The organism is Streptomyces sp. V4I23 (genome assembly GCF_030817975.1).
Classification (GTDB): domain Bacteria; phylum Actinomycetota; class Actinomycetes; order Streptomycetales; family Streptomycetaceae; genus Streptomyces.
In genome coordinates, this window is sequence record NZ_JAUSZW010000004.1 from 7,467,873 (window position 1) to 7,583,215 (window position 115,343).

At 71.1% G+C, this 115,343-nt stretch carries 93 protein-coding genes and 8 pseudogenes (2 of these 101 cut by a window edge); 48 read left to right on the forward strand and 53 right to left on the reverse strand.

All coding sequences use genetic code 11. The features are described from left to right. The 8 genes from QFZ82_RS36280 to QFZ82_RS36315 all read left to right on the forward strand — a co-directional run. On the forward strand, positions 1-2,129 hold the 3' portion of the coding sequence (locus QFZ82_RS36280; protein WP_307717170.1) for an amino acid adenylation domain-containing protein. Its footprint begins 1,699 nt before the window's first position; only the last 2,129 of its 3,828 coding nucleotides appear in the window; its start codon lies off the left edge, out of view; the stop codon is at positions 2,127-2,129. Further along, positions 2,126-3,421 (forward strand): ATP-grasp domain-containing protein, encoded by a 1,296-nt coding sequence (locus tag QFZ82_RS36285; protein ID WP_307717171.1) that lies wholly within the window; start codon positions 2,126-2,128, stop codon positions 3,419-3,421. The genes QFZ82_RS36280 and QFZ82_RS36285 overlap by 4 nt, the downstream gene beginning before the upstream one ends. Continuing rightward, complete coding sequence (locus QFZ82_RS36290) at positions 3,418-4,365, forward strand: peptidase (RefSeq protein ID WP_307717172.1); 948 nt, start codon at positions 3,418-3,420, stop codon at positions 4,363-4,365. Before QFZ82_RS36285 ends, QFZ82_RS36290 begins: the two co-directional genes overlap by 4 nt. Positions 4,366-4,368: 3 nt before the next feature. Continuing rightward, entirely contained in the window at positions 4,369-6,168 is a 1,800-nt protein-coding gene (gene asnB / locus QFZ82_RS36295) for an asparagine synthase (glutamine-hydrolyzing) (protein ID WP_307717173.1), read from the forward strand. 22 nt (positions 6,169-6,190) lie between these two features. Further along, complete coding sequence (locus QFZ82_RS36300; protein ID WP_307717174.1) at positions 6,191-7,021, forward strand: hypothetical protein; 831 nt, start codon at positions 6,191-6,193, stop codon at positions 7,019-7,021. Positions 7,022-7,031: 10 nt separating this feature from the next. Continuing rightward, on the forward strand, positions 7,032-7,946 hold the full coding sequence (locus QFZ82_RS36305; RefSeq protein ID WP_307717175.1) for an aminotransferase class IV: 915 nt from the start codon (positions 7,032-7,034) through the stop codon (positions 7,944-7,946). A 61-nt stretch (positions 7,947-8,007) separates the two neighbouring features. After that, positions 8,008-8,958, forward strand: coding sequence for an AEC family transporter (locus QFZ82_RS36310; protein WP_307717176.1), 951 nt, complete (start codon positions 8,008-8,010; stop codon positions 8,956-8,958). Positions 8,959-9,077: 119 nt separating this feature from the next. Beyond that, the gene (locus QFZ82_RS36315; protein WP_307717177.1) at positions 9,078-10,040 is read left to right on the forward strand and encodes a TauD/TfdA family dioxygenase; all 963 of its coding nucleotides are present in this window, start codon (positions 9,078-9,080) and stop codon (positions 10,038-10,040) included. Positions 10,041-10,142: 102 nt separating this feature from the next. Here QFZ82_RS36315 and QFZ82_RS36320 read toward each other — a convergent pair whose 3' ends face one another. The 5 genes from QFZ82_RS36320 to QFZ82_RS36340 all read right to left on the reverse strand — a co-directional run bounded on the left by QFZ82_RS36320 (position 10,143) and on the right by QFZ82_RS36340 (position 16,531). Beyond that, complete coding sequence (locus QFZ82_RS36320; RefSeq protein WP_307717178.1) at positions 10,143-10,685, reverse strand: hypothetical protein; 543 nt, start codon at positions 10,683-10,685, stop codon at positions 10,143-10,145. 27 nt (positions 10,686-10,712) lie between these two features. Further along, positions 10,713-11,273 carry a hypothetical protein gene (locus QFZ82_RS36325; protein ID WP_307717179.1) on the reverse strand — a complete coding sequence of 187 codons (561 nt, stop codon included), beginning with the start codon at positions 11,271-11,273 and terminating at the stop codon, positions 10,713-10,715. A gap of 87 nt (positions 11,274-11,360) precedes the next feature. Then, the gene (locus tag QFZ82_RS36330) at positions 11,361-12,614 is read right to left on the reverse strand and encodes a haloacid dehalogenase-like hydrolase (RefSeq protein ID WP_307717180.1); all 1,254 of its coding nucleotides are present in this window, start codon (positions 12,612-12,614) and stop codon (positions 11,361-11,363) included. Between the two features lie 423 nt (positions 12,615-13,037). Beyond that, the gene (locus QFZ82_RS36335; RefSeq protein ID WP_307717181.1) at positions 13,038-14,282 is read right to left on the reverse strand and encodes a PP2C family protein-serine/threonine phosphatase; all 1,245 of its coding nucleotides are present in this window, start codon (positions 14,280-14,282) and stop codon (positions 13,038-13,040) included. Positions 14,283-14,407: 125 nt separating this feature from the next. After that, the gene (locus tag QFZ82_RS36340; protein ID WP_307717182.1) at positions 14,408-16,531 is read right to left on the reverse strand and encodes a SpoIIE family protein phosphatase; all 2,124 of its coding nucleotides are present in this window, start codon (positions 16,529-16,531) and stop codon (positions 14,408-14,410) included. A 350-nt stretch (positions 16,532-16,881) separates the two neighbouring features. On the opposite strand from QFZ82_RS36340, the pseudogene QFZ82_RS36345 reads away from it, so the two are divergent. After that, positions 16,882-17,701: pseudogene (locus tag QFZ82_RS36345) on the forward strand (formylglycine-generating enzyme family protein); the annotation flags it as partial. Positions 17,702-17,875: 174 nt separating this feature from the next. Beyond that, entirely contained in the window at positions 17,876-18,997 is a 1,122-nt protein-coding gene (locus QFZ82_RS36350; protein WP_307717183.1) for a glutamate--cysteine ligase, read from the forward strand. A gap of 156 nt (positions 18,998-19,153) precedes the next feature. Here the strand turns inward: QFZ82_RS36350 and QFZ82_RS36355 are convergent, their stop codons facing one another. Then, the gene (locus QFZ82_RS36355; RefSeq protein WP_307717184.1) at positions 19,154-19,762 is read right to left on the reverse strand and encodes a hypothetical protein; all 609 of its coding nucleotides are present in this window, start codon (positions 19,760-19,762) and stop codon (positions 19,154-19,156) included. Positions 19,763-20,247: 485 nt separating this feature from the next. Further along, the gene (locus QFZ82_RS36360) at positions 20,248-20,868 is read right to left on the reverse strand and encodes a hypothetical protein (RefSeq protein WP_307717185.1); all 621 of its coding nucleotides are present in this window, start codon (positions 20,866-20,868) and stop codon (positions 20,248-20,250) included. 500 nt (positions 20,869-21,368) lie between these two features. Between QFZ82_RS36360 and QFZ82_RS36365 the strand changes: the two genes are divergently transcribed. Together QFZ82_RS36365 and QFZ82_RS36370 are read left to right on the forward strand one after the other, a co-directional pair. Then, positions 21,369-22,973, forward strand: a complete 1,605-nt coding sequence (locus QFZ82_RS36365) for an ABC-F family ATP-binding cassette domain-containing protein (protein ID WP_307717186.1) — start codon at positions 21,369-21,371, stop codon at positions 22,971-22,973. 75 nt (positions 22,974-23,048) lie between these two features. Further along, a complete protein-coding gene (locus QFZ82_RS36370; RefSeq protein WP_307717187.1) occupies positions 23,049-24,194 on the forward strand; it encodes an aromatic acid exporter family protein in 1,146 nt (381 codons plus the stop codon). 19 nt (positions 24,195-24,213) lie between these two features. On the opposite strand, the gene QFZ82_RS36375 is transcribed toward QFZ82_RS36370, so the two are convergent. From QFZ82_RS36375 to QFZ82_RS36385, 3 genes are all read right to left on the reverse strand, one after another. Further along, positions 24,214-24,381 carry a hypothetical protein gene (locus QFZ82_RS36375; RefSeq protein WP_307717188.1) on the reverse strand — a complete coding sequence of 56 codons (168 nt, stop codon included), beginning with the start codon at positions 24,379-24,381 and terminating at the stop codon, positions 24,214-24,216. A gap of 24 nt (positions 24,382-24,405) precedes the next feature. Then, on the reverse strand, positions 24,406-24,762 hold the full coding sequence (locus QFZ82_RS36380; protein WP_307717189.1) for a PRC-barrel domain-containing protein: 357 nt from the start codon (positions 24,760-24,762) through the stop codon (positions 24,406-24,408). A gap of 159 nt (positions 24,763-24,921) precedes the next feature. Then, a complete protein-coding gene (locus QFZ82_RS36385; protein ID WP_307717190.1) occupies positions 24,922-25,293 on the reverse strand; it encodes a hypothetical protein in 372 nt (123 codons plus the stop codon). A 225-nt stretch (positions 25,294-25,518) separates the two neighbouring features. Between QFZ82_RS36385 and QFZ82_RS36390 the strand changes: the two genes are divergently transcribed. After that, complete coding sequence (locus tag QFZ82_RS36390; RefSeq protein WP_307717953.1) at positions 25,519-28,197, forward strand: SpoIIE family protein phosphatase/ATP-binding protein; 2,679 nt, start codon at positions 25,519-25,521, stop codon at positions 28,195-28,197. Between the two features lie 221 nt (positions 28,198-28,418). Beyond that, complete coding sequence (locus tag QFZ82_RS36395; RefSeq protein WP_307717191.1) at positions 28,419-28,829, forward strand: DUF2267 domain-containing protein; 411 nt, start codon at positions 28,419-28,421, stop codon at positions 28,827-28,829. 120 nt (positions 28,830-28,949) lie between these two features. Here the strand turns inward: QFZ82_RS36395 and QFZ82_RS36400 are convergent, their stop codons facing one another. Together QFZ82_RS36400 and QFZ82_RS36405 are read right to left on the reverse strand one after the other, a co-directional pair. After that, positions 28,950-30,908, reverse strand: a complete 1,959-nt coding sequence (locus tag QFZ82_RS36400) for an ABC transporter ATP-binding protein (protein WP_307717954.1) — start codon at positions 30,906-30,908, stop codon at positions 28,950-28,952. Positions 30,909-31,089: 181 nt separating this feature from the next. Next, positions 31,090-31,797 (reverse strand): FadR/GntR family transcriptional regulator, encoded by a 708-nt coding sequence (locus QFZ82_RS36405; RefSeq protein WP_307717192.1) that lies wholly within the window; start codon positions 31,795-31,797, stop codon positions 31,090-31,092. 202 nt (positions 31,798-31,999) lie between these two features. Here QFZ82_RS36405 and QFZ82_RS36410 point away from each other — a divergent pair, with 202 nt between their 5' ends. The 4 genes from QFZ82_RS36410 to QFZ82_RS36425 are packed head-to-tail and all read left to right on the forward strand — an operon-like array spanning position 32,000 to position 36,360. Next, positions 32,000-33,238: an aminotransferase class V-fold PLP-dependent enzyme gene (locus tag QFZ82_RS36410; RefSeq protein WP_307717193.1), complete on the forward strand. Its 1,239-nt coding sequence runs from the start codon at positions 32,000-32,002 to the stop codon at positions 33,236-33,238. Next, positions 33,235-34,539: a sugar ABC transporter substrate-binding protein gene (locus tag QFZ82_RS36415; protein ID WP_307717194.1), complete on the forward strand. Its 1,305-nt coding sequence runs from the start codon at positions 33,235-33,237 to the stop codon at positions 34,537-34,539. The genes QFZ82_RS36410 and QFZ82_RS36415 overlap by 4 nt, the downstream gene beginning before the upstream one ends. 1 nt (position 34,540) lies before the next feature. Then, complete coding sequence (locus QFZ82_RS36420) at positions 34,541-35,527, forward strand: carbohydrate ABC transporter permease (RefSeq protein WP_307717195.1); 987 nt, start codon at positions 34,541-34,543, stop codon at positions 35,525-35,527. Continuing rightward, positions 35,524-36,360, forward strand: coding sequence for a carbohydrate ABC transporter permease (locus QFZ82_RS36425; RefSeq protein ID WP_307717196.1), 837 nt, complete (start codon positions 35,524-35,526; stop codon positions 36,358-36,360). The genes QFZ82_RS36420 and QFZ82_RS36425 overlap by 4 nt, the downstream gene beginning before the upstream one ends. 117 nt (positions 36,361-36,477) lie before the next feature. On the opposite strand, the gene QFZ82_RS36430 is transcribed toward QFZ82_RS36425, so the two are convergent. After that, complete coding sequence (locus tag QFZ82_RS36430) at positions 36,478-36,927, reverse strand: SRPBCC family protein (protein ID WP_307717197.1); 450 nt, start codon at positions 36,925-36,927, stop codon at positions 36,478-36,480. A gap of 214 nt (positions 36,928-37,141) precedes the next feature. Here QFZ82_RS36430 and QFZ82_RS36435 point away from each other — a divergent pair, with 214 nt between their 5' ends. Next, entirely contained in the window at positions 37,142-37,342 is a 201-nt protein-coding gene (locus QFZ82_RS36435) for a DUF2191 domain-containing protein (RefSeq protein WP_307717198.1), read from the forward strand. Here QFZ82_RS36435 and QFZ82_RS36440 read toward each other — a convergent pair. After that, complete coding sequence (locus QFZ82_RS36440) at positions 37,287-38,531, reverse strand: MFS transporter (RefSeq protein WP_307717199.1); 1,245 nt, start codon at positions 38,529-38,531, stop codon at positions 37,287-37,289. The two genes, QFZ82_RS36435 and QFZ82_RS36440, sit on opposite strands and share 56 nt — an antisense overlap. After that, entirely contained in the window at positions 38,528-39,160 is a 633-nt protein-coding gene (locus QFZ82_RS36445; protein WP_307717200.1) for an XRE family transcriptional regulator, read from the reverse strand. Before QFZ82_RS36445 ends, QFZ82_RS36440 begins: the two co-directional genes overlap by 4 nt. On the opposite strand from QFZ82_RS36445, the gene QFZ82_RS36450 reads away from it, so the two are divergent. Beyond that, the gene (locus QFZ82_RS36450) at positions 39,159-39,677 is read left to right on the forward strand and encodes a GNAT family N-acetyltransferase (protein WP_307717201.1); all 519 of its coding nucleotides are present in this window, start codon (positions 39,159-39,161) and stop codon (positions 39,675-39,677) included. The two genes, QFZ82_RS36445 and QFZ82_RS36450, sit on opposite strands and share 2 nt — an antisense overlap. 140 nt (positions 39,678-39,817) lie before the next feature. Here the strand turns inward: QFZ82_RS36450 and QFZ82_RS36455 are convergent, their stop codons facing one another. Next, entirely contained in the window at positions 39,818-41,440 is a 1,623-nt protein-coding gene (locus QFZ82_RS36455; protein WP_307717202.1) for an amidohydrolase, read from the reverse strand. A gap of 259 nt (positions 41,441-41,699) precedes the next feature. Next, a complete protein-coding gene (locus QFZ82_RS36460) occupies positions 41,700-42,107 on the reverse strand; it encodes a TetR family transcriptional regulator C-terminal domain-containing protein (protein ID WP_307717955.1) in 408 nt (135 codons plus the stop codon). Between QFZ82_RS36460 and QFZ82_RS36465 the strand changes: the two genes are divergently transcribed. Both QFZ82_RS36465 and QFZ82_RS36470 read left to right on the forward strand, forming a co-directional pair. Continuing rightward, positions 42,045-42,278 (forward strand): hypothetical protein, encoded by a 234-nt coding sequence (locus QFZ82_RS36465; RefSeq protein WP_307718001.1) that lies wholly within the window; start codon positions 42,045-42,047, stop codon positions 42,276-42,278. The two genes, QFZ82_RS36460 and QFZ82_RS36465, sit on opposite strands and share 63 nt — an antisense overlap. Further along, complete coding sequence (locus tag QFZ82_RS36470) at positions 42,275-43,357, forward strand: C45 family peptidase (protein WP_307717203.1); 1,083 nt, start codon at positions 42,275-42,277, stop codon at positions 43,355-43,357. The genes QFZ82_RS36465 and QFZ82_RS36470 overlap by 4 nt, the downstream gene beginning before the upstream one ends. A 187-nt stretch (positions 43,358-43,544) precedes the next feature. Here the strand turns inward: QFZ82_RS36470 and QFZ82_RS36475 are convergent, their stop codons facing one another. From QFZ82_RS36475 to QFZ82_RS36495, 5 genes are all read right to left on the reverse strand, one after another. After that, a complete protein-coding gene (locus QFZ82_RS36475) occupies positions 43,545-44,372 on the reverse strand; it encodes an SDR family NAD(P)-dependent oxidoreductase (protein ID WP_307717204.1) in 828 nt (275 codons plus the stop codon). A 109-nt stretch (positions 44,373-44,481) separates the two neighbouring features. Next, positions 44,482-45,330 carry a triose-phosphate isomerase gene (locus tag QFZ82_RS36480; protein WP_307717205.1) on the reverse strand — a complete coding sequence of 283 codons (849 nt, stop codon included), beginning with the start codon at positions 45,328-45,330 and terminating at the stop codon, positions 44,482-44,484. Further along, positions 45,240-45,701, reverse strand: a complete 462-nt coding sequence (locus tag QFZ82_RS36485; protein ID WP_307717206.1) for a ribose-5-phosphate isomerase — start codon at positions 45,699-45,701, stop codon at positions 45,240-45,242. Before QFZ82_RS36485 ends, QFZ82_RS36480 begins: the two co-directional genes overlap by 91 nt. After that, on the reverse strand, positions 45,701-47,431 hold the full coding sequence (locus QFZ82_RS36490; RefSeq protein WP_307717207.1) for a dihydroxyacetone kinase family protein: 1,731 nt from the start codon (positions 47,429-47,431) through the stop codon (positions 45,701-45,703). Before QFZ82_RS36490 ends, QFZ82_RS36485 begins: the two co-directional genes overlap by 1 nt. Then, positions 47,428-48,399, reverse strand: coding sequence for a sugar phosphate isomerase/epimerase (locus tag QFZ82_RS36495; RefSeq protein WP_307717208.1), 972 nt, complete (start codon positions 48,397-48,399; stop codon positions 47,428-47,430). Before QFZ82_RS36495 ends, QFZ82_RS36490 begins: the two co-directional genes overlap by 4 nt. A 207-nt stretch (positions 48,400-48,606) precedes the next feature. Between QFZ82_RS36495 and QFZ82_RS36500 the strand changes: the two genes are divergently transcribed. The 5 genes from QFZ82_RS36500 to QFZ82_RS36520 all read left to right on the forward strand — a co-directional run bounded on the left by QFZ82_RS36500 (position 48,607) and on the right by QFZ82_RS36520 (position 53,799). Then, positions 48,607-49,338: a GntR family transcriptional regulator gene (locus tag QFZ82_RS36500; RefSeq protein WP_307717209.1), complete on the forward strand. Its 732-nt coding sequence runs from the start codon at positions 48,607-48,609 to the stop codon at positions 49,336-49,338. A gap of 213 nt (positions 49,339-49,551) precedes the next feature. Further along, a complete protein-coding gene (locus QFZ82_RS36505) occupies positions 49,552-50,517 on the forward strand; it encodes a tripartite tricarboxylate transporter substrate binding protein (protein ID WP_307717210.1) in 966 nt (321 codons plus the stop codon). Then, positions 50,514-51,056, forward strand: a complete 543-nt coding sequence (locus QFZ82_RS36510) for a tripartite tricarboxylate transporter TctB family protein (RefSeq protein ID WP_307717211.1) — start codon at positions 50,514-50,516, stop codon at positions 51,054-51,056. Before QFZ82_RS36505 ends, QFZ82_RS36510 begins: the two co-directional genes overlap by 4 nt. Further along, complete coding sequence (locus tag QFZ82_RS36515; protein WP_307717212.1) at positions 51,053-52,795, forward strand: tripartite tricarboxylate transporter permease; 1,743 nt, start codon at positions 51,053-51,055, stop codon at positions 52,793-52,795. Before QFZ82_RS36510 ends, QFZ82_RS36515 begins: the two co-directional genes overlap by 4 nt. Beyond that, positions 52,792-53,799 carry a 4-hydroxythreonine-4-phosphate dehydrogenase PdxA gene (locus QFZ82_RS36520; RefSeq protein WP_307717213.1) on the forward strand — a complete coding sequence of 336 codons (1,008 nt, stop codon included), beginning with the start codon at positions 52,792-52,794 and terminating at the stop codon, positions 53,797-53,799. The genes QFZ82_RS36515 and QFZ82_RS36520 overlap by 4 nt, the downstream gene beginning before the upstream one ends. 382 nt (positions 53,800-54,181) lie before the next feature. Here the strand turns inward: QFZ82_RS36520 and QFZ82_RS36525 are convergent, their stop codons facing one another. Then, positions 54,182-55,411 carry a hypothetical protein gene (locus tag QFZ82_RS36525; protein WP_307717214.1) on the reverse strand — a complete coding sequence of 410 codons (1,230 nt, stop codon included), beginning with the start codon at positions 55,409-55,411 and terminating at the stop codon, positions 54,182-54,184. A 247-nt stretch (positions 55,412-55,658) separates the two neighbouring features. Here QFZ82_RS36525 and QFZ82_RS36530 point away from each other — a divergent pair, with 247 nt between their 5' ends. Continuing rightward, positions 55,659-55,994, forward strand: coding sequence for a hypothetical protein (locus tag QFZ82_RS36530; protein ID WP_307717215.1), 336 nt, complete (start codon positions 55,659-55,661; stop codon positions 55,992-55,994). 347 nt (positions 55,995-56,341) lie between these two features. Here the strand turns inward: QFZ82_RS36530 and QFZ82_RS36535 are convergent. Next, positions 56,342-56,767: pseudogene (locus tag QFZ82_RS36535) on the reverse strand (organic hydroperoxide resistance protein). Between the two features lie 274 nt (positions 56,768-57,041). Between QFZ82_RS36535 and QFZ82_RS36540 the strand changes: the two are divergent. The 3 genes from QFZ82_RS36540 (at position 57,042) to QFZ82_RS36550 (ending at position 58,986) form a co-directional block, all read left to right on the forward strand. Then, positions 57,042-58,103, forward strand: a complete 1,062-nt coding sequence (locus QFZ82_RS36540) for an alpha/beta fold hydrolase (RefSeq protein ID WP_307717216.1) — start codon at positions 57,042-57,044, stop codon at positions 58,101-58,103. 66 nt (positions 58,104-58,169) lie between these two features. Continuing rightward, on the forward strand, positions 58,170-58,364 hold the full coding sequence (locus QFZ82_RS36545; protein WP_307717217.1) for a hypothetical protein: 195 nt from the start codon (positions 58,170-58,172) through the stop codon (positions 58,362-58,364). A gap of 61 nt (positions 58,365-58,425) precedes the next feature. Next, positions 58,426-58,986 carry a CGNR zinc finger domain-containing protein gene (locus QFZ82_RS36550; RefSeq protein ID WP_307717218.1) on the forward strand — a complete coding sequence of 187 codons (561 nt, stop codon included), beginning with the start codon at positions 58,426-58,428 and terminating at the stop codon, positions 58,984-58,986. A gap of 40 nt (positions 58,987-59,026) precedes the next feature. Here the strand turns inward: QFZ82_RS36550 and QFZ82_RS36555 are convergent, their stop codons facing one another. Then, a complete protein-coding gene (locus QFZ82_RS36555; protein ID WP_307717219.1) occupies positions 59,027-59,641 on the reverse strand; it encodes a TetR/AcrR family transcriptional regulator in 615 nt (204 codons plus the stop codon). Between the two features lie 158 nt (positions 59,642-59,799). Here QFZ82_RS36555 and QFZ82_RS36560 point away from each other — a divergent pair, with 158 nt between their 5' ends. Continuing rightward, a complete protein-coding gene (locus QFZ82_RS36560) occupies positions 59,800-60,570 on the forward strand; it encodes an SDR family NAD(P)-dependent oxidoreductase (protein ID WP_307717220.1) in 771 nt (256 codons plus the stop codon). A gap of 190 nt (positions 60,571-60,760) precedes the next feature. Continuing rightward, positions 60,761-61,726: a prolyl aminopeptidase gene (gene pip / locus QFZ82_RS36565; RefSeq protein WP_307717221.1), complete on the forward strand. Its 966-nt coding sequence runs from the start codon at positions 60,761-60,763 to the stop codon at positions 61,724-61,726. 62 nt (positions 61,727-61,788) lie between these two features. On the opposite strand, the pseudogene QFZ82_RS36570 reads toward pip, so the two are convergent. The 5 genes and pseudogenes from QFZ82_RS36570 to QFZ82_RS36590 form a co-directional block, all read right to left on the reverse strand. Beyond that, positions 61,789-62,829 (reverse strand): annotated as a pseudogene (locus tag QFZ82_RS36570) (ABC transporter ATP-binding protein). Then, a pseudogene (locus QFZ82_RS36575) lies at positions 62,826-63,239 on the reverse strand (ABC transporter permease subunit); the annotation flags it as partial. The pseudogenes QFZ82_RS36570 and QFZ82_RS36575, both read right to left, overlap by 4 nt. A gap of 251 nt (positions 63,240-63,490) precedes the next feature. Next, on the reverse strand, positions 63,491-64,084 hold the full coding sequence (locus tag QFZ82_RS36580) for a DinB family protein (RefSeq protein WP_307717222.1): 594 nt from the start codon (positions 64,082-64,084) through the stop codon (positions 63,491-63,493). A 70-nt stretch (positions 64,085-64,154) separates the two neighbouring features. Further along, positions 64,155-64,724 carry a dienelactone hydrolase family protein gene (locus QFZ82_RS36585; RefSeq protein WP_307717223.1) on the reverse strand — a complete coding sequence of 190 codons (570 nt, stop codon included), beginning with the start codon at positions 64,722-64,724 and terminating at the stop codon, positions 64,155-64,157. 76 nt (positions 64,725-64,800) lie between these two features. Then, positions 64,801-64,941: pseudogene (locus tag QFZ82_RS36590) on the reverse strand (WhiB family transcriptional regulator); the annotation flags it as partial. Positions 64,942-65,090: 149 nt separating this feature from the next. Between QFZ82_RS36590 and QFZ82_RS36595 the strand changes: the two are divergent. The 3 genes from QFZ82_RS36595 to QFZ82_RS36605 are packed head-to-tail and all read left to right on the forward strand — an operon-like array spanning position 65,091 to position 69,255. Continuing rightward, positions 65,091-66,242, forward strand: coding sequence for a site-specific integrase (locus QFZ82_RS36595; RefSeq protein WP_307717956.1), 1,152 nt, complete (start codon positions 65,091-65,093; stop codon positions 66,240-66,242). A gap of 2 nt (positions 66,243-66,244) precedes the next feature. Continuing rightward, positions 66,245-68,731: a tyrosine-type recombinase/integrase gene (locus QFZ82_RS36600; protein ID WP_307717224.1), complete on the forward strand. Its 2,487-nt coding sequence runs from the start codon at positions 66,245-66,247 to the stop codon at positions 68,729-68,731. After that, complete coding sequence (locus QFZ82_RS36605) at positions 68,728-69,255, forward strand: DUF6262 family protein (protein WP_307717225.1); 528 nt, start codon at positions 68,728-68,730, stop codon at positions 69,253-69,255. The genes QFZ82_RS36600 and QFZ82_RS36605 overlap by 4 nt, the downstream gene beginning before the upstream one ends. Before the next feature lie 1,237 nt (positions 69,256-70,492). Here QFZ82_RS36605 and QFZ82_RS36610 read toward each other — a convergent pair. Together QFZ82_RS36610 and QFZ82_RS36615 are read right to left on the reverse strand one after the other, a co-directional pair. Beyond that, positions 70,493-70,609 (reverse strand): annotated as a pseudogene (locus QFZ82_RS36610) (WhiB family transcriptional regulator); the annotation flags it as partial. 372 nt (positions 70,610-70,981) lie between these two features. After that, complete coding sequence (locus QFZ82_RS36615; protein WP_307717226.1) at positions 70,982-71,677, reverse strand: NAD(P)-dependent oxidoreductase; 696 nt, start codon at positions 71,675-71,677, stop codon at positions 70,982-70,984. 213 nt (positions 71,678-71,890) lie between these two features. Between QFZ82_RS36615 and sigJ the strand changes: the two genes are divergently transcribed. Together sigJ and QFZ82_RS36625 are read left to right on the forward strand one after the other, a co-directional pair. Then, positions 71,891-72,925: an RNA polymerase sigma factor SigJ gene (gene sigJ / locus QFZ82_RS36620; RefSeq protein WP_307717227.1), complete on the forward strand. Its 1,035-nt coding sequence runs from the start codon at positions 71,891-71,893 to the stop codon at positions 72,923-72,925. A 399-nt stretch (positions 72,926-73,324) separates the two neighbouring features. Continuing rightward, a complete protein-coding gene (locus tag QFZ82_RS36625) occupies positions 73,325-76,699 on the forward strand; it encodes a pyruvate carboxylase (RefSeq protein WP_307717957.1) in 3,375 nt (1,124 codons plus the stop codon). 266 nt (positions 76,700-76,965) lie between these two features. On the opposite strand, the gene QFZ82_RS36630 is transcribed toward QFZ82_RS36625, so the two are convergent. Then, complete coding sequence (locus QFZ82_RS36630; RefSeq protein ID WP_307717228.1) at positions 76,966-77,247, reverse strand: GlsB/YeaQ/YmgE family stress response membrane protein; 282 nt, start codon at positions 77,245-77,247, stop codon at positions 76,966-76,968. 323 nt (positions 77,248-77,570) lie between these two features. Between QFZ82_RS36630 and QFZ82_RS36635 the strand changes: the two genes are divergently transcribed. The 4 genes from QFZ82_RS36635 to QFZ82_RS36650 all read left to right on the forward strand — a co-directional run bounded on the left by QFZ82_RS36635 (position 77,571) and on the right by QFZ82_RS36650 (position 80,449). Then, positions 77,571-78,032 carry a hypothetical protein gene (locus tag QFZ82_RS36635; protein ID WP_307717229.1) on the forward strand — a complete coding sequence of 154 codons (462 nt, stop codon included), beginning with the start codon at positions 77,571-77,573 and terminating at the stop codon, positions 78,030-78,032. A gap of 149 nt (positions 78,033-78,181) precedes the next feature. After that, positions 78,182-78,451 carry a hypothetical protein gene (locus tag QFZ82_RS36640; protein ID WP_307717230.1) on the forward strand — a complete coding sequence of 90 codons (270 nt, stop codon included), beginning with the start codon at positions 78,182-78,184 and terminating at the stop codon, positions 78,449-78,451. Between the two features lie 98 nt (positions 78,452-78,549). Continuing rightward, complete coding sequence (locus QFZ82_RS36645) at positions 78,550-79,380, forward strand: PP2C family protein-serine/threonine phosphatase (protein ID WP_307717231.1); 831 nt, start codon at positions 78,550-78,552, stop codon at positions 79,378-79,380. Positions 79,381-79,435: 55 nt separating this feature from the next. Continuing rightward, positions 79,436-80,449: an MASE1 domain-containing protein gene (locus tag QFZ82_RS36650; protein WP_307717232.1), complete on the forward strand. Its 1,014-nt coding sequence runs from the start codon at positions 79,436-79,438 to the stop codon at positions 80,447-80,449. Positions 80,450-80,548: 99 nt separating this feature from the next. On the opposite strand, the gene QFZ82_RS36655 is transcribed toward QFZ82_RS36650, so the two are convergent. Further along, positions 80,549-81,574, reverse strand: a complete 1,026-nt coding sequence (locus tag QFZ82_RS36655; protein ID WP_307717233.1) for an STAS domain-containing protein — start codon at positions 81,572-81,574, stop codon at positions 80,549-80,551. 125 nt (positions 81,575-81,699) lie between these two features. On the opposite strand from QFZ82_RS36655, the gene QFZ82_RS36660 reads away from it, so the two are divergent. Next, positions 81,700-82,059 carry a winged helix-turn-helix domain-containing protein gene (locus tag QFZ82_RS36660; protein WP_307717234.1) on the forward strand — a complete coding sequence of 120 codons (360 nt, stop codon included), beginning with the start codon at positions 81,700-81,702 and terminating at the stop codon, positions 82,057-82,059. Between the two features lie 2 nt (positions 82,060-82,061). On the opposite strand, the gene QFZ82_RS36665 is transcribed toward QFZ82_RS36660, so the two are convergent. After that, positions 82,062-82,391 carry a DUF427 domain-containing protein gene (locus QFZ82_RS36665; protein WP_307717235.1) on the reverse strand — a complete coding sequence of 110 codons (330 nt, stop codon included), beginning with the start codon at positions 82,389-82,391 and terminating at the stop codon, positions 82,062-82,064. 200 nt (positions 82,392-82,591) lie between these two features. Between QFZ82_RS36665 and QFZ82_RS36670 the strand changes: the two genes are divergently transcribed. Further along, a complete protein-coding gene (locus QFZ82_RS36670; protein WP_307717236.1) occupies positions 82,592-83,722 on the forward strand; it encodes a PP2C family protein-serine/threonine phosphatase in 1,131 nt (376 codons plus the stop codon). Between the two features lie 37 nt (positions 83,723-83,759). On the opposite strand, the pseudogene QFZ82_RS36675 reads toward QFZ82_RS36670, so the two are convergent. The 12 genes and pseudogenes from QFZ82_RS36675 to katG form a co-directional block, all read right to left on the reverse strand. After that, positions 83,760-84,011, reverse strand: a pseudogene (locus QFZ82_RS36675) (hypothetical protein); the annotation flags it as partial. A 396-nt stretch (positions 84,012-84,407) separates the two neighbouring features. After that, on the reverse strand, positions 84,408-86,231 hold the full coding sequence (locus QFZ82_RS36680) for a glycoside hydrolase family 15 protein (RefSeq protein ID WP_307717237.1): 1,824 nt from the start codon (positions 86,229-86,231) through the stop codon (positions 84,408-84,410). A gap of 110 nt (positions 86,232-86,341) precedes the next feature. Then, positions 86,342-88,291 (reverse strand): hypothetical protein, encoded by a 1,950-nt coding sequence (locus QFZ82_RS36685; RefSeq protein ID WP_307717238.1) that lies wholly within the window; start codon positions 88,289-88,291, stop codon positions 86,342-86,344. 25 nt (positions 88,292-88,316) lie between these two features. Beyond that, positions 88,317-89,696 (reverse strand): cellulase family glycosylhydrolase, encoded by a 1,380-nt coding sequence (locus QFZ82_RS36690; protein ID WP_307717239.1) that lies wholly within the window; start codon positions 89,694-89,696, stop codon positions 88,317-88,319. A gap of 2 nt (positions 89,697-89,698) precedes the next feature. Beyond that, entirely contained in the window at positions 89,699-90,571 is an 873-nt protein-coding gene (locus QFZ82_RS36695; RefSeq protein WP_307717240.1) for a carbohydrate ABC transporter permease, read from the reverse strand. Then, the gene (locus tag QFZ82_RS36700; protein ID WP_307717241.1) at positions 90,561-91,541 is read right to left on the reverse strand and encodes a carbohydrate ABC transporter permease; all 981 of its coding nucleotides are present in this window, start codon (positions 91,539-91,541) and stop codon (positions 90,561-90,563) included. The genes QFZ82_RS36695 and QFZ82_RS36700 overlap by 11 nt, the downstream gene beginning before the upstream one ends. Then, complete coding sequence (locus tag QFZ82_RS36705) at positions 91,538-92,833, reverse strand: sugar ABC transporter substrate-binding protein (RefSeq protein WP_307717242.1); 1,296 nt, start codon at positions 92,831-92,833, stop codon at positions 91,538-91,540. The genes QFZ82_RS36700 and QFZ82_RS36705 overlap by 4 nt, the downstream gene beginning before the upstream one ends. 25 nt (positions 92,834-92,858) lie before the next feature. Beyond that, the gene (locus QFZ82_RS36710) at positions 92,859-94,454 is read right to left on the reverse strand and encodes an FAD-dependent oxidoreductase (protein WP_307717243.1); all 1,596 of its coding nucleotides are present in this window, start codon (positions 94,452-94,454) and stop codon (positions 92,859-92,861) included. Positions 94,455-94,538: 84 nt separating this feature from the next. Further along, a complete protein-coding gene (locus QFZ82_RS36715; protein ID WP_307717244.1) occupies positions 94,539-95,591 on the reverse strand; it encodes a LacI family DNA-binding transcriptional regulator in 1,053 nt (350 codons plus the stop codon). Between the two features lie 261 nt (positions 95,592-95,852). Beyond that, complete coding sequence (locus QFZ82_RS36720) at positions 95,853-96,929, reverse strand: lactonase family protein (RefSeq protein WP_307717245.1); 1,077 nt, start codon at positions 96,927-96,929, stop codon at positions 95,853-95,855. 157 nt (positions 96,930-97,086) lie between these two features. Further along, on the reverse strand, positions 97,087-97,665 hold the full coding sequence (locus QFZ82_RS36725; protein WP_307717246.1) for a Dps family protein: 579 nt from the start codon (positions 97,663-97,665) through the stop codon (positions 97,087-97,089). Between the two features lie 275 nt (positions 97,666-97,940). Then, positions 97,941-100,157 carry a catalase/peroxidase HPI gene (gene katG / locus QFZ82_RS36730; protein ID WP_307717247.1) on the reverse strand — a complete coding sequence of 739 codons (2,217 nt, stop codon included), beginning with the start codon at positions 100,155-100,157 and terminating at the stop codon, positions 97,941-97,943. Between the two features lie 592 nt (positions 100,158-100,749). Here katG and QFZ82_RS36735 point away from each other — a divergent pair. Next, the gene (locus tag QFZ82_RS36735) at positions 100,750-101,160 is read left to right on the forward strand and encodes a Fur family transcriptional regulator (protein ID WP_307717248.1); all 411 of its coding nucleotides are present in this window, start codon (positions 100,750-100,752) and stop codon (positions 101,158-101,160) included. Positions 101,161-101,207: 47 nt separating this feature from the next. Here QFZ82_RS36735 and QFZ82_RS36740 read toward each other — a convergent pair whose 3' ends face one another. The 5 genes from QFZ82_RS36740 to QFZ82_RS36760 form a co-directional block, all read right to left on the reverse strand. Continuing rightward, positions 101,208-101,780 (reverse strand): GNAT family N-acetyltransferase, encoded by a 573-nt coding sequence (locus tag QFZ82_RS36740; protein WP_307717249.1) that lies wholly within the window; start codon positions 101,778-101,780, stop codon positions 101,208-101,210. A gap of 248 nt (positions 101,781-102,028) precedes the next feature. Continuing rightward, positions 102,029-102,700 (reverse strand): GNAT family N-acetyltransferase, encoded by a 672-nt coding sequence (locus tag QFZ82_RS36745; RefSeq protein WP_307717250.1) that lies wholly within the window; start codon positions 102,698-102,700, stop codon positions 102,029-102,031. A gap of 143 nt (positions 102,701-102,843) precedes the next feature. Continuing rightward, on the reverse strand, positions 102,844-105,864 hold the full coding sequence (locus QFZ82_RS36750) for a hypothetical protein (protein ID WP_307717251.1): 3,021 nt from the start codon (positions 105,862-105,864) through the stop codon (positions 102,844-102,846). After that, entirely contained in the window at positions 105,864-107,726 is a 1,863-nt protein-coding gene (locus tag QFZ82_RS36755) for an HSP90 family protein (RefSeq protein ID WP_307717252.1), read from the reverse strand. Before QFZ82_RS36755 ends, QFZ82_RS36750 begins: the two co-directional genes overlap by 1 nt. 294 nt (positions 107,727-108,020) lie before the next feature. Next, positions 108,021-108,998: a hypothetical protein gene (locus tag QFZ82_RS36760; RefSeq protein ID WP_307717253.1), complete on the reverse strand. Its 978-nt coding sequence runs from the start codon at positions 108,996-108,998 to the stop codon at positions 108,021-108,023. A 663-nt stretch (positions 108,999-109,661) separates the two neighbouring features. On the opposite strand from QFZ82_RS36760, the gene QFZ82_RS36765 reads away from it, so the two are divergent. Continuing rightward, entirely contained in the window at positions 109,662-110,759 is a 1,098-nt protein-coding gene (locus QFZ82_RS36765) for a serine hydrolase (protein WP_307717254.1), read from the forward strand. Positions 110,760-110,914: 155 nt separating this feature from the next. After that, positions 110,915-111,868 (forward strand): adenosine kinase, encoded by a 954-nt coding sequence (locus QFZ82_RS36770; RefSeq protein ID WP_307717255.1) that lies wholly within the window; start codon positions 110,915-110,917, stop codon positions 111,866-111,868. 53 nt (positions 111,869-111,921) lie between these two features. Here QFZ82_RS36770 and QFZ82_RS36775 read toward each other — a convergent pair whose 3' ends face one another. After that, positions 111,922-113,133 (reverse strand): glycosyltransferase, encoded by a 1,212-nt coding sequence (locus tag QFZ82_RS36775; RefSeq protein WP_307717256.1) that lies wholly within the window; start codon positions 113,131-113,133, stop codon positions 111,922-111,924. A gap of 800 nt (positions 113,134-113,933) precedes the next feature. Between QFZ82_RS36775 and helR the strand changes: the two are divergent. After that, positions 113,934-115,343 (forward strand): annotated as a pseudogene (helR, locus tag QFZ82_RS36780) (RNA polymerase recycling motor ATPase HelR); it runs 739 nt beyond the window's last position.

Below are 115,343 nucleotides of genomic sequence, written 5' to 3' on the forward strand. Positions count from 1 at the left end.
CGCACGGCGCCACCGGCGAACTCCACCTGGGCGGCGACGGCCTGGCCCAGGGCTACATCAACGACCCCGAGCGCACCGCCGCCGCGTTCGTGCCCGCCCCGGCCCACCTCGCCGTGCCCGGGGGCCGGCTCTACCGCACGGGTGACCTGGCCCGCTGGACCGAGGACGGCGAACTGCGCTTCCTCGGCCGCAGGGACAACCAGGTGAAGGTGCGCGGCTTCCGGATCGAGCTGGGCGAGATCGAATCCGTCATGCGCGAGACCGCCGGCCTGCGCGACGTCGCCGCCCTGGCGGTCCGCACCGACGGCGACACCCGGCTGGTCTGCTACGTCGGCCAGGACGGCGGCACCGTCTCCGTCGAGGCGATGAGCGCCCACCTGCGGGCCAAGCTGCCGCACTACATGCAGCCCGCGAAGATCATCGTCGAGGAACGGCTGCCGCGGCTGCCCAACGGCAAGGTCGACCGCACGTCCCTTGCCGCCCGCGACATCGACTGGGGACAGGCCGCCGAGGCCGCCTTCATGGGCGACGACCCCGACGAGATCGCGGTCGCACGCGTCTGGTCCGACCTGCTGGGCCTTGTGACCCTCTCCTCGGACCTCGACTTCTTCTCCGTGGGCGGTCACTCCCTGCTGGCCAACCTCCTGGCCGCCCGCCTCTCCGACATCGCCGCCCGACCCGTGCGCGTCGCCGAGATCTACGAGTACCGCACCCTCGCCGACCAGGCCGCGCTGCTGCGCCGCAAGCGCGCACAACTGCCCGACGCCCAGGCCGGGGCCGGCACCGCCGGCCGGCTGCGCGCCGTCGCCGAGACGCTGCGCGAATCGGGCCGCGGCCACGGCGTTCCCGGTGCGGGAGTGGCGGTGTTCCTGGACGGCGCACTGGAGTTCACGTACCACGGCGTCGCCGACACCGGCACCGGGGCCGCGTACGGAGCCGGGACCCGGCAGCGCGTCACGTGCATCACCAAGCCCATGCTCGCCTTCGTCGCCCTGCGCCTCGTCGACCGCGGCCTGGTCGGGCTCGACCAGCCGCTGCACGAACTGCTCCCGCAGGCGTTCCGCCGCCGCGACGGCGGCACCGTACAGGTCACCCTGCGGCACCTGCTCTCCCACACCAGCGGCGTCGACGACTCCTACGAGGTCTGGCACGACACCGACCTGCCGGGGCTCGACGCCTACATCGGCACGCTCGCCGGATACGGGCAGCTCTTCGAGCCGGGCGAGGTGTTCGCCTACTCCGCGGTCGGCACGTCCATCGTCGCCGCCCTGATCGAGAAACTGCTCGGCATGCCCTGGCGTCGTGCCGTCAACGAACTGATTCTCGCGCCGCTCGGCATCGAGGAGATCCCGCAGACCCTCACCGAGGACGGCCACTACGGGGGCGCCGTCTCCGTCGGTTACGTGTGGAACGAGCGCGCCAAGAGCTACCTGCGGCACGATCCGCCGAGACAGACCGTCGCCGACGACGCCGCCGGCTCGTTCTCCGTCTGCCTCACCCTCGAAGAGCTGGCGAAGATCGCCCTCCTCGCGATCGACGACGGTGTCGCGCCCTCAGGCGAGCGCCTGCTGTCCGCCCACCTCGCCGAGCAGATGCGCACCCCCCAGATCCCCGTCCCCGGCCACCACTTCATGCACGCCTGGGGCCTGGGCTGGCTGATGTTCGGCCCGTCCGCCTTCGGGTTCAACTCCAACGGCAGCGGCCACCACAACTTCATCCAGATCTTCCCCGAGGAACGCACCTTCCTGCTGCTGCTCGCCAACGCCTACCCCGCCTTCGGCCTCTACGAGGACCTGCTGCGGGCCCTCACCGGCGAGGGGCTGATCCGCACCGGGCGCCCGTTCACCCAGCAACTCGACGACTGCGCGGGCCTGTACGCCTGCGACGGCTACCGGCTGAACGTCCTGCGCGGCACCGGCCACCTGCGGTACGAGTACGCCGAGCGCCGTCCGGACGGCACCTGGCTCCAGCTCGACGAAGGCGACCTCGTCCTGTCCGGCGCGGGCGGGTTCAGCTCCATGTCCGAGAAGAACATCCTCGCCGGTTCCATCTCCTTCATCCCCACACCTGGCACCGACATCCCGGGCTACGTGCGGATCGGCCAGCGATTCGCGAGGAAGACGCGATGACAGAGTCGCAAGACCCCACGGGCCGTGACGACGGTCCGAAGCACGTGGTGTTCGTGACCTGGAAGGCCGGCAACGCACCGGCGTTCGAGGCGGCCGCACGGCTCGGCCACCATGTGACGCTCGTCCGCTCCCTGCTCATGGAGCAGTCCCAGAACATCGACTTCGACACCTCGCCGTACGCACGGTTCGTCGGCACGGTCCACGTGCTGAAGGACGCCACCGACGTCGACGCCCTGCGCGCCTGTGTGCTCGGCGTCCACGGCGAGCGTCCCATCGACGGATTCGTGGCCACCGTCGACGCCCTGGTGGTCCCCGTCGCGAGAATCGCCGAAGAGATCGGGGTGCCGTTCACGGACGCCCGCGCCGCCGAGGCCGCCAAGCAGAAGAACCGCTGCCGGGAGATCCTCGCGGCCGCCGGCGTCGACAGCACCCGGCACGCGGTCGTCGCCGGCTTCGAGGAGGCCGCCGCGTTCGCGGCCGCCACCGGCTACCCCGTCGTCGTCAAACCGGCGAGGGGCTCGGGCAGCGAAGGAGCCCACGTCGTCGCGGACGAGGAACAGCTCCGCGGCGTCCTCGGACAGGCGGCGGCGAGCGGCTCCTACGAGGCCGGCATCCTCGTCGAGGAATACCTGTCCGGGCGGTTCCTCTCCGCCGAAGTCGGCCTCTGCCACGGCAGGTTCCTGCGCCTCGCCGTCAGCGAGCGCTCCACCTGGGAGCGGCACGAGGCGCTGGAGACCGGCACGACCATTCCCGCCGGGATCGAGGCCGGGGAACACGACCGCGTCATGGAGTTCGCCGAAGCCGTCGTCGGCGCGCTCGGCCTGCGGCTCGGCATCTTCCACGTCGAGATCATGCTCGGCGCGGACGGCACGCCCCGGCTCATCGAGCTCAACCCGCGCATCATGGGCTCCTGCCTCCCGAACCTCTTCCGGCTCGCCGGCGGCGGCGACATCTTCGAACTCCTGGTCCGCATCCACCTGGACGAGGAGATCGAGCGGGGCCCCACCCGGTTCACGCACTACGCGACCGTCCGCTGGTTCGGCGCCGCGGACCTCGCGCCGAAACCGGACCACATGCCCGACCTCGGCTGGGCCGCCGCCGAGTACGGCGACAGTCTGCACGCGCTCACCGTCCGGTTCCCCGAAGGGGACGTGCTCCTTCCCTGCCGGGGCAACCTCGGCAACTTCGGCGAGGTCCAGGTCGTGCACGCCGACCGCACGACGTCGATCCGCATCGCCGAGGAGATCGTCGGCCGCACGGCCGACCGGCTCGGTATCGAGGTGACCAGGTGACGGCCACGACCGCCTTCTACGAGCAGACCCGGGCACAGCTCGCCCGGCTCGGACTGCCGGACGGGGACCTGCACCTCACCGGCGGATCCGGCAGGGCCTTCGACGACGGCTGCCACTTCCGCATCGAGGTGCCGACCGTCAACTCGGTGCACGCCGCCGAGACGCTGCTGTCCGAGAGCCGCCGCCGCGGATTCACGATCAACCGCATCACCGAGACCCGCGGCATGTACCGCCACACCGCCCGCGAGATCGGCGAGTACGTCGCGCTCGGCGAGGAGTACGGCGCCGAGATCCTCATGTCCGTCGGCCCCCGCGCCGGCTACGACATCGGCGCCAGCGTGCAGACGCCGGAAGGCAGCCGGATCGGCTACCGGCTGCGCGGCCAGGAGCAGATCGTGCGCGCCGTCGAGGACCTCAAGCGCGGGCTCGAAATCGGTGTCCGCGGATTCGTCGTCTACGACGAGGGCCTGCTGTGGGTCCTCGGACGGCTGCGCACCGCCGGAGACCTGCCCGAGGACATCCACCTGAAGGTCTCCGCGCACTGCGGGCAGGGCAACCCGGCCTCCGCCCAGATGCTGGAGATGCTCGGCGCGAACAGCTTCAACCCCGTACGCGACCTGACGCTGCCGATGATCGCCGCGCTGCGCCAGGCCGTGACGATCCCGCTGGACTGCCACGTGGACAACCCGAAGATGTCCGGAGGATTCATCCGCACCTACGAGGCGCCCGACATCGTCCGCGTCGCCGCGCCGGTCTACCTCAAGACGGGCAACAGCGCGCTCGAAGGCCACGGCATCAACCCCACGCCGGCGCAGCTGGACGACATCCTGCGGCAGGTCGAGATCGTCACCGAGTTCCTCGGCCGCCACTGCCCCGGGGCCCGCCAGAGCACCGCCGACCGCGCCCTCGAGCCGGCCGGCGCCGTAACCCGGACGGAGGTGTGACCCATGTGCCGCATCTACGGCTGCTTCGGCGGCGAGCGCGCCGGCCCCGACGTGCTGAAGGCGGTCGCCGACGCCATGCGCGAGGGCGGGCCGGACGAGCAGACCGTCCAGCTCGGCGACGGCTGGGCGCTGGGCAACAACCGGCTCGCGATCCAGGGCGTCGCCCACGGCCACCAGCCCTTCGTACGCGACGAACTGTCCTGCGTGTTCAACGGCGAGATCTACAACCACCGGCAGCTGCGCGCCGAACTCGCGGCACGGGGCTACTCCTTCGAGGGCGACTGCGACGGCGACGTGCTGCTGCCGCTGTACGAGCTGTACGGCGACGCGTTCGTCTCCCGTCTGGAGGGCATGTTCGCGATCGCGGTCACCGACCGTCGCGACGAGCCGTGCCTGAAGCTCTTCACCGACCACGCCGGCATGAAGTCGCTCTACTACTACGTGTCCGACGACGGCCGCCGCCTCTGTTTCGCCTCCGAACTCCAGGCCCTCAGCCGCTTCCCCGACTTCCCGGACGAGATCGACCCCCTCGCCGTCGACCGCTACCTCGGCGGCAGGGCCGTGTGGGGACCGGGGACCGTCTACAGCGCCGTGCGCACGCTGGAGCCCGGAACCGCTCTGCGTTTCGCGGACGGCAGGCTGTCGGTGACCCACACCGCCGTGGAGCCGGCCCACGTGGACTGGCCCGGCGGGGAGCCGAGCGTCGCCGCCGCCGCGGCGATGCTCGACGAGCTGCTGCGGCACGAACTGGGCCGCATGCTCGACGCGGACGTCCCCGTGTGCGTCATCACCAGCGGCGGGCTCGACTCCAGTTACACCACGGCGCTCGCCGCCCACCTGGTGTCCGACGTCGCCTCGTTCACCATCGCCTACGAGGGGGACTGGCCGGCCGACGAGCGGCACTTCGCCGAGGAGGTCGCGCGCCACTGCGGCACGCGCCACCATCAGGTGCTCCTCGACCCGGCCGGGTTCCCCGCACTCGTCGAGCGGTTCGTACGCCACCTCGACCAGCCCAACAACGCCCCGCACAGCCTCAGCACCTTCGCGCTGTTCGAGGCCGTCCACGACGCGGGTTTCAAGGTCGCGCTGACCGGCGACGGGGCCGACGAACTGTTCGCCGGATACGCCCGCTTCGTCAAGGCCGAGAGGGACGGCGCCGCCACCTGGCACCGCGCGTACCAGGGCACCATGGCCGCCGCCCACACGGCGACCCTGGAACGGCTCTACACGCCGGACTACCTGGCCCACGTGAGGGCGTCCGGCGGCCTCTTCGGCGACCGGAACGGCGACGAACTCGACCGCCGGGTGCGCTCGGGGCAGCGGAGCAAACTCGAAACGCTGCTGCGCTACGACCAGTTCGAGCGGTTCCCGTACTACATCCTGCGCCGTGTCGACCATCTGAGCATGGCCCACTCGGTGGAGGCCCGCATCCCCTTCCTCCAGCCGTCCGTGATGCGCCTGGCGCACGCGCTGCCCGCCGGCGTCAAGGTCGCCGGCGACACCGTGAAGGCGCCCGTCGCCGAGGCGGCCCGCCGCTGGGTGCCGAAGAGCGTGCTGGAGCGGCCCAAACAGCCGTTCACGCTGCCGATCGTGGCGATGATCAAGCCGGGCGAGGCACTGTACGACATGATCGGCGACATCCTCCTCGGCCCCGGTGCCCGCTGCCGCGACTACTTCCGGCAGGACACCGTCCGCGACCTGTTCCGTCTGCAGACCGAGAGCCCCGGGGCACACGCCGCCGAGCCCCTCTGGTCGCTGCTGATGCTGGAGACGTGGCTCTCCGCACGCAATCTCACACCCTGACCACCCTAGGAGAGATCCCGCAATGACCCAGGCACCCGAGAGCCGGCCCGCCATCACCTCGCTCCTGGCCCATGTGACCAAGGACGACATCCGCCGGGACCCGTTCCCGCACATCGTCATCCGCGACGCGCTGCCGCAGGAGCTCTACGACGCCCTGGCGAAGTCCATGCCGACCGCGGAGTACATCGGCGAGCGGATCGGCAAGCCGATCACCTCGAACGAGCGGTACAACTACATGTCCGAAATGGTCCTCGGCGACCCGACGATGGCGCAGGTCTGGAAGGACTTCGTCACCTACCACTCCTCGCCCGCCTTCTACGAGGAGTTCCTCGACCTCTTCCAGGAGGACCTCCTCGCCAACCTGCCCACGGCCGAGGAGAAGACCGGCCCCCTGCGCGACCTGCGTGTCGGCCGCCGCAACCGGGACGACTTCGAGACCCACGACATCCTGATGGACTGCACGGCCGTCATCAACTCGGCCGTCACCGGCAAGCCGTCGGCCTACCGGGGCCCGCACGTCGACAAGCCGTACAAGCTCTTCGGCGGCCTGTTCTACATGCGCCTGCCCGAGGACGACGCCACCGGCGGCGACCTCGTGCTGTACAAGTACCGGACCGAGGCGCACAAGTTCTACACCAGCGCCTCCGAGTACGGCGACAACCGCTTCGACATCGACCCGCAGTACGTCGAGGAGGTCACCACCGTCCCCTACGAGAGCAACACCCTTGTGATGTACCCCATCAACCGCCTGGCCCTGCACGGCGTCTCGGTGCGCAGCCTCACCCAGCACCAGCGGCGCTTCATCGCCCTCGTCGGCGACCTCCAGCACCCGCTCTTCGACCTCGCGCTCTGAAGGGAACACCGTGACCCCCTTCGACCAGCGCACCGGAAAGATCTGGTACGACGGCGGCCTCGTCGACTGGGCCGACGCGAAGCTGCACGTCCTCAGCCACGGACTGCACTACGCCTCCAGCATCTTCGAGGGCATACGCGTCTACGGCGGCAGCCCGTTCATGCTGAGCGAGCACATCGCGCGGCTGCGCACCTCGGCGCGCATCCTCGACTTCGACCTCGAACACAGCGACGACACCCTGCACGCGGCCACCCTCGCCGTCGTGGCCGAGGCGGGCATCACCGAGGGCTACATCCGCATGAACGCCTGGCGCGGCTCGGAGATCATCCAGACCGCCGCCCTGAGGACGTCCGTGCACACCTCGGTGGCCGCGTGGGAACTCCCGGAGGGCTACTACGCGTCGGAGGACGCCCTCGACAAGGGGATCTCCCTGGTCACCGGCCGCTACCGCCGACCGGCGCCCGAGTACGCGCCGGTCAAGAGCAAGGCCGCCGGCAACTACATGATCGGCACGGTGAGCAAGAACGAGGCCCTGCGGGCCGGGTTCGACGACGCGCTGCTGCTCGACGACCGCGGCAACTTCGTGGAGGCCACCGGCGCCCACCTGTTCTTCACCAAGGACGGCGCGCTGTACACCCCGACGACCCGGTGCACGATCGACGGCATCACGCGGGCCTGCGTGCTCGCGATCGCCGCACGCGAGGGCATCGCGTGTGCCGTCGGCGATCTGGCGCCCCGGTTCGCCGGTGAGGCCGACGGCGCGTTCATCTGCGGCACCGCCTGCGAGATCCTGCCCGTCGCGCGGATCGACGACCACCACTACGACCTGAGCGGCAACGACGTCCTCCGGAGGCTGATCACCGGCTACCGGGAGCTGATTGAGGGCCGCAGCGACGTGGAAGTGCCGAATGCGTGGGCCCAGTAGCCGACCGGCGCGGTAGAGGAACAGGCCCCTTCACGGGAGCCGCAAGAGCAAGGGCGCGTGCATGGGAGCGGTAGAGGCTCTGCAGAAACTGGCACCGGTGGTGCTGGCCTTCGGGTGCGGGGTCCTCCTCGCGAGACGGAAGGTGGTGCCGGCCGAGAGCTCCAAGGTCTTCGCCGACTACGCCTTCCTCTTCGCGGTCCCGTGCTTCCTGTTCGGCAACATCTACCGGAGCGATCTGGGCGCCCTGTTCGACTGGCGGGCGATCACCGGGTACGCGGCCGCGGCGGGCGTCGCGGTCGTGCTGACGGGCGCCCTGGCCCGGATGTCCGGCGTACGCGACCCCCGCGGTGTGGCCCTGCGCATCATGGCGGCCGTCCAGGTGAACACGGCCTACTTCGCCGTGCCGGTGTTCATCATGCTGTTCGGGAACGCGGCGCCGATCTTCCCGGTGCTGCTGTTCCAGGTCTGCGTCCTGTCCCTGGTCATCATCTCGATCATGGAACTGGGCCGTCCGGACCGCACCGGAGGCCCCGGCAGACGACTCGGCGCCGCCGTCGTCGCCTCCCTGGTGACCCCGGTCGTGATCGCCTGCAACGCGGGCATCGTGCTCAACCTGCTGCCGGTGCGGCTGCCCCAGGTGGTCCTCGACAGCTTCGCGTTCGTGGGCGACAGCGCCTCGCCGGTGGCGCTGTTCGCCCTGGGGCTGCACCTCGGCGGGACGGGGATGAGAATCCGCGGCACCACCGTGGAGGAGTTGTGGCTCATCGCCTTCAAGTGCGTGGTCTTTCCGCTGCTGGCCTTCGCCGTGTGCCGCTACGGCTTCGGGGTCCGGGGCGACTGGCTGAACTACCTCGTCCTGATCGCCGCGATGCCCGCCCCGCAGAACCTGTTCATCTTCGCCCAGCGCTACGACGTGAGCGTCGACATGTCCGCCGCCCTCGTCGTCAAGAGCTCGGTCGTCGCGCTCCTTCTGCTCCCGCTGTGGATGCAGTGGGTGGCGCACGCCGGCTGACCCCGGTCCGAGACCGGCCGTTCGTGGTGACCGACCGTGAACCGTTCGTTGTGAACCGTCCGTTGTTGTGAACCGTTCGTGTGACACCTCGTGTGAAACCGCTCGTGAAAGGCAGAACCGTGACCCAGACCGCGCAGCCCACCCGAATCACCGTCCAGCAGGTGGCAGGCCGCATCGGAGCCGAGATCTCCGGCGTCGACCTGCGCCAGGAACTCGACGACGTCACGGTGGCCGAGATCCGCCAGGCCGTCCTCGCGCACCGCGTCGTCTTCTTCCGCGGCCAGGACATCGACCACGCGCAGCACATAGCCTTCGGCCGCCACTTCGGCTCCCTCACCCGCCGTCCGGGCAGGAAGCACGGCGTCCACCCCGAGGGCCACCCGGAGATCCTCACCGTCGACCCGAAGGCCGACACCGAGCGCTACGGCGCCGACTTCGAGGAGCACTACCGCCGCAAGTGGGTCTCCCCGCTCGCCGGGTGGCACAGCGACCTCACCCAGGCCGTCAACCCGCCCGACCTGTCGATCCTGCGCGCCGAGAAGACCCCGGCCTTCGGCGGCGACACCCAGTGGACCAACACGGTCGCCGCGTACGAGGGCCTCTCCGCGCCGCTGCGCGAGTTCGTGGACCAGCTGACCGCCGAGCACGCCTTCTTCACCGCCGTGCACCTGCGCCACTCCGACGAGCGCGACCGCGAGATCCTCAAGATCTACTGCGAGGACCCGCAGGTCGCCGTCCACCCCGTGGTCCGCGTCCACCCCGAGACCGGGGAGAAGGCCCTGTTCGTCAGCCCCGGCTCGACCACCCGCCTCACCGGATTCACCGAGCTCGAGAGCCGCCACCTCCTGGAGCTGCTCTTCCAGCACATGACGAGCGCCGAGTACACCGTCCGCTTCCGCTGGGAGCCGGGCAGCATCGCCTTCTGGGACAACCGCAGCACCTGCCACTTCGCCCCCACCGACTTCGCCCACCTGGACGTCGACCGCGTCATGCACCGCGTGACGGTCCTGGGGGAGCCGGCGAAGGGACCGACCGGCTTCGTCTCCGAGCTCGTCGCGGGGGAGCCGATGCACGCCTGGTAGGGCCCGCCTCGCCAGGCCCCGACCACGAAGGAGGCTCCGGCCGGAGGACCGGCCGGAGCCTTCGGGCTCGTCGGACGACGAGATCCGCCTGCCGCGCCCCTGTCAGGTGGCGAGCAGCCGGTTGAAGAACGAGCGGTATTCGCGCAGCGCCACGCGCAGGCTCTCGGTATCGGCCTGCTCGCCGCGGTTCCACTGCTGCTCGAGGCCCTCCCTGCGTTCCGCGAAGGTCGCGGCCAGCGTCTGCATGACGTCCGCGACCAGCGAGTCCGCCGCGTGCACGGCCTCCCGTGGGTCGTCGACGAAATCGTTCTGGATCGCCTGCCAGCGGGTACGGAAACCCTCCTTGTCGTCGGGTGCCAGCAGTTCCTCGTCCGCCGTGTCGCCCGCCTCCGCCGCGGAGGTCTTCTCCGTGTCGTCCTCGGACCCGGCGGGGGCGCCCGCCTCCGCCGCGGTATCCGTGGCCGCGGTGCCGGAGGCGTCGGCGGCGCGGGTGTCGGCTTCGCCGATGCCGCCGGTCTCCTCGCCGGGGAAGACGGGCGGCGGCCCGGCGTCCTGTCCCTCGCCCGCCGCGCCGCTGGCGCCCCGGGCGATGTCGTCGGTCGTCAGCCCGCTCCCGGCGGGCTGTGTCGTGTCGTTGTCCCGCATGATCTCTCCCGCGCGACTGTGTACGGATCAGGCGCGGGCTGGCCCGGCCTGATGTCCGTCGGAGAGCAGCTCGTCGAACAGGGCCCGGTAGTGCACCATGGCCCCGCGCAGCTGCTCGGTGGTGGCACGCTGTGCCGTGCTCAGCGTGTTGATCTCATGGGCGGCCCGGTAGTGCTCCAGCGTGCGGCCGTGCTCGACGGAGAGGTCTCGCATCTGCTGCTCGTACCCCTCCGTGGGGTAGCCGCGCTCGTGCATCAGTGAGGTCACGAGCCGGTCGGCGTCGTGCACGGCGTCCACCGGCCGGTCCACGAACTCCTGCTGCACGTCGACCCATTCCCGGGCGTAGCGGTCCCTGGCGCTGTCGGGCAGGGGCCGGATCTCGAGCGACGCGTGGCGCTTCTCGCGGGTGCTGAGTTCGTGCTCGGCGGCCCGCCGGCTCCCGGCGTCCTCGACGGTGCGGTCGTACTCGGGGCCGAAGCGCTCACGCAGACGACGGCGTCGCCGCATGGTCATCGCCACGGCCAGGGCGATCAGGGCGACCACAACCACGGCAGGAATGATGATCGCCAGAAGTGTGCCTGTTGACATCGGGCCGGACCCCCTTGTCCGTATCGGGTGCCTCTCTGTTGAGCGCAGGTGCCCACGGGCACCCCGCCGAAACAGGTCCCGGCCCGGTCAGTGGACGGTGTCCGCCTGGTCGGGGATCACGGACCCGTCGGCGTCGACGACGGGCGCCCCGGCACCGGTGTCCGTCGTGTACGCGGTGGTGGAGCAGGGGTAGGGAGAGGCCATCGGCGGCCTGGGGCCGATGAACATCGGGTTGATCAGCCACTTGCCGTCGCTGTTGAAGTAGGAGCGGCACATCAGCTCCGGCTTGTTGCGGTTGATCACGAGGCGGAGCCCCGTCGCGTCGCCGGTGAAGGTGACGTCCGTGTCGGAGTCGCCCGCCCCGAACACCTGCCGCTTCCCGGCCGGCTGCCGGCTGAAGGCGGCGGGACCGGAGACGCCGAGGAGGTCCTGGTTGACGAAGCAGCGCTTGCCGTCGATGTAGGGGATGACCGAGTCGTCATCGGCACCGCCGCAGGAGGTGAGGCGGGAGGTGAGCCTGCCGGCGCGGATCTTGTTGGTCACGCCGGTCACGTGCCGCGCGTCGAGCCCGACGTCCTTCGCCCAGACCTGCACGACCGGGGTGGCCGAGGCGGAGATGATCCGTACGTCGAACCCCGCGCGGACCAGAGTGGTGACGAGGTCGCGCTGCTGGTCGTAGTACCGCACCCAACCGGTGACCAGGCGCGTGCCCACCCGCTGCCGGGCGCCCACGGGGGCGGCCAGGTTCTCCGCACGGGCCCTGCGGGCGAAGGACCTGATCTCGGCCGGGGTGTATCCGGCCATCAGCTGGGCGGCCCAGGCGTAGGAGGGCTCCATGCGCCGGTGGTTGTACCCGCTGAACGCCGCGGCGCCGTCGGAGGTCGTTCCGTCGCTGTACACCGCCAGGATCTCGTCGGCGCAGCGGGTGTCGCTGCCGGTGGGCAGCGGCTTTCCCGGGGACACGGCATCCCCGCACGCGGACCGCAGAGCCGCCGCGGCCTCGTCGGTGAGGTAGCGGCTGGTCGTCGACCAGTCCCCGCCGGCGGGCTGACGCACCTTGTCGTTGCGCAGCAGCCAGAACGTGGTGGCGTCCCCGACGTCGTTCTTGACCACCGTGTTGTCCCAGTCGAACAACGCGAGCGGACGCCGGTCCGTGCCCGCGCAGCTGCCGTAGGCGTCGATGAACTCCTGAAGCGCCCGGCGGTTGTCGCCGTACCAGGAGAGGTCCGCGTCGAGCCGGGGGCAGTCCGGACGCGGGGCCTCGGCCGCGGAGGCTGCGGGGACGCAGGGAACGGCGGCCAGCGCGGCGGCGATGGCCACGGTCCAGCGGGGGATCTTCATGGAGGTCACCTTCGGCGCGAGGGGGCGGGACGTCCGACGTGTGGGCGGCTGCCGACGGGATCGCAGCCACCACGAGGTCAATGGATGTGTAGCAGACCTTTGGAGAAGTATCACTTGCCGTGAACGTCGGTCAACGGGTCCGCCCGATCCGGACCGCCTGTCGCGCGCTCATGGACTGCTTACGCGAGTTGGGAATGTCATGCCTGACGAGATGTTCGTTCCCTGTGTCGTCGCCGGACCTTGACCCCGGTGCGCCCACCTGCCACCCTGGGTGGCGATCCAAAGGTGTTAATTCAGTCCTTTGGGGTGAAGTCACTCGACCGGCACCTCCCGTGCACGACGGGCCCGGCCGCCGGCCCCGGAGCGCCCGTGACCGGGCGACGCGTGTCGTCGGGGCCGCCCACCCGCGGCCGGGGTCTGTGATCACAGCTGGATGATGACCAGGGCGGTGTCGTCGGGGCCGCCGCCGGCCAGGCCGAGGCGGGCCAGCAGGGTGTCGGCCATGTGTTCCGGGGGGAGTTGGCTGATCCGGCTGAGGGTGTCGGTCAGCCGGGCCAGGCCGGCGTAGATGTCTTCCCCACGACGTTCGATCAGGCCGTCGGTGTAGAGGACCAGGCTGTCGCCGGGGGTATAGGTGGCGGTGGCCTGGGGGCGAGGGACGGGCAGAGGGCGCACCCCCAGGGGCGGGTCGGTGGCCCGGTCCAGGAGCTCGCAGGTGCCGTCGGTGTGCACCAGTACCGGGGGAGGATGGCCGGCGTTGCTGTAGACGATCAGGCAGCTCGTGGGGTCGACCAGTGCTTCGACAGCGGTGGTGTTCAGGGCGCCGTCGACCGAGCGGGCGTACAGCCCGAGGACCTCCAGCGCCTGGGCGGGCCGCTCCAGGGCGCGAATGGCGGCGTTCAGTGCGCTGCGAAGCATTCCCATGACGGCGGCGGCTTCCAGGCCGTGGCCGACGACGTCGCCGACCGCGACCGAGAAGCGGCCGTCGGTCAGGTCGGCAAGGTCGTACCAGTCGCCGCACACGTTCAGTGACCCGGCCGCGGGCAGATAGCGGACGGCGACGTTCTCGTGCCGGGCCAGATCCGGTGACTGGAGCATGGCCTCCTGCAGGGTGACGGCCACCTGCCGCTCGCGGGCGTGGGCCTGCCGCAGCTCCTCGTTCAGCCGCTGCAGCTCCCGGGCCCGCGCGTACAGCTCGGCCTCCAGGGCTTCCCGCTCGGTGAGCTTCCCGTCCAGCGGCCGGGCACCGGTGCCGCGGGCCTGGACGAACGCGGTCACGTCCTCCACCCGGTGGATGATCCACACCACCGTGTCGTCCGGTCCGAGGATGGGGGTGTTGATCGGGGACCACCACCGCTCCTCGAACGCTTCCGGCCGGCCCATGATGGGGATGTCGTACTTCTGCAGCGCCATCGTGTCGGGCTCCCCAGTGGCCAGGACCCGGTGCAGCGAGGCACTGAGGTTCCGCACCCCGTCGGCGTCGGGGTCGGAAGGGTTGTCGGGGAAGGCGTCGAAGATGTACTTCCCGACCAGGTCTTCCCTGGTCCGTCTCGTCGCGTCGAGGTACGCCTGGTTGACCTCCACGATCACCAGGTCCCGGCCCAGTACCACATACGGGCTCGGCGTCGCGGCGAACAACGCCGCGTAATCGATCCCGGCGACGGCCACTGCCTGTTCCTCACCCTTCCGTCCGGCGCCCGACGTCCCGCCTTCTCACGCTACGGTCCGCCCCGCCGACCCGCCCGCTCCGACAGCGCCGGTCACTCCATTGCCGACTCGCTCGGCCTCGGCGGTCAGGTCCCCGCGATCGCCGCCTGCAGGACGAGGAGCGCGATGTCGTCCATACGCTGCCGGGTGGGGCCTGCCGGCCCGATCAGGCTGTCGATCAGAAGGTCCAGGTCGTGGTCGTCGGCGTCGGCGAGACGGTGCGCGAGTTCGGCGATGGAGTCGTCGAGGTCGGCCCCCGGTGTCTCGACCAGCCCGTCGGTGTAGAGGGCCAGCAGCAGTCCCGGGACGAGCGGGATCTCGGTGACGGGGTAGCTCGCGCCGGGGTCGATGCCCAGGAGCGGGCCGGGCGCGACGTCGACCGGAGCCGTGCGGCGGTCGGGGAGGCGGAGCAGCGGCGGCGGATGTCCCGCGCTGGCGAGCCGTGCCCGCCGCCGGGCGAAGTCGAGGTGGACGTAGAGACAGCTCGTGAACAGGCCGGGGTCGAGATCGGCGAGCAGCCGGTTGGTACGGGACAGGACGTCGTCGGGCGAGGCACCGACGTTCGCGTGGGCGTGGACTCCGGTGCGCACCTGTCCCATCAGAGCGGCGGCTGCGACGTTGTGGCCCTGGACGTCGCCGATGACGGCCGCGGCGGCGGTGTCGCCGAGCCGGATCACGTCGTAGAAGTCGCCGCCGATGTCCATCCCGCGGGTGGCGGGCAGATAGCGGGCCGCGACGTTCAGGCCGGCGACGTGGGGCAGGGTGTGCGGCAGCAGCGCCTGCTGAAGGCCGTGGGCGAGCTGGTGCTTGGTGTCGTACAGGTGGGCCCGGTCCAGGGCCTGGGCGATGAGTCCGGCGAGCGAGGTCATGACGGCGCGTTCCTCGGCCGAGAACGTGTGGGGCCGCTCGTAGGACAGGACGCAGCAGCCGACGGGGCGACCGGAGGTGATCAGAGGCAGGAAGGCCCATGCCTGCTTGCCGCTGACCAGCGGAGCATCGGGATAGATCCGCTGCATCTCCTGCGGGTTCGCGAAGAACGACGGAATGCCGCTGCTCAGCGCCTGCCCCGCCGGGGTGAAGCTGGTGTCGAGCGGCAGTCCGTCGAGGCGTTCGACCACATGGCTGGGATAGCCGCGGTGCCCGGTGATGCGCAGCCGGCCGGCGTCGGCGGTGGACAGCACCAGTCCCTGGGCTCCGAAGGCGGGCATGATCTGGTCGGCGGCGAGGTCGACGACGTCTTGGACGCCGACGACCTCGGTCAGGGCGGCCGCCAGGTGCATGAGCTGGTAGAGCTGCCCCGCGCGGGCGGGCGGCGCGGCGGGTGGCGAACGCCGGGGCGCGGGGGAGGGCGGGGGTGCCGAGCTGGTGGGGACGATACGGACGCTGATGCCGCTGACGTCCGGGTAGAGGTGGAAGTCCAGCCACCGGTCCGGCGGACGGCAGGCGGTGAAGGACACGGGTTCGCGGCTGATCAGCGCGGCCCGGTAGCGGTCCTCGTACGTGGGGTCGTCGAGCCACGGCAGCGACTGCCACGGCAGCGTCCCCAGCAGGTGGGCCGCGTCGCGCCCCAGGAGCTCGGCGCCCCCGGTACTGAGAAAGGTGATGCGCCCTGCCAGGTCCAGTGCGCAGGAGCCGCCGGGCAGGCGCTCGGCGAAGTCGGCGGCGGCCAGGGCGGGGCCCGCGGTCGGGCGGCCGGTTTCCACGGGCAGGACACGGGGCTGTTCGCCCGGGCCCGGTGCCCGCCCCGACGCGGCGGCTTCCTCCAGCAGCCGGGCCACCCTCCGGCAGGCGGCGGCGATGTTGCCCTGCTCCCGCGGGGTCATGTGGGGCGGCCGGCCGGCCGGCCACATCAGCAACAGCGTCCCCCAGGGCCGTACGCCGGTGACCGGCGCGGCGGCGAGCGCGCAGGGGTAGGGCAGAGCCATCGCCGTACGGGGATAGGACCGGACCATTTCCTCCTGGTTGCCCACCCAGACCAGGCGGTCCTTGCGGAGGGCGTCGGCCACCGGGGCCGGCGACGCCACCGGCACTCTCGCCCACGGTGCGGCGAGCTCGCTCGGCGCCCCGCACAGCACCTCCAGACGCAGCACGTCCTCGTCGGGTGCGCGCAGGTACAGTGCGCCGATGGTGGCACCGGTTCTGCGCACCGTCTCCGCGACCGCCGCACCCACGCGGTCGGGGCCGGTGGCCGGGCCACCCGTGCTGGTCACGCGGCACCTCCGGCGTCACAGGGCGCTGTGGACCGTACCGGCGCGCTCACCCGCCCAGGAGCGTGACGCACCCACCCGCGGTACCGGCCCCGTATCACTGGGGACGTTACGCCGCCCCGGACACGACGGCACGCCGTCCTGCGCCCGCCTCGGCGAAGGCCCCGCCGGGCCGGAGCCGGTGCGACGATACGGTGCACCCGCACGACCATCGTTCGCCCGTTCCGGTCGTACAGGAGGACGCCTTGCACCCGCCCGAAGGCCGCTCCCGGTGTTGCATGCCGTCGAGCGGTCGGGCGGCGCCCTCGCCGGTCGTCGGTGGCGCCCGTCGGCCCACCGGCTCGCCGGCGGGCATGGTCCTGCTGCCCGGCGGTGAATTCCTCATGGGCGCCGACGACGCCGAAGGCTGCCCCGACGACGAGGAAGGGCCGGTCCGGGCGGTGCGGCTCGCTCCGTTCCACATCGACGCGCACGCGGTGAGCAACGAGCGCTTCGCCGCCTTCGCCGACGACACCGGCCACGTCACCGACGCCGAACGCATCGGCTGGTCCTGCGTGTTCGCCGGCTTCCTCCCCGCGGCGCTGAGGCGCCGCTCGCCCCGAACTCCCGGCACGCCCTGGTGGTGCGGCGTCGAGGGGGCGCCCTGGCGCCGGCCGGAGGGGCCGGGCAGCTCCCTGCGCGAACGCGGTGACCACCCCGTCGCGCACGTCTCCTGGAACGACGCCTCGGCGTCCGCCCGCTGGGCGGGAAAGCGGCTGCCCACGGAGGCGGAATGGGAGTACGCCGCGCGGGGCGGTCTGGAGCAGCGGCGTTACCCGTGGGGCGACGAACTGGACCGGACGGCGACTTCCGCTGCAACATCCGGCGGGGACGGTTTCCCGCCAAGAACACCGCGGACGACGGATACCGGGGAACGGCCCCGGTCGACGCCTTCGCCCCCAACGGCTACGGCCTCCACAACATGTCGGGCAATGTCTGGAGTGGTGTGCCGACTGGTGGAGTGCCGAGCATCCCGACCACCGCCCCCTGGTCGACCCTCGCGGGCCCGCAGCCGGAAGCGCCAAGGTCATCCGAGGCGGCTCCCACATGTGCCACGCGTCCTACTGCAACCGGTCCCGGGTCGCCGCCCGCACGGCGTGCAAGGTGGACGGCTCCAGCGGCCACACGGGCTTCCGGTGCCTCCGCGACGTGGACAGGGCCCAGCGGAGGGCCGTGGCACCGCCGCCTTTCGGGCGACGCCACCGTGCTCCTGCGCCGCTCGCACCCTCCGCCCCGTGACACTCGATCATGGCTGCCGGTGCTCCGGGCGCCACATGCGTCAGGGCGTTTGCGTCCTGGCTTCCGACGATGCGACGCTGCGAGGGCTGTGTGGAGCCGGTCACCCTGGGGTTGGAAGAGGAGTATCTGCTGCTCGACCGGGACACGGGCCTGCCCGTGCCGCTGGCGGAGCAGGTGAGGTCGGCCGCCGGACTCGCCCCGCTCGTGGACGCCAAGGAGCTGCAGTCCGAGCTGCTGCAGGTACAGGTCGAGGTCGCGACGAGGATCTGCACCGAGCTGAAAGAGGCCGGGGGACACCTTCTGCGCCTGCGACATGCGCTGGGGGCCGCCGCGGAGGCGAACGGATGCCGGCTGGCCGCCTGCGGCACACCGCCCCTGAGGGGGGCCGAGTCGGCTCGGGTGACCGAGCAGTCGCGGTACCGCGCCATGCAGGTGCAGGCACCGCAGCTCGTCGCCGAGCAACTCGTCAACGGCCTGCACATCCACACTGCCGTGCCCTCCCCGGAGGTCGGCGTCGCCGTCCTGAACCGGTTGCGCGGCTGGTTGCCGGTCCTCGTCGCCATGTCCGCGAACTCGCCGTTGTGGGACGGCCACGACACGGGATTCGCCAGCTGGCGCACCGTGGTCTTCGGCCGCTGGCCGGTCAGCGGGCCCCCGCCCGCCTTCACGGACCTCGCGGACCACCAGGCGCGCGTCGAGACGCTGCTCGACAGCGGGATCATCCGCGACACCGGGCAGTTGTACTGGCAGGCCCGCCTGTCGGACCGCTTCCCGACCGTCGAAGTACGGTGTCCCGACGTGCAGTTGCGCGCCGACGAAGCGGTCATGTTCGCGGGCATCGTGCGAGCCCTCGTCACCACGGCGATCAGCGACGCCGAAGCGGACATGCCCCTGCCCTCCATCGCCCCCGAGGTGCTGCAGGCGGCGAACTGGCAGGCCGCCCGCCACGGCCTCGGCGGCAGCCTGATCACCGCGGCCGGCGAGCGCCGTAGCGCCGGTGACCTCGTCGCACTGCTGATGGAACACATCACGCCCGCGCTGGACGCCGCCGGCGACACCCGGGAGGTCGTCTCCCTCGTCCACCGGCTGCTCCAGCAGGGCACACCGGCCGACCGGCAGCGGCGGGCCCTGGCCGAAGGCGGCCTGAAGGCGGTGACGGACCTGATCGTCTCCGAGACCTTGGCGTTGTGAACGGGGATCCGGGCGTACGGGAAGGGGCTCCGGCCGTTGTGGCCGGAGCCCCGCCGGGCTCACCCGCGGCCCGGGGCGGCGGACCGCTGCTCGGACGTCGGAGCGGCCCGCGTCCGCGCAGCGCGGCGGCTCCCGAGCGACGCCGCTGTCACGCCCTCAGCAGTTCCTGATGTGCCAGACAGGCGTCCAGTAGTAGCTGCGGGAGTAGCTGAACGGTGCGGGCGTGACGTAGTGGACGCCGCCGCTGCTGTTGTAGAAGGTCGCCCGGGTGCCGGGCGTCTGGTCGTTGATCCACGATCCGTAGCCGCCCCACGGCATGGACCGCTTGCCGCAGTAGTACCAGCGCAGTGCGTCGCCCTGGTAGGTCTGGCCGCTGTAGGCGCAGAACCAGCCGCTGTAGACGGAGCCCTCGAGACATGGGTCGGCCGCAATCCGGCTGCCGTCGCCCGAGGCGAAGTCCCTCGGGTGCCGCTCGCCGGGTACGGTGACCAGGAGTTCGCCCCGGCCGTTGAGATCGATCTTGTTGAGCGCGACCTGCTTCCCCCCGGTCCTCTTCACATAGCGGTCCACCTTCGCCTGCAGCGAGGCGGTCTGTGCCGTGGTCAGGTTCGCGGTCGCCGCCTGTGCCGCGAACGGGCGGCCGGTGAGCTCGCTCTGAGCTGTCTTGCTGTCGCTGTGCGGGTCGGCCGCGGCGGCGGCCGGCACCACTGTGCCCAGCAGCGCGGCTGCGGTCGCGGCAACGACCGCGAGCATACGGATGCGCATCGATTCTCCCCCAGTTCCGGATGACCCCGCTGATGACGGCGGGGCCAGGACGACGCCAGAGTACGGGTGCGACACACAGGGCGAACAAGGCGGAAATCGGCCCGTCCGGTTGAAAAACACAGCAGTCACTCACGAAAGCACCGCAGGGCTCAGGAATCACGTCTACCCGCGAGAAACCCCCTGAAGGACAGCGTGTGCGGGGCCCGGGCGCGGCCTGTGACCATGATGGTGAGGCGGAGAAGGGGCAGGTGGGAGAGGGGAGTTGCGCTCGGCGTGCGGGGCGACGCCCCGGTCGCGGCCTCGGACGGGGCGGCGACCCGTCACTTTCACTCAAGGACCCGGACGTTCCCGTTCCCGCGAGCCCACCGCCCGGCCTCCGCAGAGGCCGAGCCTTGCCTCGCGACGAGGGCCTGACCTGCGCAGACCCCGTCGCCCGGTCATCCGTCGTGCGACGCTGCGGCACGGGCGTCCGGGCAACAACGGGCTCAGTGCAGCTTGTTCACGGCTGTGACCGTGGTCTTCTTGAAGTCGGCGACCTGGGCGTGCTCGAAGGTGCCCATCTGGGCCCAGCGTACGAACGTCACCGTCCTGTCGTCCCGGCCGACCGAGAAGAGGGAGATGTCGGACGCACCCCACGTGTGCCGGGTGTGGATGCCGAGGACGTGCGCACCTTCCTCGACGTCGAGCCGGCCGTAGTCCCTCGCCGTCGCGGTGACGTCCGGGTCCTGTTCCATGAGTTCGGCCGCGCATTCGGCCAGGTTCTTCTGCCACAGCGCCGCGAGCTGCTTCGCGCGGGTGGCGCTGCGCTCGACGACGGTCACCTGGAGTGCGTTGGTGTCGAACTCGGTCCAGTACTGCCGGTGCTGGGAGATCGAGGGCAGTGCCGGGCCCACGCACATGGGGAGCGGATCGGGCTGTCCGGCCGTGACCGGACCGGCGTACCAGGCCGAAGTCGGGTGCGGCGGCAGCATCTTGGGCGCGAGGAACCGCGGTGCGGCCGAGGACGACGCCGCGGCCGGCACCGAGGCGGCGACGAGGCCGGCGACGGCGGCGACTGCCGCGACCGCGGCCGCAGTGGTACGGGACGGACGGATACGGGCGTTCATGGTTCCCCCATGGTGTGACAAGCACGGTGAGACGTGCGGGCATGCGAGCACATGCGGTCAGGATCCGGAGCCGGTGGACATGCGGGCGCTGCCGCCACCGCGGCGACCCGGCGCAGCGGCCCCCTCAGCATCTGCGGCGGCACCGCACGATGCAACGGTCACGGCCCCCAACGGTGGGGTGAAACGGTTCCACCCCGGCCGGCCGGGCGGAACGCACGGGGGTGAAATGCCTCGCGCCACACGGCTGAGCCGTCCCGGCGTGCGCGAGAGGTGCGCCATGGTGAGAGGACGGAGCCCCGCCACGTGCGCGTGTTCCCCGGCTTCTGCCCTGCCGCCTCCGGCGGTCCGCCGTCCCGCCGTACCGGCCGCCGCGGAAAACCGGATGCGCCGCCGACAGGGCACCGGTTACGGTCGCCGCATGTCTACGCCCCGCATTTCCTAGCCGAGGACCCGCTTCCGCGCCAGAAGTGTGTCCTTTCGCTGTTCCGGAGCGTACATTCATGATCACCGTTCGTGGTGTCGAGCTGCGTGCGGGCGCCCGCCTGCTCCTCTCCGACATCTCCTTCACCGTCTCTCCCGGCGACCGCATCGGCCTGGTCGGCCGCAACGGCGCCGGCAAGACGACCCTGGTGACCGCCCTCGCCGGGCGCACCGAACCCGCCCACGGCACGGTCACCGTCACCGGCCCGGTCGGCTACCTCGCACAGGACTCCCGCGCCGCCGACCCGGCGGTCACCGTCACCGACCGGATCCTGTCGGCCCGCGGTCTCGACCGGACCCTGCGGCGGCTCCGCGCGGCCGAAGCCGCGATGGCCCGGGCAGGCGGACCCGCCGAGCTGGAGCGGGCGATGCGCACCTATGCCCGCGCCGAGGCCGCTTTCCAGGCCGGCGGCGGGTATGCCGCGGAGGCCGAGGCCGCCCGGGTGGCGGCGGGGCTCGGTCTGCCCGACCGGGTCATGGGCGACCCGGTGGGCACGCTGTCCGGCGGGCAGCGGCGCCGGGTCGAACTGGCGCGGATCCTGTTCTCCGGCCACGACGGCACCCTGCTCCTCGACGAGCCGACCAACCATCTCGATGCCGACTCCGTCGGCTGGCTGCGCTCCTTCCTCCAGGGCCGCAAGGGCGGACTCGTGGTCGTCAGCCACGACACCGCCCTGCTCGCCGACGTCGTCAACCGGGTGTTCCACCTGGACGCGGACCGCGCCACCATCGACGTCCACAACACCGGCTGGAACACGTACCTCGCACAGCGCGCGGCGGACGACCGGCGCCGCACCCGCGAGCGGGCCAACGCCGAACGCAAGGCCGCGGCCCTCCACGCCCAGGCGGACAGGATGAAGGCCCGCGTGGCCACCGCGGTGGTGGCGAAGAACATGGCGCGGCGCGCCGACCGCATGCTGGCCGGGCTCGAACCGGTCCGGCGGGCGGAGAAGGTCGCGAGGATCCGGCTGCCGGAGCCGGAACCGTGCGGCCGGATGCCGCTGGGAGCCGTCGGCCTGACCAAGTCGTACGGCGACCACCGGGTCCTCACCGGTGTGGACCTGGCCGTGGACCGGGGCAGCCGCCTGGTGGTCCTCGGCCTCAACGGCGCCGGCAAGACCACCCTCCTGCGCATCCTGGCCGGCGCGGAGGAACCGGACGCGGGCCGCGTGGTGCACGGGCACGGTCTGCGGCTCGGTTACTTCGCCCAGGAGCACGACACCCTCGCCCGGGACCGCACGGTGCGGGAGAACCTGGCCGGCGCCGCCGCCCATCTGTCCGACGGTGAACTGCGGCGGGTGCTGGGGGCGTTCCTGTTCTCCGGAGACGACGCCGACAAGCCCGCCGCGGTGCTGTCCGGCGGGGAGAAGACACGCCTGGCCCTGGCCGGGCTCGTTCACTCGGGCGCGAACGTACTGCTGCTCGACGAGCCGACCAACAACCTCGACCCGGCCTCCCGCGGCGAGGTCCTGGCCGCGGTCGGCTCCTATCCCGGAGCCATCGTGATGGTCACCCACGACGAGGGCGCCATCGACGCTCTGCGGCCCGACCGCGTACTGCTGCTGCCGGACGCGGACGAGGACCTGTGGAGCGAGGAGTACCGGGACCTGGTCTCCCTGGCCTGACCCGCCGCCCCGCGGCACCGGGTGTGGGGGTCGGGGTTCCGTGGCACATGCACCGACATGGTGCGACGACTGCGTGTGGCGGAAGCAGTGCGGCAGGAGGCCCGGTCGGCGGGGCGCGCGGCGCGCCTCGCCCGGGAGCGGCCGGGGCGTGAGCGCGATCTGGTGCTCCAGTCGCTCAAGGCGGGCCTCGCCGCACTGATCGCCTGGATGATCGCCGGCCGGCTGCTGCAGGCCCCGCTGCCGTTCATCGCCCCCTGGGTGGCGATCGTCCTGGTGCGCTCGACGGTGTACCAGTCCGTCGCCCAGGCCATGCAACAGCTGGGCGCCATCGCGGTGGGCACGGTCCTGGCCACCGCCGGCGGGACGACGCTGGGCAGCCCGACGCTGGCCATGGCCGTCGTGCTGCCCGTCACCCTGCTGCTGGGCAACTGGCCGAGACTGGGCGACCAGGGCATCTACGGCGCCACCGCGGCGCTGTTCGTGCTGACCTCCGGCGACCCGAGCGTCGACGCGGCGATCGCGCGGCTGCTGGAGTCGCTGCTCGGAGCGGCGGTGGGCGTGGGCGTGAACATGCTCGTCCTGCCCCCGGTGCATCTGCGGAGCACCCAGGAGGCCGTCAGGGCGGTGATCGACGAGGCGACGCAGACGCTGACCGCTGTCGCCGACGGGCTGAACGGTTCCTGGAGCCACCGGGAGGCCCGCGACTGGGACGAGCGGGCACGCCGTCTCTTCTCCCTCATCAGGCAGGCGCGGTCCGCCCTCGACCGTGGAAGGGAGAGCACCTGGCTCAACCCGGACCGCCGCAACCGCGCGGAACTGCGGCGCCGGCACGGCTCGTTCACCCATACCGTCCATGTGCTGGAACAGCTCAGCGACTACCTCAGCGACCTGACGCGCACCCTGATGGAGGCGTCGGACGACCGCACCGGCAGGCCGCGGCCGGAAGAAGGGGTGACGGTGCCGTACACGCGGTTCCTGCACGACGTCGCGGCCGCGGTCGAGGTCTACGGGGAACTCGTCACCGGCGACGACAGGTCGGCGCGGCTGCGTCTGCGCCAGGCGGTCGACGAGGTCCACGCGGCACAGCGGCGTCTGCGCGAACTGCTGGCGACGAAAGGCGCCGGCGGTCCCGAGTGGATGGCCCTGTACGGATCGCTCCTGGTGGACGCACGAAGAGTGGCCGATCAACTGCTCGAGGAACCGCCGGAGGACCCCTTGTGAGCGCGGTCGTCCCGCGGACTCAGCGCGGCGGGCGCCGGGCAGAGCGCCGCCAGTGCAGGGCGAGGTGGACGAGAGCGGCCACGAACACCACGATCCCCATGACGAGCAGGTACAGCAGTCCGTCGGCGACGGCGCCGATGATGCCCAGCACGATCGCCGCGATGACGAGTGTCAGGAAGAGCGTCATGACGAAGGCCCCTCTTCCTGGTGCTCAGCGGCGGGCGAGCTGGCGCTCACCGTTGGCGCCCGGCCGGTAGGTGAGGCCGTAGTGCGCGAACACCGCGGGCTCGTCCTCGGCGGGCAGCACGTCGTCCGTGCCGATGGCGGGGCACTTCTTCACCAGCGCCTTGTCGTAGCCGACCTTGACGTATCCCGGTCCCACGACCGCGCCGTCCAGGGGGACGAAGACCAGGCGCTGCCGGGTGGGCAGACCGATCTGTACGGTGGCCATGGCGGGCTCGTCCGTGCTGGTGTCGACGTAGATCGCTTCCAGCGCGCCGATCTTGTGACCGCCCGGGTCGACGACGTTGTGGTTCCGCCACTCACGGATATCGGCGATCTGGATCATCCCGAGTTCCCTTCACGCGAGCGTGGTGCCCGTATCCGGTGCACTTCCCAGCGTGCCCCGCAGGGCCGGTCTCCACCAGCCTGAGCAGCCCCTTCGTGTCCGTCGGAAGTCCGAGCACAGTCCGCCTCCACGCGCATGCGGAACCCGCTATCAATACAGCTAGCGGCGTCCCGCCCGCCGGTGCAGCAGTCTGCGGAGCCGGCGCCGCACGAGCAGGGTGGGCGAGGGGCCGGGCTGCGGGGGCCGTCCGGGGCTGAGCAGGGGGACGAGCGGCATCAGGTGGCGTGTTCCGGCGCTCTCCATCATGCACAGGGGCGTTGCTTCGGGACCTTCCACAGGGGCGATCAGGATGCGGAACGGCCGGGGCGGGTCCCCGGGCAGTTCGGCATCGAGCGCCGTGGTGGCCGGTCCCCTCCGGTAGGCGACCACCTTGCCGTCCACCAGCACCTCGACCTCGGGGCGTGCGCCCCCAAGCTGCACCGTGACGGAGTGGCCGTCCTGATCGAGGTGGAAACGCCGGCCGCCTGCCATGACCTGCCTCCTGTCACTGGCACCCGTGGTCCCAGGGTAGCGAGGACACGGGCCGCGGAGGGACGACGCGTCTTCGGCAGGCGGAGCCGTGCGGCGGCCGCCCGATCCCGGTCCTGATTTCGGTGGTAGAAAGAGTTCATGGGTGCCTTTGGCCGATATGCGGCAGGGATCCGGCCATCGGCCTCCCGGTCGTCGGTGTCCCGGCCGGGACGGCGCTCACGTTCCCTGTTCGGCGTGCACACGGTCGCCGGGCAGGTGTTTCTTCTGCAGTTGGCGATCGTGGTGCTGCTCGTCACCGCGGCGGCGGTGTCGCTCGTGCTGCAGGGCCGGCGTGCCGGTACGCAGGACGCGCGGACACGCTCGCTGAGCGTCGCCGAGGCGTTCGCCCACTCCCCGGGCATCGTGGCGGCGCTGGAGAGCCCCGATCCCACCGCGATTCTGCAGCCGCTCGCGGAGGAGACCCGGAAGAGCACCGGCGTCGAATACGTCGTCGTCTCCGACCGCAACGGCATCCGCTACACCCACCCCGACCCGTCGTTGATCGGGAAACACATCATCGGTCCGTACAAGGAGGCGGTCGAGGGCCGTGGCTTCACGAGCACGTTCACCGGGAGCCGTGGACCGTCCGTGAACTCCGTCGTGCCCGTCCAGCGGCCCGACGGCACCGTCGTCGGACTCGTCTCCGCGGGAATCACGGTCGAGAACGTCAACGCGCTGGCCAACCGTGACGTGCCCGTGCTGCTGGGCGCCGCCGCGGCCGCGCTCGTCCTCACCGCCGCCGGCGCGGCGCTGGTCAGCCGGCGTCTGCGGCGTCAGACGCATGGTCTCGGCCCGGCCGAGATGACGCGGCTGTACGAGCACCACGACGCGGTGCTCCACTCCGTGCGCGAAGGCGTGCTGATCATCGGCAGTGACGGGAGCCTGCTGCTCGCCAACGACGAGGCGCGCCGGCTGCTCGACCTGCCCCCGGACGCGGAGGGCAGGACGGTGGCGGACCTGGGCCTGGACGCCGCGACCGCGGAGCTGCTCGCCTCCGGCCGGGCGGCGTCGGACGAGGTACGGGTGGCGGGGGGCCGGCTGCTGGCCGTCAACCTGCGGCCCACGGCCGCGGGAGGGCAGGCTGCCGGAACGGTGGCCACTCTGCGGGACACCACGGAGCTGACCGCCCTGGCGGGCCGCGCCGAAGAGGTACGCGAGCGGCTGCTCCTGCTCTACGAGGCCAGTGCACGCATCGGCACGACGCTGGACGTGACCCACACCGCCGAGGAGCTGACGGAAGTGGCGACGCCGCGCTTCGCCGACGTCGTGACGGTCGATCTCGCCGCGCCCGTACTGGGCGGGGAGGAGCCGGGAGCGGAGGAGGAGACCGGTCCGGTGATCGACATGCGCCGCACGGCCATCGCGGGGGCGGGTGCGGACCACCCCTTCCATCCCGCAGGCCGGGACATGGGATTCGTCCCCGCGGATCCCCGGGTCGTGGGGATGAGCAGCGGCCGTTCCCTGCTGGTTCCCGACGTGACCACCGCGCGGGGCTGGCGGGAGCAGGACCCCGAGCAGGCGGCGAGGATCCTCGAGTACGGCGCCCACTCCCTGATCTGCGTACCCCTGCACGCCCGCGGTGTCGTCCTCGGGATGGCGAACTTCTGGCGCGTGCGGAATCCGCTCCCGTTCGACCAGGACGATCTGTCCTTCGCGGAGGAACTGGTGGCACGGGCGGCGGTGTGCGTCGACAACGCCCGCCGCTACACGCGCGAGCACGGCCTCGCCGTGGCGCTGCAGCGCAGTCTGCTGCCCGGCGCCCTGCCCGAGCAGAGCGCGCTGGACGTGGCGTCCCGGTATCTGCCCGCCCGGGCAGGGGTAGGCGGCGACTGGTTCGATGTGATCCCGCTGCCCGGTGCGCGCGTGGCGCTCGTCGTGGGGGACGTGGTCGGACACGGCCTGCACGCGGCCGCGACGATGGGACGGCTGCGCACCGCCGTGCACAACTTCGCCGGCCTGGATCTGCCGCCCGACGAACTGCTCGCGCGCCTGGACGAGCTGGTGTCGAGGATCGACCAGGGAGAGTCCGCCGAAGGGGCCGGCACGGCCGTCACGGGGGCCACCTGCCTGTACGCGATCTACGATCCGGCGGCGGGGACCTGCACGGTGGCCAGGGCAGGGCACCCTGGGCCCCTGCTGGCGCTGCCCGACGGCACCGTGGAGGCGCCGGACGTGCCCGCCGGGCCGCCGCTGGGCCTCGGAGGGCTGCTGTTCGAGGCCCAGGAGCTGCGGGTTCCCGAGGGGAGTCGGCTGGTGCTGTTCACGGACGGTCTGGTCGAATCCCGGGAGCGGGAATTCGACGCCGGTCTCGCGATGATGCGCCGCGTGCTCGCGAGCGGCGAACGGTCCGCGGAGGAGACGTGCGCGGACCTGATCGCGACGATGCTCGTCACCCAGCCGGGGGACGACGTGGCCCTGCTCGTGGCCACCACTCGCAGGCTGGACCCGGCGCACGTGGGGGAGTGGGACGTGGAACCCGATCCCGCCGCGGTCTCCGTCGTCCGCAGGGACGTCGGCCGCTGGCTCGCGGACCAGGGCCTCGACGAGGAGGCCTTCGCCGCGGAACTGATCCTCAGCGAACTGGTCACCAACGCCATCCGCTACGGCGGCCCGCCGATCCGGGTCCGTCTGCTGCTCGACCGGACGCTCATCTGCGAGGTGTCCGACGCGGGCCGTAGCGCACCCCATCTGCGCTACGCGGCGACGACCGACGAGGGCGGCCGCGGCCTGTACCTCGTCGCCCAGTACGCCGAGCGCTGGGGCACCCGTTACACCGCCGGCGGCAAGGTCATCTGGTCCGAGCAGAAGCTCGGAGCGGGGGACCAGACGGTCTTCGCGTGGGACCCGGAGCTGCTGGGGCTCTGACGGCGGCGAGGCGTCCGGCCTCGGCGGGGCGCACCGGTTGATCAGGCGCCGTGTTATGTCAGCCGATGGTTGACATCGCTCTTGTCGTCGTTTGGACGACATGCAAAAATGTGAGCGCGGTGAGGCGCTTGGCACCACCGACTCGACCGAACGTGTTCGTCACGCAGCCCGCACCGTTGCTCCGCGGTGTCCGGACTGCCTGTCAAGAAAGGACCACCAACGTGCACTGGCAGCAACTCGTCCAGCAGGTGCGGTACTCGGGCCGGTATGCCACCGGCGTCGAAGCCGAACGCGTTCTGCGCGCGGTGCTGACTGTCCTGGGCGGACACGTCAGCAGTGACGAACGCTGCGAACTGGCGGGCCTGCTGCCCGAGGAAGCGGCTGCGGTGATCAGCCGTCAGATCCCGCTGACCCAGCCGCTCAGCGCACCCGGCTTCGTCGACGCCGTCGCCGCGCGCCTCGCTCCCCTCAGCCGTCCCGAGGCCCGCTGGGCCACCAGCACGGTCCTGACGCTCGTCGCCCAGCACGCCGGCGAAGACCTCACCCGCCGCATCCTCGCCGAACTGCCTCGCGGCTACGCCCTCCTGTTCGGCCTGGCCGAACTCGCCCCGGCTCCCGCCGCGGCCGCGTGAACGACCGGCACCGCGCCGCGCCTCCCGGAGCCAGGGCGTCACCACACCGAGGTACGAAAGGCGGCGCGTGCACCCCTGGGGTACACGCGCCGACTCCGGCCGATGCGCCGGTCCGTGGCGTCACGCGTCGGCCGGTGCTCCTGGCCGGGGGACCGTACGGCTGCCGGCCGGTGCGTACTGGGCCGCCTGGGTGCGGAACATGGCGGCGTAGCGCCCGTTCGCGGCCATCAGCTCGTCATGGCTGCCGTGTTCGACCATGCGGCCCTGGCCGAGGACGTAGATCGTGTCGGCGTGCCGCACGCCGGACATGCGGTGGGTGACCAGGACGACGGCTCGCCGGGGGCCCGCGAGACGGCGGATGCGCTCGAACGCCTCGATCTCCGCCTCCGGGTCCAGCGCGGAGGTCGGCTCGTCGACGATGAGGACGCTGTCGGCGCCGCTGGTCCCGGCCCGCCAGTGGGTGCGGGCCAGGCCGATCTTCTGCCATTCGCCGCCGCTGATCTCCGAGGCGCCGCGGAACACCCGGGCCAGCAGCGTGCGCAGGCCGTGGGGAAGCCTCGCGACGACCGGCGACGCGCCGGCATAGCCGACCGACGGCTCCAACTCCTCGTCGGTGGCGTCCTGCTGGGGGCGCCCGATCCGGATGTTCATCGCGGCCGTCACCGGCCAGCGCTGGAAGTCCTGTGTCAGCAGGCAGACCCGATCGAAGACCTGCGCGCGGTCGAGCCCGGCCAGTTCCGCACCACCCCAGCGAACGGACCCGGAGTGCGGCAACAGCAGCCCCGCGAGGATCTTCATCAAGGTGCTCTTGCCGGACCCGTTCTCGCCCACCACCGCGATCACGGACCCCATCGGGACGGACAGCGACACGTCCTCCAGCGCCGGTTCGTCCCGGTCGGGGTAGCGGTAGCAGACCTTGTCCAGGACGATGCCGTCCACCCGCGCGGGCACACACGCTCCGCCCCGGGGGATGGCGTGCCGAGCCGCCTCGACGAGGAATCGGTCGTGGTCCTGGACGTACAGGGACTCCTCGTGCAGCTGGTTGACGTTCATGACGAGCGCACCCAGGCTCGCCGAGCCAGACCGGACGGCGATCACGGCGGTGCCCGCGACCGCGAGTTCCATGTGCCCGGCCACGATGAGCCACCCCATCACGGCGTACGTACCGGCCATGGCCACGCCGGAGAGCGCCGCGGCCACCAGTTCGGTGACCGCCTTGTCGTCGGCGAGCCGCCTCTGTTCGGCCTCGGCGCTCTCGGCCATGTCGCGGTAGCGGTCCAGGAGGAACGCGCCGACGGCATGGATCCGCACCTCCTGGGCCGCGGTGCGCTCGGTCAGGAGACTGCCGATCAGGCGGCCGGCCCGTACGTGCTCGACCCACGTCATCACCGACACGTACCGCTCCTGGGCCACCCGCATCGCGCCCCACCCGCGGGGCGCCGCGATCAGCAGCAGCATCGGCAGCAGGGCCGGGTGCAGGACCGTCAGGACGCCGGCCGTGGCGATCAGGGCGATCGTGCCGTTGAGCGCGGCGACGCAGGCCCCGATCATGCGCCGGGCGGAGGCGGCCCCGTACTGCGCCACGTCGATCAGGCGGCGGAACGCCGGGTCCTCGATCGCCTCCAGCTCCACGGCGGTGGCCGCCGCCAGGTACTCGGTGGTGGCCATCCGCTCCACGAGCGGCTCCAGGCGCCCGGCCCGGGACGTGGACCAGCCCGCCAGGCCGGCGTTGACCACGGCGACGGCCGCCGCGGTGATCAGGGCGGGCAGCGCCGCGCGCAGCCGGTCGACCGGGTCGCCGGAGCCGAGCAGGGCGTGCATCACCGCATTGACCGCCAGCAGGGTCACCGCCGCGGCGACACCCTGCCCGACCTCGCTGATCCCGACGCCAAGCAGCGACGGCCGGTCCGCGCGCCAGGCCCGGCGCAGCGTCCCGAACACCAGTCGTGGCATGGCCCGGATGGCCGTGATCATGGTCAGGTCCAGCGCGGCCCGCTCGTGTTCGGACCAGCCCATGTCGTACCGGAGCGGCCCCCCGAACAGCTCCTCCTCGGCAGCCGAGACCTTCGGCTCGGCCATCCGCACCCGTCCGAGATACCTCTTCACGCGACATCACCCCGCGGGGCGGCGGGAGGCGGTAACTGGTTGTTGTACCCCGTGCTTCTTCGATCGGTCATGAGGAAGGAGATGCCCACAGAACGCGCTCGGGCAACTGCCCTTGGCACCGGCGCACTTGGCGCAGGTGTCGGCCTCGTTCGTGTCAGCGCTCGTGGTGCACGGCGTCCTCACTGATGGGCGGCCGGTACGTGTGCAGCCAGCGCTCCGTGCGCGCGACGTGGGCGGCCGCCGCGTTCGCGGCCGCGGCCGGGTCGCGGTTGGCCAGCGCGGTGACGATCGCCCGGTGGTCCTCGTCGCTCGCGCGCTTGAACGCCGGTCCTTCGGGCATGGTGAACACCTGGTACGAGCGTGAGCGGGCGCGGAAGACGGCGAGGAGCGACTCCAGCGCCGGATTGCCGCCGAGGCGGGCGATCTCGGCGTGGAAGAGGTGGTCGAACTCGGAGAACGTCGCCGGGTCCTCGGTGGCCTCGATCGTCTCGATGTACCCGTAGAGGGTCTCCAGCGACTCGGGCGTGATCCGTGCCGCCGCCTGCGCCATCACGTGCGCCTCCAGGACGCGCCGGATCTCGTACAGCTCCAGCAGGCCGTCGAGCGGCAGCAGGGCGACCGTCAGCGACAGCCGGCCGATGAGGTCCTCCGGCCGCAGCTGGGAGACGAATGTGCCGGAGCCGTGCCGCGCCTCCGCCGCGCCCAGCGCGGCGAGCATGCGCACCGCCTCCCGCAGCGAACTCCGCGAGACCCCGAGCTCCTCGCACAGGTCGCCCTCGGGCGGGAACCGCTCGCCGGGGCCGAGGCGGCCGCTGGAGATCATGAGGCGCAAGCCGTGGAACGCCTTGTCGACTGCGGACATCGCTTCCTCCCGTATAGGCCCGCGCAGCAGCGCCGGGCAGGGAAACAGTCTACCCAGTCGTCAGATGTCATCTGACGGAAACGCAAAGTCATCAGATAACTAAGCCGCAGGCTCTTGCTCCTTCGCCAAACAATGGGCAAGATTTCGCCCAGTCATCACACCTCTTATGGTGTGTGTCTGATGTCCAGCGCTTGGGAGTCACGTGAGCACGACAGATCTCACCACTGCGCCGCGCCCGCTGCTGCTGGCCGACGGCCGTCCCGCCTCCGCCGCCTGGTCGCTCGATCCGGCGGTGAGGCACCTCAACCACGGGTCCTTCGGGGCGGTCCCGCTCGTCGCCCAGGACGAGCAGAACCGGCTGCGCCGGCAGATGGAGGCCGCGCCCGTGGAGTGGTTCCCGGCGCTGCCGCGCAAGGTCGCGGCCGCACGGATCGAGATCGCCCGCTTCCTCGGGGTGGCGACCGACGACCTCGCCCTGGTCCCCAACGCCAGCGCCGGCGCGAGCGTCGTCTACGCCAACGTGCCCGTACGGCCCGGCGGCGAGGTCCTCGTCACCGATCACGGCTACGGCGCCGTCACCATGGGCGCCGAACGCCTCGCCCGCCGCTGGGGAGGCACGGTCCGCACCGTCCACGTGCCGCTGGACGCCGACGCCGGCACCGCGTGCGACGCCGTGGTGGCGGAGCTGGGCGAGGCGACCGGCCTCGTCGTCCTCGACCACATCACCTCGGCGACCGCACGCTGGATGCCGGTGCGGCGGATCGCCGCCGAGGCCCGCAGGCGCGGCATCCCGGTCCTCGTGGACGGGGCCCACGTGCCCGGACTGTCCGCCGATCCCCTGGCCGGCCTCGACTGCGACTTCTGGGTCGGCAATCTCCACAAGTTCGGCTGCGCGCCGCGGGGCACCGCCGCCCTGGTGGCGCGCACCGAACTGCGCGACACCCTCTTCCCCCTGATCGACTCCTGGGGCGCCCCCGACCCCTTCCCCGACCGCTTCGACACCCAGGGGACCGTGGACGCCACGAGCTATCTCGCGGCGCCCGCCGCCCTCGGCTTCGTCGAGGACACCTGGGGATGGGGGACGGCCCGCACCTACATGCGCGAGCTGGCGGACTACGCGGAACGGATCATCGCCACCGCGTTGTCCGAACTGACCGGCGAGGACTGCCGCGTGGACGTCGGCATGCCGGTCGACGCCCTGCGGCTGGTTCGGATCCCCGCCCCGCTGGCCGCCACCCACGCCGAGGCCGACGCGCTGCGCGACCGCGTGGGACAGGAGCTGGGAGTCGCGGCGGCGTTCACCAGCTTCGGCGGTGTCGGCTATCTGCGCCTGTCGACGCACGTGTACAACACGGCCGCCGACTTCGAGTACTTCGCCGAGCACTGCGTCCCCACGCTCGGCGCATGGTCCCGCAACCAGTCCTACGGAGGACAGCGATGAAACGCAGGAACGCGGTCGCCGCTCTCGGCCTCGCCCTCACCATGACAGTGACCGGCTGCTCAGCCATGAGCGGCTCCAGTGACGGGACCGTCACGCTGCAGATGGTCGAGAGCCTGACCAATCCCGCCCGCACGGAGCTGCTGAAGCAGCTCATCCGCGACTTCGAGAAGCAGAACCCGAAGATCAAGGTCAACCTCGTCTCACCGCCGACCGCGCAGGCCGACCAGAAGATCCAGCAGATGCTGCAGTCGGGCAGTGGCGTCGACACGCTCGAGGTCCGGGACATCACCGTCGGCCCGTGGTCCAACAACGGCTGGCTCCACGACATGAGCCAGGACCTCAAGGGCTGGCCGGGCCGGCAGGACCTGACCGACAACGCCGCCGAAGCCGCCACGGACGTGAAGGGCCGGACCTACTTCGTGCCCTACGGCTTCTACGGGCTGAGCCTCTTCTACCGCACGGACCTCATAGCCGGGGCCGGTTACGACAAGCCGCCTGCCACCTGGGACGAACTGCTCGAGCAGGCGAGCGCGATCCAGGACAAGGGCAAGCGCCGCTACGGCTACGCCTTCCGGGGCGGGGCCAACGCCGGCAGCAACGTCACCGCGGTCATCGAGGCCTACGTCGCCGACAGGATCGACCCCGCCAACGGCTACAAGCTGACCGACGGCAGCACCATCTTCGCCGCGCCGGAGGCCGCCGAGGCCCTGAAGACGTACTTCGAGCTCTTCAAGAAGGCCTCGCCGCCGTCCTCCATCGCCTGGGGCTACCCCGAGATGGTCGAGGGCTTCTCCAACGGATCCACCGCCTTCCTGCTCCAGGACCCCGAAGTGATCGCCACCCTGCGCGAGTCCAGGGCGATCAAGGAGGACCAGTGGACCACCGCGCCGCTCCTCGCCGGCCCCGGCGGGAAGGCGGTCCAGCCGCTGGCGACCGCGGGCTGGGGCGTGGCCAAGGGCAGTAAGCACAAGGCCGAGGCCGTCAAGCTGGTCGAGTTCCTCTCCGAGGGAGAGGCGTCGACCACCTTCGCCAAGAAGAACAGCCTCATCCCGATCCGGAAGCAGGCCGGCGAGGACCCGTTCTACAAGACCGGCCCCTGGGCCAGTTACGTGACGATGAACCAGAACCCGGACCGGTACGTCACCGTCACCCAGCCCCGTGACGTGCCCTGGTTCACCGAGTGGACGCAGAAGGCCGACGCGGACGTCCAGAAGGTGCTCCTCGGCAAGATGACGCAGCAGCAGCTGCTGGCCGACTGGGACGCGTACTGGACCGCCAAGTGGAAGAACGGGAAGGGCTGACATGCGGGCGGGCACGGTCCTTTCGGCAGACGAGCAGGCGCGGCAGCCCTCCCGCAAGGAGGGCGCCCGCCCTGCCGGGACGGCGGGCGGAGGCGGCCGCAAGCGCGAGTTCACCACCCGCCGGGGCCTGGTGATCGCCGCGTTCATGGCACCGGCCGTCATCTTCGTGGTGGTGTTCACGTACTACCCGATGGTGGCCGGGAGCCAGATGGCCTTCCGCCACTGGAACCTGACGGACCTCACCGACACGTCCTTCGTCGGACTCGGGAACTTCCGGCAGATCTTCGGCGATCCGCTGTGGGGCACCGTCCTGAGCAACACCGCCCTATGGGTGGTGGCCTCGATCGTGCCCCAGCTCGTGATCGGGTTCGCGCTGGCCCTGTGGCTGCGACGCCGCTTCCGCTTCCGTGGGCTCTACCAGGCGCTGATCTTCTTTCCCTGGGCCATCTCGGGGTTCCTGATCGGCATCCTGTTCCGCTGGATGTTCAACAGCGAGTTCGGGGTGGTCAACGACCTGCTGATGAAGGCGCACCTGATCGACGAGCCCGTGGCCTGGCTCGCCGACCCGAAGACCGCCATGGTCGCCGTCATCGTCGCCAACATCTGGTACGGCGTGACGTTCTTCGCCATCATGATCCTCGCCGCACTGCAGTCGATACCCGACGAGATCTACGAGGCCGCCGCGCTGGACGGCGCGGGCAAGGCGCGCACGCTGTTCCGCATCACCATCCCGTACATCCGGACGACGCTGGCCCTGACGGTGCTGCTGCGCGTCATCTGGATCTTCAACTTCCCGGACCTCATCTTCGGGACGACGGGCGGCGGGCCGAACAACGAGACGCACATCGTCACGACCTGGATGATCAACATCACCCAGCAGGGCGACTACGGAAAGGCGTCCGCACTCGGCCTGCTGGTGGTCGCCGGACTCCTGCTGTTCTCGGTCTTCTACCTCACGGCCACCCGCGAGAAGGGAGCGACGTCGTGAACACCCGCGAGTCCGCGGCCGGGAAGACCGTCAGGATCGGCTTCCTCACGCTCTGGCTGATCTTCACCGTCTTCCCGCTGTACTGGATCACCGTCACCTCCTTCAAACCTCCCGGCGCCATCTTCGCCTTCCCCCTCGCGTACTGGCCCGAGGACTTCTCCCTGGAGAACTACGCCGGCCTGTTCGACAAGGCACAGTTCGGCGTCTACCTCACCAACAGCCTGATCGTGGCCACGGTCGCGGGCACCGTGGCGACCGTCATCTCGATGCTGTCGGCCTACGTACTGGCCCGGTTCGAGTTCCGCAGCAAGACCGCCCTGCTCATGGCCGCGCTGGTAACCCAGATGATCCCCGCCTTCATCGCGCTGGGGCCGCTCTATCTGCTGATGACCGACCTGCAACTGGTCGACAACCGCTTCGGACTCGTCCTGGTCTACATCGCGGTCTGCATCCCGTTCTGCACGGTGATGCTCCGCGGCTTCTTCGAGAACATCCCGGACACCCTTGAAGAGGCCGCCATGATCGACGGCTGCTCACGGTTCGGCGCCCTGTTCCGGGTCCTGCTGCCGGTGATGAGGCCGGGCATCGTCGCGGCCTTCATCTTCAACTTCGTCAACTGCTGGAACGAGCTGTTCCTCTCCGTCACGCTGATGAACAGCGACGGCAACAAGACCGTGCCCACGGCACTGAACGGCTTCATCTCCAGCTTCAACATCGACTGGGGCTCGATGTCCGCGGCGGCGGTCCTGACGATCCTGCCCACCATGGTGCTCTTCGCCTTCGCCAGCCGGCACATCGTCCAGGGCCTGACGGCGGGTGCTGTGAAGGGGTGACCGGCGTGAGGCGCCGGCCCCGTACGGGGCCCGTCACGACATAGGTGTACCGCCGGGCGGTTCCCCGCCCGGCGGTACACCTCACGCGACGCTCTCGCGGGGCACAGCCCCGGGACGTCAGACCGTGCCGCGCCAGGCCCCGTCGGCCACGCCGCGGGACTCGATGAACTGCTTGAAGCGGCTCAGGTCACCGGACGTGCGGTGCTTGACGAACCCCAGCTTGTCGCCGACGTTCTCCGTGATGCCCGCCGGGTCGAAGTCCATCTGCAGCATCACCTTCGTGCGCGCGTCGTCGAGACGGTGGAAAGTGACCACACCGGCCTGCCGCACGTCGCCGTCGACGGTGGTCCACGCCACGCGTTCGTCCGGGATCTGCTCGGTGATCCGCGCGTCGAACTCGCGCTTGACCCCCGCGATTTCGGTCACCCAGTGGGTGAGCGTGTCGGTCCGCTGCTCGATCCGCTCGACACCCTCCATGAAGCGCGGGAACGTCTCGAACTGGGTCCATTGGTTGTAGGCCGTGCTGACCGGTACATCGACCTCGATCGACTGCTCGACCTTCGACATCGAATGCCGTCCTTCCGTGGTGACTTGGTGCGCCCGCGGCGTCAGGGATGCCACGGGCGTGGGTTCCACGACGCCCCGGGTACCCGAGGCGACGGCCCGTATGCCTGCCGCGGCTTCTCCGGCCGCCGGATCGGCGCCTCCCGCACCACCGGCGCCGACCAGAGCCCTCCCGACGACTAGAGTTCCGAAGGGGACAGGACAGAGGGGGCGCGGAGTGGCCGAGGTCAACGTCAGTCTCGATGCCGAGCTGGTCGTGGAAGTGATGGTCCTGGCGGGGATCGGATCCCCGCAGGACGCCGTCGAAGCAGTCGTACGCGACTACATCGCCCGCGGGCACCGCACCGAGACCCGTACCGGGTTCACGGACCGGAAGCTGCGGGAGGCCGCGAGCCGGCCGGAGGAGCCGCAGGGCTGATCGCCTTCCGCGGTGCGCCGGGCGGCTGTTGGGTGAGCAGCGGCCGCTCGCGACGGGCGACGAGGGTGGCGAGGAGCAGGGCGGCGCAGGCGACGAGGGACGAGCCGCGCCAGCCGAGGGCTTCGAGCACGGGCGCGGCGGCGGCGGTGCCGAGGGCTCCGGTGATGAAGTACAGCACCAGGTAGACGCTGCTGAGGCTGCCGCTGCGCTCGGGGTCGACGGCGATGATCCGGCTCTGGTTGGCCGCCTGCGCGGCGAAGCATCCGGCGTCGAAGAGGGCGAGACCGAGCGCGGTGACCAGGGGGCTGCCCAGCCCGGTGGCCAGAAGGGCGGTTCCGGCGGACGCGGCCAGCAGGCCGGCAGTGATCACGGTGCGGGCCGTGCAGCGGTCGGTCAGCCGTCCGGTCAGCGGAAGGACGGCGAAGCCGAGGAGTCCGGCCAGGCTGTAGAGCCCGATCTCGGACGGGGCGAGCGAGTGGGGCGGCTGGGCGAGGGCGAGGGTGAGGGTGACCCAGACGAGGTTGAAGGCGAAGTACCACAGGCCGCCGGCGGCCACCGCGCGCCGCAGTTGCGGATGTCCGCGCAGCAGTGGGGGAAGCGACCGGAGCGTGGCGAGGTAGCCGTGGCCGGAGGACGGCCGCTGCCGAGGGAGGAGCGCCGCGGTGCAGAGGGCGCCCAGCAGGGCGAGGACGGCGAAGACGCACAGCATCCGCCGCCACCCGAGGAGGTCGGCGAGCGTTCCGCCGGCCAGCCGGCTCAGCAGGATGCCGGCCGACATCCCGGCGGCCACGACGGCGACATCGGTGGCGCGGCGCCCGGGCGGTGCGTGGCGGCCGGCGATGCTGCCCGCCTGCGCCGCGACGCCGGCCGCAGCCCCGATGAGCAGGTAGGCGACGAGGAGGACGGCCGCGCCCCGGGCGGTCGCCGCCAGCAGGAGAGCGGCGGCCAGGAGCGTGAGCTGTCCGGTGATCAGGCGGTTGGGGGCCACGTGGTCCGTGAGGGGGAGCAGCAGGGCGAATCCGCACATGCAGCCGATGAGCGCGGCCGTCGGCACGAGACCGATCACGGCGAGGGGGACGCCGAGATGCGCGGCAATGTCGGTGAGCGCGGGCTGGACGGCGTAGTTGTTCGCGATCGCCGTACCGGCCGTGCAGGCGAGGAGGAACGTGCCGCCGCGGGAGAGGGTCACGGCCTCTCGCCCCGGGCGAGGACGACGGCGTAACGGCAGGCGGCACCGCTGGTGTTGGCGAAGACGCACGGGGCGGGATCGCCCAGTTCGATGGTGTCGCCCGCCTCCAGTTCGTGAACCGTGTCGCCCTCGTGGAAGGTCAGCCGGCCGTCGAGCACCCAGACGACCTGGCGGACGAAGGCGAAGGCGGCGGCCGGATACGGCACCCGGGCACCGGCGGGCAGATCGATCTCCGCGATCTCCGCGGGAAAGTGCGGCCCGGTGATCTGGCGTCGGCGGTAGCCCGTCGCCGGATCGCGCCATTGAGCGGCGTCGGTCTTCCGGCGCACACCCGCGGCCGTGCCCGTGCCGTGCCCGCCGGGCTCGGCGCCCTCGCCCTCGCCCTCGCCGGTGTCGGTCGAGCCCTCGGCGAGGGCGAGCAGGGAGGAGACACTGAGCTGGAAGGCGGCCGAGAGTTTGCCCAGCACGACGGCGGTGGGGCTGCTCTCGCCGCGCTCGATCCGGTGGATCATGGCGCGGGAGACGCCCGAGGCGTCGGCGAGCTGCGCCAGCGTCCACCGGCGCCGCTCCCGCTCGGTGCGGACGCGTGCGGCGATCTGCCCGACCAGAGGATCTACTATGTTGGACATGGTTCCAATATACGAGAAGCCCGGCGCGGTGAAGGTCCGCCCGGCGGACCCCGGCGACCTGGACGCCGTGCTCGCCATCCGCAACCACGCGGTCGAGCACTCGACCGCCCTGTGGACGGAGACGAAGCAGACGCCTGCCGAGGGCGCCGCCTGGCTCGCCGCGCACCTGGACCGCGGCTCGGCCTTGGTGGCCGAGGCCGGGGGCGAGATCGCCGGCTTCGCGGTCTACGCCCCGTGGCGGGAGCTGGAAGGTTTCCGGCACACGGTCGAGGACTCGGTCTACGTCCGCGAGGACCGGCACGGGCTGGGTGTGGGCTCGGCGTTGCTGGCCGCGCTCGTCTCGTCGGCACGTCTGGCCGGGCATCACACCGTCATCGCGGACATCGAGGCGGGCAACGTCGCGTCGGTCCGGCTGCACGAGCGCTTCGGATTCGAGCACGTCGGCACGGTGCGGGAGGCCGGCATCAAGTTCGGGCGGTGGCTGGACCTGACGATCATGAGGCTCCCCCTGACCTGACGACTGGTCAGCTGCTTCGTTGGTGGCTGTGGGCGTGGCCGTGGCGGTGACCGGCCGGCCGGGGGCGGGATGCGTGGCGGGGCCGCCGTCCGCGGACGGCGGCCCCGCCACGGGAACCCGCGGTCACCCGACGGAGCGGGTCACAGACTCGCGTCGCGGTGCGTGGGACGGCCGTCGAGGACCGTGAGGAGGACGGGCAGGTCCGGCAGATCGATGGCGGCGGTGGTCAGCGGGTTGTCGGCGAGGACCGTCAGGTCGGCACGGAAGCCCACGGCGATCCGGCCGGCCTCGTGCTCCTCGCCCGCCGCGTAGGCGGCGTCGACGGTCATGCCTTGGAGGGCCTCCAGCGCAGTCAGAGCCTGCTCCGGACGGTGCGGCGGCTGGGTGAGGTCGCGGCTCGGCCGGCGGTGGCGGGCGCCCGCCATGACGCCCAACGGCGGGTAGGGCGCGATCGGCCAGTCCGAGCCCAGGACCACGGTGGCGCCGGAGTCCCGCAGGTCGCGGCAGCGCCATGCGCGCGAGGCGCGCTCCTCGCCGAGGCGGCGCGACCAGTTGTCGGTGTGGTCGGCGCGGGTGAAGTCGCAGCAGTGGGTGGGCTGCATGGACGCGATGACGCCGAGCTCGGCGAAGCGGCTCAGAGTGTCGTCGGGCACGGTCTCGATGTGCTCGATCCGGTGCCGTGGCCCGCGCTCCCCGGCGGTTCTCGCCTTCTCGACCGCGTCGAGGGCATGCCGTACGGCGGCGTCACCGATGGCGTGCGTGGCGGTGGGCACGCCGGCCCGGTGGAGCTCGCCCACGGCGGCGGTGTAGGCCTCGGGGTCCGGCCAGAAGGCGTGCGCGGACTCGCCGTGGCAGTCGGGGCGTTCCAGCCAGGCGGTGCCGTTGTCGATGGTGCCGTCCATGAACAGCTTGACCCCGTTGGTCCGCCACAGCGCACCGCCGGTGCCCTGCTGCTCGATGAGCGCGCGCAGGCCGTCGGCGTCGGTGCCGGGCTGGCACCAGGGCGCGACCCGCAGCCGCAGCGGCAGCTCTCCGGCCGCGTCGAGGTCGGAGTAGAGGGCCACGCTGTCGCCATTGGCGTCCATGGCGTGGCCGCCCGTGAGTCCCGCCGCGGCCATGCCGCGCAGGGCGGCGGCGAACCGGGCGCGGCGCTCCTCGCGCGTCGGCTGGGGGGCGGCCCGCTCGACGAGTTCGCAGGCGGCGTCCTCCAGGAGCAGGCCGGTGGGGCGGCCCTTGTCGTCACAGACGACCTCGGCGGCCTGGTCGAAGGTCCGCGGCCCGTCGACGCCGGCGAGTTCGAGCGCGCGCGGGCTCGCCAGCATGGAGTGCGCGTCGAAGAGCTGGAGGAGCGCCGGGACGCCGTCGAGCACGGGTGCCAGGGCCGCGGCTTCGACGGGTCTGTCCCCGAAGGCGTTCGGGTCCAGGCCCCAGCCGTGCAGCCACGCGCCAGGGGCGAGGTTCCGCACCGCGCCGGCCAGCGCCTCGCGCACCTGGGCCAGGTCGGTGCAGCCCGACAGGTCGAGGCCGTGCGTCAACTCCGCGCCCGAGACGGGGTGGAGGTGCCCGTCGACCAGGCCGGGGGTCACCACGGCCCCCTTGAGGTCGACCACCGTCGTCGAGGAGTCTGCGAGCGCCCGTATACGGCGGTCGTCTCCCAGTGCCGAGATCCGTCCTGCGGACACGGCCAGGGCGGTCTCCGGCAGGAACTCGCCGGTGACCGGGTCGAGCAGGCGGGCGGAGAGCAGGACGAGAGGGGTGCGCACAGCGGCTCCTCGAAGAAAGGGGTTGGAGAGAGGGGCGGTTGGGGCTACCGGACGGTGGGCGGACGGGTCCGTGCCCGTCGGCTGCCGCGGCCGGTGTCGACGGCTCGGCCGAGCGGGCGGCGGGCACGGCGTCCGTGTCCGGTTCAGGAGTGGGTCGCAGGCCCGGGGTCGGTGTCCGGTGGCAGGGCCTGCGGCAGTCTCCGGGCCGGAGCCGGAGCCGGAGCCGGGCCCGGGGTCCGTGTCCGGGGTCCGTGTCCGTTCAGGATCCGGCGGGCGCAGGGGCCAACGTGCCGGTCGGCAGGCCCAGTTCGCGCTCCGCCGTCGTGACGGCCATGCGCGTCACGGCCTCGGGCCGGTTGCTGGTGTCGGTGTTGGCATGGGCGCCGAGGCCGTCGAGTACGACAAGAACCTGAATGGTCGTCACATACGGGTCGGTGGTGCGGAATTCGTCGCGCTCGACGCCCTCGCGGATGAGGTCTGCCAGCCGCTCGCGCCAGGCGGCCTCCTGCGCGGCGACCCGGTCGCGCAGAACGGGCCGGTAGCGGCTGAGGTGCCGTGCGTTGATCCAGAGCCGGCTGATGTTGTCGTACGCCTCGCCCGTCGCGTGCGCGAAGAACCGTGCCAGGCGCTGGGTGGGGGTGGTCCCGTCCGGTCCCCCGGCCGGCAGGAGCGTGTCGAGCTCGGCGCTCGCGGCAACTCCCTCTACACCGGCCCGATCGCCGCTGCCCTGGGCGGCCTGGACCTCTCCCTGCCCGCCGGCATGATCGTCTCCGCGGTCGTCTACGCCGTCCTGATGCGCAACGACCGCGCCGTGCTTGCCGCGAGGGCCGGGGCATGAGCGACTGTAAGGTCCTGCGGCTCGCCGGGGACAGTCCGTGGAGGCGCGGCCACGAACGCGGCCGCCGCGCCCGTGACGACATCGCCCGAGCGTGGGGCGTCTACGCGAAGCTCTTCGAGACCGTCGCGGCGGGGAGCGGGCGGACGCTCGACGTTCCCGCGCTCGCCCGGCGCACGGCCGACGCGACCCGCGCGTGGGCACCGGAGCCGGTCGAGGAGATGGAAGGGGTCGCCGAGGGCGCCGGAGTGCCTTTCTGGACGATCGCCGCGCTCAACGCACGCACCGAGATCCTCGCCGAGGCGGGCGCGCCCCGCGCCGGTGAATGCTCCACACTGGTCCGCACCGGCACCCGGACCACCGGCGGCCAGTGCTGGGACTGGCACGAGGAACTCGCCGACGCCTGGCACATCCAGACCCTCAGCGGCGGCACCCGGAACTTCGCGGGCATCACCGAGTACGGCATCCTCGCGAAGATCGGTGTCAACGACGCCGGGGTGGCCGTGCTCTTCAACATCCTCGGTCACCGGGACGACGCGGCCACCGGCGTGCCCGTTCACCTCGTGGCCCGCCATGTCCTCGGCACGGCAGGGTCGTTCGAGGAGGCCGTCGGCATCCTCACCGGAGCGCCGGTCTCCGCCTCGACGGTCATGACCGTCGTGACCGCCGACCGCGCGGCGTCCGTCGAGACGAGCCCGGCGGGCTCCGCGGTGATCACACCGGACGACGGAGGGTGGCTCGTGCGCACCAACCACTTACTCGCCCCCGCCCTCGCGGCCGGTGAACTGCGCGGACGGCGTGAGCCGGAGACCTACGACCGGCACCGCCTGCTCACGGCGCGGGTGCTCGGCCACCCGGGCCCGGACGGCCCCGACGACCTCGCCGGACTGCTCACGGCCCACCGGGACGACGGCGCCGAGGTGTGCTGCCACGCACCGGAGGGAGGCGCGCTGGGCACCCGATGGGCGACGCTGGCCACCGTCGCGGTGGACCCGGCAGAGCGGCGGCTGCTGGTGCACGAGGGCGGTCCGTGCTCGGCACGGCCGTCGGAGTGGACACCGGTCACCGCGCCGATGCCCTGAGCCGGCCGCACGCGAAGGAGCCGGTCGGCGGTGGCCCCGCGGCCCGGCTCGCCGGTGTGTCCGGGCGATGACGCGCCCCGGTCGGGTCCGGCACGCCATCGCTGCCCGCGTCCCGCCGCGAAACGTGTGATCGCGGCGAGCGTGACCGGACGGGCGAACTCCGAGGCCACCCGGGGGCGTCAGGTGCTCACTGACGTACGGACTCTCCGACCAGAGCGCGGGTCAGCTCCATGAGGCGACGCCGGGCCGCGCCGTCGTACGCCTGCTCGTGCGCGCGGGCGTCCGTGAACTGGTCGAAGTAGCGGCCGGTCGTGGATTGCAGAGCCGGATCGGTGATCAGCCGGACGGTCGGCCGTACCCCCTCCTCGACGCCGGTCACGGGCGTGAGGCCGTATGCGCGTACGCCCTCGGTGTCCATCAGATGCGCCGGGTGAAGGGCGTTCACGGTGACGGCGGTGCCGGCGAGTTCGGCAGCCAGCTCGAAGGTCGCCATGATCATCGCGAGCTTGCTGCGGCAGTAGGCGCGCAGCCCCTCGTACCCGTGCTCCAGCATCACGTCGTCGAAGTCGACGGCCTCCTGGCCGATCGAGGCCACGTTCACCACACGGGCGGGCGCGGACGCGGTGAGCAGGGGCAGCAGATCGCGGGTGAGAGCGTACGGGGCGAGGTGGTTCACGGTGAAGCGCAGCTCGTGCCCCTGCCTGCTCACCTCGCGCCGCAGGGGATCGGAGCCGCCGCCGGCCACCGCGTTGTTGACCAGGGCGTCGAGCCGGGGCTCCCGCTCCCGCACGCCGGCGGCCATCGCGCGCACCTGGTCGAGGTCGGACAGATCCGCGAGGTAGGTGCGGACGGGTGCGTCAGGGACGGTGGCGCGTATCTCGGCCACGACGGCGTCGAGGCGGGCGCGGTCGCGGCCGTGGAGCAGGACGGTGTGACCCTGAGCGGCGAGGTGGAGTGCGATGCCGCGGCCCAGCCCCTGGGTCGCGCCGGTGATCAGGACGGTGCGTCGGTTCATGGCGGCAGCCTGGCAGGCGCGTGTTGGGTCCCGGGAGTGCGTGCTGAACCTGGTGTCGCCACCACCAGGCACGGCTGACCGGCACCCGACGCACGATGCCCGGGAGCCGTCACGCGGCCGCCGCTGCGTGCCGTCGTCCGATGTCGAGCACCGCGAGACAGCCCTCCACGTCCCAGGCGGCGCGGCCCACGAACAGACCGTCGACGCCGGGTACGCCGAGCAGCCGGGCCGCGTTGCCGGGATTGACGGAACCGCCGTAGAGGACGCCCGCGACCCGGCCGCCCCACTCGGCGGCCAGCGCCTTGTGCACCGCGGCCGTCTCCTCCGGCCGCGGCTCACGGCCGTGCTCGCCGATCGCCCACACCGGCTCGTAGGCGATGAGCGCGCGCGAGGTGTCGGTGAGGCCGTCGAAGGCGGCGGCCACCTGCCCCAGCACGTGATCGACCGAACCGCCCCGCGCGAACACCTCGGCGCTCTCGCCGCAGCAGACCAGCGGCGTCAGTCCGTGCCGCAGCGTGGCCGCGACCTTGCGGGCCACGGTGGCGTCGGTCTCGCCGAAGTGCTCACGCCGCTCCGAGTGACCGATCTCGATGATGCGCGCACCCGCGTCGGCCGCCTGCGGCACCGAAATCTCCCCGGTCCAGGCTCCTTCGTCCGCCCAGTGGGCGTTCTGCGCCCCGGTCAGGACGCGGGGTTCGCCGCACAACACCGCCGACACCTCGGCCAGCGCCGTGGCCGGCGGAATGACGAACGGCTGGACACCCGGCAGCCCTTCGCCGAGAGCCGAGCGCAGCCGCGCGGCGTACGCGACCGACTCCGCGCGCGTCTTGGTCATCTTGAAACTCGTACCGATCCACAGCACGGGCGTCACTCCCGTCCGGCACTGGGTTCGTACGCGCACAGCGCGTCCACCTTCGCGGCGGACGCCGACGCGGTGTCGAACGTGTACGTCAGCCACTCGCGCACGAGCCTGCGGGCCAGTTCCAGGCCGATGACGCGCTGACCCAGGCAGAGCACCTGGGCGTTGTTGGACAGGACGGAGCGCTCGACGGAGAACGAGTCGTGGGCGGTGACCGCCCGTACGCCCGGCACCTTGTTGGCGGCGATCGCCACCCCGAGGCCCGTGCCGCACACCAGCAGGGCCCGGTCCGCGGAGCCCGCGGCGACCCTGCGTGCCGCTTCGACGGCCACGTGCGGGTAGTCGGTGGTCTGCCCGGCGCTCACGCCGACGTCGGAGACCGAGGTGACCGAGGGATGGGCGGCCAGATCCGCCTTGAGCGCCTCCTTGTAGTCGAAACCCGCGCTGTCGGAGCCGACGACGATGTGCATCAGTGCTTCTCCTGCCGGAAGTAGGGGGTGAGGGCGGACACGACGAGTGCGAGGGAGACGGCGCCCGCGTCGGGTGTGCCGAGGCTGCGGTCGCCGTGGGCACGGGCCCGGCCGCGCCGGGCGGCGATCGACGCGGTCGCCTCGGCGGCCCGCGCGGCGGTGTGTGCGGCGTCCGCCCACGCGGCCGCGCAGGAGTGGTGGGGGAGTGCGGCTTCGAGCCGGTCCCTGAAGGGGACGGCCGCGTCGACGAGGGTCTTGTCCCCCGGCTCCGCACCGCCGAGCCGCTGCACCGCGTCCACCGCGGCCCGCACGCCCGCCGCGATCCGCGCGGCGTCAGCGGCGCCGGTGTCACCCAGCGCGGAGCCGAACGCGGTCAGCGCGGCGGCCCACAGGGCGCCGGACGTTCCGCCGGCGCGCTCCGACCACGCGGCTCCGGCCCGCCCCAGCACCGTACGGGCCCCGGCGCCGAGCGAGACGGCCTCCTCGGCCGCCGTCGCGGCGGCCTCGGCACCGCGCCGCATGCCGATGCCGTGATCGCCGTCCCCGGCGACGGCGTCGATGTCGCCGAGCCGCCGCTCGTGTGCCACGACCGTGTCGCGCACGGTCCCCAGCGCCTCGGCGATCCGCGCGCCGAGTGCCCGCGACGCGGAGTCCCCCGGGACGACAGGGGGTGTGCGGGCGCCGGCGGCCGGGTCGTCGGTGCGCGGCGGCCGGGGGGCCAGGTTCCCGCGGCGGAAGGCGGGGGTGGCGGCGGGGGCCGTCCACAGCGCCTCCAGGTCCGGGTCGAGGAACGTGACGGTGAGGGAGAGGCCCGCCATGCCCAGGCTGGTGACCTGTTCCCCGACCACCGGGGCGACGACGGTGAGACCTTCCGCCGTCAGCCGTTCGACGACGCGACGGTGGACGACGTACAACTCCTCGTACTTGGTGGCGCCGAGGCCGTTGAGGAGCAGGGTGATCCGGTCGGATCCGCCTGCCGCGGCCGCCGCCTCGGCGCGTTCGGCCAGCACGCCGTCCACGAGCAGGTCGGCGGCGCCGTCGGCGGTCGGCAACGGACGCTCCTCGATGCCCGGTTCGCCGTGGATGCCGAGCCCGACGCCCATTCGCCCGCTGTCCACGGTGAACAGGGGCCGCCCGGCGCCCGGGAGCGTGCATCCGCCGAAGGCGAGGCCGAGGGAGCGCGTCGCGGCGTTGGCCTTCCGTCCGGCCCGCTCCACCGCGTCGAGCGCGCGGCCCTCCTCCGCCGCCGCGCAGAGGATCTTCAGCACGGGCAGGTCGCCGGCGATGCCTCTGCGCAGCCGTGTCCCGTCCGCGGGACCCGAGGCGATGTCGTCGGTGACGGTGACGATCCGGACGTCCACTCCCTCCCCGCGCAACTGCTCGGCCGCCTGCCCGAAGTGCAGGACGTCGCCCGCGTAGTTGCCGAAGCCGAGGACCACACCGCCGCCGTTCTCGGCGGCCCGGGCCACCGAGCAGATCTGGGAGGCGGAGGGGGAGGCGAAGATGTTGCCGCACGCGGCTCCGTGGGCGAAGCCGGGGCCGACCCAGCCCGCGAAGGCGGGGTAGTGACCGGTCCCGCCGCCGAGGACGACCGCGACCTGCCCCGCGGGAGTGGCGGACGCCCGTACGACGCCGCCGTGCACGATGCGCACGTCGTCGGGGTGGGCGGCCGCGAATCCGGCGAGGGCCTCGTCGGCGAAGGCGCCGGGGTCGTTGACGAGCAGGGTCACGTCGCCACCTCGGCCCGCGCGCCCGTGAGCAGCGGGAGTTTCAGGGACAGGACGCGACGCAGGTAGTCGCGGTTGCGCGCGGAGACGCCGAGTCCGTCGCCGCCGTAGTGCTCCGTGCAGATGGGGCCGTCGAAGCCGGCCCGCAGGGCGAGGTCGAGGGCCCGCCGGTAGTCGATGACACCGCCCTCCACCGGTGCGGGCACCGTGAAGTACGCCCCGGTCGCCGGGTCGGTGTCGCGGTAGTAGTTCTTGATGTGCCAGTAGTTGACGTGCGGCAGCACCGGGCGGAGCAGCTCCTCCCAGGGCGGCACCGGCCGGTGCAGGCGGACCAGGTTGCCGATGTCCGGGTTGATGCCGACGTTGGGCAGGCCGATGTCACGGACGAGACGCACGGCGCTCTCCGGGGTGCCGAGGTAGGTGTCCTCGTACATCTCCAGGGACAGGCGCAGCCCGTGCCGCGCCGCGCGCTCGCCTGCGAGGCGCAGCCGTTCGACCGCCAGGGCCCAGGTGCGTTCGTCGTCGTGGGGGTCGCTGCCCCCGGGCTCGTGCCAGAACCACATGGCCCGCCGCTGCGCCTCGGTGAGGGGCCGGTGGAGGCCGGCGCACACGACGGTGGTGCCGAGTTCGGCGGCGGCGTCGACGGTGCGCAGGAGATAGGCGAGGTTGGCGGCCGCGGTGGCCGGGTCGGGGTCGATGACGCTGCGCCGGGTCACGGAGACGGCGGTCACGCCGAGTTCGTGTTTCTTGAGCACGAGGGCGAGTTCGCGCAGCCGCTCGGGGGAGAGGTCTCCCGGACGCAGCCAGCTGTCGGTGAGATCGACGTGGTCGAAGCCCTCGGCGCCGACCTCGCCCAGGACCGCGGCCCAGTCGGTGGCGGGCGCGTCCTGGACGGGACGGCCGTCCGGGGTGGTGCCGGGGAACTGCAGGAGTGCGGCGCCGATGGGCCAGTCCTGCGCGGTGTGGGGCATGGTCGCCTCCGGGTCGGTCCTGGGAAGCCTGGGGAAGCGTGCGGTCGTGCGGGCGCCGGCCGGTCGTGGCCCCGTGAGGGGCACGGGTCCCGGCGCGCAGGGCGCCGACCGCAACGCGATAATCGTAGACCCTATAGGATCTTTTTAGTAGGGGTCTGCTGCGCAACCTCGGCTCGGGCGTGCCTCCGGCGCTACGATTGCCGCGAGATGACGAGCAAAGAGACCAGCCTCAGCGACAAGCCCCGGCCGCGGACCCCGGTGGTCCCGCGCCGCGCCCTGCGTGACGGCGTGTACGACGCGATTCTGGAGAAACTCCTCGACGGCTCGGCCCCGCCCGGCAGTTCGCTGGGGATCGACCCCTTGGCCAGGGAACTGGAGGTGTCGCCGACCCCGGTGCGCGAGGCGCTGGTCCAGCTCGAGCACACGGGCCTGGTCACGCGGACCGCCCTCAAGGGCTATCGCGTCGCGCCGCCGCTCTCGCCGGGCCAGCTGGCCGAGCTCATGGACATGCGCTGCATTCTGGAGACGGCCGCCGTGGAGCGGGCCCTTCCGCATGCCGACGACCTGGTCCCCGAGCTGCAGGCCGCCCACGCCCGGCACGTCCTCGCCGCCCACCGCGTCCGAAAGCTGCGCGGAGCCGAGGGCCGGCCCGCGGACTTCGCCGATCTGCGCGACTACTTCACCGCGGACTGGGAGTTCCACCTCACGATCATCCGAGCCGCCGGGAACCGGTTCCTGACCCAGTCCGTCGAGTCGCTCGGCGCCCATGTGCACCGGCTTCGGCAGACCGCGGACCACGGCACCATGGACCTGGAGCAGGCCGTCGGCGAGCACGCGGCGATCCTCGCCGCCTTCGCCTCGGGCGATCCGGAGCAGCCCGTGGCCGCCATGCGGGACCACCTGGAGGCGGTGGCACGACGCGTGTCGGCCGACGGCTGAATCCCGGCGCCGTACAACGTTGTCCGGCCGCGGGCGCATCGCATCGCCGATGCGCTCCGCGGCCGTTTTCGTCTTCCGTGTCCGGAACTTTTCGTCCGGCCTCTTGTCAACGCACGGACCGGCCCCTAGCTTCTTCGCATATCCCATAGGATCTCTGATGTCGCAGGGATGCGCGACCGGAGACTTCCTCCCCCTGACGCAAGAAGGCTACGAATGAAGCCACCTCTGCGCATGGCGCTGGCCGCCACGAGCGCCATCACCCTGCTCTCCGGGTGTTCGCTGCTGAACACGAGCCCCCCGGTGCCTCGCGACTGGACTCCGCGCGGTTCGGTGTCCGCCCTGGTCGCCTTCGCCCCCGGCGGCGGGAGCGACCGCTCCGCCCGGGTCATCGCCCAGGGCCTCAACGAACTCGACGCGGGCTTCGACGTCAACGTCGAGAACAAGGAAGGCGGCTCCGGCGCCGTCGGCTGGGCCACCTTCATGGCGGAGAAGGGCAACGGAAACGCTCTGCTGGTGGCCGAAAGCGCGCTCAACACCCTGCCGATCGTCTACGACGTGCCCTTCACCTACCGCGACTTCACACCGCTGGTGATGTTCGCCAAGGACTCGCGCATGGTCGTGGCGGGCAAGGACTCCCCGTTCGACACCTGCAAGGAACTCGTCGAGGCGAGCCGCGAGAAGGCCGTCAAGACCGGCTCCAGCGGCAAGACCGGCGCCGACTCCCTCGTCGTCGCGGCGTTCGAGAAGAACGGCGGCAAATTCTCCGTCGTCCCCTACGGATCCACCGGCGAAGTCCTCACCGGGCTGCTCGGCGGCCGGATCGACGTGGCCCCCGCCAGCGCCGCGGCCGCCAAACCGTACCTGGAGAGCGGCGACTTCAAGGCGCTGTGCACGCTGACCGACAAGCGCTACGACGACCCGCTGCTCGGCCGCGTGCCGACCGCCGGGGAGCAGGGCCTGGACGCCAGGGTCACCATCTGGCGCGGCGTGCTGGCCCCCAAGGGCATCGACGACGTCCAGCGCGACTACTGGATCAAGGCGATCCGCAAGGCCATGCGGGCCGACACCTACCAGGACTACATCCGAGGCGACCTGCTCATCCCCGCCGACGTCGCCGGCGAGGACTTCGAGAGGTTCCTCCACGGCTACGACAAGCAGATGCGGGAGGCGCTGTCATGACGCACACGACCCCCGTGCCGCCCGCCCGCCGACGGCGTTCCGTGCTCACGGCGCACGCGGTGCTCGCCGCCCTCGGCGGACTCTTCTTCGCCGGCTCCTTCTCCTACCCGTGGACCAACCCGGAGGACGGCACCGTCGGAGCGGGCGCCCTGCCACGCGTGGCCGGACTCCTGCTGCTGCTCATCGGCCTCGGCCTCGTGCGGCAGGAGGTGCGCGCCGGATCCGTCCTCGAAGGGGACGGGCACGTCGAGGAGTCCGCCGGCCACACGGCGGCGCAGCGGCGGGAGATTAGCCGCAAGCTCGTCGTCGTCACGGCCGCCATGGCCGTCACCGCTCTGCTGATCCCGGTCCTGGGCATGCTGCCGTCACTCGCCCTGATGACGCTGTTCCTGACGGCCGTCGTCGAGCGGATGCCCCGGCCGGCCGCCCTCGCCACCGCAGCGGGCGTACTGGTTGTCTCCTACGTGCTGTTCGTCGTGGTCCTTCGGGTACCACTGCCGTTCGGTGTGTTCGACCCGGTCCTGTGGAGCACCCTGTGATCGACCACATCGTCACCGGCTTCGGTGCGGCCCTCAGCGCCGAGAACCTCCTGTGGTGCTTCGTCGGCGTCCTGCTCGGCACCGTCATCGGCATCCTGCCCGGCCTCGGCTCCGCCACCGGCGTCGCCATCCTCATCCCGGTCACCCTCACCTTCGACCCGCTGACCGCGCTGATCATGCTCGCGGGCATCTACCACGGCTCGCAGTTCGGGGCCACGATCACCGCCATCCTGATCGCCACCCCCGGCGAGGCGTCCTCCGTCGTCTCCACCCTCGACGGCTACCGGATGGCACGGCAGGGCAGGGCCGGACCGGCGCTGGCGGTCTCCGCGCTCGGGGCCTTCGTCTCGGCGATGGTCTCGCTGTTCGCGCTCGCCGCCGTCGCGCCCTTCTTCGCCCGGCTCGCCCTGGACTTCGGTCCGCCCGAGATGCTCGCCGTGATGATCCTCGGCCTGTGCACGATCGTCGTGTTCTCCGGCAGGAATCTCCTCCTCGGCATGGGCATCGGCCTCGCCGGCATCCTCATCGCCTGCATCGGCATCGACGTCGGCTCCGGCACCCCCCGCTACACGTTCGGCCAGATCGACCTGTTCGGAGGCGTGCCGTACGTCGAGGTCATGATCGGTCTCTTCGCCATCGGAGAACTGCTGAACCAGCTGCACACCGGTATGGCCGAACCGGTCAAGGCACGCTTCCGCGACCTGCTGCTCACCAAGGAGGACCTCAGGCGCGCCACCCCCGCCACCGCGCGAGGAACGGTCGTCGGCTTCCTCCTCGGCTGCCTTCCCGGCGCCGGCACCACGCTGGCCTCGTTCATGGCGTACGGAGCGGAGAAGCGCTTCTCGAAGAATCGTCAGAAGCTCGGCACCGGCGCCATCGAGGGCGTCGTCGCCCCCGACGCGGCCACCAACGCCGCCTCCAACGCCAACTTCGTCCCGACGCTGGTCCTCGGCGTGCCGGGCGGCGCCACCACGGCCGTCCTCCTCGGAGCCTTCCTGATCTACGGCATCCAGCCGGGCCCACTGCTCTTCGAGAACCAGCCCACCCTGGTCTGGGGTCTGCTCGCCTCGTTCTTCATCGGCAACGTCATCCTGCTGATGCTGAACCTGCCGCTCGCCCCGGTCTTCGCCCAACTGCTGCGCGTCCGGTACGCGATCCTGTACCCGCTGATCATCGTCACCAGCCTGATCGGCGCGTACTCGGTCAAGAACAGCATGCTCAGCGTCTGGATCGTGATCGTCTTCGGTCTCGTCGGATACGGCATGAAGCGCCTCAACCTGCCGGTCGCACCGCTCGTGCTCGGCCTGGTGATCGGCCCGCTGTTCGAGAAGGCGCTGGTCCAGACGTCGGCACTCGGCGAGGGCGCCGTGCTCTCCCAGATCACCGGCAGCGGTACCGCGATCGGCATCCTGCTCCTGGCCCTGCTGCTCGTCGCCGGCCCCACGGCGGTCGCGGCGCTTCGCGGGAAGAGGAGCACGGACGATGCCGGCAGGGCGGGCGCGCCGGCCGCCGACGGCACCGACCCGCAGACCACCACGGACCGCGCCGGCACGGCGAGCGGTCACACTCCCGCCGCCGTGGACTCGCTGACCACCACGGACCGCGCCGGCACGGCGAGCGGTCACACTCCCGCCGCCGCGGACTCGCTGACCACCACGGACCGGGCCGGCACGGCGAGCGGTCACACTCCCGCCGGGGCCGACCCCGACCGTCCCACTTCCCAGGAAAGGCCGTCATGAGCACCACCACGACCACCAGCCGTACCCGCGTAGCCGTCACCCTCGGCGACCCCGCGGGTGTGGGCCCCGAGCTGATCGCGAAGCTGCTGTCCCGCCCGGAGAGCACCGCGTCCGCCGACATCGTCCTCATCTCCGACGAGGCCGAGCTGAAGGCGGCGGGGGAGGAAACCGGTCTGCCCATCGTCTACAGCACGGAGCCCATCGCGGGCGTGCCGCTGCTGCACGACAACAGTGCCGCTCGCCCGGTCGCGGCCTTCGAGCGGCGCAAGGCCACAGAAGCCGGCGGCCGCTGGGCGCTCGACAACCTCAGGACGGCCCTCGGCATGGTCAAGCGCGGCGAGGCGGACGCCATCCTCTTCGCCCCGCTCAACAAGACCTCGCTGCACCTGGCCGGTATGACGGAGAACGACGAACTCCGCTGGTTCGAGGACGTGTTGGACGTCGGCGGATTCACCTCGGAGCTCAACGTCCTGCCGGGCCTGTGGACCGCGCGCGTCACGTCGCACGTCTCGATAGCCGAGGTCGCCGAGGGCATCACCCGCGAGAACGTCGTCCAGGCGGGCCGTCTGCTGGACCGGGTGCTGCGCGAGTCGGGCCTCGACGCGCCGCGGATCGGCGTCTGCGCACTCAACCCGCACGCGGGGGAGAACGGCAAGTTCGGCCGTCACGAACTGGACATCATCGGCCCGGCGATCGGCGACCTGGCGGGCGAAGGCATCGACGTGACGGGCCCGTTCCCGTCCGACACGATCTTCCTGCGGGCCAAGGCGGGTGACTTCGACGGCATCCTGACGATGTACCACGACCAGGGGCAGATCGCGATGAAGCTGATGGGCTTCGACGGCGGTGTGACCATCGCCGGCGGACTGCCCGTCCCCATCTGCACCCCGGCCCACGGCACGGCCTTCGACGTCGTCGGCAAGGGCGTCGCCACCACCGGCTCGATCCAGAACGCCTTCGATCTCGCGGTCCGCATCGGCGGGCGCAGGGCGGCGCGCGGGTGACGCGCGAACGACGCCGCGGATGCGGGGCCGCGCGCGGATGAACCCCCGTCGGCGGGGGTACTCGCTCCTCTCCGGGCGCGCCCGCGCCGAGGAGCCGCCGCTGCGCGCCCGTTGAGACGGGAGCCGAGGGGCAGCGCGCCCTGTTCACGGACGCACGTACCATCGGCGCCCCGGTTCCCGGAACCGGGGCGCCGATGGCTCAGGCGTCACCGTGGCGGCGACGGTCGAGGACGCGGCGCTCGGCCTCCTCCACGACGAGGCGTACGGCCGGTTCCTCGTCGTGGGCCGGACCGCCGCCAGGGCCGGCGCAGTGGGAACAGCGCGGGGACGCACGGCGCCCAGAGGGGCTGCACGGACGCCGGAACAGCCGGCGTGAACGTGTTCACGTGCCCATCCGCTCCACACCCACGGCGCGGGCGCGGGCCACGAGGGGGCGCGACACGACGGTGATCGCCAGGGACACCGCGGCGAGGGCGGTGATCGCGGTGCCGGGGGCGACGTGGTGGGCGACGCCGCCGGCAATCGCCGCACCGAGACCCTGACAGGTCATCCGGCCGGCGGACTCCACGCCCTGGACCTGACCGCGGACCGGGCCGGGCGTCAGGTCGAGGAGCTGCTCCTGCAGAGGCAGGGTGGCGGCGAAGCCGACGCCGGCGGCGAACACGGCCGCTGCCGCGACCAGCACCGGCGGACACGTCACGAACAGCAGGAACGGGGCCGCGAGCAGCAGTCGCAGGGGGAAGGCGCAGCGGCGTCGCCGGTCGGCGGTGAGCAGGCGGCCCACGGTCAGGTCCCCGAGCAGCATGCCTGCCGATCCGGCGGCCAGGAGAGGGCCGGCGCTGCGGGGGTCGTAGGAGATGAACAGGGCTTCGCAGCCGACGATCAGCCCGTTGGGAACCCACAGGTTCAGCAGGAGCGCCCGCCGGCCGGAGTGGGAGAAGAGCGCGATGTTCGTGGTCCAGGTACGGCGCAGTCCGGGACGCCTGGTGAGACGGATCGAGTGCTCCCTGACGGTGGCCGCCACCACGACGAGCCCGAGACCGTTCAAGGCCGCGGCGACGGTGAAGAGTCCTTGGGGGCCGAGGTGTCGCAGCAGCACGGCGCCGAGGGCGTAGCCGAGGATGGCCGTGCCGCCGGAGGTGATGTTCATGAGCGAACGGGCCGGAGCGTACGCGGAGGCCGGCACGGCCTCGGCGAGCAGCCCCAGCCGTGTGCCGGTCGCCAGCGACTGGAAGAACCCCAGCACCAGCAGCAGTCCGAACCGGACGGCCAGTGGCAGGCCCGGAACCGCCTGCGCGGCGACGCCCGCGACCGAGACGAACTGGAGCGCGGCGACGGTCCGTCGCGGCCGCCTCCCGTCCGCGACCGACATCAGGGTCAGCGCTCCGAGCACCGTCGCGAACGTGGCGCCGTACATGCTCACGGCCGTCAGGAAGGGCGAACCTGTCTCGTGGTCGACCAGGGTTCCGAGTGCGAAGCCCGACACGGTGCTCGCGGCGACCGACAAGGTGAAGCTGGAGTAGAGGCCGGTGAACTCGCTGTTGCGCAGCAGTTCGCGATAGCCGGTGGTGGGCACGGAGGGCGAAGGTGGAGCGGGGGCGTCAGAGGGCATGAAAAAAGCCTCCGGACGCGTGCACTGCCGCGCCGAAGGCCAACTCACGTCATTCTAACAGGCAGTTGGAGCTGCGTGGCTCACACCGCATGCGTGCCGAGCCGTTTGCGCCTCGCACACATATGTTTGTCTCTCATGTGACGAGATGCCATAGGGGGCATTCGGGTGGTAAGCAGCCCGCACCGCAACTGCGCGAACCAGCCCGGCAGTCCTCCTCATCAGTTGCACGACAACCGAGGAGGTACGCATGAACAGCGGACAGGCTTCCACCATCGCTCCGGTCGCGAGCTCGGCGTTCGACCACTACCGCTTCCCCGGAGCCCTCGTCGACGACCCCGGGACGACGCACATCTCCTACGACGGCCTGGAGTCCGGCGACTACGTGCTGCCCGCCCCCGACCCCGGCCGGCGCGTCCCCCTGCCGCTGGAGCCGGCGGACCGGCGTCGCCTGGACCTGCACGCCGCGCTGACCACCGCGGGCATCGCGCCGCTTCCGGGCGATCTGGCGGCGATCGAGGCACTGTGCACGCTGGACGACACCACCCACGCCGCACTCCAGCGGTGGATCACCCGCTGCCTGTGACTCGCAGGCGGGCATCCGCACCGGACGGTGGGCGGACCAGGGCGCTGCGGGCCGGATCACCCTCCGTGATCCGGCCCGGACGCGCAGACCGGACCGGGGCCGCGCGAGCGGGCTGTCCGTCCGCGGGGGTGCGGCCCCGATCGGCATCGCGCCGCTGAGCCGTCTCCCGCGGGTCCGTGCGCATCGGCTACGTCCTCGCATCCCCGGGCATCGACGCCCGCCGAGCGGACGTCCTCCCTACCCACGCCTCCGATCACCTGCCTGTCCGGGGCGGCATCCGCCTCCCGGGACGACCGGCAGCCGTTGCCGGCGGCTACGGCGCGAGTCCTCACGACCGGCAGGTCCCGTCAGGCGGCGGTGGCCTTGACGGTGACCGGGATGTTGCCGCGCGTGGCTTTGGAGTAGGGGCAGATCCGATGGGCGGCGGCGCCCAGTTCCGTGGCGGTCTTTTGGTCGACGCCGCCGAGCTCGACGTCGATAACGGCAGCCAGGCCGAACTCGCCGTCGTCACCGTGGTTGAGCGTGATCTCGGCGGTGACGGCGGTGCTCGTCAGGCTGACCTTGCGCCCGGCGGCGGCGCGGCGCACGGCCCCCCAGGAAACAGGCCGCCCAGCCCGCCGCGAACAGCTGCTCGGGATTGGTGGCGTTACCGGCGCCACCAGCTCCTTCGGGACGGCCAGAGTGGTCTGCAGAAGTCCGTCCCCGGATCGGACGCGGCCGCCGTTGCGGCCCTCTCCGTCGACGGTCACAACGGCGGTGTAGCTGACTGCCATGACTGCTCTCCCTTTCGTGCATCGAACCTCCGGACAGGCCGCCTGCTGCGTCACCTGTTCAGGTGGTTATTGAATCTTGAAGCTTCATGCATCACTGGTCAAGGCGGTGAGTGCTGTGCTCGATTTGATTGTCATTCCACCAGGTTGACAATGAACAACCGTAGGTAGCGGGCGTGGAGATGGATGCTTGTCACCTGTTTGACCGGTGACGAAGTGTATGGGACAGTCAGGCATCGAACAGGTCCTCACACGTAGACGCACGGAGGGATTTCAGATGATCAACAGGCGTGACTTCAGCAGGGCCCTGGGGCTGGGCACGGCCGCGACCGCCGCTTCGCTGACGGGCCTGCAGGGCCCGCAGACCGCGTCCGCCGTCCCCCGGAGCGCACCCGCGACGTCGACCGTTCCCACTCTCACCCCCGGCGTGCGCACCACCTTTCCGCAGCTGAAGCAGATCAGGGCCGGCCTGCTGAACGTCGGCTACGCCGAACTGGGCCCCGCCCACGGTCCCGCGGTCATCTGCCTGCACGGCTGGCCGTACGACATCCACAGTTACGTCGACGTCGCCCCACTGCTGGCCGAGGAGGGCTACCGGGTGATCGTCCCGTATCTCCGCGGCCACGGCACGACGCGCTTCCTCTCCGACCGGACGTTCCGCAATGCCCAGCAGTCAGCCGTCGCCCTCGACATCGTCGCCCTGATGGACGCCCTGAAGATCGAGAGGGCCGTTCTGGCCGGCTTCGACTGGGGCTCGCGCACCGCCGACATCGTCGCCGCACTCTGGCCCGAACGCTGCAAGGCCCTCGTGTCGGTGGGCGGATACCTCATCACCAACCTCGAGGCCAACCTGAAGCCGCTGGCCCCCGGAGCCGAATACGCGTGGTGGTACCAGTACTACTTCTCCACCGAGCGAGGCCGGCTCGCCATGGAGGACAAGTCCCTGCGCCATGACCTGACCCGGCTCGTCTGGGACACGGTCTCCCCGACGTGGGACTTCGACGACGCCACGTTCGAGCGCACCGCGGCAGCCTTCGACAACCCCGACTACGCGGCCGTCGTCATCCACAACTACCGCTGGCGGCTGAGCCTCGCCGACGGCGAGCGCCGCTACGAGGGACTCGAGAAGCGGCTCGCCACGCGGCCGGTCATCGAGGTGCCCACCCTCACCCTCGACGCCGAACGGGATCCCTTCACCGCTCAGGGCAACGGCGCGTCGTACCGGGACAGGTTCACGGGCAAGTACGAGCACCGAACCCTGACGGGGATCGGCCACAACCTGCCGCAGGAGGCACCCACCGCCTTCGCCCGGGCCGTCATCGACGTGGACCGTTTCTGACTCTCATTGCCACCCTCTCGACAGGTGACGCACCTGTTTCCCCCGCAGACCGAACGGAGTTCGACCATGGAAAGCAAGAAGGCCACCGACACCGCCGTGGCGGCACGCCGAGCGCGGTTCGGCAAGCTGCCCGAGCGTATCCGCCATGAGGACATGGTCGAGGGAAAGACGGCTACGCCCAACGACCCGACGCGGTACGCCGACGACCCGGAGAGATCGTGGACGTCCTTCTCCTGCCTCGCCACCGACCTGGCCCTCTGAGCCGTGGCAACCGAGGTGACGATCCTTGCCCGGTGTCGCAGTCACCTGTCAGAATGGTGATGTGAACCTCGATCATGTCTTCGTCTGCGGGAACCCGGCACTCGACTTCGCCGCCACGCTCCGAGCGCGCCGTTCGGTGCGCTTCGAGATGTTCGCGACGCCGGACAGGCTGAACGCATGGTACGTGGAGTCCGGCATCGTCGATGCGGTCTCCCCCTGTCGGGAGGCCGACGTCGAGCAGGCGACGACCGTACGGGAAGCCATGTACCAGCTGGTCACCGCCCGTCGGCTCGGGGAGGAGTACGACGGGGCGGCGCTGACCGTGGTCAACAACGCGGCACGCAAGCCGCCCGCGGTGCCGCAGCTCACTCCGTCGGGGCGATGGACGCAGGCAACGCCGGAAGAAGCCCTTTCCGTGGTGGCGCGCCACGCCATCGAGCTCCTGAGCGGGCCGGACGTGCCCCTGCTCAAGGAGTGCGGCAACCCGGAGTGCACCCGCACCTACATCGACCGCTCGCGGGGCATGCGCCGGCAGTGGTGCGGGATGGACTCCTGCGGCAACAAGATCAAGGCGGCAGCGTACCGGGCCCGCAAGAAGACCGAGCCCGCGGCGGCCCGCTGACCCGGCCGGCGCCGCCGGTCATGGCGACGGCCCGAGGCCGTCAGGTCCGTACCGGCTCGCCTGCCGCCGCGCGGAGGTGTTCGATGCCGGTGTCGAGGGCCGCCTTGAGGTGGGTCGAGTCGCCCGTGGACATCAAGATGGTCACGCCCCCCTGAATTCCCGCCAGCAGAGCGGCGGCCGTCCGGTCCACGTCAAGGGCCGGCGACACCAGGCCGTTCGCCTGGAGGGTGCGGATGCCGCGGGCGAGCTGCTGCTGCCATTGGCGCATGAGCTCGGTGACGATCGCCCGCGCGCCGGGGCGGGACCGCCCGACCTGCAGGAACAGTGACCCCAAGGGGCAGTGGTCGCCCTGGAGTTCGTAGCGCTCCACCACCACGTCCCGCCACTGGTGCCAGGACTCCCACGAGTCCAGACGTCCCAGGTGCGGCTGCTGGTCCTCCAGGACGCGGTCCGCTTCGAACCGGGCTACCGCCAGCAGCAGTTCGTCCTTGCCGTCGGGGAAGTAGTGGAAGAGCTGGCTCTTGCTCGTGCCGGTGCGGCTGCGGATGTCGTCGAGCGTCGTGAAGGCGACGCCTTGCTCGCGCAGCACCTCGGCCGCCCCCTCGACGATGCGGGCCCGTGTGGCGCGGCCCTTTGCTGTCGGTGCGTCCGGCATCTGGCCTCCTCGTCCCTCCATCTCAATGGACTATCAGGTCCACTTTACCGGCATGAGGCCCGGGAAGCGGTGAGAGCAGGCCCCTCGGTCTGGACTTGCCGGTCCATTTTCTGCGACGCACAGTTGGCAGCACACTGCGAGACAAGGGAGATCGCGTCATGAGTGAACGACTGCGGAACAAGACGGCGTTGGTCACGGGGTCGACCAGCAATATCGGGCAGGCGATCGCCGAAGCGTTCGCAGCCGAGGGGGCCCACGTCATCGTGTCCGGGCGCAATCGGGAACGCGGGGCACAGGTCGTCGAAGGCATCCGCGCATCAGGCGGCCGGGCCGATTTCCTGGTGGCGGACCTCGACGGCAGCGCGGAGGCTTCCCAGGACCTGGCCGACCGGGCCCGTGAGACCTTGGGCGGGCGGATCGACATCCTGGTGAACAACGCCGGCATCTATCCCGCCCCCGGCACCACCGGCACCGACGAGAAGACGTTCGACAAGGTCTACGGAGTGAACGTGAAGGCGCCGTTCTTCCTCACCGCTGCCGTCGTCCCGGCCATGACGGAGTCCGGCGGCGGAGTGATCATCAACCTCGGCTCGTGGATCGCGCGCCTGGGCGTTCCTCTCGGCGCGCTCTACAGCTCCACCAAGGGAGCCATGGAGACGCTCACCCGGGCATGGGCCGCCGAGTTCGGCCCGATGGGTGTGCGGGTGAACGCCGTCTCGCCGGGCGTGATCCTGCCCCCGGCCCCGGAAGGCAGCGAGCCGCATCCGGGCGAGATCATGATGAAGGGCACCCCGGCCGGTGGCGTCGGTACGCCGGACGCCATCGCGCATGCCGTGGTCTGGCTGGCCAGTGACGAAGCGGCCTTCGTGCACGGAACCGTGGTGGACATCGACGGGGGCAGGACAGGCGTCGCCGTCATCGCCGCCTAGAGAGCACGAGTTGCGCGGTCGGCGGGCCTGATGCGCGACGGGACATGGGCCGTCTGAGCGCTGTCGCCCGCCGCCCGCCGCCTGGCGAGCGACAGGCGGCGCCGGCAATCTCCGTACCGTCGGGCAGTGGTCGGCTTGTAGTGTGGTCGGCTTGTGCCTGTCGACGCACGCGACGAAGGAGAGCCACGCCATGGCCGCGCCGTACCCTCCGATCGAACCCTACGACCGCGGCATGCTCGACACCGGCGACGGGAACCTCGTCTACTGGGAAGTGTGCGGCAACCCGGCGGGCAAGCCCGCCCTCGTCGTCCACGGCGGACCCGGTTCGGGCTGCACGGAGGGCTCGCGCAGGTCGTTCGACCCGGAGCGGTACCGGATCATCCTCTTCGATCAGCGCGGGTGCGGCCGCAGCACACCCCACGCGAGCGACCCCGCCACGGACATGGGGCTCAACACGACCGAGCACCTGATCGCCGACATGGAGCGGCTGCGGGAACACCTGGGCGTCGAGCGGTGGTTGCTCTTCGGCGGCTCGTGGGGGTCCACGCTCAGTCTCGCGTACGCCGAGCGGTATCCCGAGCGGGTGTCGGAGATCGTCCTCGTTGCTGTCACCAGCACCCGGCGCTACGAGATCGACTGGCTCTACCGGGGTGTGGGCCGGTTCTTCCCCGAGGCGTGGGAGCGTTTCCGGGACGGAGTTCCCGAGGCCGACCGGGACGGCGACCTCGTCGGGGCCTACGCGCGCCTCATGGAGAACCCCGACCCGGACGTGCGCGCCAAGGCGGCGGCGGACTGGTGCGCCTGGGAGGACGCGGTCGTCTCGGCGGAGCCCCAGGGCCGGCCCAACCCGTACGGCGACAGGCCGTCCCCCGCCAGGCTGGCGTTCGTGCGGATCTGTTCGCACTACTTCGCCCACGCGGCCTGGCTGGAGGAAGGCAGGCTCATCCGGGACGCGGGGCGTCTGGCGGGCATCCCCGGCGTCCTGATCCACGGCCGCCTCGACATGAGCGGGCCGCTCGACACGGCCTGGGAACTCGCCGGTGCCTGGCCCGGTGCGGAACTGGTGGTCGTCGAGGACTCCGGACACCTGGGCAGTGCCGCGATGCGCACGGCGATGTACGGGGCGTTCGAGCGGTTCGCGCAGCCGGTGCGCTGAGCGGCCGGCCCGCGAACCACTGCCCGTTCCCTCGGGCCACCGCGCCGGCGGGGGCGACCGGGTCACGCGAGCAGGCTTGCCTCGCCCGTGACACGGATGCCCGTACGGTCCCCGGGACGCACGGCGACCGGCCCCGACACGCGTACCTCCACCGACTGGTCGAGGCCGTCCACGTCCACGGTGACCATGGCGTCGTGGCCGTAGAAGTCCACCTGCGACACCGTGCCCCGGGCTGCTGCCGACTCCGGTGCGGTGAGCCGGAGTTGCTCCGGGCGCAGCACCACGGTGCCGGCCGGCGAGCCGGGCGCGCAGGAGAGGGGGAGGCGCCCGAGTGGCGTCTCGGCGCAGCCGTCGTCCGCCGTGCCCGGCAGCAGCACGGCGTCGCCGACGAAGCCGGCCACCCAGGGGTCCGCCGGGCTGCGGTAGAGCTCCTGGGGGTGTCACGCTGGGCGACCCCGCCGCCCCGCACGACGGCCACGAGATCGGCCGTGGAGAGGGCTTCCTGCTGGTCGTGGGTGACCAGGGGCGCGGTGGCGCCGGTCGCCCGCAGGGCTGCGCGGACATCCGTCCGGACACCGGCCCGCAGGGCACTGTCGAGGGCGTTGAACGGCTCGTCGAGCACGACAAGTTCCGGTTCCGGCGCCAGTGCGCGGGCGAGCGCGATGCGCTGCTGCTGGCCGCCGGAGAGCTCGTGCGGCAAGCGGTCGCCGTATCCCGCCGAGGCCGACCAGGTCCAGCATCTCCTCCGTACGCCACCTCCGGGCCGTGCGGTCCAGCCCGGACAGGCCGAAGGCGACGTTGCGCGCCACGGTCAGGTGCGGGAACAGCGCTCCCTCCTGCGGGACGATGCCGACCCGGCGGTGCTCCGGCGGCACATGCGTGCCCGGTGCCGTGAGGATGCGCCCGCCGACCGTGACGGTCCCCGCGTCGACGCGCAGGAACCCGGCGACGATCCTCAGCAACGTGGTCTTCCCGCAGCCCGAGGGCCCGAGTACGGCCGCGAACGCGCCACCCGGGACGGTGAGGTCCAGCCCGTCGAGGACAGGCGCACCGGCTTCACGGTCGTACGCCTTGGACACGCCGGTGATCTGAAGGTCGGTCATGTGCGGTGCCTCCCGAGGAGGTACGAGGGGACGGCAGCCAGCAGAATGAGCGTGGCGGCGTAAGGGGCGGCCGCGGCGAAGGAGCCGGTCCCGGTCTCCGTCCAGAGCCGGGTGGCCAGGGTGCCCATACCGGTGGGGCGCAGCAGCAGGGTGGCGGGCAGTTCCTTCATACAGACCACGAAGGTGAGGGCGGCTCCCACCGCGACGCCGGGAGCGGCCAGCGGCACGGTGACCTCGCGCAGGACCCGGAGGGGGCCGCGGCCGAGCGAGCGGGCCACGTCCTCCAGAACGGGCGGGGCCCGGAGCACCGCGGCGCGGGTGGCCGCCACCGCGACCGGCAGGAACAGCACGGCGTACGCGCCGACCACCAGCGGCAGCTCCTGGTAGAGGGGCTCGGCGTAGCGGACGGCGACGGCATCGCCTACGCGGCGGTGGCAACCCGGCTGACGCGCCGGCGCCCCTCGCTCCGCCTGCGGCGTACGGCCCCGGCCGGCGCGGAGTAGCCGCCGGGGCTCCGATGAGCGGCGAGCGGCGTGAGTTCGCCGTGCCGCGCAGCCGCCACAGCACCGGGCCCCGTCGCGCTTCGCAACCGTAAGCGGCCGGCCGTCGAGGCGTGCAGGCGCGAGGGATCCGGGTCGGTCCGGTCCGGTCCGGTCCGGATCTACGCGTCCCGGCCGGCTTCCCGAGCTGCACGCTCCAGTCGGTCGCGATAGTTCTCCCACCACGCCGAGTCACCCGGCGGCATGTTGTCGTTGCCCTTGTTCATCCCCACGGCGCCATCCAGTTGCTCCCGGATGATGTCGGCGTGCCCGGCATGCCGGTGGGTGTCAGCGATCACGCGCACCACGGCATGATGCAACGTCACCTCGTCCCTGCCGCTGGGCCACCACGGCACTCTGCCGATCGTGTCCAGCGCCAGCGCGTCGATGGTCGCGTCCGCGTGCGCCCACGCCCGGCGGTAGAGCTCCACTATGTACTCGCGTGACTCTGCGGCGGTGGCCCACATGTCCGCGTTGGGCTCGGCGCCGTCTTCGAGCCAGGGCAGCGGCTCGCCGGACGGCCGGCCGAAGGTGTCGCCGAGATAGCCCAGTTCGACACTGGCCGCGTGTTTCACCATGCCCAGGAGGTTGGTGCCGGTCGGCGTCATGGGGCGGCGGACGTCGTACTCCGAGAGCCCTTCCAGCTTCCACAACAGGGCGTCGCGGGCGGACTGCAGGTAGAAGTGGAGGTCGCGCTTGGGATCCGATGCGGTCATGGGGCCAGTCTGCCGCTCGCGCGATCTTTGTCCACCGTCTTTTCCCACTGGGGGAACTCGCGCCCGCTCCTCACTTGTCGAGGAACGCCAGGGTGCGCTGGAGCAGCAGCGTGGCCGCCTCCGCGTCATAGGAGGGCAACGAGCTGTCGGCGAAGTTGTGCTGCTCGCCGGGATAGAGGTGCAGTTCGGCGTCGGGTACCTCGCCGACGAGCGCGCGGGCCGCCTCGGCATCGCCTTCGTCACGGAAGACCGGATCCGCCTCCATGGCGTGGACACGTGCCGGGACTCCGGCGGGCCAGGGCCCGAAGTACGAGGCCGGCACGCACGCCGAGACGAGCACAGCGCCGCGGGCCCCGGGGCGCGTCTGGGCCAGTTTCTGCGCGGTCACCACACCGAGGGAGAACCCGACGAACACGACGTCCGCCGGCAGTTCCGCGACGGCGCGCGTGCCGCGCGCGAGGATCTCCTCGATGCCGACCTCCGACAGGTGCGCCAGACCGGCGTCCAGGGTGTCGAACGTGTGGCCGTCGTACAGGTCCGGCGCGTACACGGTGTGTCCGGCGCCCCGGAGTTCCTCGGCGAAGCCGATGACCCCTGGGGTCAGGCCCTGGGCGTGGTGAAAGAGGACCACATCCGTCACGTCGCTCTCCCTCTATGGCACCAGCCGCAGCAGTGACCCACGATCCTAGAACACGTGCTCGTAGCGCAGGGCCCGTTCACGCCGCGTGCCGGTCACGACGGCGGGTCCGGCGACGCTTGAGGGAACGGCGCTCGTCCTCGTTCAGCCCGCCCCAGACGCCGGATTCCTGGTTGTTCTCCAGGGCCCACTTGAGGCACTGCTCCCGGACCGGGCACCGCCCGCTTCTCTGGGGGCCAACCCGGTGTGGTGTGACGTTGTGTGAGGGCAGTAAGTTGATCTTCTGAGACTCGTTCTCGGGGGGTGTGGCTCTGTGGCGGGTTGTTGCATCAACCGTCAGATCATGGAGTTGCATTGCGTGCCTTTCCTGTGGATTTGCCGTCGGGAGTTCGGTACTGGACGGTCGTCGACGACGACTTCGAGGTGGTCTGGGTCGCAGATCAGTGGCTGCGGTTCCTGCGGTTCGGTCGGAGCCGGGCCGAGCTGACGACGAAGGCGTACGCCGAGGGCGTGGCGCTGTACCTGCTGTGGTGCCGGATCACGGGGCGGCAATGGCCCCAAGCAGCCCGGGACATGGGCCTGTTCATGGTCTGGCTGAAGTACACGCCATCGACACCGGACGGTGAACCAGCTCCGGTGGTGCTGGGGCCCGGGGCCGAGCCGGCCCGGAGGGAACGGCGGATCAACGCGGTGCTGACCGCGGTGCGGGGGCTGCTGTCGTACGCCGTGTCGGTGGGCAAGGCGCCCCGCTCGGTGCTCGGGCAGATATACGAGCTGGCCGACAGCCGGGACCTGCCGCTGGAGGCCCAGGGTGAGGATTCCGGCCTGTCCTACCGGCTGCGGGCCGTCCACCGGGTGCAGGAGCCGGAGGCGGAGGTGGACCGGGCCACCGACGACGAGCTAGTGGCAATGTTCCTGGAGTGCCGCAACGCCCGGGACCGGCTGATCGTGCTGCTGCTCGGCCGGGTCGGGCTGCGCCGTGGCCAGGCGGCCGGCCTGCACCGCAGCGACTGTCACCTGCTGCCTGATTCACGGGCTCTGGGCTGCGACTACGAGGGCGCCCATGTTCACGTCCGGCGCCGCGACAACAGCAACCGGGCGTGGTCGAAGTCGAAGGAAGCGTGGACGCAGCCGCTGGACTTCCTGGTAGTCCAGGCTTTCGACCAGTACATCGACGAGCGCCACGAGATCCTCGGGGCGGGCGGCAGTGACTTCCTGCTGGTGAACCTGTTCCGCGAGCCGCTGGGGGCGCCGATGCCGCCGGACGCGCTGGGCGAGTTGTTCGAGCGCCTGGGGCAGCGGGCCAAGCTGTCGCGGAAGGTCGGCCCCCACATGGCCCGCCGCGCTTTCGGCAGCAACGTCTCAGATGCCGGCGGGTCGGTGGACGAGGTGCAGGCCCTGCTCGGTCAGACACACCCGGAGTCACCCAGGCCCTACCTGATTCCTGACCGGGCACGATTGCGTGAAGCGATCGAGCGCGTTCCCTCTCCGCGGTCCCTGCACGGGACGGGGGAGAAGTGATCGTGACGCCGTTGCCGCTGGCCCAGGAGCTGAAGGACCTGCGGACTGCGGAGATCATCGCCGCACTGGACGCCGACTTCCTGAGCCTGGTGAGCTGGGACTGGGACGTGCGGGTCGTCCGCTATCCCAAGAGCCATCCGGTGCTGGGCATGCCGGACTGCGAGATACCGGGCTGCACGAAGGGCACCCCGCTGGGCGAGCCCGTATGCATCGGCTGCAGGAACCGCTGGCGGCAGTCCGGGATGGCCTTCGAGGACTTCGCCACGGCCCCGAGGCCGGGCACGTATCACCGCTCCGATGGACAGACGCTTTGCCGGGTCTCGGGATGCCAACGGCCGCCCCGACTGGTGACGCACGGCCTCTGCACGACCCACGGGAGCCGGTGGCTGACGTCGTCCGAGCTGACTGTGGAGGACTTTCTGCGGAACTCTCCGCAGAAGGGGCTGCCGGGGTTCGGCCCCTGCCGGGTTGCGGCCTGCTACAGGCTGCGCGGCTCGGAGCGGACCGTCTACTGCGAGGTCCACCGCGGGCGACTCAACCGTGAGCGGCGCCTGGGGACCTTCTGCGGCGACGAGGAGCGGTGGCGCCTGACGACGCCGGCGGTGGCCGTCAACCGCGAGGCTAGCCTGCGCGGGCTGCCCGACCGGCTGGTCGCCGAGCTCCTCTACTGTCTGCAGGTCCGCACCGTCCGGGAGGTGAAGACCCGCGACCACCGGATCCGGCACATCAGCGATCAGCTGCGTCTCCTCCAGGTCCCCAGCCTGGAAACACTCGAAGACGCCGACCTGGTCCGCGCGGGGCTGGTTGACGACCTCCGGATGATCATCAGGGGCGCCCAGACCGCCCTGCGCAGGCTGGGGGCGACTCCGGAGACCGAACGCCTCAAGGACATCTGGGACCTGTTCGTCTTCGGCCACCACGGCACCCTCAACTTCAGCCGTATCCATCAGCAGCCCCTCCGTGAGGCGGTCAAGATCTGGGCCTACGACGAACTCCCGCGGCGACGCGGTCGGAACGTCGCCGGCTCCATGCAGAACATGATCCGCGGCATGGAACAGCTCTCCGAGAGCCTGCGGCTGCAGCGAGACGACGAAGGACATCAACTCCGGTTGCTGAGCCGCACGGACATGGTCAGTTTCTGCAACCGGGTCGCGTTCCTCGCCGAGGCCGGCGTCTTCGGGGCTCACCACCGGGTCAATGTGATCCGCTACGTCCGCAACATCGTGAACCGGATCCGCGTCATGGGCCTCACCGGCCCCGACCAGGTGCTGGAGGGTCTGCCGGCCGACTTTGCCCTGTCCGTGCAGGACATCCCGGACGAGCCCGAGGACACCGAGGCCGGGCGCGATCTGCCGGACGAGGTGATGCGGGAACTCTGCGACAACCTCGACCTGCTGGAGAAGATCAGCAACCGCGAGTTCCGCGTCGCGACCGAGCTGCTCATCGACACCGGGCGGCGGCCCGACGAGATCAGCACGTTGCCGTTCGAGTGCCTGGAGAAGGATCCGGACGGCACCCTCGTCTTGCTCTATGACAACTCCAAGAACTACCGGCTGGGCCGCCGTCTGCCGATCGGGCAGGTGACCGCCGCTGTGATCACGGAACAGCAGGAACGGGTACGCGAGCGGTTCCCCGGCACCCCGGCGAGCAAGCTCAAGCTGCTGCCGAGCCCGATCTCCAATCCCCAGGGGACGAAGCCGATCGGTTCGATCGGCGAGGCTCATCGAGCGTGGGTCGACAGCTTGCCCGACATCATGATGCCGGTCGTCGTCGAGGCTGACGGGCAACTGGTGACGAAGATGCTGCCGTTCGACAAGTCCAAGATCTTCCCTTATGCCTACCGGCACTCCTTCGCGCAGCGGCACGCGGACGCCAACATCGCCCCGGACGTGCTCATGGATTTGATGGACCATCGTGAACTCTCCACAACTCAGGGCTACTACCGGGTCAGCCAGGAGCGACGGCGCGAGGCCGTCGACCGGGTCACCGCCCTGCAGTTCGACCGTCGCGGCAACCGCGTCTGGCGCAAAGCACAGGCGATGCTGGACTCCGAACACGTACGGCGGGCCATCGGAGAAGTCGCCACGGCCTACGGCATCTGCCTGGAACCGCACAACGTCGCAGCCGGCGGCCAGAGTTGCCCGCTTCGCTTCCGCTGCGTCGGCTGCGACCACTTCCGCACCGACGTCTCCTACCTTCCCGACCTGGAGCGCTACCTCTCTGACCTGCTCCGCAGCCGCGAACGGCTCATGTCGGCGTTCGAGGCCGACGACTGGGCCCGCAGTGAGGCCATACCCTCCGAAGATGAGATCCGGCGCGTCCGCCGCCTGATCAACCGGGTCAAGGCGGACCTGGACGACCTGTCAGAAGAGGAACGCGCCCAGATTGAGGAAGCCGTCGCCGTGGTCCGCCGCGGCCGCGTGGTGATGCTGGGCATGCCCCGTGTCGGCCAGCCACTTCCTGATGTCAGGCCTTGGAGGCTGCCGTGATCCCCGCCATGCGTGATGGCCGCCAGGCGGACACCGAACGCCGCCGCCAGCGGGTGGCCACAGCGGTCAAGAACGCCGCGAAGAACGGCACCCCGATCAGCGTCTCGGCCATTGCCCGGCAAGCCGGAGTAGACCGCAGCTTCCTCTACCGTCACCGCGACCTGCTCGAAGTCGTCCATGCTGCCGAACTCGAACCGGCAGCCCAGGACCCGGCCGCCGGCGGATCGCCGGTGAGTCGGGCCTCGCTCCAGGCCGACCTCGCCAACGCCCAGGCCCGCAACACCCGCCTGACCTCCCGCATTCAGCAACTGGAGAAGCGGCTTTCTCACGCACTTGGTGCTCAGGCGTGGCAGGAGTCCGGACTGGGTGCCCCGGCCGACATCGACGAGCTCCAGCGAAAGATCACCAGGTTGGAGCAGCAGAACGTCGAACTGATTGCCGCGCTGGATGAGGCCCGATCCGATCTCGATGCCGCGCGGGCAGCAAATCGGGATCTGACCAGGGCACTGAACCAGCGCGGCTGAGACGGTCTTCTCCGGGTCGGCACCAGTGCCGCCACGAGCGTGCTGGCGTGCAGCTCGGCGGCCGGCCCGGGCACAGGTCGGAGGATTGTGCCGAGCTGCACGCCGGGGATAGTGGGGGCAAACTGGCAGTATCCAGTTCTCCGTCGTAGTGACGGGATGGTGAGACAGTGCCGGACCAGGAGTTCCAAAGCAGCAGTCGAAAGTGGCAACGCCCGAGACCGCTGGGCTATGGTGCAGCAGTTCAGGCAATGGCTGGCACGGCCGCACCGCTTCTAGCCGGATTCTCGATCGCGCTGGTGGGCGTTGTCGCACAAGCTCCCGAAGCCATCCGGTGGCCAGGGGCATCACTCTTGGCGCTCATCATGTCAAGCGCTCTCCTAGTTTCCTGTGTCCAGTTTGGATTCCGGGCACGCGAATACCTCTACTCGAAAGCCGAGTTGGATGAATGGGAACCAACCTCTGCTAGCGAGTTCGAGACAGACTACCTGCGGAAGAAACAGAGAGAGCACTTTGGGAGATGGGAATTTTGGTCAAATCTCGCCAACTGGTGCTACGACCTGGGCATCGTCGCCCTGTCCGTGGCGGTTGCGGTCACAGTAGCTCCGCCTGATCAGTACGGTGTCGATCCCGTGACCGACACAGAAGAAAACATTAGGTGGGCTGGCTTCGCATTGGCTCTGGCCTCGGGCGCAGCGGAGGCAATCTGGATCTCTGTGGCCGAGCGTCGCAAGCGAAAGGAACCAAGACAACGTCCAGACAGGTCTGAAGTGAGAGGTCAGACTTCATGAATCGAGAACGAGGACGTCCAGAAACGAGCAATACGGAACGGCGCAAAGTCAACCGTTCAACTGAGCAAGCTAGGGGGAAGAGGGCCCAGGACACCGATAAGTCCCCTGATAAGAGTCCCGTTTGCGTGGACCACGAAGTGGAAGATTGTCCTGTGTGCTTCCCTCGCTAGGCGCGATCCACCAGCGCTGGGACCGACAAACCCGTTGCATTCGACCGGGGCCCCTCGCGGTCGCCGCCAGGGCCGCTGACGTTGGTCATCACTTCGCCGCCCCAGCGGCATGCGCTGGACGGAGCCTTGAACCAACTCGGCTGAGTGGAATCCGCCCGAGACCACTCGAAGTGACAGTGGTGCCACATGTGTTGCACACGATAGTGTCACTCACACCGGCGCTGAGCTGCACAAAGTGGTCCCCACTCGCCTCGCGCCACACGGTTACCCCCAGAGAAGACGGCAGACCTGCTTGGCGGCTTCCACCTGCACGAGGGCCGGTGCGCCAGTGCCGATGGGGAAGAACAGGTCGGGATCCTCGTTCCTGCATGCCGCGTACTCACGCCAGTTCAGCACGTGCGTCTCTCCCTTCCGGGATCGGGTGGCGCGGCGCTCCTCGCCGCGCCTCCTGTTGCGGGTGACCGGACAGGCCGGCCGCGAAACACGTCGGTGCGCTTCGGCGGCCTGGGGGGAGACCCGGCCTCGTCGGCTTGAACTGCCGACAGCGGAAAGGAACTTCACACCGAGTCCCATGAGATGACCGCCGGCGAGTGTGGGGCGGCGGGGGTGGGGTAGATGACACCGCGGGGCCCCGCCGCGTTCCCCCGTCGCGGCGGGGCCTTGTGCTGCCGTCGCGCCCCTGTGGCGCGCTGTCGCTGTCGTATCGCTCCGCCCCGGCTCCGCCGACCGTTCGTACGCACCTCTGTCCAAGCGCTGGTCCGGACCCGCTCACGACTTTCCGAGCGCTTCCTTCCGTAGGAGGTCGACAAAACCCGGAGTGTTCTCGGTGGTGCGTACGTCGATGCACGCGCGTACGTGACCGGTTCCGGTCGCCTGGCGGAGCAGGGCGTCGCCGAGGTCCGCGCGGGAGGTGTAGCGGCCGGGGAGGCGTGCGGTGGAGGTCCGGTAGTGGCTGACGGTGTGGGCGTCGAAGAGGCCGGCGGGGCGGACCACGGTCCATTCGCGGCCGCTGTCGCGCACGATCCGTTCCATGCGCCGCATGTCCTCGTAGACGGTGCGGCCGATGGAGCGCACGACGAGCGGCTCGACGACCTTGCGGAAGAGGAGGCTCTCGCCGGGTGCCTCCGTGTCGAAGAGGACCGTGGAGGTCACGCAGACCAGGCGCCGGACGCCATGCCTGGTCATGGCGTCGACGATGTGGCTGATGCCGCGGGAGTAGACGGTGACGGGGCGGCGGGTGTAGGGCACGCCGAGGGTCGAGATCACGGCGTCCTGGCCGGCGACGACCTGCTCGACAGCGGCGGAGTCGTACACGTCCGCGCCGATCACCCGCAGGCGCGGGCCGTCGAGGGGAAAGGCGTCGGGGCGGCGTGTGACGGCGGTGACCGTGTGCCCTTCGGCGATGGCCTGGGCAGTGGTCCGGCGCCCTGTCGGTCCGTTGGCTCCGAAGACGGCGAGCTTCACGTGCTGTCCCTCCTGCGGTGGTGGAGACCCTGGCCATGGCATCGGTGGTGGCACGGCCGGGTCGTCACGACGGTCTTGCTGTCAGGAGGGTCCGAGGGGCGGTGGGTGTGACATCCCGGGTCCGCGCCGAGAGGCGGACCACGATGGGGGCGGATGTCACACTCGGGCCGGTGGGGCGCCTCTTGGGTGTGAGCGCAACACAGGAGGCCTGTCATGTCGGACAGCTCGAGGGACAGCACATCCGGCAGCGCTGCCCGCGCCCCCGGGGACGCCCCGACGCAGGTATTCGTCGAGCATCGGGAGCTGCTGTTCGCCGTCGTTTACAACATACTCGGCAGTGTCGCCGACACCGAGGACGTGCTCCAGGAGACCTGGCTGTCATGGGCGGGCAGCAGTGGCCGCCGGTCCTCGGCGGCGGAGATCGGGAACCCGCGCGCCTATCTGGTGCGTATCGCGGTGAACCACGCGCTGGCCTGGCGGGCGAGGATCAGCCGTCGGCGCGAGACCTACATCGGACCGTGGCTGCCCGAACCGCTGATCACCCCAGAGGCCGCGAGCCCGCGCGACGACACCACCGACACGGCCGAGCGGGCGCTGCGCACCGAGGCGGTGTCGATGGCGCTGCTGGTCGTGATGGAGACCCTCAGCCCTCTGGAACGGGCGGTGTTCGTCCTCCACGAGGCGTTCGGTTTCGCCCACACCGAGATCGCGGACATCCTCGACCGCAGCCCGGCCGCCGTGCGCCAGCTCGCCCACCGGGCCCGTGAACACGTGCAGGCGCGCCGGCCCCGCTACCGAGCGCACCCGCGCATTCAGCAGCAGGTGACCGAACGGTTCGTCGCCGCGGCACTCGGCGGCGACGTCGCCACGCTCATGGAGATCCTTGCGCCGGACGTGACCCTGTGGACCGACGGCGGAGGCAACGCGCGCGCGGCACTCCGCCCCGTCCAGGGCCGCCAGAAGGTCGCGCGCCTGCTGGCGGGCTACGCCTCCCGCCCGCCGCGCGGCCTCGATGTGCGCTATCGCCGCGTCAACGGCGCCCCGTCAGCGGTGATCTTCGCGGAGGATGCGCCCTACGCGGTGATGGTGATGGACCTGACGCAGGAGGGCGACCAGGTCTGCGACGTCTTCCTCGTCACCAACCCGGAGAAGCTCTCCGCCGTCGAGCGGGACGAGGAAGCGGCGCCCGAAGCGTCCCCGCGAGCGAGGGACGAGGACGGGACGGCGGGGCCTTTGGGCGCCGACTGATGCGCGGACCCCCGAGACCGGGCAGTGTCCGAGCGGCGTGGCCGGGCACGGCCGGCGCTCGAGCCGGACTGGGCGGCGCGCATCGGGGCACCCGTCCCGTCACACCGGAAACGGACGGAGTCGACGGCGATGACATCACCGTCGGCCGGCCTGTCGGGCACCGGCGGGACGGAGCACCGTCGTGCGTCGGCCGACGAGCCGATCACGGCCCGAGTGTGATCCGCTCGACGGGCCCTGGCCCTTCAGAAAACCCCCGTCGCACCCGTAGCGTTGCGGCCGGGTCGAGCGCTCGGGCATCCCGCCCGGCGTGGTCCGCGGGAGCGGCCCGGACCCGTGTGGCACGACAGAGGCGTCGCCGACACCATGGTGTTCGTCACCGGCAGGCTGAAGGGATCCGGAATGTTCCGCAAGGTGCTGGTCGCCAACCGTGGGGAGATCGCGATTCGCGCGTTCCGCGCCGGTTATGAACTGGGTGCGCGCACGGTCGCCGTCTTCCCGCACGAGGACCGCAACTCGCTGCACCGGCTGAAGGCCGACGAGGCATACGAGATCGGCGAGCCGGGACACCCGGTGCGGGCCTACCTGTCCGTGGAGGAGATCATCCGGGCGGCACGTCTGGCCGGTGCGGACGCGGTCTACCCGGGGTACGGGTTCCTGTCCGAGAACCCGGAACTGGCCCGTGCCTGCGAGGAGGCGGGCATCACGTTCGTGGGCCCGGACATGCGGACCCTGGAGCTGACCGGGAACAAGGCGCGTGCCGTGGCCGCCGCCCGCGAGGCCGGCGTACCCGTGCTCGGCTCGTCGGAGCCCTCCACCGACGTGGACGAACTGGTCGCGGCCGCCGAGGGCATCGGCTTCCCGGTGTTCGTCAAGGCGGTCGCCGGCGGTGGTGGGCGCGGCATGCGGCGCGTCGAGGACCCGTCGACGCTGCGTGAGGCCATCGAGGCGGCGGCCCGTGAGGCCGCATCCGCGTTCGGCGACCCCACCGTCTTCCTGGAGAAGGCCGTCGTCGACCCCCGGCACATCGAGGTGCAGATCCTCGCCGACGGGCAGGGCGACGTCATCCACCTCTTCGAGCGCGACTGCTCGGTGCAGCGCCGCCACCAGAAGGTGATCGAACTCGCGCCCGCCCCGAACCTGGACCCGGCACTGCGCGAGCGCATCTGCGACGACGCCGTCAAGTTCGCCCGCCGGATCGGCTACCGCAACGCGGGCACCGTGGAATTCCTCCTCGACCGCGACGGCAACCACGTCTTCATCGAGATGAACCCGCGCATCCAGGTCGAGCACACGGTGACCGAGGAGGTGACCGACGTCGACCTGGTGCAGGCGCAGCTGCGCATCGCCGCCGGCGAGACGCTGGCCGACCTCGGCCTGACGCAGGACGCCGTCGTCCTGCGCGGCGCCGCGCTGCAGTGCCGGATCACCACCGAGGACCCGGCCAACGGCTTCCGCCCGGACACCGGCATGATCAGCGCGTACCGCTCGCCGGGAGGTTCGGGCATCCGCCTCGACGGCGGCACCACACACGCCGGTACGGAGGTCAGCGCCCACTTCGACTCGATGCTGGTCAAGCTGACCTGCCGGGGAAGGGACTTCAGAACCGCGGTCAGCCGTGCCCGGCGCGCGGTGGCCGAGTTCCGCATCAGGGGCGTGTCCACGAACATCCCGTTCCTGCAGGCCGTGCTCGACGACCCGGACTTCCGGGCCGGGCACGTCACGACGTCCTTCATCGAGCAGCGGCCGCACCTGCTCACCGCGCGCCACTCCGCCGACCGCGGCACGAAGCTGCTCACCTACCTCGCCGACGTCACGGTGAACAAGCCCCACGGCCCCCGGCCCGACCTGATCGCGCCGACCACGAAGCTGCCGCAGCTGCCCGCCACCGAGCCGCCGGCCGGCTCCCGGCAGCAGCTCACCGCGCTCGGCCCGGAGGGCTTCGCACGCCGGCTGCGCGAGTCGCCGACCATCGGCGTCACCGACACCACCTTCCGGGACGCCCACCAGTCGCTGCTCGCCACCCGGGTCCGGACCAAGGACCTGCTCGCCGTCGCCCCTGTGGTGGCGCGCACCCTGCCGCAGCTGCTGTCCCTGGAGTGCTGGGGCGGGGCCACCTACGACGTCGCCCTGCGCTTCCTCGCGGAGGACCCCTGGGAGCGCCTGGCCGCGCTGCGCGAAGCCGTACCGAACATCTGCCTCCAGATGCTGCTGCGCGGCCGCAACACCGTGGGCTACACCCCGTACCCGACCGAGGTGACGGACGCCTTCGTGCAGGAGGCGGCCGCCACCGGAATCGACATCTTCCGCATCTTCGACGCGCTCAATGACGTCGGACAGATGCGGCCCGCCATCGACGCCGTACGCGAGACCGGGTCGGCGGTCGCCGAGGTGGCGCTGTGCTACACCGGCGACCTGTCCGATCCGTCGGAGCGGCTCTACACCCTGGACTACTACCTCCGGCTCGCCGAGGAGATCGTGGCCGCGGGCGCCCACGTCCTGGCCGTCAAGGACATGGCCGGGCTGCTCCGCGCCCCGGCCGCCGCCACGCTGGTGTCCGCGCTGCGCAGGGAGTTCGACCTGCCGGTGCACCTGCACACGCACGACACCGCGGGCGGCCAGCTCGCCACCTACATCGCGGCGGTCCAGGCCGGTGCGGACGCCGTGGACGGGGCGGTGGCCTCCATGGCGGGCACCACCTCGCAGCCGTCGCTGTCGGCGATCGTCGCCGCGACCGACTACACCGAGCGGCCGACCGGACTCGACCTCCAGGCGGTCGGCGACCTGGAGCCGTACTGGGAGAGCGTCCGCAGGATCTACGCACCGTTCGAGGCCGGTCTCGCCTCGCCGACCGGGCGCGTGTACCACCACGAGATCCCCGGCGGCCAGCTCTCCAACCTCCGCACGCAGGCGATCGCACTCGGACTCGGCGACCGCTTCGAGGAGGTCGAGGCGATGTACGCCGCCGCGGACAGGATGCTCGGCCGGCTGGTGAAGGTCACCCCGTCCTCGAAGGTGGTCGGCGATCTCGCGCTGCACCTCGTTGGCGCCGCCGTGTCCCCGGAGGACTTCGAGGCGGAGCCCGGCAGGTTCGACATCCCGGACTCGGTCATCGGCTTCCTGCGCGGCGAGTTGGGCAATCCGCCGGGCGGCTGGCCCGAGCCGTTCCGCAGCAAGGCGCTGGCGGGCCGCGCCGAGCCCAAGCCGGTGCGGGAGCTCACCGCGGAAGACCGCACGGGCCTCGAGAAGGACCGGCGGACGACGCTCAACCGACTGCTGTTCCCCGGACCGGCGAAGGAGTTCGAGACACACCGTCAGACCTACGGCGACACCAGCGTGCTCGACAGCAAGGACTTCTTCTACGGGCTGCGCCCCGGAAAGGAGTACTCCGTCGACCTCGGACCGGGCGTGCGGCTGCTCATCGAGCTGGAGGCCATCGGCGAGGCCGACGAACGGGGCATGCGCACCGTGATGTCCACCCTGAACGGCCAACTGCGGCCGATCCAGGTACGCGACACCGCGGTGGCCGCCGGCGTACCGGCGACCGAGAAGGCCGACAGGGGCAACCCGGGGCACGTCGCCGCGCCGTTCGCCGGCGTGGTGACGCTCGCGGTCGCCGAGGGCGACGAGGTGGAAGCCGGTGGGACGGTGGCCACCATCGAGGCCATGAAGATGGAGGCGGCGATCACCGCCCCGAAGGGCGGGAGGGTGACCAGGCTGGCCATCACCCGTATCCAACAGGTGGAAGGCGGCGACCTCCTCGTCGAAATCGCGTGAGCCGTCCATCGGGGCCGTCGCCGGTACGCGGTCCTTGGGGCCGGCGGGCAACCGGCCGGCCGGGCGGGCGGTCGACGAGGCCGTGGACCTGGTGTTCGCCGGGGCCGCCCGCGCCGTAGCTCCGTCAGGAGGGCCTTGCGCCACTCCGCCAGGAGGACGGCGTGGCCCCGGTACGCGCCGCTGGAGCGGTGCGTACCGGGGCGCGGGCGGCAGCCGGGGGAGGACGACCGCCGGGCGGCCTCGTCCTTACGCCTGCGCGGCCGGAGTCACCTCGCGCGGCGGCGTGCGCTTCCTGCCAACGCCCGGTCGAGCCCGGCCACTCCGAGCGCTGCCAGGGCGACCTGGACGAGGCATTCGAGCCAGTCGATCCCTCGGGTGTCGGCGACACCGAGGGCGGACGCCACCAGCGAGCCGACGAGAGCTGCGGCCGTACCGACGACGAGCGTCCACAGGACCCCGATGTGCTGGCGGCCGGGCAGAACGAGCCGTCCCAGCAGGCCGATCGTCGTGCCGATGACGAGAGCGGTGAAGAGTCCGGAGATCTCCATGGCAGATGGCCTCCTTCAACGTCGCGGCCTTCGCCTCGGGTACCCGCGGGGGCCGTGGGGATTCGTCGACGGGCAGGCGGGGCCTCGCCGTTCATGACGGCGAGACGGCAGATGAGGGTCTGTCACCCGAGGCATGGAGCAGGGAGCGCACGGAAGTGGGCGTCGGCTTTCCGCCGCCGGATTCGGCACGCCGCGACGTCACGCATACGTCCGGTTCGTATGGGCAGGCGAACCGGCGTCATGCAGTGCGGAAGAGCGTTCGGCGAGAGATCTTCCCCGGGCGCTCGGACCCTGACAGGCAACTGACAGGCAAGGAGAACGTCATGACCGCTGAAGGCAACGGCTCCAGGAACTCCGGTGCCGCGAAGGCCAGGAAGAGCACCGGCACCCGGTCCGCCGCCTCCCATGGGAAGCAGGCTGCCGCAGCCACCGGCAAGCAGGCCGGATCCGAGGCGAAGACCGCCGCCGCCGAAGCCGAGTCCGCGGCGCAGGATGCCAGGAAGTCCGCCTCTGCCACCGTGCGAGCGGCAGGCGAGGCCACCAGGCGTGTGGGGCGCGCCGCCGCCGCGGGTCTCCAGACCGGGCAGCAGGCGGTGACCGCCAACGCCGCGCAGGCCGCCACCGCCGCGGGTACCGCCTGGGAGGCCGTCAAGCACAGGAAGGCGATCGCCGCCGGGGCGGCGGCGGGCGTCGCGGGTGTCGCCGGGGCCGCCTTCGCCCTGGGACGAACCACGGCGAAGCCCCCCACCGGCCCGTTGACGCGTCTGGCCCGCGGCCGGATCTGACCGCCGTCGCGCTCGACGAGCGTCCTCGCGTCGGTCCGAGCCCGCGGGGGAGCGGACCCCGGGGGAGTGGTGCGGACCCCGCCACGCCACGCAGCCGTCCCGGCGGCCGGGCGCCTTGCTCTGTCAGTGGCGGCTGAGAAGCTTCCGGCATGGACGAGCAGATCATGCGAGGGCGGGTCTACGGGGCCGACCACGACGATCCCGACGCCGGCAGGCGGCCCGGGCGCGTCTATGCCGACCTGGTCGGCGGTCCGCTGGACGGCCTGTTCCTGGACGTCACCGGATGGACAGCCGAGCGGCTCCGGCAAGGCGCGGCACTGACCACCGAACTCGGCCGCTACGGGCCCGGCGGGCGGGCCCTGTACGGGCCGCGTCCCGGTGATCCCCAGCGGTTCGACTGGGAGGGCGACAGCCCATGACGGCCCGGGCCGCCGCGTCGCCGCTGTGGCCGCCGAGAGCGCCGGTGGGGCTGGGTCTAGGGTGAGGGGAGAAGCCCGCGGGAGCACCCGGAGCTGTGATGCACCGACATCGCCCCGACCCGCCCGAGAGTGCGCACCAACTCCTGATCACTCTCGGGCAGCTCGTCGATCAGGCCTTGGAACGGATCAAGTTCCAGCGGGCCCGCGTCGAGCTGGCCATGGCTCTGCAGCGTCACATGCTCCCGCCAGGGCTGCCGGAGCTGCCGGGGCTGCACTTCGCCGCCAGATACACGCCGTCACGGGACGGTCTCGACGTGGGAGGCGACTGGTACGACGCCTTCGTGATGAAGGACGGGTCACTGGCGTTCGCGATCGGTGATGTGCAGGGACACGATGTGGAGGCCATCGCCTTCATGGGGCAGGTGCGCACCAGCCTGCGAGCCGTCGCCGAGGCGACCAGCGACACCCGCGAGGTGCTGAGCCGCGCCAACGACGTGCTGATCTCGATGGGGTGCGGCCTGTTCGCCACCTGCTGCTTCCTGCGTTTCGACCCGGTCAGCCGTGACCTGACGGTGTCCCGGGCCGGCCACGTCCCGATGGTCTGGGCGACGGCGGGGGGCGAATCCGGCGTAGCCCTCGACCGCGGTGGGCCGCCGCTCGGGATCGTGCCGGGCGAGCGCTATCCGGTGACCCGTCGGCGTCTGACGGAAGCGGGAGTGCTCGTCCTGCTCACCGACGGAGTGGTGGAAGGCCCCGGCTACCCGATCGAGGCCGGCTTGGACGAGGTGGCCAAGCTGGTACGCGCCGGGTTCGACGCCGACCCCGAGGTGCTGGCCTCGGCCGTCGTCAAGGTGGCCGACCTGACCGGCCACCGTGACGATGCCGCGGTCCTCGTCGTGCGTTACGACGGCCCGCCGGACTCCGGCTGACCTCGCCGCACCGCCAGGAGTCGCCGGGGAGCCGGGACGAGCGCAGACTGCTGTCGTGCGCAGTGCGGACATCGGTCGCTACGGGGCTGCTGCTCTGCGGATCCTCGTCGTTGCGGCCGTCTACTACGGGGCCGCGCGGATCGGGCTTCTTCAGCAGCTGGTACGCGACCAGGTCACCCCCCTGTGGCCACCGACCGGCGTCGCGCTGGCCGCGCTGCTCGTCCTGGGGCTGCGTGTCTGGCCGGGCGTCGCGCTCGGTGCGTTCCTGGTGAATGTGTCCCTCGGACCCTCCGTTCCCGCGGTGCTCGCCATCACCGCGGGCAACACCCTGGCGCCGGTCTGCGCCTGTCTGATGCTGCGCAGAGCCCGGTTCCGGGTCGAGCTGGACCGCCTGCGCGACGTACTGGCCCTGGTCTTCCTCGGCGCTCTCGCCGGGATGCTGATCAGTTCGACCATCGGCAGTGGCGCATTGGTCCTCTCCGGGGCGCTGGAGCCGGGCGAGTTCTGGCCGACGTGGTCGGTGTGGTGGACCGGCGACGCGATGGGGGTCCTTGTCGTCGCGCCGTTCCTGCTCGTGCTGCGGGGAGCCCGGTGGCCGCGGCGGGCAGGGCCCGGCCGATGGGCCGAGGGGGCGGCGCTGGTGGCCGCGACGGTCGTCGTCACGGGTCTGGCCACGCGCACGCCGCACACGACCCTGCTCTTCCTCGTCTTCCCCGTGCTGATCTGGGCGGCCCTCCGTTTCCAGCTGGCCGGCGCCGCACCGTGCGCGCTGGCGGCGTCCACGCTGGCGATTCTGGCCGCGACCGGGGAAAGCGGACCGTTCGCCGATCAGGACCTGTTCTCCAGCATGGTCACGCTCCAGGCGTTCAACGGCACGACGGCGCTCACGGCTCTCCTCCTCGCAGCCGTCATCACCGAACGCAACAGGACATACGAGGAGATCCAACAGGTCTGCACACGGTTCTCCGACATGGTGGCCGAGATGGAGCCGCGCTCCGAGTCCTACGAGTTCCCGCGCGAGCCGCGCTCCGGGTCGTACGAGTTCCCGCCCCGCCGGCTCCCGCCGTGAGCCGTTCCGGGCCCACAGGGAGCCGTTTTCGCCCCCATCAGCGCGGCGCAGCTGCTGCCCCGGGCGACGACGGGCGTCCGCAGGACCGGCCGTTCGGCGTCACACTGCTGCCCCGGGGGATCCGTCGACGTGAGGCACGCTGACGCCCTGCTGGAGCGCCTCGCGCAGGTCTGCGGAGATCTCGCCCGTCGCGGCCCAGCGGATGACGAGTTCCGCCACATGGGGCACGGGTACGTCCATGCGGCGCGACGCGTCGACGAGGGCGGCCCGCCCCTCGGCCGCGCCCACCTTCGACGTGGCGGCGATGATGCCGCTCGCTTCGGCGATCATGGCGTCGGCACCGACGGCGTCCCTGACCCGGCCGAGGACGGTTGTGGCCTCGCCGTCGCTCCCGGGCGTCTCGTGGGTGCCGCCGGCGGCATCGTGCGCGTGGTCGGCCGGGCCGGGGCGCCCGACGGGCTCCCGGTGGCCGGTGACGACGATCCGGCGCTGCCCCGGCTGCTCCTCCACCGTGAACCCGGCGTGCGTGAGCGCCGCGGTCACCGCGGTGTGCAGCGCACGGAGTATGCCCTCCAGCCTGGGCGGCCCCTCGCGCCGGTGGCCGCGGACCAACTCGCCGCGGGCGCGCAGGTCGAGGGGATCGGCCCAGCTCACGACGACGCCGCCCGGGCCCGGCCGTACGGTGAGGCCCGAGATGTCCGGCCGGTCGGGCGCGCAGATGTCGAACCCCTCGGCGGCCAGGGCGTCGCACACCGCGGCCAGCAGGTCGTCGGGGCCGGCGTCGGTCTCGTCCTGCGGAGCCCGTTGTTCCAACAGGCCCGTAGCGCCCCGTAGTTCCAGCTGGCCGGCGACCGGCGGCGACACCGCGACCACGGCGAGCGTCCGTCCGGCGTCACGGGCGCGTGTGAAAGCCTCCGTGAGCACGCGCACCGTGGAGGCGTCGCACGAGGAGACGCCGCTGAGATCGACGTCGAGGCCGGAGCCGGCGTCCAGCGCGGCGGTCAGCGTCTCGCGGAACGTGTCGGCGGCTTCGGAGCCGACCTCGCCCGTGACGGTGGCGAGGGAGCGACCTCGTCCGCTACCGGTCACCGTCACCGCGAAGCGGGAACTGTCACGAGTGGTCATGCGCAGTTCCTCTCCGGGCGGAGCACCTGCCCTCCCATGCTCGGACGCGCCCGTACGGCCGTCAAGACACCTGAAACGTATTTCCGGTTTTTGGATGCCTGTATGGAAGGTCGTACGATCGGTGTATGGAGATGTCCGGCCCCTCACGCAGTACCTGGACTTTCGTCACCAATCACACCCGTGTCCTCACGGCGATCGCCCGCAACCCCTGGATTCGCATCCGCGACCTGGCGTCGGCGCTCGACCTCACCGAACGGACCGTGCAGGCGCTGCTCTCCGACCTCGAGCAGGCCGGCTACCTGACTCGCACGCGCGAGGGCAGGCGGAACAGGTACCAGATCGACGCCGGAGGAAAGTTCCGCCATCCCGCGGAGGGCGACCGGCCGATCGCCCCGCTCCTGGCGTTGCTGACGGACGCGCCCGGTCCCTTGCCCCACCGCACCGGCGACGACGAGCCGGGCGAGCGGGACCGGAGTGCCGACTGACGTCAGCCGGTCACGATCTCGGTGTCGTAGAAGCAGAAGTGCCCCTTGATCGAGGCGACATCGGGCTTGGGGTCGAGGTACGCCCAGACGAGATCGGCCGCCCCCGGCCGGGACCAGTAGGAGGCGTCCCCCTTGTACGGGCAGTGGGTGCGCGAGTCCGACGGCGTCAGCAGTTCGGTGTTCACGTCGTCGGGCGGAAGGTAGTAGCGCACCGGCAGGCCGGTCTCGTGAAGGAGCAGCGGGCGGCGGCTCTCGGCCAGGACCGTACCGTCGTGAACCACACGGACATGCTGCGTGCCCTGCTCGATCGTGATGCGATGACCCGGCGACATGTGCTCTCCTTCGGCTGCGCGGTACCGAACGGCGGTGCTGTGGAAGGCCTTGGGAATGGCAACGTCGCCGAGGCCGCAGGTGTTCCCGGGCGGGTGCCGATTGCGGCGGCAGACCGCCGGACCTAGCCTGAACAGGTGAGGATCATGCCTGATTCGGCGCATGTTTCCCCAGGTCCGATGCGCCGCGAGGAGCCGCGGCCGTGACGACGCCCGCCGCCGGATGGCTGCGACAGCGGTGGGTGTGGTGGTTGCCGGTCGTCGCCGTCGTGGCCGATCTCGTCGTGGAGTTCGCCCTGCAAGGACGTGAGCCCGTCAGCTTCCTCCTCATCGGCGTCCCGCCGCTCGCGGCCGCGACACGCGGCCCGCGCGGCACCGCGCTGTCGGGTGTCGTCTGTCTGGGACTCCAGATGTTCTTCGCCGCCCGCCGCCCGGGCCACTTCGACGAACAGCACCATGTCGCGCTGTACGTCGCCACCCTGCTCATCGCCGTCGCGAGCACTGCCCTGTCCTGGCAGCGACAGCGCGTCAGGGAACATCTCATCCGCGCCAACTCGGTCGCCGAGGCCATGCAACGCGCGTTGCTGCGGCCTGTACCGCCGGCCGTCGGGCACATCCGCGCGGCGGGCTTCTACTCGGCCGGCGAAGGAGGCGCGCTCGTCGGCGGCGACCTCTACGACCTGTGCGAGACGCCCTTCGGTGTGCGCGCGATCATCGGCGACGTGCGCGGCAAGGGGCTCGGCGCGGTGCAGACGGTCGCCGCCGTCCTGGGGAGCTTCCGGGTGTCCGCGCACGAGTGGCGCGACCTGACCAGCCTGGCGGAACGGCTGGAGCTCAGCATCGCCCGCAACAGCCCGGCCGGTGAGGACACCGATCCCGAACTCTTCGTGACCGCGCTGGTCCTGGAGTTCCCGCCCGCGGGCGACGAGGTACGGATCGTCGACCGCGGTCATCCCCCGCCCGTCGTCGTCGGCCCGGACGGTGCCAGGCGGCTCACCACCGCCCCCGCGCTGCCGCTCGGCCTGGGCACGATGGTGCCCGGCGCGGCGGCGACCGCGACGACGCACAGCCTGGGCCCCGGCGAGGTGCTCGTCGTGCACACCGACGGAATCAGCGAAGCGCGGGACGCTACCGGGGTGTTCTACCCGGTCCTCGACCGGCTCTCGGGCCGGTTCGGCGGCGGCCGGGAGCACGACCCCGCCGATGTGATGTCGTTCCTGCGGGCCGACGCCGCGCGCTGGTCGCACGACTGCGACGACGACCAGGCGGCGCTCGCGCTCACGCTCGCGGGCGGCAGGCCGGACGGTGCGGGGCCGGACCGGTGGGGTCCGTGACGTGGGTTCCGTCGTGGCCGACGGGGATGTGGCCCGCTCAGAGGACCGCGATGCCCAAGGGGCGTTCGCCCGCCGGCACGCGGCGGGTGTCGCCCGAGTGCAGGTCCACGACCGTGATGCCGTTCCAGTAGCCGTCGCGCGTGAACCCGCCCGTGACGTACGCCGTGCGGCCGTCGCGGGAGACGGCGACGTCCTCGTGGGGTCCGTCGAGAGGGACGATCCGCTCGCGGCCGTCCGGGTCGCGCACCGTCAGCGACGGGCCCTTGTCGCTCGTCGGGTCGATGGGGCACGCATTTGCGGCAGGCATCCTGGAGCTCCGGTGTCCACCAGCCCCCCGAACATGGCGCGGTGGAGCACTTCGACGTGCCTCGCCAGGGTGCGCCGCAGCGCGCCAAGTCCAGGCATGGCGTAGCTTCTCGCCGACCTCGTCACACTGAAGGCCGCTACAGGAGCCGGCCCGCCGGACGGCGCTGCACCAACTGCGCGGGGTGAGCAGCGCGGCGACCGAACCAGGACTGGGGCCGGGCTGCGAGCTCGCCGAGGACGGCCTGGCCGGACAGGGCGGCCTCTGCCGGGGGCGGCCCGTGAGCAGGGCGTAGGCGGTGAGGCAGACGCCCCCGGGCACCGCGGTGGCGAGCGCGGGGTCGGCGGCGTGGGGCCGCGCTCCGTCGGGCGACCAGCCGGATCACGTCCCGGAACGGTCCAGCTCCTCGTCGAGGGCCAATGCCGCGTTGATGAGCGCGAGGTGGGTGAAGGCCTGGGGGAAGTTGCCCAGTTGTTCGCCGGTCGGGCCTATCTCCTCGGCGAAGAGGCCGACGTGGTTGGCGTAGGTGAGCATCTTGTCGAAGGCGTAGCGGGCCAATCCCAGGCGGCCGGCGCGAGCCAGAGCTTCCACGTACAGAAAACTGCACAGGGAGAAGGTCCCTTCGCTGCCGCGCAGTCCGTCGGGTGAGGCGGCCGGGTCGTATCGGTGGACGAGGCTGTCCGAGACCAGTTCCCGCTCCATGGCGTCCAGGGTCGACAGCCAGCGGTGGTCCTTCGGGGAGAGAAAGCCGACGGAGGGCATCAACAGCAGTGCGGAGTCGAGGACTTCGGCTCCGTAGTGCTGGACGAACGCACCGCGACGAGTGCTGTAGCCCCGGTCCATCACCTGGTCGAAGATCGCATCGCGCGCGGCGGTCCAGCCGGCGACATCGGCCGGCCGTGCCACCTGCGCTGCGAGGCGGATACCACGGTCGAAGGCCACCCAGCACATCACCCGGCTCAAGGTGAAGTCCTTGCGGCCGCCGCGAGTTTCCCAGATGCCCTCGTCGGGACGGTCCCAGGCGTGCGCCAGCCAGTCGAGCAGCGCGCGCAGGTGCTGCCAGCCGTCGTACCCGGCCAGCTGAGCGACGTCGGGCGCATGGGTGAGAGCGAAGACCACTTCGCCGTAGATGTCGAGCTGCAGCTGGCCGGCCGCACCGTTGCCGATCCGGACCGGCGCCGAGCCACCGTAACCTTCCAGATGGCCGAGGACCTCCTCGGCGAGGTGCGGGTCGCCGTCCACCCGGTACATGACCTGGAGCGGCTCACCGGTCACCGTCGGGCCCGCGGGTATCCGGGCGCCGAGCCAACGCCGGAAGGCATCCGCCTCTGCCTCGAACCCGAGGTCCAGCAGCGCCTTCACCGACAGCGCCGCGTCACGCACCCAGGTGTACCGGTAGTCCCAGTTGCGTTCGCCGCCCAGCTGCTCCGGCAGGCCCGCGGTGACCGCCGCGACGGGCGCGCCCGTGGGTGCGTACGTCATCAGCTTGAGTGTGATCGCGGAGCGGTTGACCGGCTGCTGCCAGCGGCCCCGGTACCGGCTGCGGTGAAGCCAGCGGTGCCAGTAGTCGTAGGTGGAGCGGAGCTCCCGCTGGATGCCTTCCTCGGTGAGTGGCGCGAGCGGCCCGGGAGGGCCGTCGCACACCGTCAGGACGGCGGCGGCACGCTCGTCCTGCCGGAGCACCACGTCCGCCCGCACGTCCTGCCCGTCACGCTCGAGCGTCATCGGCCCGACGACCTGGAGGCAGGCGGTCTGGTCGGGGCCGCGGAAATACGCCATCCCCCGCTCCAGCACCAGGTTGTGTCCGGCGCGCCCGTAGTCGAACCGGGGCCGGCACGCCAGCCGGAAGCCGACCGTGCCACGGGTCACGCGCATGACGCGGACGATGCGGTGCCGGTCCGCCGGGGCCTCGGCCTCACCCAGCGGCATGAAGTCGATGACCTCCCCGACTCCGTCGGCGGTCATCAACCGTGTGACCAGGATTGCTGTGTCCGCCAGGTACAGCTGCCGTGTGGTGGCACCGGACGTCTGCGCGGTGATCGCGAAGTGACCGCCGCGGTCATGGTCGAGCAGCCCCGCGAACATGCTCGGTGAGTCGAATCGTGGTGTGCAGAACCAGTCGAGCACCCCCTCGGAGGTCACGAGCGCGGCCGTGCGCAGGTCCCCGATGAGCCCGTGATCCGCGACAGGCGGCCAACGAAGCATGGCGGTCCCTTCACGACGTCACCCGTTTCCTACGGTACGTCGGGACGTTTCGTCGGGCATGCGGGCGTCATCGGGGGCGTTGCGACGCGGGCCGCGACGCATGCGGCGGTTCAGCCGAAGCCGACCGTCAGGTGGAGGGTGCCGTCATGCGGGATGCGCAGCAGATGGGCGCGCCGCGCGCCGCCGCGCAAGTACGTCGTCGGCATCGCGGTGAGACTCGCGGTGCGCACGGCAGCCCACCGGATCTGGACCGTGGTGCTGCCCCGGCGCAGTGTGAGGCCGTCCGCGGCGGCCGTCGTGGCGGAGCCGTAGGACGCCGCGGTGCCGTCGGTGAAGGTCACCCGGTCGGCCGGGTGCACGACCAGCGGGATCAGCTCGGTCGCCGCCGAGCCTGTGGTCACCACACGGCGCACCGTCTGCCGGGTGACGGTGACCTCGGTGGTGATCGCCGAGTCGGGTGTGCGGTACCGGACCCCGAACGGGGCGTCGGACGACGGGTCTTCGCCGGTCCACGGTCGCGCGTGTGCTCCGGCGACGTACTCGGCCGCCAGGTTGCCGTCGGCATCGAGCCGTCCGTCGGCGAGCTGCGTGGCCCAGCAACCGGCGTCGCCGTTCAGCGAGTACACGACCATCCCCGCGTCGGGGTGCCAGAGGAAGGACAGGCCGGAGCGGACCAGAGACGTGGCCCGGTGGCCGAAGAACGCTCCGAGATAGAGGCCCGGGCGCCGGACGAACAGGAAGTCCTGGCCGCCGTCGCGGCGGAGTTCCACGAAGGTGTCCCGCTGCAGATAGGGCAGCTCGGTGATGGCGGCCTGCTTGTGTGCACGGGTGGGAAAGGCTTCGCCGTACGGCACGTGCGCGATGATGCGCGGTGAGGTGTTGCCGCGCTGCAGCGCGGGCACGGGCGCCGGGTCCGCGGCCCAGGCGGCGCGTGCGGCGGCCCGGTCCTCACGGGCCGTGAAGAACGGCGCCAGGCCCGGCGCGCCGGGCACGAAGAGCGAGCCCAGGTGGGTGCGGTCGGGCTCACGTATCTCGTCGTCGAGGGCGCGGATGCCGGTACGCGCGGACGCGGCGACGTTGGTGAACCAGCCCGAGCCGTCGGGTTCGCGGACGAGGTTGTAGCCCAGCCACGGCGCGAAGCCACGTGCCATGGACAGCATGGCCGGCTCGTCCATGAGGTGGTGGATCTCGGCCATGTCCGGCAGCATGACCTCGAAGTTGTAGCCGACGTCCATCCCCCGGGGCTCGTAGAAGAAGCCTTGCGGGCTCTGCCCGTGAGCGACGACGAAGGCGATGCGTTCCGCCAGCCGCTCCTGCAGGGCGGGCTCCGGATCCAGGTCCAGGCACAGTGCCGCCCCGGCCAGGCCGGCGATGTGCTGGTTGGCGTACTTCAGGGGCGACTCCCAGACCGTGGTGTTGCCGGGGTCGAGGAACCACTGCATCGCCTTGCGCAGAGCGGTCCGGATCTCGGCCTGCCGGGTGGGCAGCGCCCCGGTGGTGCGCAGATTCTGCAGTGTCTTGCTCAGGTAACCCAGGCCGAAGCCGGTGGCGGCACGGGAGTGCTCGGTGGGCCGGTACTCGGGCCAGGAGCCGTCGTCGTGCTGCAGGCGCAGGTAGTGCTGGAGCGCCGCGTCGAGGCGGGCCAGCAGTGCCGGGTCGCCTGCGTACGGGTTCCACGGCCGGGGATGCGCGTGGAACCAGCTCAGTGTGTACACGTGCTCCTGGATGCGGGCGTTGTACGGCACGTTCGGCGTGCGCCACCAGCCGCCGGTGAACCAGCCGTAGGTGGCGGGGTCGGTGTCCTCGATCTCGTTGGCCATCGGGGCGAGAATCACGAGATACGGCGCGAACCGCTGCTCCTCGGGAGCGAACAGTGTGCGGTCGGGGGCGCCTTTCGGCAACGGTTCGAGGAGCGGCAGTCCCGTCCTCGTCAGGCCGGCCGCCTCGGCGGGCAGCGCGGTGAGCAGTGCGGCGCCGCCGACGGCGCCGAGCAGGGCGCGACGGCTGAGGCCGGGGAGGCCGGGACCTGGGGGAGGGCACGGGTCTGTCGGGTGACGCACTGTTGTCTCCTTCGAAAAGAGGGCCTCAGTCGCGGGTGAACTCGGCGAGCAGTTCGAGCAGTTGCGAGCGCGGTACGCAGGAGTCCAGGCGGAACGAGCCGGCGAGGTCCTCGATCCCGGCGTCGTCGAGGGAGGAGAAGAGGGCGGCGAACTCCTCGAGCATGGGCTCGCCGAGAAGAAGTTCTCGGACCAGCCGGCGCACGTACCAGCGCCGGCCGAACGGGGGCGGGTCGAAGTCGGGGTACTCGGCGGCGAGCAGTTCGTCCAGCGGGGCGAGGACGTGGGCGATGCCGTCCTCGCCGGTGGACCAGGGCTCGGTGCCCAGCCGCTCCTTCTTCTCCCTGATCGGTCGCAGCAGCCGGGACCAGGGCGAGTCGGGGTCGAGTGTCACCAGGCCGGACAGGTGGGTGTCCTTGTACGTCCAGATCGACCAGCTCGCGCCGTGCTCCTGGTAGATCTCCAACTGATCGCTAAGGACCGCGTAGCGGTGTTTGTCGACCGCCAGGTCGCCGGAGTAGACCGGCCCGAACTCGCCGACCCACACCGGTGTCCCGGTCCGGCGGGAGTGCGCGGTCCGCTCCAGGAAGCGCTCCTCCAGGGCGGCACGGTCGACGTACTGGCCGCGTACGTCGCCGGGATACGTCGTCGCGTCGCGGATCCCCGCAAGGGCGTAGTCGTGCACCGAGTAGACGGTGTTCTCGTACGAGTCGCCGATGACATCGAAGTCGTTGGCGTAGCGGTTGCCGTCGAGGAAGATCACATGGTCGGGGTCGACGGCTCGCACCGCGGTGGTGAGCCGCTGGTAGAACGGCCCGACCACGTCGCCCGTGGGGTCGCCGGGCTCGTTCAGCAGGTTGTACCCCGCGATCTCGGGACGGCCGCGGAAGTGGTCGGCAAGAGCCTCCCAGATGGCCACGAGCTGGTCCTGGAAGTGGCGATGGCGCCACAGCCACGCATGGTGGGTCGGGTTGTCGCTGTGTTCCGACTGGTTCTGGAATCCGGGCGCGGCATGCAGGTCGATGACGGTGTAGAGGCCGTGCCGGGCGCAGGCGTCGACGGCGGCGGTCAGGCGCCGCATGCCCTCCTGCCGGATGTCGAAGGGGTTGGAGTCGTCGGCGAGGTGGCGGTAATTGACGGCGATGCGTACGCAGTTGAGACCGGTACGGGCGATGAGTGCGGCGTCGGCGTCGGTGAAGAACTCGTCGAGGATGCGGTCGAAGAGCCGGTCGGCCCGCTCCGCGCCCATGGTGCGGCGAAGGGCGTCCCGCGCCTGGTGCTCGGTGCCCGGGAAGCCGTTGAGGAAGTTCTCCATCATCATCCAGCCGCCGAGCCCGACGCCCCGCAGCGTCACCGGTTCCCCGGAGGGAGTGGTGAGGCGGTCGCCGGTCACTTTCAACATCTTCATCGCTAACCCTTCAGACCGCTGTTGACAATGGACTTGATGAACCACCGCTGGGCCACCATGAACACGGCGAGCACGGGCATGACCGTGAGCGTGCTGGCCGCCAGCTGCACGTTCCAGACCGGGCTCCCCTGGGCGTCCACGATCTGGGTGAGGGCGAGCGGCAGTGTGAACAGCTCCGGGGTGCGCAGGAACACCAGCGGTTCGAGGAACGAGTTCCAGCTGTGCAGGAAGGACAGCAGCGCCACGGCCGACAGCGACGGACCGGCGAGCGGCAGTGCGATCTTGAAGAACAGACCGAAACGCCCCAGCCCGTCGAGCCGTCCGCTCTCCTCCAGTTCGGCGGGCAGACCGAGGAAGAACTGCCGCATGATGAACGTGCCGAAGACGGCGTTGCCGCCGAAGACCGCCGGCAGGATCAGCGGCCAGTGGGTGTCGGTCCAGCCGATCTCGGAGAACAGCCGGAACAGCGGGACGATGACGACCTCGCTCGGCATCAGCAGGGCGGTGAGCAGCAGGACGAACATGATGCTCCGGCCGGCGAAGCGGATCCGGGCGAAGGCGTAGCCCGCCATGGCCGAGACCATGACGCTGCCCGCGGAGACCAGGGCCGCGATGTAGACACTGTTGAGGTACTGCTGACCGAAGGGCTGGTAGTCGGCGATACGGGCGTAGTTGTCCCAACGCCACTCCCCGGGCAGCAGGGACGGCGGGTAGGCGAAGATCTCCGAGATCGGTTTGAGCGAGCTGCTCGCCATCCACAGGAGCGGCAGGACGAACGGCACGGCGAGGGCCAGCATCAGCGCGTAGAGCAGGGACCGGCGTACGACCGGTCCCCACGGGCGGCGCCGTGGGAGACCCAGGGTTTCACTGCTCATGGAACACCCACTTCTTGCGCAGCCACCACTGCACAGCGGTGAGGATCAGGACGGCGACGAACAGCACCACCCCCAGCGCGCTCGCGTAGCCGAGGTCGAAGAACTTGAATGCCTGCAGGTAGATGTAATAGGCGAGCACGGTCGTGGAGTTGCCCGGACCGCCGACTGTCAGCACCAGGATCTGGCCGAAGACCTGGAGCGAGCCGATCACGGTGACGATCGCGGTCAGCAGCATCGTCGCGCTGATCATCGGCAGAGTGATCCGGCGGAAGACGGTCCAGGGGGAGGCGCCGTCGACAATCGCCGCCTCACGCATCTCCGTGGGGACGGCCTGCAGGGCGGCCAGGAAGAGGACCATGTTCACGCCCACGCCCTTGAGCACCTGCACCAGGATCACCGAGAACATCGCGGTGTCCGACTCCCGCAGCCAGTTGGGCCCCTCGATGCCCACCGTGCGCAGCAGCAGGTTGACGCCGCCGTCGTTGCTGAGCAGGAAACCCCACACCACGGTCCACGCGATGATCGACACGACCGTCGGCGAGAAGAAGATCGCGCGGAACACGACGGTGCCGCGCAGGCCTTGGTCCAGCAGTACGGCGAGGAGCAGGGCGAGGCAGATGTTGAACGGCACCAGCCCCAGGGAGAACACGGCCGTGTTCCTCGCCACCTCGACCGCGAGCGGGTCGTCGAGCAGCCTCTGGTAGTTCTCGCCGCCGACGAAACTGATCTCACCCGTGAGGTTGTTGTACTTGGTGAGGCTGTAGTGGACGACGGCGACCAGCGGACCCAGCACGAAGGCGGCGAATCCCAGCATCTGCGGGGCGACCAGCACGTACCCGGCGAGCATGTCCCACCGGCGCCACCGCGGTGTCCGGCGCTTGCCGCCGTCCTTGCGCACCGGCGCGCCCCCGGTGGGGGCAGGGGCGGGCCGGGACGGTGGCGCGGAGGCCTTGCGAACGAGGAGACTCACGACCCGGTCCGCAGGATCGGCTGGATGGAGGTGCACAGGTCACGCAGGACCTTGCGGGTGTCGGCCTTCGGCTTCCAGGCGGCGTCGAGGCCGGCCCGCGTCTGCTCCGAGAGCTGGGCGTACCCCGTGTGTCCGGGGCGCACGGTGCCGGACTTCAGCGAGTCGACGATGACCTCCTGGAGCTGGTCCTTGCTGAGCAGCGGGTTCGTCTCGGCGAGGGTTTCGGCCGTCAGCAGCGAGGCGCGCGGCGGCGGGAAGAACCGGGCGAGTTTCGCGGCGTTCTCCGTGTTGGTGGAGTACAGGAAGAACTCCTTGGCCAGGTCCAGGTTCCTGCCCTTGGCGAAGACCCCGAGACCCGCCTGCCCGATCACCTGGCGGTCGCCGGCCGGTCCGGAGGGCAGGGGCACCGCGCCCCACTTCCACTTCACGTCGGCGAGCGGACCGATCTTGCTGACCTGGAAGATGACCATGGCGCTCTCACCGGAGAAGAAGTCCGCCTGCTCGCCGGGAGCCGGCGTGGACCGGTCCCTGAACGCCATGGACCGCAGGAAGTCGATCGCATCCGTCATCTTGGGATCGGAGAACCCGCAGGTGTCGTCGGGCGTCCACGGCGCGGCACCGTACGCGCCCATGATCGGGTAGAGCCTGTCCCACTGCTTGTACTCGAACTCGTGGATCACCAGCCCGAACCGTGCCGCCTTGGCGTCGGTGACCTTCTTCGCCGCCTCCGCCAGGGCGTCCCAGGTCCAGGCGCCGTCCGCGACCAGCTCGGCCGGGTCGGCCGCCCCGGCCTTCGCCAGGACGTCCGCGTTGTAGAAGACGGCGAAGGGAGAGCTCGAGAACGGGTACGCGTACAGCGACTTGCCGCGCCGCCACTGGTTCAGCAGAGCCGGTTCCAGGTCGTTGTAGCGGTAGTCGCCGTCGGCCTTCATGTCCGGCGCCATGTCGACGAGGGTCTTTGCCTCGATGAAGTCGGCCGCGTTCGTCTCCAGGATCCAGCCCAGGTCGGGCGGGTTGCCCGAGGCGAGCTGGGTGGTCAGGGCCGTGGTGTAGTCGGCGGGGTTGAGCGACTCGAAGGTGACGCTCTTGACCTCGGGGCGCTCGGCTTTGAACGCCGCCCCGATGCTGTTGAGCAGGGCGAGGTGGTCCTTGTTCGCCGTCCACACGGAGATGCGGAGGTTGCCGTCGCCGGCGACCGTCCCTCCGCCGCTCCCACCGCCCGAGCAGCCGGCGGCGAGAGCGGCCACGCCGGCAGCGCCGGCCGCGATGACGGAGCGTCTCGTCGGATTCATGTCCAGACTCCTTGCGGTTCGCGGTTCAGTAAGCGGCTATCTCGGGCCAGCGCAGTTCGACGCCTTCGTCCGTCAGGCGCTGCTGGAAGTCGGCCAGCAGATCCGGTGTGTTGCGCACGGAGCGCGGAGAGGTTCCCCGCTCCAGGCAGAAGGCGGCCAGTGCGCCGGCCACCTCGCCGACGTTCCACTCGACGGGGTGCAGGCGATAGCAGCCGTTGGTGATGTGCGTGGTGCCGATGTTCTTGCCCGCGGGGAGCAGGTTCTCCATCCGCTCGGGCAGCAGCGCCCCGAGCGGGATCTGGAACGGGCAGGACGCCACGTCCAGGTAGTGGTCGCCGCCGGTGGAGGGGTGCAGATCGATGCGATACATGCCGATGCCCACCGAGTCCGGGTACTCCACCGCACCGGCTTTGCCCCGCACCGCGAGGGACAGGTCCTGTTCCACGACGGTGCGTTCGGCGCGGATGCGCCGCGACTCGCGGATGTACGGTGCCTGCGCCAGACCGTCGGCCGAGCCCATGACGTCACCGCGCAGCCGCAGCCCGGGGTAGCCGGTGCCGCCGTCGGACCGCGGGGCCTCCGTCTGAAGCCAGTACAGGAACGAGTAGGACAACTCACGGGCGGCCGTGAGGTGTTCGGCGGCGTCGGGCACGTCGAAGACCGGGCCGGGCAGGTAGTCGATCATCGGCCAGTTGACCAGCGTGATGTCGCTCTCGTAGGCGCCGTCGGTGAAGTTGCGCCGTGCCGCGATGCGCCGGAAGGTCCACAGGTTGCTGTCCCCGGGGCTGAGGCGCTGGTCCGCGACGACGGCCAGCGGGTCGTCGTCCGGATTCGGTGTGAACTGGCGCTCGACGATCTCCTTCGTTCTCGGATGAGGAGCGCTCAGCGAGAACAGGGGACCACCCCAGAAGTCCGGCTGGTACGTGCGCCAGAAGCCGTACCGGGCCGGCTTGTCGACGGTGTGATCACCGTCCACGTGGTCCAGCGCGAAACACACCGACGCGGCCTGCATGTTCAGCGGCTGCGCCACGTCCGGGGCGCTGGGCTCGCCGGTCTCGGACTGCGCCTCGAACCCGGTGACGTACTCGGTACCTGTCAGCGGCAGCAACTCGCCCGTCTCGGTGGCGTCGAGGACGTACGGCGCGGTGACCGTGATCTCGCCGTCCCCGTCCCGGTGGGCCACCGTCACGGCGCTGACCCGGTCGCCGTCGGTCTCGGCGGACACCGGGCGGTACGGCTGCAGCACACGCAGCCGTCCGCTGCCCCGGTACGGCGCGAGCATCGCCTCCAGGACCGCCACGGCCACTCGCGGCTCGTGACAGAGCCGACTGACGTGCCCGGCACCGGGGTTGAGGTGACGCCACGCCCGGGAGCGTTCGGTGAGCGGGAAGTGGCGGCGGTAGTACTCGCGTATCCCCTCCCGCAGGGCCCGGTAGCTCGCGGTCGCGCCGAACTGCTCCACCCAGCTGTTCTCGTCCGGGGGCACGGCCTGGCTCGTGAGCTGGCCGCCCAGCCAGTCGAACTCCTCGGTCAGCACCACCTTCCGGCCGGCGCGGAGCGCGGCCAGCGCCGCTGCCACTCCGCCGAGCCCTCCGCCGATGACGAGGACTTCCGCCTCCATGGATACTCCTTCCACCGTTGTGTCCCATCGCCTGTCGCGCCGGGTGTCCCACGGCTCGGTTGATCGGCCCCTCCCAGGGCCCGTTCACGGGGTGCGGGGCGGCGCCAGGGTGGCGCCGGTCACGAGTTCGCAGGGGAGGAGCCGCTGTGGCGTGTCCTCCGCCCCTTCGAGGAGTTCGGTCAGCAGCGCGACGGCCTGCCGGCCCATTTCCTCCCGCGGGATGCGGAATCCCGTGAAGTCGACGTCCGTCGGTACCGGAGTCGTCGGATCTCCCAGCGTCACGACCGACAGGTCGGCGGGCACCGTCAGTCCGCGGCGCTGTGCGGCCGCGACCAGACCCACGGCGGTGGCGAAGTGCTCGACCAGGACCACCGTGGCCTCGGCGGCGAGCAGCGCCGCCAGCAACTCGTCGGGTTCGCGCCCGGGGGAGAGCACGTCGAACGCGACGACGACACCGTCCTTTTGCGCCGCCTCGGTGGCCCGCAGGAAGCCGGCCCGCCGGTCCGCGGAGGACTCCACGTCGGCCGGCAGTCCCAGGTACGCCACGCGCCGGTGTCCATGGGTCACTGCCAGCCGTACCAACTCGCCGACGCCGCTGGTGTAGTCCGCTCCCACGTACGGCACCGGACCACCGGCGTCGTCGCGCCGGCCGACCGTCACGAACGGGTACGCGTCGGCGACCATCCGCGTGAGGTCGTCGCGGTCGAGCGACCGGCCGAGCAGCAGGCAGCCGTCCGCGACGCGGAGCCGGTTGTCGCCGCCGAAGATGCGCCGCCGCCCACCGGTCACCGACGCGCTCGTGAGCAGGAGCAGATCACAGCCGACCCGTTCGGCGGCCTCCTCGATGCCGACCAGGAACGGGTGGTAGAAATCGCTGGTGTCGCTGGGGAAGACCGCTTCGTAGGTGAAGACACCGAGGATCCGGTTGTGCTTCGCGGCCAGCCGCCTGGCCACCGGGTCGGGCGCGTAGCCGTACTCCTGGATCACCCGCAGCACGCGCTCCCGCGTCTCCTGCGGAATGCGAATGTCCGCGTCGGCCCGGCCGTTGAGCACCAGGGAGACGGTCGGCTGACTGACCCCGGCCAGGCGGGCGATGTCCCGCTGCGTTATCCGCCGCGCTGGGCGACCAGTCGTCACGTACGCCTCCGATAATGCGGATTATCTCTCCGTCGGAGTTCAGTGTTAGGGCCGTGTTTCGGACACGTCAACCCTGTGACGCTTGATAATTCGAATTATCAACGCACGTTGCGCACTCGCCCACTTGGGGGCCGCCAAACGACGCTCCCCAGCCGTCGTCCGGCCAGGCCGCCCCCGCCCCGTCCGCCGCGTGTGACCCCCCGATCCACAACGGCGCGCCGGGCGGGGCGTGAAGCTGCCGCAGCGGCAGCGCACTGAAGGTCAGGAGAAGACCACGCAGGCGGCGGCCGGCACCGATACCGCGCCGGCACGGCGAAGTTGTCCGCTCTGCGAGTCCACGTCGAACCAGGTGACGTCCCCGGACCACTCGTTGGCGACGTAGAGCCGACGTCCCGCGGGGTCGGCCACGAGGTCGCGCGGCCAGCTGCCGCCGCTCTCCACGCAGTCCGTGATCCGTGGCTTGTCGGCTCCGTCGGCCAGGGAGAGGGTGACAAGTGTGTTGCTGCCGCGCACCGCCGCCCAGAGGAAGCGCTCGTCGGACGCGACACAGACGACCGAGGGATACGCGCGCACCCCGTCCGGAAGGTCGTCCGAGAGGATGGGCACCTCGGAGAGCGGTTCGAGGCGGCCGGACGCGGGGTCCCAGCGGCAGACGGTCAGCTGCGGTTCCAGTTCGTGCAGTACGTAGACCGTCTCGCCGTCCGGGTGGAATGCGAGATGACGGGGTCCGGACCCGGCGCGCAACGCGGTCTCGTCATGGCTTCGCAGCTCCCCGGTGGCGTGGTCCGGCGCCCAGACCCGTACCGAATCGGTGCCCAGGTCGACGCTGAGCACCCAGTGGCCGCTGGGGTCGGGCAGTACCTGATGGGCGTGCGGTCCTGCCTGCCTGTCGGGATCGGGGCCGGAGCCGTGGTGCGCGAAGACGGAGGCCGGCCCCGACAGGCTGCCGTCGGAGGCCACCGGCAGGCTGCTGACGCTGCCCGAGGTGTAGTTGGCGGTCAGCAGGCGGTTCCCGGCCACACTGAGGTGAGTGGGACCTGAGGCGCCCACCTCGACCACCGGGCCGAGCGCGGTCAGACCCTCGGGGCCGGGCCGGAAGGCACCCACCGCACCCTGTTCCGCCTCGCTCACCGCGTAGAGCACTCCGCCGTCAGGGGCGAGGGTGAGCCATGAGGGGTTGACGAACGGCGCGATCGCCGAGTGCGGCGTCAGTGCTCCGGTCGCCGGATCCACGGCCGCGACGGTGATGCCATGGCCGCCGCCCGAGGTGAACGAGCCGATGTACGCGCGGTGTTCGCCGCTTCGGTCCGCCCGGTTGCTCTGCTGCCTGCCGCTCACAAGGTGCCCTCTGTTCTCGAATCCGCCGGGATGTCCCATGATCGGCCGGTGATCGCCGTCACCGCGCCGTTGCGCCACCGCACGCCCGGGCCGCGAGCGCACGGTGCCGGTCGTCCGCTTCCTGCGCAGCCGCCTGCCAGGTTCGCGGACTCGTTGGTCAGGGCTGGTTCTGCGCCTGAGTGGCGGCCGCGCTCGCGGCGTCCTTCTCGGTGGCCGCGCCGGCGGTGCTGAGCTTGCCGCCGCTGGATTCGAGGTGGGCACGGACGAACCACTGGAACAGTTCGAGACTCCGCAGTTGCTCGATGAGCATGTCCTGCGTGACGGGGTCGGTCTCCTCGGTGGCTCGCATGGCCTCGCGGTGGTCCTCGATCACGGAGGTGTAGACGAGGTCGAGAGCGCCCAGGTGCTCGATGGCTTCGGCCCGGCCGATGGAGTAGTCGTCCCAGCCGCGCTCGGCGACCAGGGCGCCGGGTGTTCCCTTCGGCTCGCCGCCCAGGGTGGAGATGCGCTCGGCCAGGTCGTCCGTCATGGCGCGGACCTGCTCCACCTGCGGGTCCAGCATCTCGTGGACGGCGATGAAGTGTGGCCCCACCACGTTCCAGTGGATGTGTTTGAGCGTCAGTGCGACATCGTTCAGCGAGTGCAGGCGCATCTGCAGCAGCCCGATGATGTCGCTGCTGGTCTCACGGCTGATGCCGGGGACGGTGTACGACGGCTCGGAAGGCTGTGACGGCATGGTGTGCTCCCTGTCGGCGGCTTGCTCGGGCCTTCTGGCAAACACCCGAGCCGTCGCTTACCCGGTCAGGGGAGGGCGGTGGCGTCGTTTTTCACCGGTCCGGTCGCACCGATGGCGATGGCGGTGGCCCGGGCCTCGGGAGGGCGCGGCGTGCTCCGGGGAGCTGTGGCGGCAACGGGATTTCGCCCCGGACGTGGTCCAGGGGCTGCCGACGGGCGGATCCGGGAGCGTCCAGGTCGGCCGGCGCTCGGGCCGGCCGACCTGGACGTCGTGCGTCAGACGAGGTCGAACCGGTCCAGGTTCATCACCTTGTCCCACGCCGCGACGAAGTCGTTCACGAACTTCTCCTTCGCGTCGTCGCTCGCGTAGACCTCCGCGAGCGCGCGCAGCTCGGAGTTCGAGCCGAAGACGAGGTCGGCACGGGTGCAGGTCCACCTGACCTCGCCCGTGGCGGCGTCGCGGCCCTCGAACGTGGTCTGGTCCTCGGACGTTCCCTTCCACGTCGTGCCCATGTCGAGCAGGTTGGCGAAGAAGTCGTTCGTCAGCCTGCCCGGGGTCTCGGTGAAGACACCGAGCTTCGAGCCGTCGTAGTTCGCGCCCAGGACGCGCAGGCCACCGACGAGGACCGTCATCTCCGGCGCGCTCAGGGTCAGCAGGTTCGCCCGGTCGAGCAGCAGGTACTCGGCCGGCAGACGGTTGCCCTTGCCGAGGTAGTTGCGGAACCCGTCGGCGGCCGGCTCCAGCGCGGCGAACGACTCCGCGTCGGTGTGCTCGTCCGTCGCGTCGACACGGCCCGGGGTGAACGGCACCTCGATGTCGTAGCCCGCGTCCTTGGCGGCCTTCTCGACGCCGGCGCAGCCGCCGAGCACGATCAGGTCGGCCAGGGAGACCTTCTTGGCACCGGAGTTGAACTCCTGCTGGATGCCCTCCAGGGTGCGCAGCACCGTCGCGAGTTCGTCGGGGTTGTTGACCTCCCAGCCCCGCTGCGGCTCCAGGCGGATGCGGGCACCGTTGGCGCCGCCGCGCTTGTCGCTGCCGCGGTACGTCGAGGCCGACGCCCACGCGGTGGTGACCAGCTGCGAGACGGTCAGGCCCGAGTCGAGGAGCTTGGCCTTGAGGGCCGCGACGTCCCCGGCGTCGATGACCTCGCCCTCGGCATCCGGCAGCGGGTCCTGCCACAGCAGGGTCTCCGCCGGGACCTCCGGGCCGAGGTACAGCGACTTCGGGCCCATGTCGCGGTGGGTCAGTTTGTACCAGGCGCGGGCGAAGGCGTCCGCGAACTCCTGGGGGTTCTCGTAGAAGCGGCGGGAGATCGGCTCGTAGATCGGGTCGAAGCGCAGCGACAGGTCAGTGGTGAGCATCATCGGGCGGTGCTTCTTCGACGGGTCGTGCGCGTCCGGGACGATCTCCGGGGCGTCCTTCGCCACCCACTGGTGGGCGCCGGCCGGGCTCTTGGTGAGTTCGTACTCGTACTCGAAGAGGTTCTTGAAGAACCCGTTGCTCCACTGGGTCGGGGTCGCGGTCCAGGTGACCTCCAGGCCGGAGGTGATGGCGTCCGCTCCCTTTCCCGTACCGTAGGTGCTCCTCCAGCCCAGGCCCTGCTCCTCGATCGAGGCGGCCTCCGGGTCGGCGCCGACGTGGTCGGCCGGGCCCGCACCGTGGGTCTTGCCGAAGGTGTGGCCACCGGCGATCAGGGCGACGGTCTCCTCGTCGTTCATCGCCATGCGGCGGAACGTCTCACGGATGTCGCGGGCCGCGGCGATCGGGTCCGGGTTGCCGTTCGGGCCCTCCGGGTTGACGTAGATCAGACCCATCTGCACCGCGCCGAGCGGGTTCTCCAGCTCGCGGTCGCCGGTGTAGCGCTGGTCGTCGAGCCAGGTGGTCTCGGGACCCCAGTAGACGTCCTCCTCGGCCTCCCAGACGTCCTCGCGGCCTCCGCCGAAGCCGAAGGTCTCGAAGCCCATCTGCTCCAGGGCCACGTTGCCGGTGAGGATCATGAGGTCGGCCCAGGAGATGCTCTGGCCGTACTTCTTCTTGACCGGCCACAGCAGACGGCGGGCCTTGTCGAGGTTGCCGTTGTCGGGCCAGCTGTTGAGCGGGGCGAAGCGCTGCTGACCTGCGCCGGCGCCACCGCGGCCGTCGCTGATGCGGTAGGTGCCCGCGCTGTGCCAGGCCATGCGGATCATCAGCGGGCCGTAGTTGCCGAAGTCGGCGGGCCACCAGTCCTGCGAAGTGGTCAGCACCTCGGCGATGTCCCGTTTCACGGCCGCGAGGTCGAGGGACTTGAAGGCCTCGGCGTAGTCGAACTCCTCACCGAGCGGGTTGGCCACGGCGGGGTTCTTGGCGAGGATCTTCAGGTTGAGCCGCTCCGACCACCACTGGCGGTTTCCACCGCCCTGAGTCGGGTGCGGGGCGCGCCCGTGCGCGACCGGGCAGCCACCTCCCCCCTCCGTCTTCGCGTCGGTGACGATTGCGTCAGGGTTCTCAGCCATGGGAATCCTTCCGGACTATGCGGATCACGGTGCTCACGAATTGCATGAGGTGGAACTGCCGGGGCACACGCCCCGGTGAAACGGCTTCGGCCTCGTCGATCGAGAAGCCGCAGCCGTCGGACGCGGTCGGTCGAGGTCCTCGCCGCCCGCGCGGTCGACGTGGCGGTGGTCGCCCCGGCACGTCCCTCGAACTCGGCCGAGCCGCCGCCCCGTTCGACACGGAGCGGGTCCTGCCGCGATGAGCGCGCTGAGGGCTTCCGCACGAGGTTGGAGGGACACGCGGCCCAAGAGATCAGCTGTCCCCGGAGTCAGGCCTGCGACACCGAGGGGTCGCCGTCCCGCCGTACGGTCCCGAGCAGCGCGACGCCGGTGTGGCCGTCACGCGCGGACCGTCGCCACGCTGCTCGGCGGTGGTCCCGTCATGTCTGTCTCCTGCCGTACACGGGGGTCTTCTGCCCTTGGCTGTCGCCGGAACCGATCCTACGATGGACAGAGTCCAGGTCAAGAAGCTTGCCGATCCCATATCCCATCGGAATCCGGACATCTATCAGTGAACTTGAGGTGTCCCACGAGCCTGAACAGGTGAACCGACATGAGTGACCTGCTGGAGCGACTGCGAGGGCGTGGCTGGCGGGTGACCTCCCAGCGGCGTGTCGTGGCGGAGGTCCTCGAGGGCGACCATGTCCATCTCACGGCCGACGAGGTGCACGCCCGTGCGGTACGGCGGCTGCCGGAGATCTCCCGGGCGACCGTCTACAACACCCTGGGCGAGCTGGTCTCCCTCGGCGAGGTCATCGAGGTCTCCACGGACGGCCGCGCCAAGCGCTACGACCCCAACGCACACCGCCCGCACCAGCACCTGGTCTGTTCCGGTTGCGGCACCATCCGGGACGTCCACCCGACCGGCGATCCGCTGGCCGACCTCCCGGCCGAGGAACGGTTCGGCTTCACGGTCTCCGAGGCCGAGGTCACCTACCGCGGACTGTGCCCGTCCTGCGCCTGAGAGGCCGTCACGTCCGGAGCGTCTGAGTGATGCCTGATTCTCGGAGCTCAGGGCCGGGCAGTGCCGGTGAGCGGCGATCCGGGGCGGTTCAGCCGCCAGATCACGTCGGTCCCGCTGTCCCCGGGAGCGACGGGCGGCGACACCTGTTCGCGCCGGACCTCGGTGAAACCCAGGCGCCTCGGAACGGCCCCGCTGGCCGCGTTGGCCAGGTCGTGCACGATGTCCACGTGCGCCAGGTCCGATAGCGACGCGAACGCCTCGGACAGCACGGCCGCTGCGGCCCGGGTCGCGATACCCCGCCCGACGGCGGCGGGGTGCAGCCAGTACCCCATGAAGCGGCCCTGGGGCTCGTCGGCACGATAGAGGGAAAGGCTGCCGAGGAGCGCGTTGTTCGCGGTGATCGCGTAGTTGTACGCGTCGCCGCTCTGCCACTTCGGATCGCAGTCGGCGAGGAACTCCCGGGTGTGCTGCCGGCCGTGGCGGGCCACCCACGGCATCCACGGCCGCAGATGGTCGAGCGATTCCTCGATCATCCGGAACAGGGCGTCGAAGTCGCTCTCCGCCCGCCAGCGCCGCAGGACGAAGTCCTGACAGTCAATGGTCTCGCTCGGCTGCACCATGGCGGCATCGTCGCCCTCCGGAGGGGATCACCGCAATCGGATATCGGTGACGGTCGACTGCCTCGGGACCGCACCTGCTGGGCGCTCCAGCCTCCCCGTCAGAGCTGCTTGTTGTAGCCGGCGTGCGCAAGGTCATGTATCGCGACCCGGACGGCAACGAGATCGAGTTCGGCGGGGCTCCGCTCTGACCGCGGGCGGCCTCCGTGGGGGACCAGCCGGGGCGCCGGCACGCTGCAGTCGACGCACGGTCACCCCCGCCGCCCTTCGGATGTGGCTCTGTCAGCAGCCCGCCGGACGGTCCTCAGAGGCCGGCCCCGGGGGCTGGGCTCGCGCCGCATGGCCCACAGCACCGGCCCGCCCCCCGGCAGTCGCAACTCCTCGCGCACGGTGAAGCCGAAGTGCTCGTAGAAGGGGAGGTTGGACGGTTTGGAGGACTCCAGACAGACGGGCAGGCCCGCCGCGTCGGCCTTGGCCAGCCCCGAGCGCAGCAGGGCGGCCCCGTGTCCCTGGCCCTGGGCGGCCGGGTCGGCGCCGATCACCGCCAGGTACCAGTGAGCTTCCCTCGGCGCGTGCTCTGCCGCTGCCCCGACGGCATCGCGGAACAGCGGAGCCCGGTCACCGAGGATGTTCTGGAGCTCCTGAATGGTCTCCCCGTCAGGAACGGCCTTTTCCTGCCCCTCCGGTGGTACCCAGAAGGCGGCCGCGGCCTCAGTGCGCTCGCACACGCCGTGGTGGGCGTACTGGCGGGTGAAGAGCGTGGTGAAGTAACGGCTCAGCCCTGCCTCGCGCGAGGCGTCATCGGGGAAGAACCAGCGCATCATCGGGTCGTCGTCGAAGGCGCAGGCCAGGGTACGGCTGACCACGTGGGCGTCGTCGATCGTTGCCGTCTTCGGGATGTTCGTCATCGGCATACGGATCATTCTGCACCTCTGATGATCTTCGACGGTCGGCGGGTGGGGCACAACGGCCGGACCACCCCCGGCCGCCCGCACCTGTGGCGCGGTGCCGGTCAGCCGCGGCCCCGCCCCTGTCGTCTGTGGTGCAGGGGCCGCGGTCGGCCCTGTCATCGCGTGAGGTAGTCCTCCCTCAGGGCGTCGAGTATCCGAGCGGCCTCCGGAAGGTCCGCCTTGCGGCACCGCGCAGCTGCCGTCGTCAGCCGGGCGATGGCCTCATGGAACCGGCCCAGGCCGTTCCCCTCGATCAGGGCGGCGATCCGGACCGCTTCGGCGCGCGGCACCTCGCCTTGCTCACCGCCCTGTTCATGGGCGGCGATGGCGGCCTCCGCCTCGGCCAGGGCCTCCGGGAAGCGTTCCGCCTCCGCAAGGACACGGGCGCGGCGGTAGTGCACTTCGCCGCTCTCGTACCAGGCGACGAAGTTCTCGGCGCCCTCCGGCACATCGGCCCCGATCGCGTCGGCCTGCGCCAGGTGGCCGAGCGCCGTGTCCACTCCGTCGGCCTCCCGGGCCAGCATGGTGAGACGCGCGAACTCGCGCATCATGTGCGTGATCAAGGACGGGTTCGGCGCCTCGGCGTGCGACGCGACGGCGCGCTCGTACGCCGTGCCCGCCGCGTCCCAGCGGTCGGCCATCGCCAGCGCGGTGGCCGCCTCCGCCGCCACCAGCGTGTGGACCGCGCGGTCGTCCTCCCATGCGGCGACCGTGTCCGCAAGCCGCAGGAACTCCTCGGCCGCGGCCAGGTACTCCTCCAGCTCCCGCAGCCCACGCGCCAGAGTCAGCCGGGCCTGGGCGAGCAGTCGTTCGTCGAGGGAGGAGGCCGCCTCGTCGGACAGCACGGATTCCAGTACGGCGACGGCGTCGGCCTGCTGCCCGGTGCGAGCCAGGACGTCGGCGAGCTGAAGCCGTATGTCGGTGGCCTCGTTGTGCGCCCCTTCCTGGTCGAACCGCGCGGCCGCCTCTGACAGGTGGCGCACGGCGCCGCCGGCGTCCCCGAGATGCGAGGCGGCGTGGCCGAGCAGTGCGTAGGCGGGTGCCAGCGCGAACTCCGTGTCGTCGTAACGGACCGCGTCGGAAATCGCCCGGTGCAGCAGATCCACCGCCTCCGCCGGTTCGTCCTTGGACAGGAGGGTCTGGGCGAGCAGGGCGCGCGGGCGCGAACCGCGCCAGGGCCGCCCGGAGGCGTCCACGTCCTTCAGAGCCGCGCGCAGCTCCGCCTCGGCGCGCACGGCGTCACCACGGCGGCCGGCCATGTCCGCCAGGAACAGCCGTGCATTGGCCACCTGGTGGGGAACGGACAGGCGCTCCGCTTCGGAGTGCAGTGTGCGGGCGAACTCCTCGAATCGCTCCATGGCCGGACCGGATGCGTCCGGCAGGCGCCGCAGCGCCTCCTGATAGGCGGCGAAGGTGCACGAGTACAGCAGAGCGAGGTACTCCAGCACGCGCTCCGCTGCCCCGTCCACTCCGGACGCGGCCTCCCCCTCTCCGAGGGACTCGCCCGTGAACGGAGCCTCGGTCTTGAGACGCTCCGCCTCGCGCAGGGCCTCGTCGACGGCGGCCCGCATCGCGTCCGCGTCCAGCCGCTCGGTGCCGTGGTCCGCTCCCTGGCCCTCCTGCGAGGCCACGCCGTCCGTGTTGTCGTCGGGGACAGCCGACCATGTGAGCGCGCGCGTGCGTGCGGAGAGCGCGTGCCAGGGCATCCCGAGCCGCTCGAACAGATCGGCGGCCCGCCTCAGCTCGGTGACGCCCTCGGTTTCGCGGTCCTCCTGCGCGAGCCGGTACGCGCGCTGCTCGGCGAGCTCCGCGCGAAGAAGGTCCTCCGGTCCGATCCGGTCGTCGTGCGTGGCGGTGCCGTCGGCCAGGCGTTCGGCGATGCGGGTCCAGAGCCTGGTGCCTGCGGGATTCCCCGCGGACGCCATTCGCCGTGCCTCGCGCACAAGGGAGACGAAGTCCTCGGGCACATCCGGCCCGATGGGTGACGCGGGAACGGCCTCCGGCGCGCCCCGCGTCGCGGAAGAGCGGGTGGTGGACGTCCGCAGTCCGAGCGGCAGGGGCTCGTCGAGCAGCGGGCGCTGCGCGAGGCGCAGCCGACGGCGGTCCCCGACGGCCGTGGTGCCGTTGCGCGCGTCGAACGCGGTGGTGAGCCGATCCGCCTCGGAGCGGACATGGGCGAGGAGTTCGCCCGCGGTCCAGTTCCGTCCGGGCGGACCGGCGACGGCGGTGTCGGTATGCCCGTCCTCGACGAGACGGGCGAGCAGTGCCTCCGCGCCGGTGAGGAAGCCCAGGCGGGCCAGCGGGGCGCCGGTCGCGTCGAAGAGGGGGCGGTTCTCGGCGAGAATCTCCAGCCCGCGGCCCTCGTTGCGTGACAGGGCGCAGAACTCCAGGTGCATGCCGACCTCGTCCTGCATCCCGGTGTTGCCGCGAACCCGCCGATAGCCGGTGAGATGGTGGGAGCGGGCCTCGTCCGTACGTCCGGCACGCAGCAGCGGCAGCAGGGCGCGCGCCTGGCTCATCTGCGGCTCCTCGCTGCATCCCATGCTGCCGTCGAGGACCGGCCGCCACGTATCGAGAGCTCCGGCGTCGTCGCCCGCCGTCACCTGGTGCCAGGCGACGTGCCGGGTCTCGCAGGCCTCGCAGTCACTGAGCTCCGTACGGGGCCGAGTGGCCCAGAGGTCGTACGCGTCGGCGACGCCGGTGCCCGTGTGGTGCGCGACGTGGTAGCGCATCGCCGCCACCGGCTGCATGCCGTGATCGGCCGCCTCGTAGCGGGCGCGCATCTGCTCGATCCAGCCGTGGACGGTGGCAAGGGGCACCTCGGGCACCTGAAGCAGAGACGTCGTCACCCACTTGAAGCGCCAGAAGACCTGGTGGGCCTCCCACTGGCTGAACGATTCGGGAGCGGTGTCACACAGCTTGAGCAGCCGGGCGAACACGACGGGCGACTTGCGGTGTTCGCCGGTGAACTCGTACGCCGACATCAGCTCCAGCAGGGCGGTGACGAGGACATCGGGCTTCTCGAAGGGCTCGGCCGCCTCGACGAGTTCCTCCGCGGTGATGGTGCGCTGCAGACCGTGGGGGCGGTCGTTGTTCTCGCGCAGCGCCTCGACCACGGCCTCGGGGGTGTCCAGCATTACAGTTCCTTCCGGGGCTCGGAGCCGGGTGCCGCCGTGCCGGGGTGGTGCATGGCGTGGGTGAGCAGGCCGATGAAGGCCCGGTTGAGCAGGGCGCTCTCGCTCGCCCGGAGCGGGCGGCGGCTGAGCAGCAGGGCCTGACCGTAGAGGGCCTCGGCGGTCGTGACGGCCAGTCCGCGCTCGGTGATGGTGATCGCCTGGCGCACCAGCGGGTTGAGATGGTTCAGGACGAGCTGGGCGCGCGGGGTCTCGTGGCGCAGCGAACCGAGGATGTCGGCCCACAGGCCGTCGCTGTCGGCTGCGAGGCTCGACCTGGTCCGCTCGTGGCGCGCCTCCCGGTTGTCGAGGAGCAGCGCGGGAGCGGTGACGGGCTGGAAGTCACGCAGGACGACGTCGCAGTCGTGGACGCCGATCGTCTCCCGGGCGACTGCGAGAAAGGCCGCCGCGCGCAGTTCGGCCGTCGGGTCCACGGCGTCGAGATGGGCGGTGACGGTGGCGGGGTCGAGGTCGGTGACCGCGGTGCCGGGGCGGATCTCGGGCAGCCGGTGCACGAGGTCGCGGTCGTAGGTGTAGCCACCGTTCACGACCCCCAGGCCGGCGGCCGAGGCGATGGGGGCGACCTGGCGGAACTCCTCGACACTGCGTGTGACCAGGAGGGTCGGGTGCGTCCGCGCGAACTCCTCCAGCGTGACGTTGCCGTCGGTGGTCTCGAACGGCAGCCACGGCAGCACGATGCGCAACAGCTCGTCGTCGTAACGGGCGAGCGCCTTGACCGCGAGGTGGTGTGTGTCGATGAAGCGGTGCAGCAGGGACGGATCGCTGGCGGCGAGTCCGGTGAGCCAGTCGCGGATCCGGTCGCCCAGGGCGTCCCGGACGGCGGACAAGGTGCCGTCCTCGTACAGCGCCTCACGGGACGCGGTCGGCCGCAGGCTGGTGGTGTCGACCACGCAGCGCACGAAGAACGCCCATTCCGGCAGCAGTTCGGGCGCCTGGTCCGTGAGCAGCATGCCCTTGAGGTGCACGCGGTGCCCCGCGCGCTGCGCCGGGCTCACGGCCGTGGGAAGGACGTAGGCGACGCCGCGCAGCCCGGCCGCCGGAAGGTCGAGCTCGACGGTGTCGAGCGGGGTGAAGTCGAAGAGGCTGCGGCAGTACGCGGTCAGCGCCTCGCGGCGGGCCAGTGGGGAGCGGTGGGTCTGCTCCCACGGGGGTGTTTCGTTGATCCGGTGGGTCGCGCCCCGCGGTTCGACGACGGTGACCTCGTGCCGCAGGAGACCGCCGTAGTGCCGGGCCAGGGAGACGACCTGCTCCGGGCTCGTCCACTCGGCGTTGTCGGCGCGCGGGACGAGCCGAACGGTGGTGCCCGGCTCGGGGACGGCCGAGGCGGGCAGCGTGCGGATGGTGTAACGGCCGTCGGAGTGGCCGCGCCACTCGACGGCGAGCGCCGACGGGTCGGCCGCGGACCGGCTGAGCACCGTGATCTCATCGGCCACGACGAAGCAGGCGAGCAGCCCGATACCGAACTGGCCGATGAACTCCCCGCGGGCGGCGTCGAGCCCGGCGCCGTCCAGGGCGCCTTCGGCGGTCCGCTTGGAGCTGCGCCCGATGGTGGCGAGGAACCGGTGGACGTCGGCCTCGGTCAGACCGATGCCGGTGTCGGTGACGGTGAGGGTGTCACCGGTACGCACCGTGATGGCGCCGGGCGCGCCGGGGGAGACCGCCTGCCGGGCGGTGATGGCGTCCACGGCGTTCTGCAGCAGCTCACGCAGGTAGACGCGGGGGCTCGAGTAGAGGTGGTGGGAGAGCAGGTCGACCAAGCCGCGCAGGTCGACCTGGAAGGTGTGATCGGTTTCGGCGTGGGGCACTTGGCGGAGTCTTTCGGTGGGCTCGCCCGCTTGGCGAGCGGCGGGCGGGGATGCGGACGGAGAAGTGAGGAAGGTGCGGGAGGACGAGGAACGGCCGGACCGAGGCGAGATCGGCGCAGGCCGCGGGAGGTCGCGGGCCCTGACCGGTCGGACCCGCCGTCCGGGCACGTCGCAGAGAGAGACGGGCCGTCGGGACAGGAAGCCGTCGACAGGCGGCCCCACGGTGAATCGGCGACCGACGCCGACACCGGAACGGTGACGCGACCGGACGCCTCGGTGTTCGTGGCTCCCGGCTCAGCGTCCGGTCGACGAACGCTGCTTCCGGTACGCCGCGGCGGGATCGGAACCGTTCATGTAGTACCAGGGGAACTCGGTGACGCGGCCCCCGGTGGCTTGGAAGCAGTCTCGCGCGGCGGTGCTGTCCCCGGCCAGCGAGAAGGCCATGGCGAAGGTGTTGAGGACCTGGATCCACCCTCCCCGGCGGACGAAGTCCGGGTGCCGGAACGAGTGGTCGGCGGCCTCCCGCAGAGACGCCGTCACCTCGGGCCGGCGCATGTACACGGCGTCCGGTCCGTCGTCGAGGGACAGCCACTCCTCGATGTGCGCGATCGCGACGAGCTGGCCCAGCGGCGTGCCGCCAGGAGCGCTGAACGCGGATTCCCGTGCGAAGGCGTGCATCTCCTCATGCGATCCACCCCATTTGTCGCAGACCTGCTGCAACTGCTGCTGGTGCGCGCCCAGATGGTGCCGGTCGCGTCGCACCGTCGCCTCGAAACGGCGTCGCGCGGTGGTCTGGCCGACCTGGAGGCCGCGGCCGGTGATCTGGAGGCCGTACCAGGGCGAGGTCCACTGCGGCTCGCGCTCCGCCACCTCGTACAGCCACTGCTCGGCCGTGCGCAGCCGCGAGTGGAACACCTCGAACTGCTCGCGTGAGACGTCCTTCGCCCGGGCTCCGGTCCGGGCCTCCCACCCCCAGCTGATGTGGCGGATCCCCGCCACAAGCCGGGGCAGCGTCGCTTCGGGCTCGGCTTCGAGAACTCCGGCGATCCACCGCTCCACCCCCGCGGTGTCGCCGACGGCCCACAGCAGCTCTGTCCGGTCCTCGCTCTCGGGACGCGCTTCGAGCACCTCCCGTACCGTGGTCCAGTCCGCCGCCGCGGCGGCCTCCCGCACGCGCCGCACGTCGGGATCGCCGGAATCCTTCTGTACCTGCGCGACGGGCCGGCCTGCCCATTTCCCCAGCGTGAGCCCCCATTCACGGAGCAACGCCATGTCCCCACCCCTTGTTGTGTTCGAACGGGGAGGCCGATGATCACCCCCTCGTGAACGTAGTGACTATCACGCGTGACCGACAATCGCACACCCGCTCTCCCGTCCGGCGTCTGCGGCCCGCAGTCCGCCGCAGGAGTTCGCCCCCGTGCGACCGGAGCAGCAGGGCCGGCCCGGCGTGGGTCGGTCGGCGAAGGCCCTGTTGTGCGAACTGGACACCGAGCCGGCTGCTGGTGCCGCCTCCCGTACCGCCGGAGGAACTGCCGGTGAACGAGCCGGCGCTCGTGGAGCCTGCGCCGCTGGACGATCCACCACCGGTACTGCCTCCCGTGGTGCCGCCGCCCGAGCCGGTGGCGTACGAGGGCTGGGGGATGTCAACGGCTGTTGATCTACGGCCTGACACCGTGCAGCTGCCGGACGACCCTAGAGTCCGAAGACCTCCGGGGTCGCGGCCAGCGCCCTGAAGTACTCGTGCGGATGCGCCCCGCGGCCCCCGGCATTCCACGGGGTCACACGAAGACCATGCGCGTCACTGCGGTCCGGAGGACCCCGGAGATGCCCGGCACGGCGGTCGCGGTGGTCGGAGAAAGCGTTTGCCCGCAGGCGGACGGCTGACCAGGGCGTTTGCTGGTCAACCATCTCTGCGAGGGGTCTGTGGTGACGATCGTGACGAGGACCGACGGCTTCGATCCGGCTTCCCTGGAGGAAGCTGTCACCGGGGTGGCGGAAAGGACGGGGTTCTCCGGCACGGTCCGTGTCACGCGGAACGGGGATCCCGTATTCACCCGGGTGTTCGGGATGGCCTCACGCCGGTGGTCCGTACCCAACACGCACGACACGCGATTCCGCGTGGCGTCGGTGTCCAAGATGTTCACAGCAGTGGCCGTCCTGCAGCTCGTCGAGCGGAAGCAGATACGCCTGGACGACGCACTGGTGGACTTCGTGAAAGACCATGTGCCCGAGCTCGATCCGCGTGTCACGGTCCACCACGCCCTGACGATGACGGCGGGCATCGGCGACTGGTTCGAGGAGGGCAGCGACGACTGGGAGGCCGAATGGGCGGCCCTGACGTCGTCCCACCCGCTCTACCTCCTGCGGGACAACAAGGACTACCTGCCGCTGTTCGCCGGGAAGCAGCCCCACTTTCCTCCCGGGGAACGCCATCTCTACAACGGCGCCGGCTACATCCTGCTCGGCCTGCTCATCGAATCGGTGACCGGCCGCTCCTTCGAAGAGGTCATCGCGGACGACGTCTTCGCCCGCGCCGGAATGAGTGCGTCCGGGTTTCCGGCCCTGGACGACCTGGAGCCGGACATCGCGGAGGGCTACCTCGCCACCGCTGACAGCGCAACGCCGTACCGGACCAATCACTATGCGACCACCCCTCGTGCGGCTGCCGACGGAGGGGCTACGTGTACCGCCGCGGATCTGACGGCCTTCGCCCACGCACTGGGCCACGGACGGCTGCTGAACGAGGAGACCACGCGTCTGGCACTGACCCCGCAGGTCGACGAGCGTGAGGAGAAGGTCCGCGGCTACCGGTGGATGTACGGCTTCGGCCTCACCCACATCCTCGACGACGAAGGAACCGTCGTCCGCTGGGGCCACACGGGCGAGGAGGACGGGGTCAGTGCCCGTCTCTACCACTACCCGCAGCAGGACCTGGACGTCGCCGTTCTCGGCAACATCAGCTGGTGCGCCGGCGACATGGGGTGGGCCGTCCACGACGCCCTCGTCGGCAACCAGGACAGCCGCGTGCCGTAAGGACGCCGAGCAGCAGGCTCAACGGCCCGGGGGCCTGGCGGCTCCCGGGTGCGGCCCAGAGCCCGGACAACCCGCCTCCTGGGCCCGCTTTCTGCCGGGGGATGATGTGCTTCCGCGAGCGGGCCCACACGTCCCTTCTTCCCGAGAGGAACCCCATGAGTACGGACACCGATGTTCTCGTCCTGGGAGGCGCCGGCGTGGACACCATCGTGTACGTCCCCGAGTTGCCGCTTCCCTTCGCCGACAGCTACATGATCCGTCCCGGGATCGAGACGCGGGCGGGACAGACCGGGGACTTCGTCGCACTCGGGTTGAGCGCACTGGGCCTGCGCACCCATCACCTCGATGTGATCGGTGACGATCACGAAGGCGACCTGGTCCGTGCGGTTCACCGGGAGCGAGGCATCGCGTTCACCGAGGTCGTGCTGCCAGGCGGCACCAAGCGCGCGGTCAATCTCGTCAGCCCTGACGGACGGCGGCTCTCCCTGTACGACGCCAGCCGCTCACAGGAGGGCGACCGGCTTCCGGAAGCGACGGTCAGGGCATTGGCCGCGGTGAGCCGCCACGCCCATGTCTGCATCACCCACCCCTGCGCCCATGCTCTTCCCGTCCTCCGCGAGACGGGCCTGACCGTCTCGACCGACCTGCACGACTGGGACGGCGTCAACTCCTACCACGAGCCGTTCGCGTACCAGGCGGATGTCGTCTTCCTGTCCACCACGGCCTTGGCCGACCCCGAGCGAACGATGCGGCAGATCACCGAGCGGGGCCGGGCCGAAGTCGTCGTCGCGACGGCCGGGGCCGAGGGCGCGTACCTGCTTGTCGGCGGCGAGATCACCCACATTCCGGCCGTCCCGCTCCCGGCGCCGGCGGTGGATACCAACGGCGCGGGTGACGCGTTCGCGTCCGGCTTTCTCTACGGCTGGCTGTCCGGCCGGTCACCGCACGGGTGCGGTCTGTACGGCGCGGTGACCGCGGCCCACGCCTGTACCGTGCCGTCGACGAGAACCGATCCCCTCAGCCGCGGCGAACTCCACTCGCGCGTGGCGCAGTTGGAGTCCGAGACGCCGGTGCGTCCGGTGTCCGCCGACGCAGGCGGGCGTGGGTGACCAAGGGCTGAGGCGGGCCGCCGGCGGTTCACACGGGTGCCGGCGGTGTTCCTTCAGCCGGCCGCGTCGAGCAGCAGCTTCGCGGCCACCATTGCCCCGTCGGTGCGGATCGTGCCGGCCACGGCCCTCGCTCGTGCGCGGGTCTCGGGGGTCAGCGCCGTCCTGAGCGCGGCCGACAGGGACTCGAAGGTCGGAGTCGGACCATCGTGTGCCGCGCCGATGCCCAACTCGGCCACGCGGCCGGCCCAGTAGGGCTGGTCCACGAATTGGGGGACGACCACCTGGGGCGCGCCGGCCCGGGCGGCCGTCGTCGTGGTGCCCGCGCCGCCGTGGTGCACAACGGCGGCCACCCGGCCGAACAGCGCCTGATGGTTGACCTCGCCGACGACGAAGCAGTCGTCCCGGTCGTCGATCAGCGCCAGGTCGGCCCAGCCGCGCCCGACGAGTGCGCGGCGGCCCTGCGCGCGGATCGCCTCGACGGCCACCCGTGCGACGTCCGTCGAGGCCCGCATGGGCATGCTGCCGAAGCCCACGTAAACCGGTGGTGTGCCGGCGTCCAGGAACGCCACCAGCTCGGCCGGGAGCGGACGGTCGTCCGGGAGGATCCACGCGCCGGTCTGCACGATGTCGAGGTCCGCCCACTCCTGCCACGTGCACAGGCTCGGGTCAGCCGCCAGCCACGGCTGGTCGGTGAAGACGTGGTCGCGGACGTTGTCCACCGGTGGCAGACCGATCGACGCCCGGTGGCTGTTGAGCGCCTCGCCGTACAGCGCGTTCACGCGCTCGGCGTCCAGCTCCCACAGCGCCCGGTTGTCGGTCACCGCCGGTGGGAACGGCCGGCCCGGCCGCGGCGGCGGCGGGTGGTGCGGCGACGGCAGTTCGAAAGGATGGAAGCACGCGTACACGTAGCGGATGCCCAGTTTCTCGGCCACCGACCGTGCGCCGGCCGGCATCAAGCCGGTCGCCACCAGCGCGTCGCACCCCTCGGCCGCCGCGGCAAGCGTGTCGAACCGCGCGGCGACCAACTCGGCCGCGATCCGGAACGCGTCCGCCGCCGTCGGCGGCGTCACGCCGGTCACCAGCGCGCGCACCGCCGGGCCGAACGGCACCAACGGCACGCCGACAGCGGCCAGCAGCTCCGCGAACTCCTCGTCCGGCGGCGCGCACACCCTCACCTCCGCGCCGAGTTCCCGCAGTTGCACTGCTAGTCCCACCACCGGTTCGACATCCCCGCGCGACCCATACGTCGACAACACCACACGCACTTCGCCACTCCCACGTTCCGCAGATTCTGACCTCGGCCGGCGATTCTGCGGCACGGCCCGGGTCTTGCCGCAAGCCCCCCAGCGCGCTATACGTTGAGCATGGCAAGGAGTGGGTACTTCCCTTGCCATGTCGTCCGCCGCGGACGACGTCCTCCTCGCGAAGCGGCGGTACGCCGCGTACGGCGGTACGTCGGCCCAGGAGGATCTCTCTCCGTGCGTGACGGGGAACCGTGCTGGTCAGCAGTCCTTGACGAGTTGCTGTGACAGCCGTCTTCCGGTGGGCGCAGCCGGCGCACCTCCGGCATCGCGCCGTTCTCTTCGGCGCTTTCCATGACGACATCCTGGCAAGTGGCTCGCCACACAGAGCGACCGCTTCCGCGGGCGTCGGCGCCTCGCCGAGGCGTTCCGCGTAGTCGGATGCGCAAATCTCGTACGGCGGTGGGCCCTACAGGATGAAGGGGAGGCCGTCGTGGTGACGTGGCACGTCGCCGCTTCGAAGCTTGTCCGTCCACAGCGGCCATGAGGGCAAAGGGGAATACCCACTCCTTGCCACTCTCAACTTATAGCGCACGGGGGGCTTGCGGCAAGGCCCGGGCCGTGCCGCAGAATCGCTGACCGCGGCCAGAAGCTGGGGAAACAGGAGATTCGCGACGTGCGTATGTTGTTGTCGGTTTATGGATGGTGCGGTGACGTCGGGCCGGTGGTGGGACCCGCGCTGCCATTGCGGGAATTCGACGCCGGGGCGCGAGTGTGCGCGCCGCCGGACTTCGCGAGCGCGACCTCACATCGGAGCTGATGACATGAACCCACTGACCACCAGCGCTTTCGACCTTCCCGATCACCTCTCGCCCAAGGCCGACCCGACGCTGATCGCCGGAGACGAGCAGCACTTCGCGGCTATCGCGGAGAACCTCGAGCAGGCGATCGCCGAACTGTCCGACAGCCTCGATGCCGAGCGCAGAGCGCCCGGCGGCATCGGCCGGCAGGCGATGGAGGCGGGACGCGGAGATCCATCGGCTGACCGGTCGCCTGCGCGCCCTGCGTCGCTTCGGTCTGGACCTGTGCCTCGGACGCATCGTCAGCGCAGACGACCCCGAGCCCGTGTACATCGGACGACTCGGCCTCACCGACAGTGCGGGGCGCCGGCTGCTGGTCGACTGGCGTTCCCCCGCCGCTGAGCCGTTCTTCGCGGCGACCCACGCCAACCCGATGGGTCTGGCGAGCCGCCGCAGATATCGCTGGACCCGTGGCCGGATCAGCGACTACTGGGACGAAGTGTTCACCGCCGAAGGGCTTGAAGGGCACGCCGCGCTCGACGACCAGTCCGCCTTCATCGCCAGCCTCGGCAGCAACCGGTCGGCCCGGATGCGAGACGTGCTCTCCACCATCCAGGCCGACCAGGACGCCATCATCCGGGCGGGGTCCCGTGGCGCTCTCGTCGTCGACGGCGGGCCGGGTACCGGGAAGACCGTCGTCGCTCTGCACCGCTCCGCCCACCTCCTCTACTCCGACCCTCGCCTCGGTCACCGTCGGGGCGGCGTGCTGTTCGTCGGTCCGCACCGGCCTTACCTGGCCTACGTCGCCGACGTCCTCCCCAGCCTCGGAGAGGAGGGCGTGCAGACCTGCACCCTGCGGGACCTCGTCGCCGAGGGAGCCGGAGCAGCGATGGAGACCGACCCGGACGTGGCACTCCTGAAGTCGTCCGCGAACATGGTGAAGGCGATCGAGACGGCCGTCAGGTTCTACGAAGAGCCGCCCACCGAGGGGATGACGGTCACGACCTCCTGGTCCGACATCTGGGTGAGCGCCGACGACTGGGCCGAGGCGTTCGAAGCAGCAGAGCCAGGTACTCCGCACAACGAGGCGCGCGAGCAGATCCGGGAGGAGCTGGTCACGATCCTCGTGGACAAGCACAGCGGCGACGTCCCGCCCGATGTGTTCCGGAAGTCGCTGCTGCACGACAAGGAGCTGGTCGAGACCCTCAACCGCGCGTGGCCGCTGCTCGAGGCGGCCGACCTCGTCGGAGACCTGTGGTCGGTACCCGCCTACCTGCGGATGTGCGCTCCCTGGCTCAGCCCCGACGACGTGCGGAAGCTGCAGCGCGAGGACGCGCAGGCATGGACGGTGTCCGACCTGCCGCTCCTGGACGCGGCACGGCAGCGGCTCGGCGACCCGGAGGCGGGGCGTCGCAAGCGTCGGCACGAGGCCGC

Coding starts and splice junctions, on each gene's coding strand:
- QFZ82_RS36770 (WP_307717255.1), top strand. CDS start 110,915: ATGAGTACGGACACCGATGTTCTCGTCCTGGGAGGCGCCGGCGTGGAC.
- QFZ82_RS36450 (WP_307717201.1), top strand. CDS start 39,159: ATGGTTCCAATATACGAGAAGCCCGGCGCGGTGAAGGTCCGCCCGGCG.
- QFZ82_RS36750 (WP_307717251.1), bottom strand. CDS start 105,864: ATGCTGGACACCCCCGAGGCCGTGGTCGAGGCGCTGCGCGAGAACAAC.
- QFZ82_RS36560 (WP_307717220.1), top strand. CDS start 59,800: ATGAGTGAACGACTGCGGAACAAGACGGCGTTGGTCACGGGGTCGACC.
- QFZ82_RS36655 (WP_307717233.1), bottom strand. CDS start 81,574: ATGACCACTCGTGACAGTTCCCGCTTCGCGGTGACGGTGACCGGTAGC.
- QFZ82_RS36725 (WP_307717246.1), bottom strand. CDS start 97,665: ATGCCGTCACAGCCTTCCGAGCCGTCGTACACCGTCCCCGGCATCAGC.
- QFZ82_RS36545 (WP_307717217.1), top strand. CDS start 58,170: ATGGAAAGCAAGAAGGCCACCGACACCGCCGTGGCGGCACGCCGAGCG.
- QFZ82_RS36420 (WP_307717195.1), top strand. CDS start 34,541: ATGCGGGCGGGCACGGTCCTTTCGGCAGACGAGCAGGCGCGGCAGCCC.
- asnB (WP_307717173.1), top strand. CDS start 4,369: ATGTGCCGCATCTACGGCTGCTTCGGCGGCGAGCGCGCCGGCCCCGAC.
- QFZ82_RS36640 (WP_307717230.1), top strand. CDS start 78,182: ATGGACGAGCAGATCATGCGAGGGCGGGTCTACGGGGCCGACCACGAC.
- QFZ82_RS36540 (WP_307717216.1), top strand. CDS start 57,042: ATGATCAACAGGCGTGACTTCAGCAGGGCCCTGGGGCTGGGCACGGCC.
- QFZ82_RS36330 (WP_307717180.1), bottom strand. CDS start 12,614: ATGAAGATCCCCCGCTGGACCGTGGCCATCGCCGCCGCGCTGGCCGCC.
- QFZ82_RS36525 (WP_307717214.1), bottom strand. CDS start 55,411: ATGCCCTCTGACGCCCCCGCTCCACCTTCGCCCTCCGTGCCCACCACC.
- QFZ82_RS36400 (WP_307717954.1), bottom strand. CDS start 30,908: ATGGCCGAGCCGAAGGTCTCGGCTGCCGAGGAGGAGCTGTTCGGGGGG.
- QFZ82_RS36470 (WP_307717203.1), top strand. CDS start 42,275: ATGAGCGACTGTAAGGTCCTGCGGCTCGCCGGGGACAGTCCGTGGAGG.
- QFZ82_RS36500 (WP_307717209.1), top strand. CDS start 48,607: ATGACGAGCAAAGAGACCAGCCTCAGCGACAAGCCCCGGCCGCGGACC.
- QFZ82_RS36360 (WP_307717185.1), bottom strand. CDS start 20,868: ATGAACGCCCGTATCCGTCCGTCCCGTACCACTGCGGCCGCGGTCGCG.
- QFZ82_RS36415 (WP_307717194.1), top strand. CDS start 33,235: ATGAAACGCAGGAACGCGGTCGCCGCTCTCGGCCTCGCCCTCACCATG.
- QFZ82_RS36350 (WP_307717183.1), top strand. CDS start 17,876: ATGCGACGCTGCGAGGGCTGTGTGGAGCCGGTCACCCTGGGGTTGGAA.
- QFZ82_RS36680 (WP_307717237.1), bottom strand. CDS start 86,231: ATGCTTCGTTGGCCGCCTGTCGCGGATCACGGGCTCATCGGGGACCTG.
- QFZ82_RS36760 (WP_307717253.1), bottom strand. CDS start 108,998: ATGGCGTTGCTCCGTGAATGGGGGCTCACGCTGGGGAAATGGGCAGGC.
- QFZ82_RS36520 (WP_307717213.1), top strand. CDS start 52,792: ATGAGCACCACCACGACCACCAGCCGTACCCGCGTAGCCGTCACCCTC.
- QFZ82_RS36695 (WP_307717240.1), bottom strand. CDS start 90,571: ATGAGCAGTGAAACCCTGGGTCTCCCACGGCGCCGCCCGTGGGGACCG.
- QFZ82_RS36405 (WP_307717192.1), bottom strand. CDS start 31,797: ATGTCCGCAGTCGACAAGGCGTTCCACGGCTTGCGCCTCATGATCTCC.
- QFZ82_RS36385 (WP_307717190.1), bottom strand. CDS start 25,293: ATGGCAGGCGGCCGGCGTTTCCACCTCGATCAGGACGGCCACTCCGTC.
- QFZ82_RS36705 (WP_307717242.1), bottom strand. CDS start 92,833: ATGAATCCGACGAGACGCTCCGTCATCGCGGCCGGCGCTGCCGGCGTG.
- pip (WP_307717221.1), top strand. CDS start 60,761: ATGGCCGCGCCGTACCCTCCGATCGAACCCTACGACCGCGGCATGCTC.
- QFZ82_RS36430 (WP_307717197.1), bottom strand. CDS start 36,927: ATGTCGAAGGTCGAGCAGTCGATCGAGGTCGATGTACCGGTCAGCACG.
- QFZ82_RS36285 (WP_307717171.1), top strand. CDS start 2,126: ATGACAGAGTCGCAAGACCCCACGGGCCGTGACGACGGTCCGAAGCAC.
- QFZ82_RS36475 (WP_307717204.1), bottom strand. CDS start 44,372: ATGAACCGACGCACCGTCCTGATCACCGGCGCGACCCAGGGGCTGGGC.
- QFZ82_RS36380 (WP_307717189.1), bottom strand. CDS start 24,762: ATGATCCAGATCGCCGATATCCGTGAGTGGCGGAACCACAACGTCGTC.
- QFZ82_RS36495 (WP_307717208.1), bottom strand. CDS start 48,399: ATGCCCCACACCGCGCAGGACTGGCCCATCGGCGCCGCACTCCTGCAG.
- QFZ82_RS36530 (WP_307717215.1), top strand. CDS start 55,659: ATGAACAGCGGACAGGCTTCCACCATCGCTCCGGTCGCGAGCTCGGCG.
- QFZ82_RS36310 (WP_307717176.1), top strand. CDS start 8,008: ATGGGAGCGGTAGAGGCTCTGCAGAAACTGGCACCGGTGGTGCTGGCC.
- QFZ82_RS36580 (WP_307717222.1), bottom strand. CDS start 64,084: ATGACCGCATCGGATCCCAAGCGCGACCTCCACTTCTACCTGCAGTCC.
- QFZ82_RS36365 (WP_307717186.1), top strand. CDS start 21,369: ATGATCACCGTTCGTGGTGTCGAGCTGCGTGCGGGCGCCCGCCTGCTC.
- QFZ82_RS36555 (WP_307717219.1), bottom strand. CDS start 59,641: ATGCCGGACGCACCGACAGCAAAGGGCCGCGCCACACGGGCCCGCATC.
- QFZ82_RS36510 (WP_307717211.1), top strand. CDS start 50,514: ATGACGCACACGACCCCCGTGCCGCCCGCCCGCCGACGGCGTTCCGTG.
- QFZ82_RS36630 (WP_307717228.1), bottom strand. CDS start 77,247: ATGGAGATCTCCGGACTCTTCACCGCTCTCGTCATCGGCACGACGATC.
- QFZ82_RS36485 (WP_307717206.1), bottom strand. CDS start 45,701: ATGCACATCGTCGTCGGCTCCGACAGCGCGGGTTTCGACTACAAGGAG.
- QFZ82_RS36505 (WP_307717210.1), top strand. CDS start 49,552: ATGAAGCCACCTCTGCGCATGGCGCTGGCCGCCACGAGCGCCATCACC.
- QFZ82_RS36735 (WP_307717248.1), top strand. CDS start 100,750: ATGAGTGACCTGCTGGAGCGACTGCGAGGGCGTGGCTGGCGGGTGACC.
- katG (WP_307717247.1), bottom strand. CDS start 100,157: ATGGCTGAGAACCCTGACGCAATCGTCACCGACGCGAAGACGGAGGGG.
- QFZ82_RS36325 (WP_307717179.1), bottom strand. CDS start 11,273: ATGTCAACAGGCACACTTCTGGCGATCATCATTCCTGCCGTGGTTGTG.
- QFZ82_RS36375 (WP_307717188.1), bottom strand. CDS start 24,381: ATGACGCTCTTCCTGACACTCGTCATCGCGGCGATCGTGCTGGGCATC.
- QFZ82_RS36320 (WP_307717178.1), bottom strand. CDS start 10,685: ATGCGGGACAACGACACGACACAGCCCGCCGGGAGCGGGCTGACGACC.
- QFZ82_RS36635 (WP_307717229.1), top strand. CDS start 77,571: ATGACCGCTGAAGGCAACGGCTCCAGGAACTCCGGTGCCGCGAAGGCC.
- QFZ82_RS36710 (WP_307717243.1), bottom strand. CDS start 94,454: ATGGAGGCGGAAGTCCTCGTCATCGGCGGAGGGCTCGGCGGAGTGGCA.
- QFZ82_RS36355 (WP_307717184.1), bottom strand. CDS start 19,762: ATGCGCATCCGTATGCTCGCGGTCGTTGCCGCGACCGCAGCCGCGCTG.
- QFZ82_RS36625 (WP_307717957.1), top strand. CDS start 73,325: ATGTTCCGCAAGGTGCTGGTCGCCAACCGTGGGGAGATCGCGATTCGC.
- QFZ82_RS36645 (WP_307717231.1), top strand. CDS start 78,550: ATGCACCGACATCGCCCCGACCCGCCCGAGAGTGCGCACCAACTCCTG.
- QFZ82_RS36660 (WP_307717234.1), top strand. CDS start 81,700: ATGGAGATGTCCGGCCCCTCACGCAGTACCTGGACTTTCGTCACCAAT.
- QFZ82_RS36740 (WP_307717249.1), bottom strand. CDS start 101,780: ATGGTGCAGCCGAGCGAGACCATTGACTGTCAGGACTTCGTCCTGCGG.
- QFZ82_RS36745 (WP_307717250.1), bottom strand. CDS start 102,700: ATGATCCGTATGCCGATGACGAACATCCCGAAGACGGCAACGATCGAC.
- QFZ82_RS36690 (WP_307717239.1), bottom strand. CDS start 89,696: ATGAAGATGTTGAAAGTGACCGGCGACCGCCTCACCACTCCCTCCGGG.
- QFZ82_RS36300 (WP_307717174.1), top strand. CDS start 6,191: ATGACCCAGGCACCCGAGAGCCGGCCCGCCATCACCTCGCTCCTGGCC.
- QFZ82_RS36445 (WP_307717200.1), bottom strand. CDS start 39,160: ATGTCCAACATAGTAGATCCTCTGGTCGGGCAGATCGCCGCACGCGTC.
- sigJ (WP_307717227.1), top strand. CDS start 71,891: ATGTCGGACAGCTCGAGGGACAGCACATCCGGCAGCGCTGCCCGCGCC.
- QFZ82_RS36665 (WP_307717235.1), bottom strand. CDS start 82,391: ATGTCGCCGGGTCATCGCATCACGATCGAGCAGGGCACGCAGCATGTC.